Source organism: Luteipulveratus flavus (genome assembly GCF_029439465.1).
GTDB lineage: Bacteria > Actinomycetota > Actinomycetes > Actinomycetales > Dermatophilaceae > Luteipulveratus > Luteipulveratus flavus.
The window spans coordinates 339,194-450,059 of record NZ_JAROAV010000028.1 but is presented as its reverse complement, the minus strand read 5'-3'; the positions used below and the strand labels follow the sequence as shown (position 1 = coordinate 450,059).

Genomic DNA, 110,866 nt, shown 5'->3' with positions numbered 1-110,866 from the left:
TGGTTGAGGTGACCAACCCGGTAGGGATCGCGGCCTTCGCCGATCGGGAGGGTGCGGAGCGCGAGCTGCGTGCGCGCGCCGCCGATGGCCGGCCGTACGTCGTGGGGTCCTTCCCGCTGGGATGGCGTCGAGCGGGCTGGCCCTTCGACGCCGACCGATAGGAAACCGCAGAGGCACCGGTCGCGGTGCGACCGGTGCCTCTCGCGTCTCCAGCTGCTCGCATGCCCGGGCGAGGTCGGGTCAGGCGGGCTGGTCTCGCGCCGCCACGCCGTCCAGGCGCAGCGTGTCGCTCTCGTCGCGGTGGGTGCCGCTGCTGCCGACGTGCTTGTCACTGATCGTGGCGCCGTTCTTGAGGACGTGGAAGAACGCCATCGCATGGCCCCGGCCGATGTCGTAGTCGCCCTTCAACCACGCCACCACCTCGCCGGCCTTGCTCTCGGAGGTCAACCCGCGCGCGTGCGCCTCGTCCAGCAGTGCCTGCGGCGTCTTGCCGGACTTGCGCTCGACCGCGTCGATGTACGCCTGGAAGCTCATGTGATGCCTATCCCTGGTTCGGTGCTGTTGAATGAAAGGCTAGAGACCGCAGCAGGATTCGGCTTCTCCGATTCTGCTCCGCCCGGCGGGACGACGGTGGGTCCGGCAGCGTGGTCTGTCACCGGGCCGGCAGGTGAGCGGGAGCGTGAGCGACGGCAAGGAGCGCTGTGCCTCGTGACGAGACCGCAGTTACTACCCGGTACGAATGCTGCGCAAACCCGCGCCGCCCGGCGGCCCCACCCGTGACGCACGTCACACATCAGCCTTCTCCCAGCCTGGCCCCGCGGCGTCGCCGAGCCGGCCGGCGAGGGCCGCGCGGCCCGGCATTCCGGTGCGGGGGCCGCGAGGTGGCCTACGCCGCGGAAGGTCGCTCCCTGAACACCCGCTGAGCAGGGACAACGCGTGTCGTCGGCGTGTCGCCGCCCTTGACCTGACGAAAAATTGACCTGGGTTTGACCCTCGATTTTCGTCCCACCTAGCGTGACGGCGCGGCTTGGCTCCGGGCGTCCCGACGTGACGTCCCGTGAAAGTCAGTCCAGGGGAGGCGCAGCACGACGAATGCCAACCGAGAGGTCTCGATGAACTCCTCAGCACAGGTGCTGACCGCAGTCGTGGGCGGATACGCCCTCGGTCGCACACGCAAGGCACGACTCGCTCTCACGCTGGCCGGCGCTCTTGCCGGCAAGCGGATGAACTCCACGAACGGCCTGCGGGCGGTTCTGGACCAGTCGCCCGAGGTGGCCCGGCTCACCGAGCGCCTCCGGGGCGAGCTCACCGAGGCCCTGAAGGCCGCCGCGGTGAACGCGGCGACCCACCGGCTCGACACCCTCGCCTCCGGCATCCAGGCCGGAGCGGACGACGCCGACGACGTCGTGGTCGGGGAGACCGCGGACGACGCCGAGACGGCTCCCGAGGACTCCGACGAGGCCCCCGACGAGGCGGACGAGGACGCGTCGAACGACGACTCCGACGCCCCGACGGCTGAGGCCGACGACGCGGAGGAGGACGCCCCGCGTACCAAGCAGCGGTCGACCAGCCGGCGCTCCACCGCCAGGTCCGGCGAGAAGTCCGCAGACCGGCCACCGGCGAAGAAGGCTTCCGGTAACCGCCGTACCCAGCCGGCCAAGAAGGCGCCGTCGCGCAGCTCCGCGGCGGCCACGAAGACGACCAGCGGGTCCGGCCGTAGCCGCCGGTCCGCAGGAGGGGGTGGTGCGTGATGACGAGCACCCCGACGAAGAACAAGAACACCGAGGCCACCGACCGGCTGAAGGCCAGCGCCGGCGGAGTCGTGACCGCGCTCGCCGAGCGCGCCGCGTCCGCCGCTGAGTCGCACGTCACCGGTCTCACCGACCGCCTGACCGACGTCACGGACGGTACGAAGAGCGGCGCGCTGAAGGGCTCCGCCAAGGCGGCGGTCAAGGGTGAGTCTCCCGTGAAGGGCGCCCTCAAGGGTGGCCTGAGCAACCTGAAGGACAAGGCCGCCGAAGCCCTCGGAGGCAAGGGCGGCAAGAGCAGCGGCAGCAAGAAGCTGAAGCTGACCAACATCATCGAGGAGACCGACGTGGGCGTCCCCGTCCGCGTCGCCTACAACCAGTGGACGGAGTTCCGCGACTTCCCGACCTTCATGAAGAAGGTGGAGGCGGTCGATCAGGAGTCCGACGAGAAGCTGTCCATGAAGGCGCAGGTCTTCTGGTCGCACCGCCGCTGGGACGCCACGATCCTGGAGCAGGTGCCCGACGAGCGCATCGTCTGGCGGTCCAAGGGCGAGAAGGGCTACGTCGACGGCGCGGTGACGTTCCACCCGCTCGGTGACCGGCTGACCCGGATCCTGGTCGTGCTCGAGTACCACCCGCAGGGCTTCTTCGAGCACACCGGCAACATCTGGCGGGCGGTGGGACGGCGAGCACGGTTGGAGATCAAGCACTTCCGGCGTCACGTCATGACCACCACCATCCTCAACCCCGACGAGGTCGAGGGCTGGCGCGGCGAGATCCGCGACGGCGAGGTCGTCCGAACCCACGAGGAGGCGCTCGAGGACGAGCGTCGCGCAGAGGAGCGCGACGCCGAGGACTCCGCGGACGGGCAGGACGAGCAGGACGAGCAGGGCCACGACGACTACGACGAGGCCGACGACGCGTACGAGGAGTCCGACGACGCGTACGACGACGGCGAGGCGCCCGAGGAGTACGAGGACGACGCCGACGAGGAGTCGGACGGTGACGAGGCCGAGTACGAGGAGTACGAGGACGAGGACGCCGAGTACGAGGACGACGCCGCCGACGAGGACGCGGAGTACGAGGACGAGGACGACGAGCAGGAGGCGAGGCGCGCATGAGCGTTGCGACCATGAACCGACCGTCGGGTGGCCAGCTGGACCGGCCGTCCGGGAGCAGCCTCGCGGATGTCGTGGAGATCATCCTGGACAAGGGCATCGTCATCGATGCATACGTCCGGGTGTCGCTCGTCGGCATCGAGCTGCTGACCATCGACGCGCGCATCGTGATCGCGAGCGTCGACACCTACCTGCGCTTCGCCGAGGCGACCAACCGGCTCGACCTGTACGAGCACGGCGGCAAGGACCTGCCCGAGCTGTTCGACTCGCTCGGTGAGAAGGGCGCCAGCGGTAAGACCAAGGGCATGATCGAGGGCGCCAAGGAAGCGCTCACCGGTGACTCCGGTGACGACCGCGAGCGCCGACCGCGACAGACCCGGTCGAGCAGCAAAACGCGTACGCGAACCCGAGGTGACTCATGACGGCCACTGCACCCACCCGTACCCGCGAGCTGTGCGTCTACGGCGTTGTACGGAGCGACGCCAATCCTGATGACTACCAGGGCATCTCGGGCATCAGCGGCGAGCCGCTGGAGCTCGTGGCCGTGGACGAGATCGCCGCTCTCGTCGAACCCGTCGAGGACCCGGCCACGCTCGGGACCCGGGACGGCCTGATGGCCTACCGACGGGTCCTGGACGAGGCGGCCCGGCACGGCGAGGTCCTGCCGTTCCGCGTCGGGTCCGTCGTCCCGGGCGACGACGATCTGGTCGCGCTCCTGAGCGACGACCACGACGTGTACGCCGACCGGCTGGACGAGATCGCCGGTCAGGTCCAGCTCCTCCTGCGCGGCAGCTACCGGCCGGAGGTGGCGCTCGGCGGGATCGTCGCGCGCAACCCGGAGATCCGTGAGCTGCGCGAGCTGACCCGCGAGGCGCCGGAGGAGGCCTTCCGGACCGAGCGCATCCGCCTGGGCGAGCTCGTGTCCCGGGCGCTCGACGAGGAGCGGGCCGTGGACCGCGACCGTGTGGTCGAGGCCCTGACGCCGTACGCGACGGAGTCGGTCCTGCGCCCGGAGATCGGGCTGCACGGCCTGGTCAACGTCGCCCTGCTCGTCGATCGCGACCAGGTGGAGCAGCTGGAGAGGGCGGCCGAGGACCTGGCCGCCGAGCTGCAGGACCGCGCCGAGCTCCAGCTCGTCGGACCGATGGCGGCGTACGACTTCGCCGCGACCGCCTGAGGCGTGCTGACGACGATCCTGACCCTGCCGCTGATGCCCGTACGCGGGGCGGTGTGGGTCGCGGACCAGGTGCGTCAGGAGGCAGAGCGTCAGATGACCGATCCGCGGCGCGTGGTCGAGCAGCTCGAGGCTGTCGACCACGCGCGGGAGGACGGTCGGCTGAGCGAGGCCGAGGCAGCCGAGCTGGAGAACGAGCTGCTGCAACGACTGCGTGGTGGCCCCGGCTACCCGTGATCCACTGGAGGACTGAACGACATGAACAACACCGATCAGGCCTCGAAGAGTCGGTCCCGACGGGCGCCGGCGCGGACCGTGAAGTCCACGTCGGCGCCCGCCCGGGCCACCACCACCTCGGCAACGCACACGCGGACGCCGGCCTCGCCCCCGCGGGTGGCGCCGGCGCCCGCCGCGCCCGCCCCTGGGGGTGGCAACAACCTCGCCGACATCCTGGAACGAGTGCTCGACAAGGGCATCGTCATCGCGGGTGACGTCCGCATCAACCTGCTGGACATCGAGCTGCTGACGATCAAGATCCGGCTGGTCGTCGCCTCCGTCGAGCGCGCCGAGGAGATGGGCCTCGACTGGTGGCGCTCGGACCCGATGTTCAGCTCCCGTACGCGCGAGCTGACCGACGAGAACGCCCGGCTGCGCGAGCGCATCGAACGACTGGAGGCCCGTGACCATGACTGATCTCGGCATCTACCTGTACGCCGTCGGACGCGACCTGGACGACACCGACCTACCGCCCGGCGTCGAGGGGCAGCAGCCCCGGATCGCGCGGGCGGACGGGCTGGACGTGGTCGTCAGCGACGTGCCGATGGCCGACTTCGACGAGGCGGGCCTGCGCTCCCACCTGGAGGACCTGTCCTGGCTCGAGCGGGTCGCCCGTGCGCACAACGGCGTGCTGGAGACGCTGTCGGAGCGAGCGACCGTCGTCCCGGCCGGGCTGGCCACCGTGTTCCACGACGAGTCCGGCCTGCGCGACCGGATCGACGACTGGCGCGAGCAGACCGAGGAGACGCTCCTGCTGCTCGATGGCCGCGTCGAGCTGGGGGTCAAGGTCTACCGGCAGGACCAGGGGTCGTCGGAGCAGCCGGAACCTACGGAGACCGGATCGAGCCCCGCAGGCTCCGGTGCTGCCTACCTGCGTCGGCGCAGGGACGAGCGGGAACGCCGTACCGCCCTGGTCGACGACGAGCGGCAGCTGGTGGAAGGGCTGCGAAACCTGTTGTGCGACAGCGCGGTTCGCGAACGTACCCACGACCTGCAGGATCCCCGACTGACCGGTCGGCCCGAGCAGATGCTCCTCAACGCCTCCTACCTCGTGCCGAACGAGGCGCAGCGGGAGCTCGAGGACCGGAGCGCGGAGTACGCCGCTGCCCACCCCGGCCTGCTCGTCGAGGTGACCGGGCCGTGGGCGCCGTACTCCTTCGCGGCGCTGGGGTCGCCGGAATGAAAGCCGGCGGCCCGACGCACGGGAGCACTGTCACCACCGGAGGGGCGCACGGCACGACCGGGCTGGCGGATCTGCTGGACCGGTTGATCGGCACGGGTGTGGTCCTGCACGGCGATCTCGTCATCTCGTTGGCCGAGGTCGACCTGGTCGAGGTGCGCCTGCGCGCGCTGCTGCGCTCGGTCGCCGCCGAGATGGAGGCACCGTGACCGTGGAGGAGCCGCGCCGCCCGCGCCGGTACGAGCTGGCCGAGGACGGCGTCGAGCGCGACCTGATGAAGCTGGTGCTCACTGTCGTCGAGCTGCTCCGCCAGCTGATGGAGCGCCAGGCCCTGCGCCGCTTCGACGAGGGCGACCTGACCGAGAGGCAGGAGGAGTCGCTCGGCGTCGGTCTCATGCGCCTGGAGCAGGCGATGACGCGGCTGCGCGAGGAGTTCGGCCTCACGCCCCAGGACCTGGAGCTCGACCTGGGGCCGCTCAACGGCATCCTCGAACCGGGGTTCTGAACACGCCCGCGTCCGCCTCATCGACGCGGCGGTGCTCTCAGGGCCGGGCGGCGGTGTGCGCGGCGGCGTACTGCTCGTCGGTGACCGCTTCGAGCCACGTGGTCGCCTCGGCGTCGCCGGCCGCGTCGAGGATCGCGTAGTGGCACATCAGGTGGTCCTCGGTGCCACCGTGGAAGTGCTCCTCGCCGGCCGGCGTCCAGACGCTCTCACCCGCGCGCAGCACGACGGTGCGGCCGTCTCGGGTGCCGACCAAGCCGATGCCGTCGGTGCAGACGAGCAGCTGCCCGTTGGCGTGGGAGTGCCAGTGGGTGCGGGCACCCGGGGTGAACCGGACGTGCGCGCAGACCAGCTGCGAGGTGTCGTCCCCGCTGAAGATCGGATCCATCCACACGTCACCGGTGAAGTTCTCCGCCGGCGTCTTCACGGTCGGGCTGCTGGGGTTCTTCTGCATGTCGGTCTCCTTCGTGGGCCGGCTCAGGCGGGGTCGAGACGCAAGGTGGTGGCTCGCGCGTCGGGGTCGGTGATGCGAGCCACCGGGCCCGACCACTGCCCGTACTTCGCGCGGTACGCGGCGTCGATCGCGTCGTCGAGGTCGCCGGCGTCGCCGGCGTGGTCGCCGGCCTCGACGAAGACGATGTCCCGGCGCAGGCCACCCGCGGTCAGGTGACCTCGGTGCGCGGTCTGCACGCCGCGGTACCAGGCCGCGCTAACGCCGTTCACCGACCGCACATACACCGCGTCGCCGTGCCGGACGATCCAGACGATGCGGTCGGAGCGCAGGCTGCCGTCGCGCCGCCTCGTGGCGACCTCGACCTCGTCGACCCGGTCGATCGTCGCGAGCTCCTCGGCGGTCCAGCTCGTCGGCGCGCTCACGGCTTCACCAGCACCTTCAGCGCGGAGCGGTTCTTCATCGCCTCGTACCCGCCCGGCACGCCGTCGAGGTCGACGGTGTCTGTGAAGACGCGTCCCGGCTGCAGCGAGCCGTCGAGCACGTCCGGCATCAGCTCCTCGATGTACGCGCGGGCCGGCGCGACACCGCCGGTCAGGGTGACGTTGCGCAGGAACGTGCCGAAGTCCGCCGGCACGGTGGGGTACTGGGGTGCCCCGACGCGGGAGATGGTCCCGCCGTCCCGGACGACGCCGTACGCCGTCTCGATGGCCGGCTCGAGCCCGACGCACTCCAGCACGGTGCGGGTGCCGTGCCCACCGGTGAGCTCGCGCACCTTCGCGACGCCCTCCTCACCGCGCTCGGCGACGACGTCGGTCGCCCCGAAGTCGCGGCCGAGGTCGGTGCGGTCGGTGTGGCGGCCCATCAGGATGATGCGCTCGGCACCGAGCCGCTTAGCCGCGAGAACGGCGAGAAGGCCGACGGCGCCGTCCCCGATGACGGTGACATCGGTGCCGGCGCGGACGCCGGCGGTGACCGCGCAGTGGTGGCCCGTCGAGAACACGTCCGACAACGTCAGCAAGGACGGCAGCAGAGCTGAGTCCTCCTCCACCGGCAGCCTGACCAGGGTGCCGGACGCCTGCGGCACGCGGACGGCCTCGCCCTGCCCGCCGTCGACGTCGGTGCTGCCCCAGCCGCCGCCGTGCAGGCACGAGGTCTGCAGGCCCTCCCGGCAGAACTCGCAGGTGTTGTCGCTCCAGACGAAGGGTGCGACGACCAGGTCGCCCTTCTTCGGGCCGGTCACGTCCGGCCCGGTCTCCTCGACGACGCCGAGGAACTCGTGCCCGATCCGGGAACCTTTCTCGCTGGGTTCCTTGCTGCCGTACGGCCACAGGTCGGACCCGCAGATGCAGGACTGGACGACGCGCACGATCGCGTCGGTGGGCTCCAGGAGCTTGGGGTCGGGGACGTCCTCGACACGGACGTCGCCGGCACCGTAGATCAGGACTGCTCGCATGGTGATCTCCTCCATAGGTCTCGCAGCCGGTGCGTACCAACGTCTACCCACCCTGACACGCGTTGCGACGACGGCAGACATGCTGGACTCATGGATGACGCGTACCTGACCGCACGCCCGGCCGGCGTCGACGACCACGTCCTGCGGCTGGGACTCGACGCCGTCCGACGCGTCCAGGTGGAGCCAGGGCCGGCCGGCGTGCCGTTGCTGCCGGGGGCGGTGGCGCTGGCGCTGTACGACAACCGCGTGGTCGCGCGGGAGGCATCCGGCTGGGCGCTCGCGTACGCCGACCGTGACGGGACGCCGCTGGCCGCCGAGCAGCGTGTCCCCATGACACCGGAGACGGTCTTCGACATCGCCTCGATCACCAAGGTCTTCACTGCGCTGGTCCTCGCCCAGCTCGTCGAGGAGGGCGCCGTCGAGCTCGACCGCCCGGTCGTGTCGTACCTGCCCGAGTTCGTCGACAAGGACGCCGTCACGGTCGAGCAGCTCGCGCTGCACACCAGCGGCCTGCCGTGGTGGCTGCCGCTGTGGCGGGACTGGCCCGACCGCAACGCCCGGCTCGCCGCGGTGCTGCGCTGCCCGCTGGAGGCGCCCGCCGGCACCCGCTACACCTACAGCGACCTGAACCTGATCACCGTGCAGCTGCTGCTCGAGCACGTCACCGGGCAGACGTTGGATCTCCTGGTGCAGCAACGGATCACCGGCCCGCTCGGCATGTGCCGTACGACGTTCGGACGCGCCGACGCCACCCGGTGCGCCGCGACCGAGGACGAGTACGACGCCGGCCGCGGCATGGTCAGGGGAGAGGTGCACGACGAGAACGCGTGGTCGCTCGGCGGCGTCAGCGGGCACGCCGGCCTGTTCTCCACGGCCGACGACCTCGCGCGGCTCGCCCAGTGCCTCATCGACGACGGCCGGTACGACGGTGGCCGGCTGCTCGGCGAGTGCGGCCTCTCCCTCGCGACCACCGACCGGCGCGGGGTGCCGGGTGAGGGTCGCAGCCTCGTGCTGGACATCGACCGGCCGGCCTGGATGGGTGCGTTGAGCGGGCCCCGCACGGTCGGGCACACGGGCTTCACCGGCACCTCGCTGGCGGTCGACCTCGACCGCGGTGCCGCCGCGATCCTGCTGACCAACCGCGTCCATCCCAGCCGGGAGCGCGGCTCGATCCACCCGGTACGAGCGGCCTGGGCGACCGCCGTCGCTGACGCCATCGGCGGGTAGCCGACCGGACGGGTCAGGCGCGCGGGTCGACCAGCAGCAGCTCGGTGTTGCGGTCGGTCGCCGTGCCCTCGGCCGCCAGGCTCGCGTGGATGTCGTTGAACGACAGCTCCCGGTACAGCGAGGCCAGCGACGCCTGCGTCCCCGAGTCGTACGACGCCTGGTACGGCGCGGCTGACTCGATCAGCGTCGTGAACAGCGACAGCGTGCCGTCCCGGTTGTCGCAGACGTCGACGATCCGCGCCTGCTGCGGGAAGTCGATGTGCGAGGCGGTGTTGATCTCCCAGAACGCCCGGCGCGGGTCGGCGTGCCCCTGCGGGGTGATCGCGTTGACGTGGGTGTGCCCGTTGACCCAGGCGAGCACGTTCGGGAAGTCGTGCAGCATCCGCAGCAGCTCGAACCCGGCGTGCCGGATCTCGGGCTTTGCCGGGTCCAGCAGGAGGTTGCTCATCGAGCCCGAGGTGTGGTGGCTGAACAGCACGAAGTACTCGTCCTGGACGGCGTGGGTGTGCCGGAACCCCCAGTCCCAGTAGGTGCTCGACCCGGCCTGCAGCCGGCGCTTGAGCCAGCGCCACTGCTCGTCGCCGATCGAGCCCTCGGTGAAGCCCGCGCGGTTCGTGGAGTCCATGGCGATGCCGGTGACGCCAGGTGCGATCGGGAACGCGTAGTAGCCGCGCCCGGTGGCGGCCGCCTCCTCGTCGAAGCCGTGCCCGAACGGGCCAGGCCCGGTGTAGGCGGCGCGGCGGTGGCGCTCGATGAACTCGACGGGGGAGAACGGCCGGCGGCGCGCGTCAGGCGTGACCTTCCAGCCGGACGTCATCGTGCCGTTCGTGCCGAGGATCGCTGTGCTCTGCCGGCGTACGGCGTCCTGCAGGGCGGCGTTGCTCCCCGCGTCGGCGAACCCGGTGAACTTGAAGCTTCCGGTGTAGACCGCGTCGAGGCCGAGGAAGTTCGACGGGAGGGTGCCCTCGATCGAGTCGTCGTGGTTGCCGAACACGGAGTACCACGGAGTCGTGAGACCGGCACTGGTGTGGGGCGCCGTCGTACGGCCGAAAAAGCCTGGCAGTGTGGGGAATCCGGCCTTCTTGTACCGGTCCTGGACGGTCAGCTCGGGGTTGTAGTAGCTCGCGTCGCCGCCGGACTGCACCCCCTCCCAGTGGCTCGGGTCGCCGGTGGTGGCGGTGACCGACCCGCCGCTCAGCAGCGTGAGGAACCAGTCGAGCTCGACGTCCTCGTGGTTGTCGGTGTTGTCGCCGGTGGAGACCACGCAGTCGAACGGCCGGCCGCTGAAGGGTCCGCGAGCGACGTCGTTGACACGCTTCACCAGCTGCGCCGCGCCGTGCGTGCCGAGGGCCTCCTGCGGGCGGAAGGCCGACCCGGTGATGTCGTGCAGGAACTCGAAGCGCATCGGTGACTGCGCGTCCAGCACGTGCACGTCGGTGAGCTGGACGATCGACGCGAGCGCGGTACGCCGGTCGTCGCGGTCGGCCTTGCCGGCGGCCAGGTCGGTCCGGACAGCGAGCGGGTAGCCGGGGCCGGCGGTCAGCCGGCGGTACCCGGAGCCGCCCATCGGCGTGGCGGCCTGCTCCAGGGACGTGCCGCTGATGCTCACCGCGCGCTGGGCGCCGAGGCGCAGGGCGCGGTCGAGGGCGTGAGCGGACGTGCCCCGTCCACAGCTGAGGGCGGCGGCTCCGAGGCCTCCGGCTCCGGCGAGCAGGAACGAGCGACGGCTGATCGACGGCACGGCGGACCCCCGGGATCGTGGTGGCGGACGTCGTCCAGCGTGCCGTGCCCCGGTGGCCGGCGGGTGACATGCGAGCGACCGAGTTCCGAAGACTCGCCCACTGAGCCGGACGAGCCGACCACCTCGCCGGACGAGCCGACCATTCCGCCGGTTGAGCCGGACGAGCCGACCATTCCGCCGGTTGAGCCGGACGAGCCGCTAGGCGAGTCCGTGTCGAAACCAGGCGACCGCGGACGCTGAGTCTCCCCGCGTGTCACGGGGTTTCGACTCGGCCCTCCGCTAGCGCTCCGGGCCGGCTCAACCGGCGTAGGAGGCGGCTCAACCGGCGTGGCGGCACGGACTCTCAGGCGGCGGTACGGATGCGGTCGAGGACGGTGGTGGCGACGTCGTCGGCGTTCAGCTCAGGGAGCCAGTGGCCGGCGTCCAGCTCGACGAACCGGTAGTCCGCCTCGACGTACTCCTGCGTGAGCTCGGCCGCCTCCCGGCCGAGGGCGAAGTCGCGCCGCCCCCAGATGTAGGTGGTCGGCACGGTGATCCCGTGTCGCGGAGCAGCCGGCTCGCCGCCGGACCTCCCGGACCGCAGCGATCGGGTGAGCGCACCGACCTGGGCGCCGGCCATCGCGCGGTACCAGTTCAACGGGCCGGTCAGCGACTCCGGCGTGCTGAACCGCGCGACGTAGCGCTCGATGTCGGCCTCGGGCAGCCCCGCGTACGTCCGCCGCAGCGTCCTGGGGATGGCGCGCTCGGGGACGTACGGCAGCTGGAAGAACGCCATGTACCAGCTCTTCTTGGCCTGAGTGAACGTCCGGAACGCGCGCACGAGCGCCTCCGGGTGCGGCGTGGAGAGGACGGTGACGGTGCGGACGCGGTCGGCGGCGTGCTCGGCCAGCGCCCACGCGACCGCGCCGCCCCAGTCGTGGCCGACCACGTGGAACGTCTGCGCTCCCGCCGCGTCGGCCGCCGCCAGCGCGTCGCGCACCAGGTGCTTCATCCCGTACGCCGACCGTCCGCCCGGGGTCGCGCCGGGGGAGTAGCCGCGCTGGTCGAAGGCGATGGTGCGTAGGCCGGCGTCGTTCAGCCGCGCCGCGACACGGTCGTACGCGTGCCGGTCCTGCGGGAACCCGTGCAGCAGGAGCACGACGTCGCCGTCGCGCGGGCCGGAGTCGGTGGCGTCAAAGGTCAGGCCGTCGTGCGTGAAGGTGTCCACCCACTCCACGGTAGGGGCCGTTCGCGATGTGGTCGCCCGCGTCCACGAACTCGATGTTGCATCTAAGATAGATACAACATGTCGACCTCCACAGCAGCGCCCGCGTCCGAACGGGTCTACGAGCACGTCAAGCACGCCATCCTGCGCGGCGACCGCGCCGGCGGCACCTTCTTCACCGAGGGTCAGGTCGGCGACGAGGTGGGCGTGAGCCGTACGCCGGTGCGCGAGGCGCTGCTCCGGCTCGAGACGGAGGGCCTTGTCGCGCTCTACCCGAAGAAGGGGGCCCTGGTCGTCCCGGTCACTCCCCGCGAGGCGCACGAGGTGCTGGAGGCCCGGCTGGTCATCGAGGAGTGGGCGGCCGGCCGTGCATGGGCTGAGCGCGCCGACCTCGTCGTCGACCTGCGCGGTCACCTCGCCACGATGGTCGACGCCAAGGCCGCCGACGACGTCGCCGGCTTCAGCGAGGCCGACCGAGCGTTCCACGAGGCGATCGTCGCGGCCGCCGGAAACAGCGTGATGGCCCGGCAGTACCGCATGCTGCGGGACCGGCAGATGTGCATTCTCGCCGACGGCATCCGGGCCAGCGCGTCGCGGATGACGCACGCCGTCACCGCCCACCGGACCCTGATCCGGCTGCTGACGGAGGGCACCCGTGCCGAGTTCGTCCGCGAGTCCCGGGCGCACGTCCAGGACGCGATGGACCGCCTGGGGGTGGCCCGATGACCGATGCCACGCTGCGGCATCCGCTCGGCGGCGCCCGGGCCTGGGCGGTCTGGACGAGCGCGGTGCTCGTCTACCTGCTCGCCGTCTTCCACCGCACCTCGCTCGGCGTCGCCGGCCTGATCGCTGCCGACCGCTTCCACATCTCCTCCGCCCAGCTGGCGACGTTCGCGATGGTCCAGCTGGCGGTCTACGCCGCGATGCAGATCCCCGTCGGTGCCCTGCTGGACCGCTTCGGCTCGAAGGTGCTGCTGGTCGCCGGGGTCGTCACCATGTCCGCCGCGCAGCTGGCGTTCGCCTTCGTCGACTCCTACGCCGCCGGCATCGTCGCGCGCGTCTTCGTCGGCATGGGTGACGCCATGGTCTTCGTGTCCGTGCTGCGTCTGGTGGCCCTGTGGTTCCCGCCTGCCCGGACGCCGATGGTCACGCAGGTGACCGGATTCGCCGGCCAGCTCGGCGCGCTCGCCGCCGCCGGCCCGCTGGCCGCGGCCCTGGACGGCCTCGGCTGGACGCGGTCGTTCCTGCTCGCGGCCGCGATCGGTGTCGTGCTCGGCGTCGTCCTCCTCCTGGTCGTGCAGGACAGCCCGTACGCCGACCCGGACCGGACGGACATCAAGCTGCGGGCGGTCGGGCGCGCGCTCCGGCTGGCCTGGCGGCAGCCGGGCACTCGTCTGGGCCTGTGGTGCCACTTCACGTCGCAGTTCAGCGCGAACGTGTTCGCGATCATGTGGGGCTTCCCGTTCCTGACCGCGGGCGAGGGCCTGTCCACCGGCGAGGCGAGCCGGCTGCTCGCGCTGATGGTCGTGACCACCGTGCTCAGCAGCCCGCTGTTCGGGGTGTTCGTGAGCCGGTACCCGTACTCGCGCTCGACCCTCATCCTCGGCGTGGTCGCCACCATCATGACCGTCTGGACCGTCGTGCTGCTGTGGCCCGGGCGCGCTCCGATGTGGCTGCTCGTGGTCCTGGTGGTCGCGACGGCCATCGGTGGTCCGGGCTCGATGATCGGGTTCGACCTGGCGCGCACGTTCAACCCGCCCACCCGCATCGGCAGTGCGACGGGCATCGTCAACGTCGGCGGGTTCGTCGCGGCCCTCGGGACCGTCGTCCTGATCGGCGTCGTGCTCGACCGTGTCTCACCGGGCGGGCCGTCGACGTACACCGTCGACTCGTTCCGCTGGGCGATGGCCGTGCAGTACCTGGTCTGGTTCACCGGCGTCGCGATGATCGTCCGCTACCGACGCCGCACCCGCCGGCACATCCACGCCGACGAGACCGGCGCGTACGAGCACCTGATCCCCGAGCGCCTGCGCGCCGCTGCGTGAGCGGGCGCCCGCTGGTCGAGCCGGCGGAGCGCAGCGGAGCCGAGTCGAAACCCTGTGAGCCGCAGGAAGACCCGGCGGTCGCGTGGCCTAGACGGACGGCTCCAGTCGGCGTAGCGCGACCGCCTGCGACACACCGAAGCCGGCGACGTCGACGGCCGCGGCGATCAGGGCCACGACCAGCAGGACCCCTCCGATGGCGACCGAGACACCACACAGCGCAAGCACGGCCGCACCGTTCGCGAGCATGACGACTCTCAGCGCACCGCGAAGGTGGTGACGACGCCGCAGCCACCAGACGGCGACTCCCCAGATCGCGACCAGAGCACCGACCCCGACGATGAGCGCGACGGGCAGCCGTGCCCAGCCGGCGATGAGCGGTGCCGCTGCCCCGAGCATGATCCCGACCACGACGCAGTAGGCAGCGTCCAAGCCGAGGCTGAGCCTTCCGAGCCGAGTGCCTGTCATGGTGAGGATGCTAGCGACGACCGCGCTCGACGCCGCTCTTCCTAGCGGCGAGCGCCGGCGGCGGCCCGGAGCCGGTGCTGCGTGCGCCGGCCTCGGGCGACGACCACGGACACCAGCCGGAGGGCGGCCGACGGGAACGTGTCGCCCAGGCGCGCCTGGGCACCCCGCCAGCGCGGGATGGTCGTCACCGGCCGCGGCCGGTCGAGCACCGACGCGACCACGGCCGTCACGTCCTCGGGGCGCAGCAACTTGCCCGAGAACGACAGCGCCGAGGCCGGGTCGTCCAGCTTGTCGTGCAGCATCGGCGTCCAGATGCCGTCCGGGCAGACGCAGGAGAGGTCGATGTTCGTGATCCCGGCCAGTCGCAGATCCGACAGCGTGCTGAGGCTGAACCCGATCGCGGCGTGCTTGGACGCGGCGTACACCGCCTCGCCGGGGACGGCACTCAGCCCGGCGAGCGACACGATGTTGACGATGTGGCCGCCGTGCTCGCGCATCGCCTCGATCGCCGCGACGGTGCCGTTGATCGTGCCGATCGCGTTGACCTCCAGCATCAGGCCGCGGGTGTCGGCGTCCTGCTCCCAGGCCGGGCCGGTGATGAGCACACCGGCGTTGTTGACCCACAGGTCGAGTCGCCCGGCGCGGGCGATGATCTCCTCCCGTGCCGCCGTGACCGCTTCGGGGTCGCGGACGTCCAGCGTGTACGCATGGGCCTGCTCACCGAGCTCGGCGGCGGCGGCTTCGGCAGCGGTCCGGTTCAGGTCGGTCACGAGCACGGTGTACCCGCGGTCGACGAGCAACCGAGCGATGAGCCGCCCGAGACCGCGCCCCGCGCCCGTGACGACGGCACCTCCGCGCGTGGACGTCACTGGGCCGATCCCTGGCGCAGGCCGGACTCGATGCGCCCGTACTCGATGCCGCCGTGCCAGTACGTCGGTACCACCGGCCAGAAGCGCTTCCAGGGCGCCAGCTCGGTGGAGGGCAGGATCTGCAACCACTGCGGGTCGCTCCTGCACGGGTCGGCCATGATCTTCTCCTTGATCATGGAGTCGTACTGGTCCAGGGAGTCCTCGAGCGTGTTCGCGTTCGGGCAGATCTCCCGACCGTAGGTCTCGGCGTACCGCCGTACGCCCGGGATCCTGGAGAGCTCGGGCTGCCAGTTGTCCAGCGAGATGCCGTTCTCGGAGGACACCCACACCCCGTCCGGGGTGTTGATGACCAGCGAGTGGTTGCCGTCGGTGTGGCCGGGCGTCCACAGCAGGCTCAGGCCGGGGCCGAGCTCGATGTCGGCGTCGAAGGTCGCGAACCGGTTCATGTCGACACCGTCGAGACCGTCCTCGACGTACCACGCCCACTGCATGGGATGAGGCGACTGGAGCGTCGCGAGCTCACGCTCGTGGACCAGCATCCTGGCCTCGCCGAACAGCGGCGCGCGTGGGGCGGTCTCACCCTCGATGACACGGCTCGAACCCAGGATCATCCGGGGGTCCTGCACGTGCAAGTGGTCGAAGGTGCAGAAGTCGATGTCCTGCGGCGTCAGCCCGACGAGCGCGAGTACGTCCTCCGGCTCATGGATGTACTTCAGGACGACGCTCTCGACCCGACGACCCAGCCCGAACGGGACCTTGTCGGTCAGCCTCTGCAGGCTGGCGTAGAACGGCGCCTCGGCCGAACCGGCGGGCACCGTCGGCTCGAAGACGAGCGTCCGCGGCCGGCCGTCCCAGTCGTCGTACTGCACCACGATCATCCGGTTGATCATCGATATGAGCGGCAGGTGGGGTACCTGCACCGCCCCGTTGAACGCGTACAGCACCGGGTAGGGCGCGGCCGCGATGTCGACCGAGCGGACCGCGCGGACCTGACCCTGGGAAACGAACCGGGTCTTGTACGCGACCGCCGCCTCGCGGACCGCCTGTAGCCGCTCACCACGCGGCCACACGTCATGGACGCCCTCGAACTCGGGAATCGTCCGCGCTCCGATGCCGGTCAGCACTCGTTCTTCCGTCCACTCCATCACCATGCCCGCAGCATGCATCGATCCCGGCGGCACTACTTGATCCAGGACGACTATCTGCCGCCGGCTCCCTCGCGGACCCGCAGAGCGCGTGGACTTGCGTCGAACCACCGGCGTACGGCGTGGGTCAGCGCAGCCTGCTCGCTGAACCCGACTCGCTCGGCCACCTGGGAGAACGGCACAGCGGTGCTGGTGACGTAGTGCCACGAGGCCTCCCGCCGGACGTCGTCCACGATCTTCTCGAAGCCGGTGCCCTCCGCCGCCAGGCGGCGTTGCAGGGTCCGCGGGTGCATCCCCATCAGGTGAGCCGTCTGCGTCAGTGACAGGCCGGAGATGCCCAGACGTTGCGCCACTGCGCGCCGGACGGCGACCGATACCGTCGTTGCCGGTTCCTGGTAGTGGCGCGTGAGGTGGTCCAGCGCCAGGCGGCGGATCGTCTCGTCGGCGGTGGTGAAGCTCTCGTCGAGCATGCGCTGATCGACCCGCAGCGCCGCGAGACTCGCACCGAACCGTACGGCGTCCACACCGAAGAACTCGGTGTAGCGCCGCACGGGAGACAGAGGCTGGTGCGGAAGCTCCACCGAGTGCAGGCCGGTGAACGGACCCTGCAGGTGCAGGAGGCTGATCGCCACCCGGTAGAACAGGCCGACGCCCAGCTCCATGGCCTGCGGGGAGTAGGACGACTCGCTCAGGTCCTTGCGGTAGGTCAGAGCGACCACCCCGCGCCGACCCCGCGGGTCGGGCATCACGCCGATGTGCAGCGCCGGGCTGTGCACGAACATGAACCGCGACACGCACTGCAGCGCCTCGGTCACGGTCGGCGAGGCGGCGATCGCCAGCGCGAGCGGACCGAGTATCGAAAGATCCTGGGACTCGGCCAGCTGCAGGCCGAGATCAGGACAGCCCAGCTCAGCAGCCGCCGCGTCCAGCATGAGGTCGTGCTCGGTGATGGGCACCAGGCCGTCGTCACTGTCCAGCACGTCCGCCGAGATGCGGTAGCGGCTCAGGAACACCTCGGGCTCGCCGCCCAGCCGGCGAACCAGTCCCTGAAAGCCGCGCAGACTCGCGGCGCGAATCGTCGCAACCACGCCCGGCATCGTAAGCCGGACCGCATCACGACGGAGGCGTACGACAACCGTGACGGTCGTCGTACGCCTCTGCTCGGGTGTGGTGCGGATCAGGCCTCGGGCTTGGCGGCCTGGCTGTCCTCGCTCGAACGGTCGATCGAGCGCTCGGTGTCGTGCGAGTCGTGGGCCGGCATCGCCCAGCGGGCGGTGGTGACGCCCTGGTCCTTGGCGCGCTTCAGGGCGTCCTCGACGACCTTCACGGCCTCGTCGGCGCCGACCCAGTGCGAGCCCTCCTCGACGGACTTGCCCGGCTCCAGCGCCTTGTAGGTCTCGAAGAAGTGCTGGGTCTCCTTGAGGGTGAACTCGCTGACGTCCTTGGTGTCCTGGACGCCGTCCTTGCGCGGGTCGCCCGCGGGCACGCACAGGATCTTGTCGTCGCCGCCGGCCTCGTCGACCATCTTGAAGACACCGACCGCGCGGGCGCGCACGATGCAGCCGGGGAAGGTCGGCTCGTCCAGCAGCACCAGCGCGTCCAGCGGGTCGCCGTCCTCGCCGAGGGTGTCCTCGATGTAGCCGTAGTCGGCGGGGTAGCTCATCGCCGTGAACAGCAGACGGTCCAGCCGGATGCGACCCGTCTCGTGGTCGATCTCGTACTTGTTGCGCGTTCCGCGCGGGATCTCGATGGTGACGTCGAACTCCATGGGCCCTGGCCATTCCTCGTGTGTGTCGGCGGTGGCGGACCGGCGAACGTCCACCAGGTCCGCGGGTTAGTGTCTCCCACCGACGGCGCGAACGGGCACAAGGGGGCGACATGCGGACTGCGGGCAGGGTGGCCGCCGCGGGTACGGCGGTCGTCGTCCTCCTCGGCGGGTACGCCGCCCTGGACGTCTACGACAAGGTCCCGGGCGTCCTGACGACGACCGATGCGCAGCGTGATCCGGTACCCGTCCCCGGTCATACGGCACCGCCGCCGGCCGCCTCTGCCGCGCCGCCCGTCGTGCCGAAGGTGGAGGCCGTCGCCCAGGCGGCCGACGCGCCCGTCCCCGCCCCGGCGAAGGTCAGCGCCCTCGTCAGCCCACTGCTGAAGAGCCGGTACCTCGGCCCGACCACCGCCCTCACCATCCGCGACGGGCGGACCGGCCAGCACCTGATGGACGTCGACGCGGACGGCGCGCACACGCCGGCGTCGATCACCAAGATGCTGTCGGCGTACGCCATCGCCCGGACGCTCGACCTCGGCGCCACCCTCGACACGACGGTCGTCGAGAGCAGCGGCGGCTCCGTCGTGCTCGTCGCCGGCGGCGACACCGTGCTCAACCCGGGTTCCGGCGACCCGAACGCGGTCACCGGTCGGGCCGGGCTGGACGACCTCGCCGCCCAGGTCGCGAAGCAGCTCAAGGCACAGGGCCGCACGTCGACCACCGTCGGCTACGACGTCTCGTACGCGCCCGGTCCCTTGCAGGCCGCGCACTGGGCGCAGGGCAACGTCGACTCCGGGTACACCGCGCGTATCGCGATGCTCGGCCTGTCCACCCAGCGCGCTCACCCGGGCACGCCCCCGCCGAAGGACCCGGCCCGGAGCACCGCCCAGGCGTTCGTGAAAGCCCTTGCCGGGCAAGGGATCTCGGCGACACTCGGCGGTACGACGACTGCCGCCGAAGGGGCGGCCCGGCTCGGTGTCGTCCATTCCGCGCCGATCGTCGACGTCCTCGGCGTCGCCCTGCAGGACAGCGACAACGCGATGGTCGAGTCGCTCGCCCGGCAGGCCGCCGCGAAGGCCGGCCGGCCCGGCGACACCGCCTCGGTCGTCGCCTGGATCACCGACACGCTCAAGCGCGACGGCATCGACCTGCGCGGCGTACGCCTCGCCGACGCGAGCGGACTCGGTGACGGGACGACCATCCCGGCGCGGGTGCTCGGCGACCTGATCGTGCGAGCCACCTCCGGCAAGAGTCCCCGGTTCGAGCAGGTTGTGTCGCGGTTGCCGGTCGCGGGCCTGAACGGCACCGTGCACGACCGGTTCGGCGTCCCGGACGCGCGCGCGGGCGTCGGGGTCGTCCGGGCCAAGACGGGCAGCCTGCCCTCGGTCACCAGCCTGACCGGCACCGTGCTGGACAAGGACGGGCGGCTGCTGGCGTTCACCCTGATCAACAACGGCAAGCAGCCGCGCGGCCCGCTGGACGCGCGGGCGCAGCTGGACCGGGTGGTCGCCGCGCTCGCCGGCTGCGGCTGCCGCTGACCCGCGCGCCCTCCCACAAACCCCCCGGCAAAAGCTGGAGGTGGGCACAGCCATGCGTGTGCGCCTGGTCAACTTCTGCCGGTGACCGGCAAAAGCTGGTGATGGGCACAGCCATGCGTGTGCGCCTGGTCAACTTCTGCCGGGGTGTCGGGGGGCGGATGTGAGGATGGGGCCATGAGCGGGGACCCGCAGTACATCGACTGGCAGCTGGCGCGGCGTACGGGCCATCGGATCGTGCGCGACGGCCCGACCGTGACCGAGGGCGAGGCCCACGCCGCGGTCGAGGACCTGCGGGGCGCGGCAGCACGCGCGCACCAGCCGGTCGCCGACACGGCCAGGCTGCACGCGCCGGACGGGACGAGCCCGGTCCACGTCGTCGACCGCAAGCGATGGATCGACACCAACATCGGGTCCATGTCCGCCCTGCTCGACCCCGTGATCGGCGAGCTCGTGGCCAAGCGCCCCGCCGGCCCGGCCGCCCGCAAGGTCGGAGCGACCATCACCGGTACCGAGACGGGCGCGGTGATGGGGTACGTCGCCAGCCGGGTCCTCGGCCAGTACGACCTCGCGCCGGGGGGTACGCCGAGCCTGCTCCTGGTCGCCCCGAACATCGTCCACGTCGAGCGCGAGCTCCAGGTCGACAGCCGCGACTTCCGGCTCTGGGTCTGCCTGCACGAGGAGACCCACCGGGTGCAGTTCACCGCGGTGCCCTGGCTGCGGCAGCACATGATCGACCGCGCCCGCCACCTGATGGTGGACCTCGTCCCCGACCCGGAGCAGCTGCAGCAACGGCTGCAGAACATCCTCGGCCGGCTGCCCGAGCTGCTCCGCGAGGGCGGCCAGGGCGTCTCGGACCTGCTGGCCACTCCCGAGCAGCGCGCCGAGATGGCCGGCATCACCGCCGTCATGTCGCTGCTGGAGGGGCACGCGGACGTGGTGATGGACGACGTGGGCCCGCGGATCGTCCCGTCGGTCGAGGAGATCCGCACCAAGTTCGACGCGCGTCGACGGGGCGCGGGCGGGGTCGACCGCCTGCTGCGCCGGCTGCTCGGGCTCGAGGCCAAGATGCGCCAGTACCGCGACGGCGCGGTGTTCGTCCGCGCGGTCGTCGACAAGGTCGGCGTCGACGGCTTCAACGCCGTCTGGACCTCCCCGGAGACGCTGCCGCTGCCGACCGAGATCGAGCAGCCGTCCGCCTGGGTCGAGCGGGTGCACGGCTGATGCCCGGGCCGCCTCCCGCCGTCGCGGTCACCCGGCTGGCCGTACGCCGGGCGCTCGCCACCCGCCGTACGGCCGACGGTCGCCGCCCGCTCCTGCTCGCCGCCGTCAGCGGGGGAGCGGACTCCCTCGCGCTCGCGGCGGCGATGGCCTTCGAGGGGCCGCGGGCGTCGTACGAGGTGGGCGCCGTCGTCGTCGACCACGGACTGCAGCCGGAGTCGGACCGGGCGGCGCGCCGAGCCGCTCAGCAGTGCCGCGAGCTGGGCCTGGCTCCGGTCGAGGTCGTCCGGATCGACGTGCCGACCGGCACCGGCGAGGGCCCGGAGGCCCAGGCGCGCTCCGCCCGGTACGAGGCGCTCGAGGCGGCGCGCGTCCGCAACGGTGCCACGTCGGTCGTGCTCGCCCACACCCGCGACGACCAGGCCGAGCAGGTGCTCCTCGGGCTCGTGCGCGGGTCGGGGACCCGCTCGCTGTCCGGCATGCCGAGGCGTACGGCGACGCTGCTGCGCCCGTTCCTCGACGTGACCGCCGCGGAGACCCGGCAGGCGTGCCTGGACCAGGGGCTGCAGGTGTGGGACGACCCGCACAACGCCGACGAGCGGTACCTGCGCGTCCGCGTCCGCAGGGTGCTGGACGAGGTGGAGGCCCGGATCGGCCCGGGGGTCCGCGCCGGCCTGGCCCGCTCGTCCGACCTGCTCCGGGCGGACGGTGAGGCCCTGGACGACCTGGCCGCCACCGCGTACGCCGCCCTCGCCGCCCACACTCCGGCCGCCGGCCCCGGCTCGGCCTCCGCGGATCGAACTGCGTCTGGTGTTCCTGACGCAGTTCGAACTGCGTCAGGAACACCGATCGCAGTTGAACCAGCGGAAGCCGGAGCGGACGTGCTCGTGGACGCCCGCGGGCTCGACACCGACGCACTGGCCGACCTGCCCACCGGCGTACGGACCCGGGTGATCCGCCTGCACCTGCTGGCGGCAGGGGCCGACCCGGCGGCGCTGTCCTCGGCGCAGATCGGCTGGGTCGACGACCTGGTCATGCGGTGGAAGGGCCAGAAGGCCGTGGACGTGCCCGGCGGGCTGCGGGCCGAGCGCGTCGACGGCCGGATCGTCGTCCGTCCGGCTAGTCCGGTTCAATAGACGCGGCAGCCCCCACCGACGAAGGAGCCGCGACCGTGGACGCCACCCACATGGGCAAGGACCTGGAGAAGGTGCTCTACACCGAGGAGCAGATCCAGGACCGTCTCGCCGAGCTCGGGCAGGACATCTGGCGAGACTACGAGGGCAAGGACCTTCTCCTGGTCGGCGTCCTGAAGGGCGCCGTCCTGGTGATGGCCGACCTGATGCGCACCCTGCCGGGCAGTGCGCCGATGGACTGGATGGCGGTGTCGTCGTACGGCTCCGGCACCAAGTCCTCCGGTGTCGTCCGGATCCTGAAGGACCTCGACACCGACATCACCGACAAGCACGTGCTGATCGTCGAGGACATCATCGACTCCGGCCTGACGCTGTCGTGGATCCGCGCCAACCTGGAGTCGCGTTCGCCCGCGTCGGTCGAGATCTGCACGCTGCTGCGCAAGCCCGACGCGGCCAAGGTGCACATCGACTGCAAGTACGTCGGGTTCGACATCCCGAACGAGTTCGTCGTCGGGTACGGCCTGGACTTCGCCGAGCAGTACCGCAACCTGCGCGACGTCGGCACTCTCGCCCCGCACGTCTACAGCTGAGGAGTGCCAGGACGCAGCGATGCGGTGCGGGGTTGCTGAGACTTGGTCCGATCTGCGGTCTTACGCATTCGGTCCGAGTCCCGTAGAACGCGGGACCCGTGTTCGCTCATCCTTCTCGTGACGGGCCGTTCGGCCCGATGACTCGCACCTCGGGTGCCAGCACGAATGGGGGATCACATGTCCGCACGACCCGCTCGACGACTGACCGCTCTCGCTCTCGCGGGCGTCACGCTCGCCGGCGCCGGAGCCGCTCTCACCGCCGGCTCCGCCTCGGCCGTCACGCTCCCGGCGCCGGGATCGACCGCCCTGGGCTGGTCGGCCGCGATCCGGCACGCCTCCGGCCTGCACGACGGCCGCGGCACACTGGTCCTCGTCCCGCCGAGCGGCGGCATCGTGACGATCGGCTCGGTGTCGGACGACGCGTGGCTGGCCGACGTGAGCCCCGACGGCCGCAAGGTCATCACGGCCCGTATCCAGGCAGGCGAGGGTCTGCGGGCCACGGTGTGGGACACCGCGACCAAGAAGGCGACCTACTTCCGGGTCGCCGGTCAGACCCCGGGCAACGTCGACCTCGCCTTCGGCGGTGACGGCATCCTGCTGCACCCGCGCGGCTACAACGTCCAGTCCCGCCGCATCGACGGCTCGTTCGTCCGGTCCTGGGCCTCGTACGGCGAGGACACGACTCCCTCCCCCAACGGCGCGCTGGTCTACCAGGCGAACGACACGCGGATCTACGAGCGCAACGCCAAGACCGGCGTGGTCAGCCGGTCCTGGGCGGTCCCGGCCGCGTACCGCGGCGCCGAGCGCTTCTGCAAGGTGGGACAGCAGTGGGACGCGGCCTCGGTCTCGGTCGACTGCAACGGCGGCGGACTGGGCATGGACCAGACGTTCCGGCTCGTGACGGCGACGGGGGCGATGACGGCGATGAGCCCGCAGAACAGCGCCCACGCGTCCCCGACGTCGCCGAAGCGGGTCGCGGAGGTCGGCAGCAACTGCAACGCGGTCGGCTACGTCGACCAGACCGGCTACCACTCGCTGCCCGGCATGCAGTCCGAGGACGCCGACTCCAGCACGAGCCTGTCCGGCGCCTTCTCCTCCAGCGCGTACTTCGCGAGCTCCTCCTGCTTCACCGACACCGCCAACCGGTGGTGGCTGGGTAAGTACGACCTCACGACCAACCGGGTCACCCGCCTGGCCGGGTCCGGTACGACTTCGGGCGGCATGATCGCCCAGGCGCAGACGATCGACGGTCACCACTGAGCAGGCGCCGAGCCTCGGGACCCGACTACCCCCGGGTTCCGAGGCTCGTGCGTCCACCGGCCGCAGGCGCCGCCTTCACGAACGCACCGGGTACAGCGCCGGCACTGAGACTCACCACGGCTCCGGGTCCACCGCGGACCCGGGGCCGCGGCGCGCTCCCGGAACACTGGCGCCGTACGACACGTTGTCCACCGAGGATCGGCAACATCCCGCGTCGGCGGGGGGCCGGTACGCCGTGTAACGTCGGAAAAGTCTGTTGCCGACGGCCGCTGTGCTCCACAAGGGGTGCGACGGCCGTCGTGGCCTACTGAGCAGGAGGATCGGGGCGCGCCCCGTCACGTACATGAACCTCAAGCGTCTCGCCCGTACCCCGGGGTTGTGGATCGTCCTCATCGTGGCGATCGCCTTCCTCTGGTTCACCCTGGGCAACACCGGCGGCTTCCAGCGCGTCGACACCTCTCAGGCCCTGACCCTGATCCAGCAGGACAAGGTCGACTCCGCGAAGGTCACGCCCGACCGCATCGACCTGACGCTGAAGGAGAAGCAGGACGTCGGCGACGTCAAGGACACCAAGCGGGTCCAGTCGTACTACGTCCCAGCGCGCGGTGACCAGATCGTCGACGCCCTCAGCGCCCACCAGCCGGCCAAGGGCTACACCGACGACCCGGAGAAGCAGAACGTCTTCGTCAGCATGCTGCTCACGCTGCTGCCGCTGCTGCTGATCCTGGGTCTGTTCTGGTTCTTCATGAGCCAGATGCAGGGCGGCGGCTCGCGGGTGATGCAGTTCGGCAAGTCCAAGGCCAAGCTCGCCAGCAAGGACATGCCGAAGGTCACCTTCGCCGACGTCGCCGGCGCGGACGAGGCGGTCGAGGAGCTGCACGAGATCAAGGAGTTCCTCGCCGAGCCCCGCAAGTTCCTGGACGTGGGCGCCAAGATCCCCAAGGGCGTGCTGCTGTACGGCCCGCCCGGTACGGGTAAGACGCTGCTCGCGCGAGCGGTCGCCGGTGAGGCCGGCGTGCCCTTCTACACGATCTCCGGCTCCGACTTCGTCGAGATGTTCGTCGGTGTCGGTGCCTCCCGAGTACGCGACCTGTTCGAGCAGGCGAAGGCGAACGCGCCCGCCATCATCTTCGTGGACGAGATCGACGCGGTCGGTCGCCACCGTGGTGCCGGCCTCGGCGGTGGCCACGACGAGCGCGAGCAGACGCTGAACCAGCTGCTCGTGGAGATGGACGGCTTCGACGTCAAGACCAACGTCATCCTGATCGCGGCCACCAACCGCCCGGACATCCTGGACCCGGCGCTGCTGCGTCCGGGCCGGTTCGACCGGCAGATCGCCGTCGAGGCGCCCGACATGGTCGGCCGCCACCACATCCTGCAGGTGCACTCCAAGGGCAAGCCGATGGCCCAGGACGTCGACCTGCTCACCGTCGCGCGGCGTACGCCGGGCTTCTCCGGCGCCGACCTGGCGAACGTGCTGAACGAGGCGGCGCTGCTGACCGCCCGCTCGAACGCCCGGATCATCGACAACCGGGCGCTGGACGAGGCGATCGACCGCGTGATGGCCGGTCCGCAGAAGCGCACCCGGGTGATGAGCGCGAAGGAGCGCAAGATCACCGCGTACCACGAGGGCGGTCACGCCCTGGTCGCGGCGGCGCTCAACTACACCGACCCGGTCTCCAAGATCACGATCCTGCCGCGCGGACGCGCCCTCGGTTACACGATGGTGCTGCCGGTGGACGACAAGTACTCCACGACGCGCAACGAGCTGCTCGACCAGCTGGCGTACGCGCTCGGCGGGCGCGTGGCGGAGGAGGTCGTGTTCCACGACCCGAGCACCGGTGCGTCCAACGACATCGAGAAGGCCACCGGTCTGGCCCGCAAGATGGTCACGCAGTTCGGCATGAGCGAGCGCATCGGCGCCATCAAGCTCGGCACCGCCAACTCCGAGGTCTTCCTCGGCCGCGACATGGGCCACGAGCGTGACTACTCCGAGGACCTCGCCGGCGTGGTCGACGAGGAGGTCCGTCGGCTGATCGAGGCCGCGCACGACGAGGCGTGGCACGCGCTGAACGACAACCGGGACGTCCTGGACCACCTGGTCCTGGAGCTCCTGGAGCACGAGACCCTCAACCACGACGCGCTGGCCGAGGTGTTCGCGAACGTCCGCAAGCGCCCGGACCGCCCGGTCTGGCTGTCCAGCGACATGCGGACGGTGAGCGACCGTGGGCCGGTGCTGACCCCGGCCGAGCGTGAGGCCCTGGCTCGTGGCGAGTCGCTGCCGGAGGACAAGCAGCACGTCGAGGAGCACCCGCCGGAGGCGGTCGTCGAGGTTCCCGAGGGCGGCTATGTCGACCCGTCCGACGGTTGATCTCGACCGCGCCGCCGCGGCGGTGCGCGAGCTGCTGATCGCCCTCGGCGAGGACCCCGACCGTGAGGGTCTGCTGGACACCCCGCAGCGGGTGGCGCGGGCGTACGCCGAGCAGTTCGCCGGCATGCACCAGGACCCGGAGAAGGTGCTCGCCCGCACCTTCGACGTCAGCCACGACGAGCTGATCATGATCCGCGACATCGAGGTGTACTCCACCTGCGAGCACCACCTGGTGCCCTTCCACGGGGTGGCGCACGTCGCGTACATCCCCAGCCGCAGCGGCCGGGTGACCGGGTTGTCCAAGCTGGCTCGGCTGGTCGACGTGTTCGCCAAGCGTCCGCAGGTGCAGGAGCGGCTCACCACCCAGATCGCGGACGCGATGACCGAGCACCTGGACGCCCAGGGCGTGCTGGTGGTGCTGGAGTGCGAGCACCTGTGCATGTCGATGCGCGGGGTGCGCAAGCCCGGTGCTCGCACGATCACCTCCGCCGTGCGCGGCCAGCTGCGCAACCCGGCGACGCGCGCGGAGGCCATGAGCCTCGTCACGGGTCGCTAGACCGTGTCCGCCGCGACCGCGCTGCCGCAGCGCCCGTCCGACCGACCGCTGGTGATGGCGGTCGTCAACGTCACGCCCGACTCCTTCTCCGACGGTGGCCGCTGGTTCGACACCGACGCGGCGGTCGCGCACGGCGAGGCTCTGCTGGCGCAGGGCGCGGACATCCTGGACGTCGGCGGTGAGTCGACCCGCCCGGGCGCCGGGCGCCCGGACGAGGACGAGGAGCGCCGCCGGATCCTGCCGGTCGTGACCGCGCTGACCAACGCCGGCGCCTGTGTCAGCGTCGACACGATGCGAGCGAGCGTGGCCGAGGCGGCCGTCGGCGCGGGCGCCGCCATCGTCAACGACGTGAGCGGTGGTCTGGCCGACCCGGCGATGGCCGGCGTGGTCGCGGGCCTGGACGTCCCGTACGTCGTGATGCACTGGCGCGGTCACAGCCGGGACATGCAGTCCCGTGCGGTGTACGACGACGTGGTCGCCGATGTCAGCCGCGAGCTGGGCGAACGGGTGGACGCGCTGGTGAGCGTCGGGGTACGCCGTGAGCAGCTCGTCCTCGACCCCGGGTTCGGGTTCGCCAAGACCGCCGCTCAGAACTGGACGATGCTGGCGCGGATCGGTGAGTTCGAGCGGCTGGGCCTGCCCGTCCTGGTCGGTACGTCGCGCAAGTCGTTCCTGTCCCGGCTCGCGGACCCCGAGGGTGAGCCGTCACCGCCGGACCAGCGCGACCACGCCACGGCCGCGACGAGCCTGCTGCTCGCCCGGGCCGACGTGTGGGGCGTACGCGTGCACGACGTCCCGAGCACCATGGCCGCCCTGCAGGTGAACGCTCGCGTCGAGGCGGCTCGATGAGCGATCGCATCGCGCTGCGGGGCATCGCGGTGACCGCCTGCCACGGCGTCCTGGACTCCGAGAAGGTCGAGCCGCAGCCGTTCCGTGCCGACATCGTCCTGGAGACCGACCTGCGCCCGGCCGGGGAGAGCGACGAGCTCGCCCGCACGATCAGCTACGCCGAGATCGCCCAGGAGGCCGAGCGGGTGCTCACCGGCCCCACCGTCGACCTCATCGAGACCCTGGCCGAGCGGATCGCCGCGATCGCGCTGGCCCGGCCCACGGTCGAGGCGGTCGAGGTGACGATCCACAAGCCGCAGGCGCCTGCGGGCGTGACCTTCCGCGACCCCGTGCTGGACGGCCCGTCGGTCACCGTGCGGCGCGAGCAGGACCGCCCGGTCGTCATCGCGCTGGGCGCCAACCTCGGCCGCGACGTCGCCGGCACGATCGACGCCGCTGTCGCGGCCCTGCGCGACACGGACGGCCTGACCATGGTCGGGGTGTCCGGCCGGTTCGTGACCGAGCCGGTCGGTGGCCCCGAGGGTCAGCCCGAGTACGTCAACGCGGTCGCGGTCGCCCGCACCCGCCTCGCGCCGCACACGCTGCTGCGCCGGCTCCACCAGATCGAGTCGTGGTACGGCCGGACCCGCGAGATCCGTTGGGGTCCAAGGACATTGGACCTCGACCTGATCCAGGTGGGCGACCCGCGCGACGACTCCGACATCACCAGCGACACCGAGGAGCTGACCTTGCCGCACCCGCGCGCCCACGAGCGTGGATTCGTGCTGCTGCCGTGGCTCGACGTCGATCCCGCAGCGGTGCTGCGCGTCGGTGACGGGGTGCGCGACGTTCAGGAGCTCGCGCGCGATGTCGGTGACGCCGGCGTGCGCCCCGAGCGCGGGACGACGAGCGGCCCGGCGTCGTGAACCACGACGGGCTGACCTGGAAGCACGCGACCACCGCGGCCGCGGTCGTGCTCGTCCCTGCGTACGCCGGGCTGCGGCTCTGGAGCGAGAGCGGTCACACCCCGCCGCGCAACTCCTGGTTCGCCGTGGCGATCATCCTGCTGATGGCCAGCGCGATCCTGGCCGCCGCCCGTGAGATCCGCCGGTACGTCAAGGGCGACTCGAAGTTCGTCCTCACCCCGCAGCGCGCGCGCCGTACGGTCGTCGGCTCGCAGGCCACGATCATCGGTGGCGGGGCGGCCGCCGGGTGGTACCTCGCGCAGGCGTTCGTGCACCTGCCGAACGCCGACGTCGACTCGGTGCGGTCGGCGCTGGTGCTGGCCGCGGTGCTGTTCGTCGCGAGCGCCGGTCTCGCCGTGGCCGGGCTGGTGGCCCAGTCGTGGTGCAAGAACCCGCCGGAGGACGAGGACTCCGAGCGCGATCCCCGGGGGCCGGCCGCGGCCTGACCCGGCGCGCTCAGGCCGGTGTCGCCCAGACCACCCAGTTTCCGGTGCGGTGGCCGCCGCGGACCGGGGTGCTGAGGTCGCAGGTGATGAGCCGGAGGGACGGTCCGGAGGTCTTGCCCCAGATCGAGCCGTCGTACTGCGCGGCGCGCTTGTCCTCTCCGGCCGACCGGGTGACCCGGAAGGCCACCTCCTGACCGCTGGAGTAGCGGATGAGGACGCGGTCGCCGGCCCGTGCGTCCGGCAGGTTGTAGAAGGTGTCCGGCCGCCCGGCGTCGGTGATGTGCCCGACGAGGACGGATGTGCCGGGATGGCCGGGACGGACGTAGCCGGCCTGGGCGTACCACCCGGCCTGCCCACCCGCGGGATTGAGCTCGCCGCGGGCGTTGAGGTAGACGGGGCCGATCGCGTGCCGCAGCAGGGTACGGCCGGAGGAGGAGAGCACCCGGACCTCGGTCGGGCGCCCGCTGGGCGTCGTACGGAGCGGGTCGATGCGGCGACCCTCGCCGGCGGCTCCCGGCTGTCCTGCTGTGGCGGCGCCGGACCCGCCGGTGCCGCCTGCCGAACCCGAGGTCGAACCCGCGCCGCCGGACGTGGAGCCGGATGCCGACGTGGAGCCGGACGACGTGGAGCCGGACGACGTGGCGCCACCGACCGGCGCGGAGCCGGTCGAGGCCGGGCTCGGGGTCGGCGCGGTGGACGTCGGGTTCTGAGCCGGGCTCGACGAACCCGGCGAGGGCGAGCTCGACGTGCCAACGGAGCTGGACGAGGTCGGCGCCTGGCTCGGCAGGCTGCTGCGGGACTCGGCGGACCGACCGCAGCCGGCCAGGCACGCGGCGACGGCCAGCGCGGCGCCGACGGTCGCGAGCGAACGCTGGGGTGCCATGGGACGTCCTTCCGCGGGGGTGAGGGTCGGACGCGTGAGGGTGGGACCGGCGCTTCGGCGGTCCCACCCTCACGCGATCTTCCGTCGAAATTAGCCCTTCGTCCGGCGACGGGCCAGGGCGCCGGCGCCGATCACGCCGCCGAGCGTCGCCAGGCCGGCGAGCGCGACGGTGGTGTTCGACGAGCCCTCGTCACCGACGAGGTCGGTCTGCACGGGCGGGCCGCTCACGGTGCTGCTGCCGGTGCCGGTGCCGGTGTCGGTACCCGTGGCGGTGCCGGTGTCCGTACCCGTTGCCGTACCCGTGCCGGTGTCCGTCGGCTCGCTCGTGGTGGAGCTGCTGGACGTGCTCGAGCTGGACGAGGACGACGAGCTGGAGCTGGACGAGCTGGTCGGCGCGGAGCCGACCTGGACGGTGCCCAGCGTGGTGTCCTGGCCAGCCGCGAGCGTGCAGACCACGTTGGCGACGAAGCCGCTGTCGGTCGTCAGGGCGGCGGTGAAGTCGCCGACCTTGGCGGTGATCGTGCCCGGCGTGGTCGCGGCCGTCTCGGCGACGCCGCTGCCGGCCGGCTTGGTGACGATGACGCCGGTGGCCGGGACGGTGACCTTCGGGACCGTGAGGTTCGCGGTCCGGCTGCCCGGGTTGGCGACGGCGCCGCTGACGGTGTAGGTCGCGGCGCTCGTGCCCTCGATGGTCTTCACGTTCAGGGACCGCAGCTGGTCCGCGGCGTCGGTGCCGGTGGTGACGGTGGCACTCACCGAGGGCGCGGCGAGGCTGGCGCCCGGGTCGACCTGGGTCGGCAGGTCGGCGCTCACGACGACCTTCCAGGGCTGCTGCCAGCTGATGCCGAGCGAGGGGATGCCGCAGGAGTAGTTGAGAGTGCCGGTCGAGGCCGCGCTGGCCGGACCGGAGGAGAGGCCGACCAGGCCGATGGCGAGCGCGCCTCCCACGGCTGCGGCCGCTCCCGTGCGGCGGACGGAACGAGCAGAGCTGAGCTTCATGGTGCTCCTTGCGTGCGCGAAGGCAGACCCCCGTGTCTACCTACTGTTGAGTAAGTAAGCCCAAGGTATGTCCGTGTGACCCACGTCGCAACACCTTCGCCGGAACGTCCCGTCGGGCGGATCGGCGACGGCTACTTGTCGATGTCGCCCACGACGAAGAACATCGAGCCCAGGATCGCGACCATGTCCGCCAGGAGGGTCCCCTCCAGCAGCTCGCCCAGCACCGCGACGTTGTTGAACGACGCGGACCGCAGCTTCAGCCGCCACGGGGTCTTCTCGCCGCGGGACACCAGGTAGTAGCCGTTCATCCCCAGAGGGTTCTCGGTGGCGACGTAGTCCGCGCCCTCGGGCACCTTGAGGACCTTGGGCAGCTTGACGTTCACCGGACCGCGCTCGAGCGAGCCGAGCCGCTGGACGCAGTACTCCGCGATGTCCAGGCTGACGTGCACCTGCTCCAGCAGCACCTCCAGCCGGGCCTGGCAGTCGCCGCCCGTGCGGGTGACGACCCGCCCGGGCCCGTCGGCGCCGAACACCTCGTCGTACGCGAGGTAGGGCTGGTCGCGCCGCAGGTCGATGTCGAGGCCGCTCGCGCGGGCGATCGGGCCGGAGACGCCGTACGACGTCACGACACCGACGTCGAGGACGCCGACACCGCGGGTACGGGCGTGCAGGATCTCGTTGCCGACGATCAGGCTCTCCAGGTCGGGCAGCCGCCGGCGGACCTGCGCAATGGTCGCCTCCACCCGGCCGAGCCAGCCCGAGGGGAGGTCGTCGCGCAGGCCGCCGACCCGGTTGAACATGTAGTGCATGCGGCCACCGGAGATCTCCTCCATCACGGCCTGGAGGTCCTCGCGCTCGCGGAACGCGTAGAAGATCGGCGTGATGGCCCCGAGCTCCAGCGGGTAGGACCCGAGGAACATCAGGTGGTTGAGCACCCGGTTCAGCTCGGCCATCAGGGTGCGGGTCCAGGTCGCCCGCTCGGGGACGTCCATGCCGAGCATCCGCTCGACCGCGAGCACGAGGCCGATCTCGTTGCTGAACGCCGACAGCCAGTCGTGCCGGTTCGCCAGCACCAGGATCTGGCGGTAGTCGCGGACCTCGAACAGCTTCTCCGCGCCCCGGTGCATGTAGCCGACGATCGGCTCGGCCTTGAGGACCCGCTCGCCGTCGAGGGTGATGCGCAGCCGTAGGACGCCGTGCGTGGCGGGGTGCTGCGGGCCGATGTTGAGCACCATGTCGGCCGTGGCGAGGCCGCCCGCGCCGACGCCGACGGTGAGCTCACGGGGCGCCTGGGTCATGCCGGCCAGTCTGCCAGGCCGCCTCCCCGCCGTCCGGGCACACCTGCATGCGCCCCCACCTGCCTGCCGACTGCGCGTGTCGTGTCGGCGTTCACGGCGGAACGCCACATGACACGCGCACTCGGCCATCATGAAGCCGGCAGTGGACGGCGAGGGCGCACCGGCTGGGTCAGCCGTCCAGCGGCTCGTCCTCCTCGGCGGAGGCGGCGCGCACGAGGAGCACGCCGACCACGATGAGCGCCCCGCCGGCCAGCTGGACCGGCAGTGGCAGCTCGCCGAGGAACCACCAGGCGAACAGCACAGCGAAGATCACCTCGGACAGGGCCACGAACGAGGCGAGCCGTGACCCGAGCATCCGCGCCGACACCACCCCCGTGACGTACGCGAACGCCGCCGCGAGCACCGCGATGCCGAGCAGGGGGACCAGGAAGCTCACCCGATGCCCGGCGAACGGCACCGGATCGGTCGAGGCGCGCATCGGCAGCAGCCCGAGCGCGCCGACGGCGACGAGCGGCAGGACGCCGGCCGCCATCCCGGCACCGGCCAGGGCCAGCGGGCTGAGACCCTCCTCGTGGCTGCGGGAGGCGACCACGAAGTAGGCGGCGGAGCAGAACGCGGCGGCGAGCCCGAACGCCACGCCCACGAGGTCCAGGCGGACATCACCGAGCACGTTGAGCACGAGGGCCAGGCCGGCCAGGGCGGCCAGGCTGCCGGCGACGGTCAGCCGGCTCGGTCGACGCCTCGTGGTCAGCCAGGCGTACCCGACGAGCAGCACCGGCGAGAGGTACTCCAGCAGGAGGGCCACCCCGACCGACAGGTGCTCGACGGCGACGAAGTAGAACAGCTGGCACCCGGCGACGCCGGTCATGCCGTAGAGCAGGATCGTGCCGAGGTTGCGGCGCAGCAGGTGCCACCGGCCGCGCAGCTCCAGCACGGTCGGGATCGCGAGCACGAGCGCCGCGATGCCGATGCGAGCGGTGACGGCGGCGGCCGGGCTCCACCCACCCTGGAACAGCGCCTTGCCGAACGGGCCCGACGTCCCGAACGCAGCAGCCGAGACGAGCGCGAGCACGTACGCGGTCCGCGGGGGCGTGCTTCGCCGCGTGACGGGGACCTGGTCACCCGCCATGACGGGCTGGACGTCGGTCACGCGGCACCACCTTCGGACGGGTAAGGAGCCAATCAGGCTTATGCTGGTGACGGTACGAGCCGGGCCGGTCAGGAGTCAAGATGTTGTTCACCCATGACGCCGAGGTGGCGCTCGCCAGCGCCGCCGCCCTGGTCAACACGCAGGCGAACGGCCCTCGCAGCGTCGAGGAGCTGCCCGACGTGGCTGCGCTGGATGCGTTCGTCGAGTCGTGGGGGTGGACCGGCGAGCGACGCCACGACGACCTGGAGCTGGCGCAGGTCCGCGCCCTGCGCCCCCGGCTGCGCGAGGTCTGGTCCAGCGACGTGGACGGCGTCGTGCGCATCGTCAACGACCTGCTCGCGCGGGCGCAGGCCCTGCCCCAGCTGGTCAGGCACGACGGCTGGGACTACCACCTGCACGCGACGACACCGCAGGCCCCACTGGCCACGCGGATGGCGGTGGAGGCGGCGATGGCGCTGGTCGACGTCGTCCGCGCCGGCGAGCTGAGCCGCCTGCGGGTGTGTGCTGCGGACGACTGCGAGGACCTTCTCGTCGACCTGTCCAAGAACCGCTCGCGCCGGTACTGCGACGCCGGGTGCGGGAACCGCGTGAACGTCGCGGCCTACCGCGCCCGCCAGGCCGCCGCGGACTGAGCGCTGCGCGCGCCCGTCGCCGTCTCCTTCAGTACGGTTGGCGCCGTGACGAACCACGGGGGGCAGCAGCGGCGGTCGGGCCGAGGTGTCGGGCTCGGTGTCGCCGGCGCGGCCGTGCTGGTCGCTGTCGGCGTCCTGGCCTGGCTCCTCCTGCGCGGCGAGACGAACGGCGGCTCGGGCCTCGCGGTGCTGGGCTCCCCGTCCGCGCGAGGTGCCACGGCCTCGTCGGGCCCTCCCACGCCGACCCCGGCCGCCGCCCCGAGCGTCCCGGCCGGCCGCTGGCAGACCGTGCGCGCCCCGGACGAGAGCTATCTGGTTCCTGCGCCGAGGGACGGCTGGACGATGGGCACTCCCGGTGACTCGGTGGGGTACGCCGACGCCCAGGGCAGGCCGCTGGCCAGCGCGAACAGCCCGTCCTACTTCCAGGCGGCGTTCTGCCCGCGGGGCTCGTCACCGGGCCGGGCCTGGGTGGGCGTGGTTCCCACGCCTGCGGGCGTGGGCGAGCCCTCTCGGGCGGTGGCGAAGGTCTGGGCGAGCGCGGTGTCCCTGCGGGCCGACGGGCGCCAGCACTCGCCGACCTCGCCCGTCAGCAGCACGACCGGGACGGTCGACGACCCGGGGGCGACCGCGGTGACCTCGACCTCGGTGGTGACCCTGGACGAGCCCGACCCGACCGGGTGTCTCCCGCCGCGCGTCGAAGTGACCGCTCGGACGGTCAGCAACGAGGGTCTGTCGGCGACCGTCGTCCTGGTACGCGACCTGGACGTCCCCGGGCAGCTGACGGACGACATCAAGGACCGAATCCTGCGCTCGGTGCGTCCCACCCGAGTGACCGGACCATGAACGAGACCGACAGGCGGAGGCAGGCAGTATGAGCGACCACACCCACGGTGACGGTCCACAGCAGGACCCGCGCGGCCAGGGGCAGCGGCCCGGCCCGGACGACGCACAGCACCGGCAGCAGCCCGGCGGCGAGTACCCCGGCTCCGGGGGCGCGCAGCCGTACGGCGGTCGTGCTGGCGGCGACGCGTTCGGCGAGTCGTGGCGCGAGCAGGAGTTCGGTCACGGCCAGCAGCGGTACTACGGCGACCTCGGTCGCGGGCCCCAGCAGGCGAACGACGCCGGGCAGGGCTACGGCGGTCCGCAGGGGTACGAGCGCCCCCAGAGCACGCCCGTCGAGCACGGCTCACCGCAGTCGGGGCCGATCGGTCCACTCCGGCACGGCTCCTCCGGACGGCGTACGGCACTCCTCGCGGCAGCGGCGGTCGCCGCGGTCGCCGTCCTCGGTGGCGGCGGGTACGCGATCTACCGCGGCACCCAGTCGGACACCACCGCCACGAACCCGGCGGCGCCCACGCAGCCGACCGCCGTCACGACCACCCAGCCCTCGTCGACGAGTGGCTCGTCGCAGGCGCCGTCCTCGGGCAGCAGCCCCGGCCCGATCGCGGGCCGCGGTCTGTCTCCTACCGTTCCCGGGTGGCAGGTGGTCCAGGGGCAGGACAAGGACCACGGCGGGCTGTACGACGTCCCCCCGGCGGGCAGCTTCCAGGGCCCGGGCGTCGGCAAGTCCACGTCGCACCCGGTGTGGAGCCTCAGCTCGCCGACGGACACCGTCTACCGCGGGTTCGGTGACGACATCAAGGGCGGCGACGCGCTGGTCATCGGCCGCCAGCCCGCGTCGTACCGCGAGGGTTTCTGCGCCGGCGACGACAGCCAGGACCGGGCGTTCCTGGTGTGGTCGACCTCCGGTGACCGTGACCCGGCCGAGGTCGGTCCCGACACCGCCGACCGCTGGGCCAAGGTCATGTCGACGAAGAAGGACAAGACCTCGCACGAGTCGTACGCCGCGCCGGCCACCAAGCAGGTCATGGTGAACGGCGGCAAGACACCGGCCGTGCAGTCGAGGACGACGATCCCCAACACCGAGCAGGACCCCACGAAGTGCACGGCGCCGAAGGTCGAGCTGGTCGTCACCTCGTTCGCGGCCAAGAACGGCACCGCGACGATCGTCGCCGTCCGTGACCTCGGCGTCCCGGACGCGCTGGACGACGCGACGCTGAACAAGATCATCAGCTCGGCGCGGGTCGCGCCGTAGTTCATCGAGGGGGATCAGCAGGGTGAGCGACGAACGACCGCAGGGGCACCGGCTGCCGCGGCGCCCGGAGCCTCCGTCCGGGCCCGGCAACCCGCAGACGTCGGGCCAGCGGTTCGGCAGCACCTTCGGTGAGTCATGGCGCGAGCACGAGTTCGCCCACGGGCAGCAGCAGTACTACGGCGATCTGGTGCGTCCGGAGGCGCCCGCCTCACCGGCTCCTGCGAAGACCTCAGAACCGGCAGGGAGCGGACGCGGGCGGCGTACGGCACTCCTGGTGGCCGGCGTGCTCGTGGGCGTGGCGGTTCTGGGCGGTGGCGGGTACGCGCTGTACCGGAGCACTCAGGGCACCGACCGCGCCACCGGTGACGTGACGCCGTCCCCGACCGCGTCCACGGCACCGACGCCGACCGCCGGTGCGCCGTCGGCGAGCGGGCCGGGCCTCGGCGTCCAGCCGCTCGTGCCGGGCTGGCAGGTCGACCTGGACACCGACGATGCAGGCAACAAAGCGGCGTTCGACGTGCCGCCGCGCGGCCGGATGGCCGCGGCCGGGGTCGGCGCGACGACGGACCCGGTCTGGGACGTCTCGACGAGCTCCCAGGAGTACGCCGGGTACTTCTACGCCAAGGCGAAGACGCCGGGTGGGCTGCTGCCGAAGGCGATCATCAACGGGCACCGGCCGGCCGGCTACCGCACCGGTTTCTGCGCTGCCACCAAGAATCAGAACCTCGCCTCGGTGGTGTTCCAGACCTCGGGGGACCGGGACCCGGCGGACATCGCACCGGACCTGGCCGGACGGTGGTCCAGAGCCGCGGCCCTGAAGTCCGACGACCGGACGTACGAGTCGTCCTCGTCGGTGACCTCGCAGCAGGTCGCGGTGAACGGTGGACGGACGCTCGCCGTGCGGTCCCGCGCCACCGTCACCCACTCAGAGCGGCGGTCGGGCCGTTGCTTCGCACCAGTCACTGAGGTGGTCGTCACCTCCTTCACCACGGGCAACGGCACCGCGTCCGTCGTCCTGACCCGCGACCTCGGTGTCCCGAACGCCCTGGACGACACGACGACCCAGCGGATCCTCGACAGCGTGCGGCCCGTCCCGTGACGTCCGGCGCCGGTCACGACGTGCTCGTCGACGGCTGACGCCGTACGCCGATCTCGCGTACGAACCACCAGAAGTCGCCCAGGCCCTGCGCGGCTGTCGCGCTGAGCCCGGCGCTGCGCTCGGCCAGCGCGGCGAGGTACCGCCCGGGGTCCGTACGGGACATCTCGTGCTGCGCCGGGCGTGCCACCACGCCGAGCTCGGTGAGGAGCGCCCGCTGGCGGGTCCGCCAGCTGGTGTCGAGTGAGTCGACGGCCACGTGGGCGGTGATGTCGCACGAGCCGTCCGGGACCGGCTGGACCTGGGCGCCCTCGCGGTAGCCGGTGAGGGTGCCGAAGGCCGGGCGGTCCGTGCGCTCGTGGCCGTAGTCGACGCCGACGACCACCCCCTGCCGGACCCGTGCGCACAGGTCGGCCCACGCGCGGTCCCGCGTCGCGCCGACCTCGACCCGGTCGCCCGGCTCGCCCGCCGGCCAGAACCGCTGGCACCACTGCAGATCCGCCTCGCCCAGTGGAGCACCGAGGTGCTCCTGACCGGTCTCCGTGACGTGGACGACCCGCAGCGAGCCGTCCTCGTCGACCTCACCGACCGTGAGGGGTACGACGTCCAGCCACTCGTGCGCGAGGACCAGGACGCCGTCGAGCGCGCCCAGGTCGTCCGGCAGCGCCGCGCCACCGGGGGACGTGGACCACGCAACGGCGCCCGGCAGACCCGGTGGGCGGCGTACGACGTCGATGCCGTGCAGGCTCAGGGCCGGGTCGACCTCGTGCAGGGTCGCGAGCAGCTCACCGCGTCCGGCGCCGATCTCGACGATGCTCGAGAGGGCGTACTGCCGGCAGAGCGTGGCGACCGCTCGGGCGAGGATGCGTCCGACCCCGGGCAGACCCTGCGCCGAGGTCGCGAAGTGCGCCGCCGGGCCGGCGGGCTGACGGTAGAACCCGTCCGGCCCGTACAGGGCCTCCTGCCACGCCACGTCCCACGATCGTTCCGACATGGCGTCCACCCTGCTGCACGAGCTGTCGGGTCGATCATCGGGGACCACCTCCGCGGGCCGCAGGCCACGACTCGCGGGTCGACCTGTCATCACGGGGACCGAGGTGCGCGGAACGGGCCGACGATCGTTAGCGTGACGCGGGTGAGTGAGCTGGAGGATCTCGGACGCCCGTCGCTGCGGGTCGGCGTCATCGGCTGCGGGCGCGTCGGCGCGACCATCGGGGCGGCCTTGCGCGCCGCCGGCCACCAGGTCGTGGCCGTCTCCGGGGTCAGCGAGGCGTCCCGTGAACGCGCGGCGACCATGCTGCCCGGCGTGCCCGTCGTGGACGTCCCGGACGTCGTACGCCTCGCCGAGCTCGTGCTCGTCACCGTCCCCGACGACGAGATCGCCTCGGTCGTCGGCGGGCTCGCGGCGCTCGGCGCCTGGGACGACCCTCGCGTCGCCGTCCATCTCGCCGGCGCCCTCGGGCTCGAGCCGTTGCAGCCCGTCGTCGAGCGCGGCGGCATCGCGCTCGCTGTTCACCCGGCGATGACGTTCAGCGGCACCCCGAAGGACCTCGAACGGATCGCCGGCTGCCTGTTCGCCGTCACCGCCACCTCGGACGCGCGCGTCCTCGGGGAGGCACTCGTCATCGACATGGGCGGCGAGCCGGTCCAGGTGGCCGAGGAGGACCGCGTCCGCTACCACGCCGCGCTCGCCCACAGCTCCAACCACCTGGTGACGCTGGTGGGCCAGTCGATGCAGGTGCTGCGCGAGTGCGGGTTCGAGGACCCCGCGCGAGTGCTGCGACTGCTGACCGAGGCCTCGCTGGACAACGCCCTGGAGCGAGGTGACCGGGCGCTGACCGGTCCGGTTGCTCGCGGCGACGCGCACACCCTCGCGGCGCACCTGTCCGCCTTGGAGGGGGAGAGCGCCGACGTACGAGAGGCGTACCGAGCCATGGCCAGAGCGACCGCGGAGCGGACGATCGCGCGACGGGCGCTGCCGCCGGAGCGGGTGGCGCCGTTGCTGCGAGCCCTCGAGGACGACTGAGCCCGAGCTCGTACTGGCCAGAAACCGTCATGTCGCATTTCGGCTAGTAACGCCACTGGAGGTGCGTCATAGTCGTGGGCATGTACACCGACACGGAGGCCTGTGTACGCGCGGTCAGCTCCCGGGACGCACGCTTCGACGGCTGGTTCTACACCGCCGTACGAACGACCGGCATCTACTGCCGGCCGAGCTGCCCGGCCACGACGCCGAAGCCGCGCAACATGACGTTCTACCCGAGCGCAGCGGCGGCGCAGGCGGGCGGTTTCCGAGCGTGCAAGCGCTGCCGGCCCGACACCAGTCCGGGTTCACCGGAATGGAACTCGCGCGCCGACCTGGTCGCGCGCGCCATGCGGCTGATCGCCGACGGGGTGATCGACCGGGAGGGCGTCGCCGGACTCGCGCGCCGTCTCGGGTACAGCGTGCGGCAGATCGAGCGGCAGGTCCGGTCCGAGCTCGGCGCCGGGCCGCTGTCCCTCGCCCGTGCCCAGCGCGCACAGACCGCCCGCGTGCTCGTCGAGACGTCCGACCTGCCGATGGCCGACATCGCGTTCGCCGCCGGTTTCGGCAGCATCCGGGCCTTCAACGGCACGGTGCGCGAGGTGTTCGCGGCGACCCCGCGCGAGATGCGCTCGCGCGCCTCGGCCCCCGAGCGGGGGGAACGCGCGGAGGCGTCCACGGGCACGTGGCACCAGATGCGGCTACGGCTCCCCTTCCGTCGCCCGCTGCTGCCGGACAACCTCTTCGGCCACCTCGCCGCCACGGCGGTGCCGGGGGTGGAGGAATGGCGCGACGGGGCGTACCGCCGCACCATGCTCCTGCCGCACGGACCGGCGGTCGTCGCGCTGCGTCCCGAGCCGGACCACGTTGCCGCACAGATGTGGCTGTCCGACCTGCGTGACCTGCCCGTCGCGACCAGCCGGTGCCGCTGGATGCTCGACCTGGACGCCGACCCGGTCGCGATCGACGCCGCGCTGGCCGCCGACCGCCGCCTCGCGCGGCTGGTACGGGCCGCGCCCGGACGTCGGGTGCCCCGCAGCGCGGACGCCGACGAGATGGCCGTACGGATCGTGCTCGGCCAGCAGATCTCGACCAAGGCCGCCCGGACCCACGCCGGCCGGCTCGTCAAGCGGTACGGGCAGCGCCTCCCCGAACCGGTCGGCGGGCTCACCCACCTGTTCCCGACCGCGGCGCGGCTGCGCAGGACCTCGGCCGAGCACCTGGCGATGCCCGCGAGCCGGCACCGGACGGTGGTCGGTCTGGCCACGGCGCTCGCCGAGGGGCAGATCGACCTCACGCCCGGTGCCGACTGGGCCTCGACCCGGGCCGACCTGATCGCCCTTCCCGGAATCGGTCCGTGGTCGGTGGAGTCGATCGCGATGCGGGCCCTGGGCGACCCGGACGCCTTTCCCACCAGCGACCTCGGGATACGGGCCGGTGCGGCACGGATCGGCATTCCCGACCATCTCGCCACCATTCAGAGCGAGTCCGCCCGGTGGCGGCCGTGGCGGGCTTATGCCGCTCAGCACCTCTGGGCCACCACCGATCACGAGATCAATCGCCTCCCGAAGGAGCAGTGAATTCGATGAGCACCCGACACCAGGTGATGCGAAATACGCCGATCGGACCGCTGACGCTCGTCCTCGACGCCGATCGGCTGGCCGCGGTGTACATGACCGATCACCGGCACGCGCCGGCGCTCACCACGTTCGGGCCACCGGTGATCGGCGACCCACTGGGCGACCTCGTCGAAGGGCAGCTGACCGAATACTTCGCCGGCGCGCGATCGGAATTCGATCTACCCCTCGCATCCCGCGGCACGGATTTCCAGCGGCGGGCGTGGAACGCATTGCTCGATATTCCGTACGGTGAGACGACGACGTACGGTGCGCTCGCGCGGTGTATCGGATCACCGAGCAGCGCCCGGGCCGTCGGCCTGGCGAACGGTCGCAACCCGATCTCGGTGATCGTCCCGTGCCACCGCGTGGTCGGCGCCGGCGGGGACCTGACCGGCTACGGCGGCGGACTGCCGCGCAAGAGAGCGCTGCTGGAGCTGGAGGGCCGCCACCTCGCGGCAGCCGCGCGGGGGAGCGCGGCGGACCTTCGGGCGGCGCAGGTATCCTGACGTCGGACATCCGAGTCACCCGAGGTGCGAAGTGAACGATCTCTGGCCGTACATCGCGGCCCTGCTGCCCACCCTCGGCCTTCTGTATCTCTTCTACCTCGTGATGAAGCACATCATGGAAGGCGACCGCCGCGAGCGAATTGCTCACGCGCAGTGGGAAGCGCAGCAGGATTCACTGCGAAAAGCGCACCCGGATCGCACGTCCGAATAGAAATTATTCGCTATTCGCCCTAATCTGATCGGGAACCGTCCCCCCATCAGGAGATCACACCCCATGGCTCAGAAGATTCAGGTCCTCCTCGTCGACGATCTCGACGGCGGCGAAGCATCGGAAACCGTCACTTTCGGCCTGGACGGCGTGAGCTACGAGATCGATCTCTCCAACGCCAACGCCGCGCGACTGCGTGACGAGATGGCGAGCTGGATCGGTCACGCACGCCGTACGGGCGGTCGTCGCGCCAGCGGCTCCCGTTCCTCCTCCTCCACTTCTTCCTCGTCCTCGCGCGGCGACCTCAACAAGGTTCGCGAGTGGGGCCGCGCCAACGGCTACACGGTGAGCGACCGTGGCCGTGTCTCCAAGGAGCTGCAGGAGGCCTACGACAAGGCCCAGGGCTGAGCGCCCGGACCGCCGGCGACGGCCCGGTTCGCCGGGCCTGCACGAGAGCCAGCCGCACCAGCGGCTGGCTCTCGGTCGTCCCCACCGCCCGTCCGCTCGACCTGGCCTGCGCGGACGCGCTCCGCGCGCAGCGGTCCGGCGGCGACCCGACGGCGACCTGGCGTGCGGCGTGCGCTGCGGATCTGAGCCGGCAGTACGGCGCCGCGCCCGCTCCGGCCGTACCCGCGACGTTCGTCCTGCAGTGGTATCTCGGGGCGCTCGCGACCGGCATCGCGCACCTCGTGGTGGCCTCGCCGTACGCCCTCGACCTCGCGCCTGAGCGGCTGTCCGTCGGGTTCAGCGGTCCGGGCGGGTTCGCCGACCGGCTCGGGGTCGGCCCCGGACCGGTCGAGTGGCGGCCCCGGCTGTCCGAGCGTCGCGGGCTCGCCGAGCGGGCGTACCGGACGCACGCGCAGGAGTTCGCGAGGACGTACGAGCCGGGCGTGAAGATGAGCTCGGCGCACCGCGCCGGCTCGGTCGAGGACGCGTGGCAGGCGGCGTGGGCGGGTGCGAGCCGCGCGGTCCTGGGGTGGGCATCACCGGACCGCTGGCGTGACTCGTGCTGCTTCATCTACGCGCTCCCCGGCGCCCACGAGTGCGCCCGCTGCCCCCGGCTCAGGTGAGCTGGTGGGCGAACAGGTCGCCGTGCTCGGCCACCCGGTCCAGCACCTCGTCCATGTCCAGCTGCCGCAACGCGTCCCGCTCCTGCGCGCCCTCCTCCACCTCGTCCCAGGTGCGGGGTGCGGCGACGGTCGGGCGGTCCCGGCCCCGCAGCGAGTACGGGGCGATCGTCGTCTTCGCGGCGACGTTCTGGGACCAGTCGAGCAGCACCTTGCCCGGGCGCAGCGACTTGGTCATCTTCCACACCACGTCGCCGGGCATCTGCTTGGTCAGCTCCTGGGCGATGCCCTTGGTCCACTCGCGCACGTCGTCCGAGGACCGCGACCCGTCGAGCGCGGAGTACAGCTGCATCCCCTTGCTGCCCGACGTGACCGGGACCGACGAGTACCCCTCGTCCGCAAGGCGATCCCGCACGAGCAGGGCGACCTTGGCGCACTCGTGCAGTCCGGCCGGCGACCCCGGATCGAGGTCGATGACGAGGCGGTCGGGGTTCACCGGCTTGCCGTCGGACGACACCCGCCACTGGGGGACGTGCAGCTCGATCGAGTTGAGGTTGACCAGATAGGTGAGGGCGCCGAGGTCGTCCACCATCGGGTAGGTCACGGAGTCACCACCGCCGCGTGAGCCGTACCCCTGGATGGTGACCCGCTCCAGCCACGACGGGGCGCCGGAGGGCAGGTTCTTCTCGAAGAAGGACATGTCGTTGACCCCGTGCGGCCAGCGGATCCGGGTCAGCGGCCGTTCCTCGATCACCGGCAGCAGTACGGCCGCGACGTGGGCGTAGTAGTTGAGCACCTCGCCCTTGGTCGTCTCGGTGGCGGGGAAGAGCACCTTGTCCAGGCTCGACAGCCTCAGCCGCCGCCCGCCGACCTGCACGGTGATCTGCTCCTTGTCAGGCATGTCCCGCCTCGTCCTCGGTGTCGGTGCGCAGCAGCTCCTCGACCGTCAGGTCGTGGCGGACGCCGCGCCAGCTGGGCTGCCGGAGCCGGCCGGTGTCGGCGTGGCCGTGGTGCTCGATGTCGACCACCAGCGTCGGTCGTACCCAGGTCGCGCCGAGGCGGTCCTCCCGGGGCAGCTCGTCGACGAACGGGTCGCCCTCGTCGGGCAGCCCTCGCAGGACCGGCAGCAGCGCGGCGCCCGCTCGGCCGGCGAGCCCGCTGCCGATCCGCCCGCGGAAGAGCAGGCCGGCCGGCGTCGCCGTACCGATGAGCAGTGCCCCCAGCCGGTCGCGGCTGCCCGTCTCGTGCCGCCAGCCGCCGACGACGTACGAGCCGGTGCGGCGGTGCACGATCTTGCGCCAGTCCTCCGAGCGGCGCCCGGGGACGTACGGCGAGGTCCACCGCTTGGAGACGACCCCCTCGATGCCCTGCTCGGTGGTGGCGGCGAGCAGGGTCTCTCCGTCCTCGAACACCGGCGGCACCTGCACCCACGCGCTCCCGAGCCCGGCGCCCTCGAGCAGTCGCCGTCGCTCGCGCAGCGGCCGGGACAGGACGGGCGTGTCGAGGACCCGCAGCACGTCGAAGGCCATCAGCGTGATCGGCGCCGAGGCGGCCAGCTGGTCGGCCACCCGCGCATTCGTGACGTTGAACCGCTCGGCCAGGGCCTTGAACGACGGCTTGCCCTCGCGCATCACCACCAGCTCGCCGTCCAGCAGCAGGTCGTCGTACGCCGTCAGCCCGGCCGCCTCGCGGGTGAGCTCGGGAAAGGCGATGGTGACGTCGCGCTCGGTGCGAGAGCTCACGCGTACCGCTCCGCCGTGGGCGTCCACGAGCACGCGCATCCCGTCCCACTTCACCTCGTGGCACCACCCGTCGCCGGGAGGAACCCGGTTCGACGGGGTGGCGAGCATGGGGCGCATGGGGTCATCCTTGGGGGCATGCGGGCGATCTGGAAAGGCGCTGTGTCGTTCGGGCTGGTCAACGTGCCCGTCCGGCTGTACTCCGCCACCGAGAACCACGACGTGCAGTTCCGCCAGGTGCACCGCGAGGACGGCGGCCGGATCAAGTACAAACGGGTCTGCAGCATCGACGGCGAGGAGGTCGCGTACGACGACATCGCCAAGGGGTTCGAGACCGACGACGGCGAGATGGTCGTGCTCACCGACGACGACCTGTCCGACCTGCCGATCAGCACCAGCCGGGAGATCGCGGTCGACAAGTTCGTGCCGTCGGACCAGATCGACCCTCTCTACTACGACAAGTGCTACTACCTGGAGCCAGAGAAGGCGGCCGTCAAGCCGTACGTCCTGCTGCGTGAGGCGCTGGAGCAGACCGACCGCGTCGCCCTGGTGACGGTCTCGATCCGGACCCGGATGACGGTCGCGGTGCTGCGCGTCCGGGACGACGTCATCAGCATGCAGACTCTGCTGTGGCCGGACGAGGTGCGCGCGGCCGACTTCGGCGTCCTGAACGACGCGTCCGACGAGGTCAAGCCCGCCGAGCAGGCGATGGCGCAGATGCTGGTCGAGTCGCTGACCGGCGACTACGAGCCGGATGAGTACGAGGACGACTACGAGCAGGCGGTCCGCGCGCTGGTCAAGGCCAAGCTCGAGGGTGGCGAGGTCAAGGCGCCGGCCCCCGAGGCCGACACCGGCGGGGAGGTCGTCGACCTGCTCGCCGCGCTGCAGCAGAGCGTCAACCGGGCCAAGTCCTCGCGCGGTGAGGCGAGTGACGCACGGCGCACGTCCGCGGAGAAGTCCACGAAGAAGGCGCCCGCCAAGAAGGCCGCGGCGAAGAAGGCGACCGCCAAGAAGGCGCCGGCCAAGAAGACCGCCGCCAAGAAGACCACGGCCAAGAAGGCTCCTGCCAAGAAGAAGGCCAGCTAGGCGCCGGAGGCCGGCCGCAGCAGCCCGAGCGCGAGCAGCTCGCGCGCGACCTCGCCCGGGGAGGGCACGGGTCGTCCGGCGGCCAACCACAGCCGAGCGGCCGGACCCGTCAGGCGGTAGGGGTTCGCACCGACCAGGACGACCACGTCGCCGGCCGACTCCACCGCGTCGGTGTAGTCCGCCCGCTGCACGGTCGGCGGGACGGGGCCGGTGAACGGTCGCGGCGGCGCGTAGGGGTATCCCGGACGTGGCGTGGTCGGCGGGTGGGCGACGACGGAGGGGGGCGTCGCGCGGACCTCGCCCAGCACATCGGAGAGCAGGTCGGCGGCATCGGCGACCTCGCGGTAGCGCAGCCGACGGATGCCGCCGGTGCGCTCGATCAGCGCCGCGAGCCGCGACAGCGGACGGTCGATCTCGGGAAGCGCGGACGTCTGCGGCACGAGGGCGAGCAGCCCGTCGAGGACGTGGGCGGCCTCGAGCGCCGGTGGTTCGTCGCGCTCGGGGTCCCGGGCCAGCAGCATCACGGCCGCCGCTGTGGGTCGCGCGGGCGCCGGCAGCAGGCCCAGCTCGTCGGGGCCGTGCTGCGACTTGTCGTACGGGTCGTCGCCCCGCCGCACCACGGACAACGGCTTGGGGAAGGGCAGCGCGGTCAGGTCGTCGTCGAGCGCCACGGTCTCGTCCGTGACGTAGCCCAGGCGACGGCCCAGCACCGCGGCGGCGGTCGTCTTGCCTCCGCCGGACTCCGCGACCAGGATCAGCATCCGCCCGGTCACCGGGTCGGCCACGCCCGCCGCGTGCAATAGCAGCCGCCGTCCGCGCTGCGCATCGATGGCGGCTCGGGTCACCCGGGTGGTGACGCGGTACTCCGTCTCGTCGGCGGACTCCTCGGTGGTCAGCGCCCCGGTGAGGTCGACGACCAGGTCGGGGGCGGCCGACGCCGGGCCGGTCAGGCAGCGCGACCACTGCTGCCGCAGCCGCCGTACGGTGGTCGGCTCGGCGAGCACGTCCACCACGGCTTCCAGCGTCTCGATGCGGACGACCTCGTTCACGCGATCAACCTACTGAGGCTCTCCGCAGCGCGACCGCTCGGTCGTCGACCGCGCGGCCCTGCGCGCGGTGGGTCATACCGAGTGGACCTGCGCGCCGTGGGTCACACCGGGGCGGGCGGTCACCTGGTCGTGGGTGGTCACACGTCGTGTGGTGAACGACGCCACGGACTGGTGGCGCGGCGGTCTCGGGCCAGCCGCAGCGCGTGCTCCACCTGGTCGAGGAACCTCTCGGGTTCGAGCCGGAGGCCGAGCAGCGGGATCCGGAGCACGACCGTCCCGTCGGCCGCGATCGCGTTCTGCCGGAGCGCGTCCTCCACCGGTCGCAGCCCGTGGAAGTGATGGCCCCCGTCGATCTCCACCGCTACTCCCAGGTCGGTCCACTCCACGTCCAGGTACGCCCGGCCCGTGGCGAGCCGTCGCACCACCTGGCGACTCGGCTCGGGCAGGCCGCGCGAGCGACACATCCTCGCGAAGTCCAGCTCTCCGAGCGCCTGGGCGCCGTCGCTGACGTCGCGGATGACGCGGTCGATCAGGGCCTGCCTCGGTGACCGGCCGACGGTCTGCCAGAAGTCCTGCAACCGGTCCATTCGTACGAGGCGCTGCTGAGCACACATCGCCAGGAGGAGGGCCGCCTGTTGGTCCGACGTGGCCCACTGCGCCGCCCGGACGGCTGCGACTTCCGGAGATGTCCGAGGGACGCCGGCGGCAGCGGTGGCGCCCACCGATCGGAGAGTGTGCGCCACGACGCCCGCCGTACGCCGCGGGCGCCGCCCGCCGCGAACCGACACATGGACCACCGTGCTGTCGAAGCCCAGCATCCCCGACGCCTGCAGCGCGCTGACGCCGTCGAGCACCGCCCCGCAGCCCGTCTCCCACAGGGCCGTCCACCACACTGCGCGCGGGGTCGGCTTGCCGGGCGAGATGACGACGGTCTCGACACCGTGAGGCCGCCACCGACCGGCCTCGACCTCGCACCGGATGTCGTGACGGGTCAGCCCCACCTGACGCAACAGCGCTCGCGACGCGACACCGTCGTACTCCGCAGCAAGCGGCGCCGCGCGTCGGTGTCTGGCGTCGCGGCGACCTCGGCCGCGGCCGGTCAGCGGCGCGACCTCGTGGTGGGTCAGCGGAGGAACGCTCATGGGGTCGACCGTGCCCGCGCTCGTCGACCAGCGGGACGGCCACGTCGCCCGCGGTGGACGGCCGATACCCGGACGCGGGGGCTGTGGACGACGAGCCACCCGCGCGGTGGGTCGCACCGCGTGGGGGTGTGCGCGGTGGGTCACACCGGGAGCACGTCCACGCGCGGTGTCCGTACCGTGATTCCGCCATGGGCGAACGCAGGCGGCGGAACACCGACGCTGATGGCGGCGTTGACCGCGTCAAGAACTAACGGACCAGGGGAAATGCCGGGGCGCTCAGGCTCCGCAGATATCGTGGACACGACCCCGGTACGCGAGGAGATGACATGTTCGAACGGTTCACCGACCGCGCCCGGCGAGTGGTGGTGCTCGCCCAGGAAGAGGCGCGCATGCTCAACCACAACTACATCGGCACCGAGCACATCCTGCTGGGCCTGATCCATGAGGGCGAAGGCGTTGCTGCGAAGGCTCTGGAGAGCCTCGGCATCTCGCTGGAGTCCGTCCGCGAGCAGGTGCAGGAGATCATCGGCCAGGGTCAGCAGACCCAGTCCGGCCACATCCCGTTCACGCCGCGCGCCAAGAAGGTGCTGGAGCTGTCCCTGCGGGAGGGGCTGCAGCTCGGCCACAGCTACATCGGCACCGAGCACATCCTGCTGGGCCTGATCCGCGAGGGCGAGGGCGTCGCCGCCCAGGTCCTCGTCAAGCTCGGCGCGGACCTCTCCAGCGTCCGCCAGCAGGTCATCCAGCTGCTGTCCGGCTACCAGGGCAAGGAGCCCGCGGGTGCCGGCGTCGGCGGGCAGACCGGCCAGGAGGGCACCCCGGCGGGTTCGCTGGTGCTCGACCAGTTCGGTCGCAACCTGACCCAGGCGGCCCGCGAGGGCAAGCTGGACCCCGTCATCATGCGCGAGAAGGAGATCGAGCGCGTGATGCAGGTCCTGTCCCGCCGGACCAAGAACAACCCGGTGCTCATCGGTGAGCCCGGCGTCGGCAAGACCGCCGTCGTCGAGGGCCTCGCCGCCGACATCGTCCGGGGCGACGTGCCCGAGACGCTGAAGGACAAGCAGCTGTACACGCTCGACCTGGGTTCCCTGGTCGCCGGCAGCCGCTACCGCGGTGACTTCGAGGAGCGCCTGAAGAAGGTCCTCAAGGAGATCCGTACCCGCGGCGACATCATCCTGTTCATCGACGAGATCCACACCCTCGTCGGTGCGGGTGCCGCCGAGGGCGCGATCGACGCGGCCTCCATCCTCAAGCCCATGCTGGCCCGGGGTGAGTTGCAGACGATCGGCGCGACGACGCTGGACGAGTACCGCAAGCACATCGAGAAGGACGCCGCGCTGGAGCGCCGCTTCCAGCCCATCCAGGTGGCCGAGCCGACGATCAGCCACGCGATCGAGATCCTCAAGGGTCTGCGTGACCGGTACGAGGCGCACCACCGCGTCACGATCACCGACGCCGCCCTGGTGGGTGCGGTCAACATGGCCGACCGCTACATCAACGACCGGCACCTGCCGGACAAGGCGATCGACCTGATCGACGAGGCAGGCGCGCGACTGCGCATCCGCCGGATGACCGCACCGCCGGACCTGCGCGAGTACGACGACAAGATCGCGGCCGTCCGCCGCGAGAAGGAGTCGGCGATCGACGGGCAGGACTTCGAGAAGGCTGCGTCCCTGCGCGACGACGAGAAGAAGCTCATCGACGCCAAGGCCCGCCGTGAGGGCGAGTGGAAGGCCGGCGACATCGACGTCGTCGCCGAGGTCGACGAGGAGCTCATCGCCGAGGTCCTGGCGGCGAGCACCGGCATCCCGGTGTTCAAGCTGACCGAGGAGGAGTCCTCGCGGCTGCTGCGCATGGAGGACGAGCTGCACAAGCGCATCGTCGGCAACGACGACGCGATCAAGGCGCTCTCCCAGGCCATCCGCCGTACCCGTGCCGGCCTGAAGGACCCGCGCCGTCCCGGTGGCTCGTTCATCTTCGCCGGTCCGACCGGTGTCGGTAAGACCGAGCTGGCCAAGGCGCTCGCGGAGTTCCTGTTCGGGGACGAGGACAGCCTCATCACCCTGGACATGTCGGAGTTCTCCGAGAAGCACACCGTCTCGCGGCTGTTCGGCTCGCCTCCCGGCTACGTCGGGTACGAGGAGGGCGGCCAGCTGACCGAGAAGGTGCGGCGCAAGCCGTTCTCGGTGGTGCTGTTCGACGAGGTCGAGAAGGCCCACGCGGACATCTTCAACTCGCTGCTGCAGATCCTGGAGGACGGTCGCCTGACCGACTCCCAGGGCCGGGTGGTCGACTTCAAGAACACCGTGATCATCATGACGACGAACCTCGGTACGAGGGACATCGCCAAGGGCGTCTCGCTCGGCTTCTCCTCGGGCAATCAGGCCGGCACCGACTACGACAAGATGAAGGCCAAGGTCCAGGACGAGCTCAAGCAGCACTTCCGGCCCGAGTTCCTCAACCGCGTGGACGACACCATCGTCTTCCCGCAGCTGAGCCAGGACGAGATCGTCCAGATCGTCGACATGATGATCGGCCGCCTGGACGAGCGCCTGAAGGACAAGGACATGGCGATCGAGCTGACCCAGCCGGCCAAGGAGCTGCTGGCGAAGCGCGGTTACGACCCGGCCCTGGGCGCCCGTCCGCTGCGTCGCACCATCCAGCGCGACATCGAGGACGTGCTGTCCGAGAAGATCCTGTACGGCGAGCTGGCGGCCGGCGAGATCGTGCTGATCGACGTGCGGGGCGAGGGCAAGGCGGCGGAGTTCACCTTCGAGGGGACGCCGCGGGCCAAGGCCCCGGACTCCATCCCGGTCGCGACCGCGGGCACGACGGGTGGTTCGACCGCCGCGCCGAGCGACAGCGACGCGAGCTAGTCAGCAGGACGACGACGGGCCGGGTGCGACATGCACCCGGCCCGTTGCCGTACCCAGGACCTACGGTGGGCTCCATGTCTGCTCGCCGCCGCGCCCCCGGTCGTCCGACGTCCGCTCGAGCGATCTCCGTGCTGACCGCAGCCGTGCTCGTCGCCGGTCCGCTGGCTGCCTGCTCCGGTTCCGACTCCGGTGGCGAGGCAGCAGGGACCGGCAGCGCGAACCCGTCCACGACGGCCGACGACACCTCCGCCACGAGCTCGAGCCCCAGTCCGGGCTCGAGCTCGAGCGCGAGCCCGTCGGCGTCGGCCCCGGGGCCCGCACTGCCGGTCGGCGACGGCACGCTGACGCCGCAGGTGCTGCAGCGACTGGGCAAGAGCTCCTACTCCGACGCCGAGATGGCGACGGCGGCCAAGGGCACCTGGAAGGGCACCCAGGTCGGCGCGCTGTCCCAGGGCGAGGACGTCAGCCTGCTCGTCAAGCAGGGCAGCACCTGGAAGGTCGTCGGCGGCTGGTGGCCCTCCAAGGGCGCGCCGGGCCCGTACCTCGGGGGCAAGCGGTTCGTGCTTGCGCTCGGCTCGGACGCGCGACCGGGGCAGGACGTCCAGCGCAGCCGGGCCGACACCATCCAGGTCATCGGGCTCGACGGCCATGGCGGCGGCGGGATCCTCGGGATGCCGCGCGACTCCTACGTGCCGTTGCCAGGTGGCAGCCGCGGCAAGATCAACGGCGCGATGTCGGCGGCCGGGCCGCAGGGGATGACCAGCACCGTGGCCCGCACGACCGGTCTGCCGCTGCAGGGGTACCTGCTGACGAGCATGACGGGGCTGACCGCCGCGGTGAACGCCATCGGCGGCGTACCCGTGACGTTGAAGCGACAGGTCAAGGACGTGCCGGCCGGCAGCCACAACCTCAACGGTCTGCAGGCCCTGCACCTGGCCCGCGAGCGCAAGTCGCTGCCCGGTGGTGACTTCGACCGCTCGGCGAACCAGGGGCTGCTGCTGATGAGCGGCTTCCTGAAGGTGCGAAGCGAGGGGGTGCGCACGCTGCCGAGGATCATGACGGCCATCGACAAGCACGTCACCACCGACCTGAGCCCGACCCAGGTGCTCACCTTCCTCGCGAGCGCCTACCAGCTCAACCCGTCTCGGATCGGTCGTACGGTCGCCCACGACGGCGCGACGACGATCGGCGGGGCGTCCGTGGTGCAGGTCGGCCCGAGGGCGCGGGCCGAGTTCGCGCGGTTCCGCGACGGCAACCTGTGATGGTCGAGCCGGTGGGCGCTGCCGCCCTGGCCGTCAGGCGCGCCCGTGCCGCCGACGTGCGGGGGATCCGCGACCTCGTCGGCCCGTACGTCGACCGGCGAGCCATCGTCCCGAAACCCGCGGTCGCCTACTACGAGTCGCTGCAGGAGTTCCGGCTGGTCGAGATCGACGGGCGGCTGGCGGGCTGCGGTGCCCTGCACGTGATGTGGGAGGACGTCGCCGAGGTCCGCACCCTCGCTGTCGCCGACTGGGCCACGGGCCGCGGGGTCGGCGGGACGATGCTCGCGGCGCTGCTGGAGGAGGCCCGCGAGATCGGGGTACGCCGGGTGTTCTGCCTGACCTTCGAGGTCGGCTTCTTCGGCCGGTTCGGCTTCCACGAGATCCAGGGCCAGGCGGTCGACCCGCAGGTCTACGCCGAGCTGCTGCAGTCGTACGACGAAGGTGTCGCCGAGTTCCTCGACCTGGACCGGGTCAAGCCCAACACCCTGGGCAACACCCGCATGCTCCTCGAGCTCTGACCCCACCCCCTCCGGCAAAAATTGGCGCGGGTCACAGGTATGCGTGTGCGGTCGGCCAGCTTTTGCCGGGAGGGGGCGGCTAGCTAGCGGGAGGCGGCGTAGACGCGGCGGACGACGTCCTCGATGTCGGGCTCCTCGATCGACAGGTCCAGCACCTCCGCCTGCTCCGACACCGCGCCGAGGACGCGGGCCGCCGTCGTGCGCTCGGCGTCGAAGGCCAGCCGTTGTCGCAGCCCGCGGCTCTCGCTGCCCAGGTGCGCGGTGTCGGGGATGCCGAGCAGGTCCGGCGTCTGCTCCGCCAGGTCGACCACGAGCACCCGCTGGGCGCCGACCGTCCGCGACAGCCCGTCGAGCGTCCCGTCGTACGCCAGATGCCCGTGGTCGACGACCAGCACCCGGTCGCACAGCCGCTCGATGTCGCCCATGTCGTGGGTGGTGAGCAGCAGGGTCGTCCCGTGCGTCTGCCGCTCCTGCACCAGGAACTCGCGCAGCCGCTGCTTGCTCAGCACGTCCAGCCCGATGGTCGGCTCGTCCAGGATCACCAGCCGCGGTGAGTGCAGCAGCGCTGCCGCCACCTCGGCCCGCATCCGCTGCCCGAGCGACAGCTGCCGTACGGGCGTGCCGAGGTACTCGCTCATCTCCAGGCGGTCGACGAGCTCGTCCGTCCGGGCGCGCTCGTCCGCGGACGACAGCGCGTGGATGGAGGCGAGGATCGTGAACGACTCGCGGACCGGCAGGTCCCACCACAGCTGCGACCGCTGCCCGAACACCACGCCGACCTCGCGGGCGAGCCGGCGCCGGTCCTGCACCGGCCGCAGGTCGCAGGTCCGGACCTCGCCGGACGTCGGCACCAGGATGCCGGTGAGCATCTTGATGGTGGTGGACTTCCCGGCGCCGTTCGCGCCGATGTAGCCGACGGCCGCGCCCGCGTCCACGCTGAACGACATCTCGTCGACCGCGCGGATCCGCTTGCGCCGCAACCCGTCCCGGACATGGAAGTCTCGGGTCAGCTCGCGGGTCTCGATGATCGGGCTCATCCGCCGCCTCCTTGGTAGTGCCGTACGCCGATCCGCCAGAAGAGCATCGCCATCGCCCACGCCCACACCGCTGCGAGCGGCGTGCACCAGGCGAGCCACGCGGGCAACCACTCGGGGCCCGGCAGCCCGAGGATCTCCAGCGTCGGCAGGTAGCCGGTGAACGCCATCGGGAAGAAGAAGCCGAAGACGACCTTGAGCGGACGGTTCCACACCGCGGCCGGCTGCGTGGCGGCGTACCGGCCGCCGTACACGAACGCGTTGGTCATCTCGGCGCCGTTGATCAGGAAGAACTGCGCGCCGGCCGCCCAGACGAACATGGCCGAGAAGATCGCGAATCCGCTGACCAGGGACACCACCAGCAGCAGCACGGTCGAGGCCGACCAGGCGATGTCGTTGACCGCGAGGCCCGCGACCACGCACACCACGCCGACCAGGACGCGGGCGAGCCGGCGCAGGCTGATGTCGCTGGTGATCAGCTGCAGGAGCAGCGGTTGCGGGCGCAGGTAGAACACGTCCAGCTTCCCCGCGCGGATGTAGGTCGGCAGGTTGTCGCAGTGCCCGAAGGCCAGGTCCGCCAGCGAGAACGCCACGTCGGCGAGGCCGAACACCAGCAGGATCTGGGCGAAGGTGAACCCACCGAGAGAGTGCACGTTGTGGAACAGCACCCACACCTCGGCGAGCTCCACCAGCCCGACCATGAACGAGCTGATCAGGTCGATCCGGAAGTTGGCGCGGTACGACCGCTGCGACCGGATGCGTGAGGCGAGGACCGCCCGGTACGGCGCGAGATCAGCCACCCTGCACCTCCAGCTTGTGACGGCCGGCCCGGGTGAGCAGGTGGCCGGCGAGACCGAGCGCCGCGAGCCAGCCGAGCTGGGCGGCGGTCAGGCCGAGCGCGGCGGCGCCGGTGACGCGTCCGGACAGGATGTCGATCGGGTACATCATCATCGAGGGGAACGGTGTGGCCTGCGCGAGGACCAGCAGCCAGCCGGGGAACAGCGCGATCGGGACGAACAGTCCGGCGAGGAAGCCCGAGACCACCATGTAGAGGATCTGCAGCCCGCGCGTCTCGACCATCCAGAAGCCGGCGGTCGCCACCAGGTAGACCACCGCGGCGCCGATGGTGATCCCGATCAGCAGGCTCACCGCCCCGAGCAGGTACGGCCCCGGGCTGGTGGGCATCGTCATGCCGACCACCAGCCCGCCGATGAGCACCGACGGGATGCCGCGCGGCACCAGGGACCACAGCGACCGGCCGACCTCCTGCACGATGCTCGCGGCCTGCACGTCCAGCGGCCGCAGGAAGTCCACGGCGACGCTCCCGTCCTTGATGCGCTCGGCGAAGTCGCTGCGACCGTGCAGGTTCACCGATCCGAGCAGCCCCTGCGACAGCCAGATGTACGCGCTCATCGCGCCGAGGTCGTACCCGTTCAGGTCACCGCCGGCGGCGCGCACCGTCGCGAACAGGACCGCGACCTTGAGGAAGCCGAAGGTGGCGTTGGCGACGAGCCCACCGAGCGCGGCGAGCCGGTAGGTGGACTGCTCCCGGATCCCCGCACGCAGCAGGCGCCAGTAGGGAAGGAGGCTCGCACGCACAAACGCGAGAACTTACCGACGACGAGGTGGCCCCGCAACCGGGAGACGCGAGCGCCGTACGGGCCACTGTCCGCCGAGTGCGCGTGTCCTGCTGGTTCTGCGCGCTCAGAGGCGCAGGACACGCGCACTCGGCGGGAGAAGGCGGGGTGGGACGGCGGGCCTAGGGTGGCGGTATGAGTGACGCGTCGCAGCAGCCGCAGGTCGTCATCGTCATGGGTGTCTCGGGCTCGGGCAAGACCACGGTCGCCAAGGGCATCGCCGAGCGGATGGGGTGGACCTTCGCCGAGGGCGACGACTTCCACCCGAAGTCCAACGTCGAGAAGATGAAGCGCGGCGAGCCACTCACGGACGAGGACCGCTGGCCGTGGTTGGGCGCGGTCGGTGCCTGGATCGACGAGCAGGAGGGGTCCGGCGAGAGCGCGGTCGTCACCTGCTCCGCGCTCAAGCGCGCCTACCGAGACCTGCTGCGCGAGGGCCGGCCGCGGCTGCGGTTCTGCCACGTCGACGTCGATCGCGAGGTGCTCGAGACGCGGCTGAAGGAGCGCAAGGGCCACTACATGCCGGCTTCCCTCCTGGCGAGCCAGCTCGCCGACCTGGAGCCGCTGCAGCCGGACGAGCCCGGCGTCGTGGTCCACGCCGAGGGGGATCCGCAGGAGGTCCTGGAGGACACGCTGGTCGCGCTCGGCCTGGAACCCGAGCCCGAGGGGGGCCTGCGCGGGTACGTCGAGCCGCCGACCGGGCAGTCCCGGGCTACCGGGTCATCCTCCCGGTAGCCGGTACGTCCCGTCCGCGAGCGGCTCGACCAGACCGTCGCTCACCAGCCCGTCCAGGCAGCGCTCCCGCTGGATCTCCTGGTCCCACACCTGCTCCAGCCGCGCCGCCGGTACGGGTGTGTCGCTCTCGCGCAGCACCTGCAGCAGCCGGCCGCGGACCTGACGGTCGGTGCCCGCCCACGCCTGGCCGCGCCGGGGCGGACCGTCGTACGCGGGTCGACCCGCGGCCACCCACGCACAGGTGGTGAGTACAGGGCAGTCGTCGCAGCGCGGACCACGGGCGGTGCAGACGAGTGCGCCCAGCTCCATGACGGCGACGTTCCAGACGCGCGCGACGTCGGGGTCCTCGGGCAGCAGCTCGGCGGCGAGGTCGCTCTCGGCGCGGGTCAGGGCGGGCGCCGCGTGCTCGACACCGCTGACCGCGCGGGCGTGGACCCGGCGCACGTTGGTGTCGACCACCGCAACCCGGTCGCCGAACGCGAACGCCGCGACCGCAGCGGCCGTGTAGACGCCCACGCCCGGAAGTGCTTGTAGGTCAACGACACTCGCGGGTACGTCCCCACCGTGCCGCTCGGCCATCGCGGTCGCGGCGGCGTGCAGCCGCAGCGCCCGCCGCGGGTAGCCGAGCCGACCCCACGCGCGTACGGCCTCGCCGGAGGGCTCGGCGGCGAGGGCGGCCGGCGTCGGCCAGCGGTGCATCCACTCCTGCCAGACGGGGAGGACGCGCACCACCGGCGTCTGCTGGAGCATGACCTCGGAGACGAACACGCCCCACGGCGAGCACTCCGGACGTCGCCAGGGCAGGTCGCGCTGCGCCTCGGCGTACCAGTCGAGGACGGCGCGGTGCAGTGGGAGGGGGCTCAGACGTACCGCTCGAGGATGCTGGACTCCGCCAGTCGCGACAGGCCTTCGCGGACGGCCCGCGCGCGGCTCTCGCCGACGCCGTCGACGGCGGTGAGGTCGTCGAAGTTGGCGGCCAGGAGCTTCTGCAGGGTGCCGAAGTGGTCGACCAGCCGGTCGACGATCGCGCCCGGCAGCCGCGGGACCTTCGACAGCAGCCGGTACCCGTGCGGGCTGACCGAGGAGTCCAGCGCCTCGCCCATCACCGGGAAGCCCATCGCCCGCGCACCGGCGGTCGGGTCCAGCAGGTCGGTCGATGAGAGGGTGGAGAGGCGGGACATCGCCTCCTGTACCGACAGCTGCTCGCGGGTGCTCTCGATGTAGTCGCGGATCACCAGCTCACGGTCGTTGCCGAGGCCGCCGACGAGCTCCTCCAGCTGCAGCGACATCAGCCGGCCGTCGGTGCCGAGCTCGACGACGTACTGGTCGATCTCCGCGCTGATCCGCCGCACCATCTCCAGCCGCTGCAGGACGTTGGCGACGTCGCGGACGGTGACGAGGTCCTCGATCTCCAGCGCCGAGAGCGTGCCGGTGACCTCGTCGAGCCGGGCCTTGTAGCGCTCCAGCGTCTGCAGCGCCTGGGCCGAACGGGACAGGATCGCGTTGGAGCCCTCGAGCACGTGCCGGATGCCACCGACGTACAGGGCCACGATCTGCATGGACTGGCTCACCGACACCACGGGGAAACCGGTCTGCTTGGCGACCCGCTCCGCCGTCCGGTGCCGGGTGCCGGACTCGCGCGTCTCGATGCTGGGGTCGGGCACCAGCTGGGTGGCGGCCCGCATGATCCGCGTCATGTCGCGGTCCAGGACGATCGCGCCGTCCATCTTGGCGAGCTCGCGCAGCCGGGTCGCGGAGAACTCGATGTCGATCGGGAAACCGCCGGTGCTGATCTCCTCCACGACCTTGTCGTGCCCGAGGACGATGAGCGCACCCGTACGGCCGCGCAGGATCCGCTCGAGGGCGTCACGCAGCTCGGTGCCTGGTGCCACGGCGGCGAGCGTCTCGCTCAGCAGCCGCTCGTCGGATCGGTCCACGTGCGGGAGTCTAACCGTGCCGACGGCGCACCGGTCGGGGCCGCCGGTACCGCGTACGCAGGGGGTCCGGATGTGTCAGTCTCGTACATCGGGTCCGAGTCCACCCGCACGGGAGGACGCACGACACCAGCCGGTGCCGCGCACGGGACCCACCGATCCACCACGTGGGAGATGCAGTGACCCAGTACGACGTAGAGCAGCCGACCCCAGCCGCCGACCAGACCGATGAGACCCCGCTCGCAGCGGGTGCCGACGACCTCAGCGTCGTGCGGCACGAGGAGCGGCTCGACGTGAGCAAGGAGCGCCGCGCCGCCGGCAAGGTGCGGATCGGCAAGAGGACGGTCACCGAGACGGTGCAGGTGCCGGTCCAGGTGCGTCGCGAGGTGCTGGTGTACGAGGAGCTGCCGGTCGAGGGCGGCGACACCCTCCCGTCGCAGGACGGCGAGGCCACGGCCGCTCACCAGGACGGGACGTCGGCGGTGCCCCACCCCGCCGACGGCACCGACCACGGCGCGGTCGACGGTCTGCCGTCCGCCCCGACCGAGGTCGTCCTGCACGAGGAGCGCCCGGTCGTCAGCCTGGAGACCGTCCCGGTCGAGCGGGTGCGCCTGGTGCCGAGCACGACGGATGCCGAGCACACCGTGACCCAGCCCGTGCGACGCGAGGAGGTCGAGCTCGTCCGCACCGACGACGAACCGACCGCGTCCTGACGCCGTCGACCGACTCCCGCAGGAGCCGGCCCGGACGGACGAGAGCCCGGCACCACACGGTGCCGGGCTCTCGTGACGTACAGGGGGAGATCAGCCGGTGACCTTCGACAGGGTCGGGTCGTTGGCGTACGCCTCCTTGGCGTTCTGCTTGGTGACGATCTGCGGCGGCAGCAGGTACGCCGGGACGACCTTGACGCCGTTGTTGTAGCTCTTGGTGTCGTTCGTCTCGGGCTTCTTGCCCGCCTGCAGGTCGCCGACCATCTTGACGGCCTGCTTCACGAGGTTGCGGGTGTCCTTGTTGATGGTCGAGTACTGCACGCCGGCCATGATCGACTTCACCGACTCGACCTCGGAGTCCTGGCCGGTGACGACCGGGTTCGGCTTGCCGGCCGACTTGGTCGAGGTCAGGATCGCGCGGGCGAGGGTGTCGTTCGGGGACAGCACGCCGTCGAGGGTCTTGCTGCCGCCGTAGCTGCCGGTCAGCAGCGTGTCCATGCGCTTCTGGGCGTTCTCCGGCTTCCAGCCCTGCGTGACCGCCTGGTTGAACGACTTCTGGCCGGAGACGACCTTGAGGGTGCCGTCGTCGATCTTCGGCTTGAGCACGCTCATCGCGCCGTCGAAGAACACCTTGGCGTTGGCGTCGTCCGGCGAGCCGGCGAACAGCTCGATGTTGTACGGGCCGTTCGGCTTCTTGGCCTTCATGCCGTCCAGCAGCGCCTGGCCCTGGAGCACGCCCACCTTGAAGTTGTCGTACGCCACGTAGTAGTCGACGTTCGGCGAGTTCAGCAGCAGCCGGTCGTACGCGATGACGACGGCACCGGCGTCGTGCGCCTGCTTGATCTGGGTGGTGAGCTGGGAACCGTCGATGGCGCCCACGACGATGACCTTCGCGCCGTTGGTGACCATCGCGCTGATCTGGTTCTGCTGCTCGGTCACACCACCGTTGGCGAACTGCACCTGCGGCTTGTAACCGGCCTTGCCGAGGTCGGTCTTGAACAGGTTCTCGGCGAGGACCCAGTTCTCACTGGTCTTCTGCGGCAGGGACACGCCGATGACCGAGCTCTTGGAGAAGCCGCCGGCGCCGCCCGAGCCGGACGAGCCGCTACCCGACGAGGAGTCGTCGCGGCCGCCACAGGCGGACAGGGCCAGGGCGACGACGGCCGCGCCGGCGGCCATCGTCCGGAGGTGGTGATTCGTGCGCATGCGGTGTTCCTTTACGGGTTGTAGCCGGCCGGTTGGCTAGCCGTTGGAGGTGGCGGTGCTGGGCTCCCGGGAGGAACCCCTGTTGATCAGGGCGCCGATGATCGAGAACCGACCCTGCTTCTTGTTCCACACATCGAGGGCGACGGCTGCGAGCAGCACCAGACCCTTGGTCATGTACGTGGCATCGGCGCCGATGCCCTTCAGCTGCAGGCCGCTGTTAAGGACGGCCATGACCAGACCGCCGACCATGCTGCCGGCGACGGTGCCCACACCGCCGCTGACGGCGGCCCCGCCGATGAAGACCGCGGCGATGGCGTCCAGCTCCCAGTTGGTGCCGTCGAACGGGCCCGACGCGGTCGAACGACCGATGAACATGATCGCCGCGACGGCCGCGAGCAGGCTCATGTTCATGATGACCAGGAAGTTGATCTTGCGGCTCTTCACACCCGACAGCTCCGCCGCCTGGCGGTTGCCGCCGACCGCGTACACGTGCCGGCCGAGCACGGTGCGGGAGGTGATGAAGCCGTACACCAGCACCAGGACGACCAGGATCAGCCCGGGGATCGGGAAGGAGGTGCCCTCACGGCCGGTGGCGAACATGTAGGTGATGTAGAGGATGACCGCGCACAGCGCGACCATCTTGACGACGGTGACCCACAGCGGGTCGACCTCGGACTCCATCCGGACGGCGGTCCGGCGCGAGCGCCACAGGCCGAGGACGACGGCGGCACAGGCGAGCAGGCCGAGCAGCACGGTCAGGTTGTTGTAGCCGGTGTCGGGGCCGACCTCGGGGAGGTACCCGCCGCCGATCGTCTGCAGCTCCTCCGGCACCGGGATGCTGTTGGAGTTGCCGACGAACTGGTTGGCGCCGCGGAAGATGAGCATGCCGGCCAGGGTCACGATGAATGCCGGGATGCCGACGTAGGCGACCCAGAAGCCCTGCCACATGCCGACCAGCAGTCCGACGGCGAGACCGAGCAGGATGCCTGCCCACCACGGGATCCCGCCGTTGGTGATCGACTTGGCGACGACGATGCCGACGAACGCCGCGACGGATCCGACCGACAGGTCGATGTGGCCGGCGATGATGACCATCACCATGCCGATGGCCAGCACGAGGATGTAGCTGTTGCCGTTCAGCAGGTTCATCATGTTGTCCGACGTCAGCATCGTGCCGCCGGTCCACCACTGGAAGAAGAGCACGATGACGACGAGCGCGCCCAGCATGCCGAACTGGCGGACGTTGTCGCCGAACAGCTGGTGGAAGAGCGAGCCGCCCCGGGTCTCGGGTTCGGGCAACGGGTCGGTCGGCGCAGGTGCGGTGTCGACGGTGGTGGCCATGAGGGTTTCCGTTCCTTCGTCTTCTCGGCCGGTCAGGCGGGAGTGGAGCCGGCGCGCTGGGTCGCCGGAGCTGTGGTCATCAGGCGGATGAGGCGCTCCTGATCGGCCTCCTCGCGGGTGAGCTCACCGGTGACACGGCCCTCGAAGATCGTGTAGATCCGGTCGGAGAGGCCGAGCAGCTCGGGCAGCTCGGAGGAGATCACGATGACGCCCTTGCCCTGGTCGGCCAGCGCCTGGATGATCCCGTAGATCTCGTACTTCGCACCGACGTCGATCCCTCGGGTGGGCTCGTCGAGGATCAGCAGGTCGGGGTCGGTGAACATCCACTTGGACAGCACGACCTTCTGCTGGTTGCCGCCGGACAGCTTGGCGACGCCCTCGTCCACCGACGGCGCCTTCGTCCGCAGCAGGCGGCGGTAGCGCTCGGCGACCGAGTGCTCCTCGCGGCGGTCGACGACGGTGCGGTTGGCGATCTTCTTCAGCCCCGCCGCGACCGTGGTCGCCTTGATGTCGTCGAGCAGGTTGAGCCCGAGGCTCTTGCGGTCCTCGGTGAGGTACCCCAGACCGGCGTCGATCGCCTGAGACACGTTGTGCAGGCGGATCTCCTTGCCGTCCTTGATGATGCGGCCGGAGACGTACGTGCCGTACGAGCGCCCGAAGACCGACCGGGCGAGCTCGGTCCGGCCCGCGCCCATCAGGCCGGCGAACCCGACGATCTCGCCCCGCCGGACCGAGAAGCTCTCGCTCTTGCACACCAGCCGCTCGGCGATCTGAGGGTGACGGACCGTCCAGTCCTGGACCTCGAAGAAGACCTCGCCGATGTTCGGGGTGTGGTCGGGGAACCGGGACTCCAGCGTCCGGCCGACCATGCCCTTGATGATGCGGTCCTCGTCGACGCCGCCGGCGCCGACGTCGAGGGTCTCGATGGTGTGGCCGTCGCGCAGGATCGTGATGGAGTCGGCGATGGACTCGATCTCGTTGAGCTTGTGGCTGATGAGGATCGAGGTGATGCCCTTGGCCCGCAGATCGGCGATCAGTCCGAGCAGGTGCTCGGAGTCGGACTCGTTCAGAGCGGCGGTCGGCTCGTCCAGGATCAGCAGCTGCACGTCCTTGCTGAGGGCCTTGGCGATCTCCACGAGCTGCTGCTTGCCGACGCCGATGTTCTTGATCGCGGTGTCGGGGTCCTCGCGCAGACCGACCCGCAGCAGCAGCTCCTTGGCCTGGGCCTTCGCGCGCCGCCAGTCGATCGCCCCGCGGCGAGTCGGCTCGTTGCCGAGGAAGATGTTCTCGGTGATCGACAGCTCGGGGATGAGCGCGAGCTCCTGGTGGATGATCACGATCCCCTCTGCCTCGGACTCGCGGATGTTCTTGAAGGCCGCCGGCTGTCCGCGGTAGACGATGTCGCCGTCGTACGTGCCGTGCGGGTAGACGCCCGAGAGCACCTTCATCAGGGTCGACTTGCCGGCGCCGTTCTCACCGCAGATGGCGTGGATCTCGCCCTCGCGCACGTCGAGGTTGACGTTGTCGAGCGCGCGGACGCCCGGGAAGCGCTTGGTGATCGCGTGCATCCGCAGGAGGTACGCCGCATCGTCCTTCGACGTCGCGCCCGGCTGCTGCATGTGAAGTCCTTCGGTGGGGAGTCGTGAGCCGCCCTCGGGGGATTCGGCGGCGGTGGTCGCAGGGATGGTTGTGCGATGGATCACGGTTGGCGAGCAGTAAACCCTTCAACCTGTTTGCCGTCAAGCAATGAACGCAACGCGGGGCTGAGGCCCGCGTGCCGTAGCACCAGGGACGCGGCACCGAGGGCCTCGGCGCGGTCCCCGAGCGAGGACATGACGATCTGCGTGGTCTCGCCGACGACGGGTACGGCGTGCCGGACCAGGCCGCGCCGGATCGGCTCCAGCAGGGCGTCGCCGAGCGCGGAGAGCGGACCGCCCACGACGATCACCTGCGGGTTGACGAAGTTGGCCAGGCTCGCCATCACCCGGCCCAGGACGAAGCCCGCGTCGTCGAGCACGCGCAGCGTGGCGGAGTCACCGGCGAGGCCGCGCCGGACGATGTCGGCCGTGCTCACTGCGCCGCTCGTGCTCGGCGCGAGCGACTCCAGCATCGTGGAGGTGGACGCCAGCGTCTCCAGGCAGCCGCGGTTGCCGCAGCGGCAGAACGGCCCCTGCGGGTCGACCGTGGTGTGCCCGATCTCCCCGGCGGTGCCGAGCGCGCCGTAGTGCAGCCGACCGCCGATGACCAGGCCCGCGCCGATGCCCGTACCGACCTTGACGAAGATGAGCTCGGTCGCGTCCTGCCTCTCGCCCCAGGCGATCTCGGCCATGGCGCCGAGGTTCGCGTCGTTGTCGACGAGCACCTCCAGACCCAGCAGCTCACCGAACGCCTCGGGGATGCTGGTGCCGATCCAGGCCGGCAGGATGGCGCCGTCCAGCACCGTGCCCGACCGGCGCTCGATGGGACCGGGGAGCCCGACGCCGGCTCCGATCACGGCGCCGCGGTCGATGCCGGCCCGGTTGACGAGGTCCCCCAGCAGGGCTGCCGCCGCCTCCATGCCCTCGTCGGCGCTGTGCCCGAGGGGCAGCGCGTGCGCCTCCTCGGCGATGACCTCGTAACCCATGCTCGCGAGCACGACCCGGACGTGGCGACGGCCGATGTCGATGCCAGCGGCCACGGCGCGCGACCCGTGCAGCCGGACCGAGAGGGCGCGCCGGCCCGAGCTCGTGGTCGGCTCGGTGATCGCCAGCCCGTCGCGGGTGAGCGTCTTGACGATGTTGGAGATCGTCGCGTTGCTCAGCCCGGTGGTGCGCGCGAGCTCCGCCTGCGTCGCCGGGCCGCCGGCCAGCAGCGCATGCACGACGGACTGGCGGTTGCGCTGCCGCAGGGCCGACTGCGAGCCGGGCGAGTGGGGGGAGGTCACGGCGTGAGCCTGCCGCGTCGACCTCTTGACGTCAAGAAGTGAACGCAAGGACGGTCATGGGCTCCCGCAGATCAGACGGAGTGCAGCCCGGACGGGACGGCCGGCGGCGCGCTCGCCCCACGCGTCGCGGCGGCGTCCCGCGCACTGGGGTGGACGGCTGCCACCGCGGCGGCGAGGTCACTGACCTCCAGCACCTGCATGGACGGCGGCGCCGGCTTGTCGGCCAGCGAGCCGCGCGGGACGATCGCCCGGGTGAAGCCGATGCGGGCCGCCTCGGCGAGCCGGCGCTCGACACCGGTGACCGCGCGTACCTCGCCCGCGAGCCCGACCTCGCCGACCGCGATGGTGCGGGCGGGCAGCGGCTGCTCGATCGCCGAGCTGACCAGGGCCAGCGCGACGGACAGGTCGGCCGCCGGCTCCGCGAGGCGGGCACCGCCGACCGTCGAGACGTAGCAGTCGGACTGGCGCACGGGCACGCCGACGCGGCGGTCGAGAACGGCCAGGATCATGGCGGTCCGGGAGCTGTCGACGCCGCTCACCGTCCGGCGCGGCGAGCCGCCGGGGGAGGGAGCCAGCAGGGCCTGTACCTCGGTGACCAGCGGCCGGCGGCCCTCCAGGGTGACGGTCACGCAGGTACCCGGCACCGGCTCGTCACGGCGGCTGAGGAACAGCCCGCTCGGGTCGGGCAGGCCGACGATGCCGACGTCGGACAGGTCGAAGCAGCCGACCTCGTCGGTGGGACCGAACCGGTTCTTCACCGCGCGCACGAGCCGCAGCCGGGAGTGCCGCTCGCCCTCGAACTGGACGACGACGTCGACGAGGTGCTCCAGCACGCGCGGCCCGGCGATGGAGCCGTCCTTGGTGACGTGGCCGACCAGCAGCACCGCGATGCCGCGGGCCTTGGCGTGCTGGATGATCGCCGCCGCGACCTCGCGGACCTGGGCGACGTTGCCGGCGGCGCCCTCGATCGCGGCGGAGGCGATGGTCTGCACCGAGTCGACCACGACGAGCTCCGGCTCGACCTGGTCGATCTGGGCCAGCACCGTGGCCAGGTCGGTCTCGCTGGCGAGGAACAGCGAGGGCGCGAGCGCCTCGATCCGCTCGGCCCGCAGCCGGACCTGGGCGGCGGACTCCTCGCCACTGACGTACAGCACCTGGCGCGCCTCCTGCGCGGCGCGGGCGGCGACGTCGAGCAGCAGGGTCGACTTGCCGATGCCGGGCTCGCCGGCCACCAGCACCACCGCGCCGGGGACGAGGCCACCGCCGAGCACCCGGTCGAACTCGCTGACGCCGGTCGAGCGGGCCGCGGCGCGGGTGGCGTCGACCTGACCGATCGGGACGGCGGGGCGCTCGACCACCGTGGCCGGCGCCGTACGGACGGGGGTGGTACCGGCTTCGGCGATGGTGCCCCAGGCCTGGCACTCACCGCACCGGCCCACCCACTTGACGGTCGACCACCCGCACTCGGAGCAACGGAACGTCGAACGGGTGCGCGCGGTCTTGGAGGCCATGCGCAGACCGTAGGGGCTGACGCCGACACCGCTCGCCCACGGCGCGGACGGCAGGGGAGGATGCGGGTATGCGTACAGAGCTCGACGTGGCCGACCTGGACCCCGACGTGACGTACCGCCTGCTCACGGCGAGCGTCGTCCCGCGTCCGATCGCCTGGGTCTCCACGCGGTCCGGGACCGGCGTCGACAACCTGGCCCCCCACTCCTTCTTCACGATCTCGTGCGTGCGGCCGCCGATCGTGCAGTTCACCTCGGTCGGGCGCAAGGACTCCCTCGCGAACGTCGAGGAGACCGGCGAGTTCGTCGTCTGCCTGGCGCCGGAGTCGCTGACGCGGTTGATCAACGAGTCGGCCACCGACTTCCCGCGCGAGGAGAGTGAGTTCGACGCGGTCGGGATCGACCGGGAGCCGTCGCTGACCGTGGCCCCGAGCCGCGTGGCGGACTCACCCGTGGCGCTGGAGTGCGTGCTGGAGCGGACGATCGAGCTGGGCGACTCCACGGTCGTGATGGGGCGGGTGCAGCACATCGCCATCGACCCGTCCGTCGTGGACGACTCCGACGGGCTGCCGCACCCGCGGATCGACCTGATGCGCCCGATGTCCCGCCTCGGTCGCGACGAGTGGGGCAGCCTCGGTGACGTGCGTGACATACCGCGCGAGCCCTACGAGAACCGGTTGCGTCGCCAGGCGCAGCAGGCGCAGTAGCCGATGTCGTGGACCGAGGTCGCCGGGTTCGTCTCCGGCGCGGTGTGCGTGTGGCTCGTCGTGCGCCGCAACATCTGGAACTTCCCCGTCGGCATCGCCAACAACGTCCTGTTCGTCGTCCTCTTCGTGGGCGCCGGGCTGTACGGCGACGCGGCGTTGCAGGTCGTCTACCTCCTGCTGGGTGCGCTGGGCTGGTACTGGTGGCTGCGTGGTGGCCCGCGGCACGAGCCGCTCGCCGTCCGCCCGACGCCGGCCTGGGGATGGCCGGCGGCGGTGGCGCTGACGGCGGCGGGCACCGCGGTCATCTGGATCCTGCTGACCCGGCACACCGACTCCGACGTCGCGATCTGGGACGCGCTCACGACGTCGCTGAGCCTGGTCGCCCAGCTGATGCTCAACCGCAAGTGGGTCGGCAGCTGGGTGCTGTGGATCGTCGCGGACCTGATCTACGTCCCGCTGTACCTGCACAAGGACCTGGCCCTGACCGCGGTGCTGTACCTGGGCTTCCTCGGGCTGGCGACGCTCGGGCTGGTGCAGTGGCGCCGGGTGGCTGCCGACGCGACGAGCCCGCACGAGCCGGTACCCGTCGGAGCGCAGGCATGAGCGCCCCTGCGTTCGGGCACGGGCTCGTCCTCGGCAAGTTGTACCCACTGCACGCCGGCCACCAGGCCCTGATCCGCCAGGCGACGGCGGTGTGCGAGCGGGTCACCGTCCAGGTGCACGCCTCGCAGGTCGAGTCGATCCCGCTGGAGGAGCGGATGGCCTGGGTCCGGGCCGAGCACCCGACCGTCCGCGTGGTGGGGGCCTACGACGAGGGCGAGGTCGACTTCGACTCGGCCGCCGCCTGGGACCAGCACATGACGGTCATCGAGGCGCTGCTGGACGCCCCGGTCGACGCCGTCCTCACCAGCGACGCGTACGGCGCCGAGCTGGCCCGTCGGCTCGATGCGCAGTGGATGCAGTGCGACCCGGGGAGGGTGGCTACGCCGGTGTCGGGTACCGCGGTCCGGGCCGACGTCGCCGGCCACTGGTGGGCGCTCTCCGCCCCGGTGCGCGCGTCGTTCGCCCGTCGCGTCGTGGTCGTCGGCGCGGAGTCCACCGGGACCACCACCCTCTCCCGCGCCCTCGCGGAGCACTACGGCACGACGTGGGTGCCGGAGTTCGGTCGGGAGTGGACCCTGCTGCGCGCCGGCGGGCCCGAAGCGCCCTGGCACACGGGCGAGTTCGACCTCGTCGCGCGCGAGCAGTCCGCGCAGGAGGACCGAGCCGCAGCGACCGCGCCGCGGCCGCTGATCGTCTGCGACACCGACGCGCTCGCGACGACGCTGTGGCACGAGCGCTACGTCGGGTCGCGCTCGGCGAGCGTGGAGGCGTACGCCGCCGGTCGCCGTACCCCCGACCTGTACCTGCTCACCGGTGACGAGATCCCGTTCGTCCAGGACGGGATGCGCGATGGTGAGCACGTACGCGGCTGGATGCAGGAGCGGTTCCGCGAGGTCCTGGCCGCACAGGCGGTGCCGTGGCAGGAGGTACGCGGGTCGCACGCCGAGCGGATGGGCGCCGCCGTGGCCGCGGTCGACGCGCTGGTCGCCGCGGGCTGGTCGCTGAAGGACCCGCTGGGATGAGCGGTGGCAGAATCCCCGGGATGCGACAGGAGCAGGACGAGCTGGGTCACGTCTCCAACGCCCCGACGCGCCCGGGACCGGGTGCGACCGCCGGCGTCGCGCTCGACCTGACCGATCTCTACGGGTCCACCGCGGGTACGGCCGAGCAGGGGCCGCCGCTGGACGAGAAGCTGCGCCAGGCGTACTTCTGGATCACCAACCACGCCATCATCAGCCCGCACTACGACGTGGAGTTCGAGGACGGTCCGAGCCGGCGGTTCCGGTTCGGCGACGCGCGGGCCGAGCTGGTCCTGCCGAGCGGCCAGTCCTACTCCAGCTACGTGCTCATGCCGCTGCTGACGTTCATGGTGCGCGGGCGCTGCCTCATGGTGGGCGGGCCGGGGCGCGGCAAGACGGCCAGCGCCCTGCTGATGGGCGTGCTCGCCGGCTACACCCCGCGGGAGATGCGCCGCGCCATGCAGCACGGTCACCCGCAGCTGACGGTCAGCGACATGTTCGGGACGCCGCTGCCGCGCGACCTCGTCGAGGCCGACCGGCTGGCCGACGTCGACGTCGCCTGGCGCGGCTGGCTCGGCATGCGCGTCAAGATCGTCGACGAGTACAACCGCATCCCGACCCGTACGCAGTCCGCGCTGCTGACCGTGCTGGCCGACGGGTACGTCGAGAGCTTCGACCAGGTCTACGAGACAGGGCGCAGCGCCTGGTACCTCACCGCGAACGACGACGCGGGCGGTGGCACGTACCAGGTCATCGACGCGCTGCGCGACCGCATCGACGTGGTCGTCCCGGCGCTGCCGTTCAACAACCGGTTCCTGTCGGCGCTGGTGTCGCGGGCCGAGCGGGGGTTGCGGCCGGAGGAGGCCGTGCCGGAGTCCATCGTCTTCACCGAGCGCGAGCACGACCGTCTGCACCGCGCCGTCCTCGACGTACCGATCCCGCGACCGGTGCTGCGTCGGCTGGAGTTCTTCGCCGGCCAGCTGGAGTTCCTCGAGCGCGGCGGGCGGCAGTTCGAGTACCGCACCAAGGACACGGCACGACTCGCGGGCGTCGACCCGCACCTGGTGCAGCAGACCGACTCCGGCCGCGACGCGCTGATCGACGTCGGTACCCAGACCACCGCCGGCCTGTCCGTGCGGTCGCTGCAGTCGCTCATCGCGTACAGCAAGGCGATGGCCTACTTCCGCGGCGACGCCGAGGTCGGCCTGGACCACCTGCGCGCGGTGCTGCCGTACGTGCTGCTCCAGAAGCTGCCGATGGACCCCGACTCGCCGGTCTTCGACCAGCAGCGGGCCGAGGAGCTGCGGCTGGACCGCGTCTCCTGGCTGCGCACGATGTTCGACACGACGTGCCGGCAGTACGACGCGGCCGGGCTCGACCACGACGACCCGGTCGGCCACGAGCTCGCGCAGTTCGACCGTGGTCTGGACGGGACGCCGGAGCACGAGGTCCGCAGCCGCCTGCACCGGATCGAGGACCTCCTGGAGCAGATGTCGGCGCAGCGCAAGCTGTACGGCCACCTGTACGACGACGCGCTCGCGCTGAAGTACCTGCACCAGCGCTACACCAACTACCTGGCGTGGCTGCGGTGGTCGGGCTGAGCCCGGCGGACGGCGACGACCCGGCACCGCTCTGGGCAGCTGCGCTGCGCCGGGACGCCGCTCGGATCGAGTCCCTGCTGGCGGCACCTCGGGCCGACGGCGCCGACGACCCGAGCCTCGTCGAGGCGCTCCGGTCGGTCGGACCGGCGTTCGACGCCTGCGTGGCGCGCCACCGGCTCGACGCCGACCGTTGGGCTCCCGCGCTCGCCGTGCACGTCGCTCGGCTGGTCGCCGCCCGTCGGTTCGCGCCGTCGTCGGTACGCCGGTGGGCGCTCACGGGGATCTGGCCGTCGCTCGGCGGCGACCTCAGCGCCACCACCCCCCAGCTGCTGACCGACCTGACCACGGCGGCCGCACACCTGGACGCGGTCGGCGACGTCCCGGCGTGGGCGCGCCGGATGGCGGCGGCGACGGGTGCCTGGCCGGGTGAGGTGTCCGACGAGGACCTCCGCCGGCTCGGGGTCGTGGCCGCGTGGCGCGCGGGTCACGTCCGGCTGCGGGGCACCGCGATGCGGATCTCCGGCGGCCTCCCGGAGCCGGTGCTCGACGCGGCGCTCGGTGTGTCGGATGCGCGGGAAGCGTTGCAGCGCAACAAGGTTCGCCCTCTGTGGTGGCCGGACGGCGACGGCTGGCCGCGGCGGGTCGGCGGGTTCCGGGGCTTCGGCGGCCCGTGGCGTACGCCGCCCGTCGTGCTCGACGGCGATGGCGCGGAGTGGCAGGTCCGCACGCGCGAGGGGGACTGGACGGTCGTCGCGGATGCCTTCGGCGCGGCGGTCGTCCCGCGTGGTGAGTCGCCGGCCGCCGGGCGGCCTGCTGCCGCTGAGCGCGGAGCGGCGGGCGTGACCGGGGTCGTCCGGGCCGGGGGAGCGGTGCTGACCAGCCTCGCCTCGTCCTACCAGCTGGTGCTGCACCCCGAGGAGGTCGCCTCGTGACCGACCCACTCGACGAGCGCTGGGCAGCGGCCTGGCCCGAGGCGTTGAGCTGCTGGGGGCAGGCGCTGCGGTTGTCCGAGCCGCTGCTGCTCACCGACGAGGCCACGCAGCCGGTCGACGCGCTCGCGTGGTTCTCCCTGGACGACGTCCGCGCCACGATCGACCTGCGGCGCGTCGTCGCGCTCGGCATCCAGGACGACCCGCTGCCCGTCCTGGCGCACGAGATCGGTCACCACGTCCTCGCGCCGGCCGACCTGACCGGTCTGGCCCGCACGGTCCAGCGGTGCCGGCTCGGACTCGTCGATCGCGACGGCCGCGCCGCCGAGATGGCCAACCTGTGGACCGACCTGCTCATCAACGACCGGCTGACCCGCCAGTGCGGGCTGGACATGACCGGGCCGTACCGCGCCGCCGCGGCCGGTGCCTCCGTGCCGTACTTCACCGTCTACCTGCGTACCTGCGAGGTGCTCTGGCAGCTGCCCCGCCGCACGCTCACCTCCGGCCCGGTGTCGGCGCAGCAGGACACCGACGCGGCGTTGCTGGCCAGGCATGCCCGTGTCTTCGCGCGCGAGTTCGTCGAGGGCGCAGGCGGATTCGCGGCCCTGATGCGACGGTGGATGCCCGAGGACGACGCCGGCGTCGACGTGTGCCGGGTGCACGTCGACGGTGACGAGGCGCCGGAGCTGGACGACGGCGACCTGGCCGGCGGCGTCCCGCTGCATCCCGCGCTCGACCCGCGCGTCAACCCCGAAGCCGGCCGCGCCGAGGGGTCCGGCGGTGGCGGTGGCTCCGCCGGTGGGGACGACGACGGTTCGCAGGAGGCCGCTCCCTCGGCGGGCGACGACTCGGACCAGCGGGCCAGGACCGGGCGCGGGTCGGGCGGTCAGTCGTTCGGTCCCTCCGATCTCGCGGTCCTCTACGGCGCCATGGACCTGCGACGGGACGCGGCCCTCGACTGGTACGTGCGTCGCGCGTCTCGGCACCTCGTCCCCTTCCCGCGGCAGGCGCGACCCCCGGCGGCAGAGCCGGAGTGGCAGGGCATGCAGACGTGGGACCTCGGCGACGACCCCGCGGACATCGACTGGGCCGCGACGATGCTGCGGTCCACGACCGTCGTGCCCGGAGTGACGACGCAGCGTCGGGTCGTCGAGCGCGCGAGTGGACCGGAGCGCGAGCGACGCCCGGTCGACCTCGACCTGTACGTCGACTCCTCCGGCTCGATGCCGGACCCGCGCCGCAGCGTCTCGCCGGCCGTCCTCGGTGGAGCGGTGCTCGTCCTGTCGGCGCTGCGCGTCGGTGCCCGGGTCCGCGTCACGAGCTGGGCCGGCCCGGAGCAGATCTCCTCCACGGGCGACTTCGTGCGCGACCGTACGGCCGCGGTCCTCGCGCTGCTGACCTACCACGGAGGCGGGACGTCCTTCCCGCTGGCGCAGCTGGCGCACGCGCACCGCAGCCGCGGTCGGAGCCCGCAGACGCGGGAGCAGACGTGCCACATCGCGGTCATCTCCGACGACGGCGTCCGGTCGATGTTCGGCCAGGGTCAGCCGAGGGAGCTCGCCGGGGCCGCGCACGAGGCGCTGGCGGCGGCGGGCGGTGGCGGGACGCTGGTGCTCGACGTCCCGGAGTCCGTCGTGGACGACACCCGCGAGCTCGCCGGTGACTACGAGGTGGTGCGCCTGCCGCCGGACGACCTGGTGGCCTTCGCCCGGGTGATGGCACGACGTAGCTGGGGAGGTGCCGCCGCATGAGTGACCCACTGACCGATCCGCTCGACCACTCGGTCGAGGGGCCCGACCTGCAGGCGATGATCGGGCGCCTGCTGGCGATCCCGCCGGACTTCCTGGCCGGCGACGTCGAGGCGGGTCCGCTGGTCAACGACGCGGTCCGGCTGGCCGGAGTGCGGCCGGCCGGTGACGAGGCCGTCCGCGCCCGCGGGCTCGGCGAGCTCGCGCTGCCCGAGCGGCTCGCACTCCAGGTCGGCGCGTGGATGGTGGCGGGCCCACCGCTCGCGCCGCTGCTGCGGACGGCGCCGGGCGAGGGCCGTTCGTACGACGGCGAGTCCGTCGCGAGTGCCCTGCTCTCCTTCGCCGGGCTGGCCGACGCCGTACCGGTGGCGCGCTGGACGGGTGAGGACCCGGAGCGGCACGAGGAGGTCGTCCGAGCGTTGTGCCGGGTGCTCGGGCTGCGCCCGCGCGGTGAGACCCACGGCGTCGCCGAGGACCGATGGGTCGCGGTGGGCAGTGCCGCCCGCCGAGCCGCGCTGCGGGCCGCCGCGGAGGAGCAGCGCAAGGCCGAGGAGCTGGCTCGTCGGCTGGCCGAGAAGAGGGCGCAGGAAGCCGCTGCGCAGTACACCCATGTCTGAGCGTCGGACGCCCGACGTCCTGCCCGGGTACGAACCTCTCGGGGCGGCCGTCCGGACCGACGACGAGCGCTGGCCGACCGCGTCCCCGGACGGGCGTCGCCGGTTGGACGGGTTGCGCTGCCACCCGAGCGCGCCCGTCTGGACGCACGAGTGCGGCGATCTGCTGACCCCCGAGGACCACGCGGCGCTGGACGCCTGGACCGACGGGCTGGCGACCGATCCGCCGGCCGGCGACGACGGGCCACCGCCGGCCGTGCTCGAGCGCCTGGACCGGCTGCTCGCCGTCGTGCCGTTCTACCGGCGCCTCGGCGTCGACCGGTGGGAGCAGCTGCCGACGATCAGCCGCGCCGACCTGGCCCGGGCCGTCGCCGACTTCGTCCCCGTGGACGCCGACCTGTCACGGGTCGTGCAGGGGACCAGCTCGGGCAGCACCGGTTCGGCGCTGGTGATCCCGTGGCACCCGCTCGACATCGCCAGGGACCTGCCACTGCTCGAGCACCTGCTGTCACGGTGCGGGATCACCTGGCCGCGGGATCCGTCGCGCCTGGGTCTGCTCAACGTCGTCCACCAGGAGCAGGCGTTCACGTACGCCTCGACCATGACGTGGCGGGACGAGCAGCTGATGAGCCGGGTGAACCTGCACCCGAGCGCCTGGACCGACCTCGACCACCGGGCGGCGTTCCTGTCGGAGGTGAACCCGCAGGTGGTGTCCGGCTCGGCGCTCACCCTCATGGACTACGTCGACCTGGGCCTGCCGGTCACACCACTGGCCTTCGTCTCCGGTGCCGTCGACCTCAGCCCGGCCGCGCGGTCGTACGTCGAGTCCCGAAGTGGCACAACGGTTCTCGACCTCTACGGCCTGCGGGAGACCGGTCCGGTGGCGGCAGCGTACGGCTCGCGCGAGGGGCACCACCTCCTTCCCCGCACCATCCACGTCGAGGTGGTCGACGACGCGGGACGCTCTCTCGCGGACGGGTCGGCCGGCGAGATCGTGGTGACGAGCCTGGAGAACCCGTACCTCCCGCTCCTGCGCTACCGCACGGGTGATCGGGGCGCGCTGACCGGGGCGGGCCGGGACCGCCGGATCGTCGGGTTGGAGGGCCGGGCCGCCGTCCGGTTCGTCACCGGGGACGGCCGTACGGTGCAGTCGGTCGAGCTGACCCAGCGGCTGCAGCAGCACGGGGTACGCGCGTGGGCGGTGCGCCAGCGTGCGGACGGCTCGGTGCTCGCGCGCTGCCTCGGCGGCAACCACCCGGCGCTGCGCGAGGCGTTCGACCGGCTCCTGCAGCAGCCGGTCGAGGTCGAGCCGGTGAGTGGGCCGGTCGCGCTGGGCCCGGGCAAACCACGCCGGTTCGCCAGCGAGCTGGGTCAGTAACGGCGCCAGCGGACGGCGACCGCGTAGTCGACCTCCAGGCCATCGTGCTCGGCCAGGATCCGGTCGGACTGCTCGGGCTTGAACTCGATCCGGACGACGCGTTCGAGGTCGGCCCGTGACTCGAACGACCAGCGCATCATGACCGGCACCGTCGTGAACCCGTTCCTGTCCCAGAACCGTTGCACCGCAAAGGCATCCACGTCCGGCCAGGCGTCGCGGAACCAGCGTCCGAACGTCGACCGCGTCGCGTCGTTGTCGATCAGGAACGCCACGCCGCCGGGAGCCATGACCCGCTCGAGCTCGCGCAGGCCGGGCTCGCAGCCGGGGCCGAAGAAGTACGCCCACCGGTTGTGCACGACGTCGATCGAGTGGTCCTCGACCGGGAGCCCCTGGGCCAGACCGTGGCGTACCTCGGCGTGGTCCAGACCCGAGATCCGTTCAGTGGCAACCTCGTACAGCGGCAGATGTGGCTCCACGCCGATCACGTACGTGGCGGTCGAGGCGAGGTACGGCAGGTGGAACCCGGTGCCGCACCCGATGTCGAGCACCCGCGTGCCGCGCCAGTCCCGGACCGCGCGCATCGCCGCCCAGATCGCCCCGTCGGGGTCGACGGCGAGGTTCTCGATCTCGTACGCGTCCGGGTCACCCCAGATGTTCGGTGACGGGATCGCCTGGTGCTGCTCGGGGCTCATCGATGGTCCTGCGCCGCCAGCGTCGCCGGGTGCACCAGCAGGGGCAGCAGCGCGCGACCGCCGGGACCCTTGTGTGCGGTCCGGACCAGCGCCAGGTGCGCCTCGCAGTGGGTGACCAGGACCTCGTACCCCTCGTCGCCCATCAGGTGCCTCAGCTCGCCCGCGTTGGAGAGGTAGACCGGGTCGGCGCCGACGTGGGCCTCGGGGTTCCCGGAGCAGTACCAGTCGAGGTCGTGCCCGCCCGGCCCCCAGCCGCGCCGGTCGTACTCGGCGATGGAGATCTCCAGGTAGGACGTGTCGTCCGGCAGCTCGACCGTCCGGTACGTACGCCGGATCGGCAGCTGCCAGCACACGTCGGGCTTCATGGTGTGCGGCTCGGCACCGACGGCGAGTGCGTGCTGGTGCAGCGCGCACCCGGACCCGGCCGGGAAGCCGGGCCGGTTGTGGAAGATGCACGCGCCGTCGACCACGCGCGTCTTGGTCTCGCCGTCCTCCTTCTCCCGCCAGCCCGCCTTGGAGTGGCCCTCGTCGTAGTACTGCCACTCGTCCGGCCCGAGCTCGGCGACGACCTTCTTGACGTTCTTGATGTCGTCCTTGTCGGAGAAATGCGCGCCGAGGGTGCAGCAGCCGGTGTCGGGCGCGTCGGCGTAGATGCCGGGGCAGCCGTTGCCGAAGATGCAGGTCCAGGACGACGTCAGCCAGGTCAGGTCGCAGCGGAACCGCTCCTGCGCGTCGGCCGGGTTGTCGAACTCCACCCAGGTGCGGGGGGTCTCCAGGGGTGTCTCGGGCACGTGTCGACTCTAGGCGGCCCGGCCCCGCGCCGACCGACGCACGTGCGGCCGAGCCCCGACGCGCTCACGCCGCCGTCGTCCCGGCGTGGGCCGACTGCGGGCTGACGTGGACGACGGCGCTGGTCAGCCGTGCAGGGCGTGACCGATCCATCGCAGCCGGACCTGGCCTCCCACACGCGTTGTGCAGGGTGTCGCCCAGCAAGGTGCTCGCGGCATTTCCTGCGGTCGGGCCGGAGGCGGGAGCGACGTCCCCTAGGGTGCGGGTTGGGGACGGCGGACGGGTGTGAGTCCGTCGACGCGCGCTGCTCACATTCAGCCGGGGGGCACCGGCGAGTGTTCACCGTGGCCTCCGTGCCACGGCGAGGAGCAGGAGAACGAAGCAGCATGCAGACCCCCTCACGAAGTGCCGGCGACGCCGGCCGTCCGCCGTTCCACGAGGCCCTGCGGGCCGCCATCGCCGATCGCGGCCTGGCGCTGAGCCGGGTGCGGGACCACCTCGCCACGCGGGGCCAGCACGTGGGTGTGAGCACCCTGTCGTACTGGCAGAACGGCGAGCGTCAGCCGACGACCCGCTCGTTGCCCGTCGTCCAGGCGCTGGAGCAGGTCCTGGCTCTGCCGCCGGCCACCCTCACCGACCTGGTGACCGAGGAGGCCTCGCGCGAGGCCCGTCGCAGCCGGCTGGCCGGTCTCAGCGACCTCGGCAACACCATCGACGGGTTGATCGCGCAGATGGGCAGTCCGTCGGTGGGCCAGAGCGCCTGCCTGAGCGTGACCGAGGGCATCGCCATCGGCCGGGAGCGGTCGATCGAGACCAAGCACGTGCATCAGGTGATCCGCGCGGTGGAGGACGTCGACCAGGCGGTCGTGACGTATCAGGGTGAGCCGGGCTGCGACGTCGACCAGATCTCGTTCTTCGCCATCAGCGGCTGCCGCGTCGGCCGGCTCGGGCGTCACGCCGGGACGGGCATCGTCGTCGCCGAGCTGTGGTTCGACCGGCTGGTCCGCCGGCAGGAGACCCACGTCTTCCAGTACGTCATCAAGGACGACAACCGCATCACGAGCTACGAGCAGTACCGGATGCACCTCTACCCCAGCGGCATCCACGTGGTCGAGCTGCAGTTCCACCCCGACGCGGTGCCGGTACGGGTGGAGGAGTTCCGCCGTCGGCGGCTGGAGGACCCCGACACCCGGCAGCACCCGGTGCCGATCTACCACGGCGGCCGGGCCCACCTGGTGACCGAGCCCACGACCCCCTGCGTCAGCGGCTTGCGCTGGGAGTACGACTGATCCGACCGCCGGCCCGGCCACGGGACGGTTCCAGGCTGCATACTTCCGCCCATGATCCGTCCCTCGCGCGGCCGCGCTCTCGGCACCGCGCTCGCGACCGCACTGCTGTGCACGTCCTGCTCCGGAGTGATCGCGCCGTCGCGGCCCGCGCTGAGCCACCGCCCCGTCCCCTCGGCGACGTCGAGCGCCGACGTCGGCGGCGCCCCAGCCGTCCCCGGCGCCGATGTCACCTCGAGCGGCACCGCCGACAGGCCCCGACTGCCCGTGACGGCGAAGCGGTCCGCAGTGGGACAACCGGTGGCCCTGTCCACCCAGCCGGACGTAAGACGCGCGATCGCCAGGTCCGGACTGACCGCGATGCTCGACCGACCGGGTCTGCGCGTCGTGCGTGCCGGCCAGGTCGCCGTGGTGGGCCGCCAGCCGACCGGCCGGTTGCGCCGGATCGCGCAGGCCGCCGCCGCGGGGACGGCGTGGGACGTCCGGCTCACCGGCCGCCCGGTCCCGCCGGGAGTCGTCATCCCCGTCCTGTGCCCGGACACCCAGGACCAGTACGCCGACCTCGCCGGCCCCGGGATGGACCAGAGCGACGGGTTCTCCCCGGGCAACGCGCCGCTGGTCGTCCTGCGGCCGGACGTCGTCGACGAGGCGCTCGAGGACGACTTCCCGCCCGACCTCCTGGTCACCCACGAGATCTTCCACGCGCTCACCATCGTCGGGGCGTCCGAGACGATGCCGACCTGGCTGATGGAGGGCGTGGCCGAGTACGCCGGCCGCGGGATCGTCGGCTCGGACGGGGTCTGGGCGGACATCTCCGACGTCACCGAGCTGCCCACGGGCTCGGACTTCGACTCCGAGGACATGCAGGACCGGGCGAGGGCGTACGAGGCGTCCTACTCCTTCGTCCGCTACCTGGTGCGGCGCGCCGGCGAGCCGAGGCTGATGGCGTTCTACGACGTGGCGCGGCGGGACACCGCCGAGCGGCTGACGCCGACCCAGCTGCTGCTGAAGCACTACGGCTTCGACGAGACCACCCTCGTCCGGGACTGGACCACCGCGCGCTCCCTGGAGGTCGTCCCGGACCTGTGACGCCGCGCACCGGACGCCGACCCGACGGACGGGCGTGGCGTCGGTAGCCTGGCGGCATGCGACTCGGGGTCATCGACGTGGGCTCGAACACGGTCCACCTGCTCGTCGTCGACGCTCATCGCGGCGCGCAGCCACTGCCTGCCTACTCCCACAAGATCGAGCTGCGGCTTTCGGAGCACACCACCGACGACGGCAGCATCGCCGAGGGCGGCGTCAAGCGGCTGTCCACCTTCGTCGGCGAGTGCCTGACCGTCGCCGAGGACCAGGGCATCGAGGACCTCCTGGCCTTCGCCACGAGCGCGATCCGCGAGGCGCCCAACGGTGACGAGGTCCTGCAACAGGTCCGCGAGGAGACCGGCGCCGACCTGCAGGTGCTGTCCGGGGCCGACGAGGCCCGGCTGACGTTCCTGGCCGTACGCCGGTGGTTCGGCTGGTCCAGCGGCCGGCTGCTGTGCCTCGACGTCGGCGGCGGGTCGCTGGAGATCGCCGCCGGGCTGGACGAGGAGCCGGACGCCGCCCTGAGCCTGCCGCTCGGCGCGGGACGCCTGACCCGCGAGCTGCCCGGTGACCCCCCGGACCTCGACGACGTCCGGGCGCTGCGCAAGCGCGTCCGCTCCGACATCGGCCGGGTGGTCCGCGACGTCACCCGCCTGGGCGCCGCCGACCGCGTCGTCGGCACCAGCAAGACGGTCCGCTCGCTCGCGCGCATCACCGGCGCCGCCCCGAGCGAGGAGGGCCCGTACGTCGCGCGCTCGCTGCAGCGGTCCGAGCTCACCGACCTCATCCCGCGGCTGGCGCAGATGCGTTCCAGCAAGCGCGCCGACCTGCCCGGGGTGTCGATCGGGCGGGCGCCCCAGCTGCTCGCGGGCGCGCTGGTCATCGAGGGCGCGATGGACCTGCTGGGCGCCGAGCGGCTGGACGTCTGTCCATGGGCCCTGCGCGAGGGTGTGATCCTGCGCCGGCTCGACTGGCTGGGTCAGGACTCGTGACGGCTCATGTCCCGCAGGCCCGCGTGGGGCTGTCGACCGCCTCGGTCTACCCCGGTGGGGTGACCTCGGCCTTCGACATCGCGGCCCGCCTCGGGTACGACGCCGTCGAGGTGATGGTCTGGACGGAGACGATCAGCCAGGAGGCAGGTGCGCTGCGCCGGGTGGCCGACCACTACGGCCTGCCGATCTGCTCCATCCACGCGCCGACCCTGCTGCTCACCCAGCGCGTGTGGGGCACGGACCCGTGGATGAAGGTCGACCGCTCGGTCGAGCTGGCCGAGGAGGTCGGAGCCGACACCGTCGTGCTGCACCCGCCGTTCCGGTGGCAGCGGGACTACGCCGCGGAGTTCGTCGATGGTGTCCGCGAGCGCGAGGGCCGTACGCACGTACGGCTGGCCGTCGAGAACATGTTCCCCTGGCGCGCCCGAGCCCGGGAGATGCAGGCGTACCTGCCGCACTGGGACCCCACGCAGGCCGACTACCGCAACGTCACCCTCGACCTGTCCCACACGGCGACGGCCGGCTCGGACGCCCTCGCGATGGCCGGGGCGCTGGGGGACCGGCTCGCGCACGTGCACCTGGCCGACGGCCTGGGCTCGTACAAGGACGAGCACCTGGTGCCCGGCCGCGGCGCCCAGCCCTGCGCCGAGCTGCTGGAAACCCTTGCGGGACAAGACTTCTCGGGCGACATCGTCGTGGAGGTCGGGACCCGTCGGCTGGACGAGGAGCAGCGGGAGCTGGACCTGATGGAGGCGCTGGCCTTCGCGCGCCTGCACTTCGCGACGGCCGGCCCGCCGGCGGCGGAGTAGCCCCCCGTGTCGGCGCGCGGCGAGCTGGCAGACCTCCCAGCGCTTAGCAGAGCATCGTCGCATTCGTGACGAACCTGACCGACTCTTTGCGCGTTCCTGGTTGAACGCTGTCCTGGCGTGGCCTTCCCTCGAAGGAGGGCACCGGACCGCGTGCGCAGCTGCTGTCCCTGCCGACGAGCACGGCGGCAAGGAGCACGCGCATGGCGCAGATCGTCCGATCGTCCCCCGTCCGCCGCACGGTGAGCGTGATCGTCCCGCTGCTGATGGTCCTGACCACGGCGGCCTGGGGGCTGTCGGCACCGGCGTCGGCCGAGATGCCGGCGCAGGCCGTCGGCCGGGCCGTGGCCTCGGGTCCGCTACCGACGAGCCTGGGGCTGGACGAGTCCGGACGGACGCTGCCCGACACCGCGTACGCGATCCCGACCGGGGCGACGTACCTGTCGACCACCGGCAACGACGCGGCCTCGGGACGGACGCCGGCGACCGCGGTCCGCACCCTGAACCGGGCGATCGACGTGACCCCCGCCGGCGGGACGGTGGTCGTCCGCGGCGGGGAGTACCGCGACTGGTACCACTCGGGAAGCGCGCCGAAGGTGGTGCCCAAGCCGGTGCACATCCAGGCGTACCCGCACGAGAGGCCCTGGTTCACCGGGGCCGACCTGCGCCCGAGGAACCTGTGGAGCAAGATCGGCGAACGGCTGTGGGCGACCCCGTGGGTGACGCCGTGGCTGTGCAGCGGGCAGTACTACTGGCGGTGGCTCTACGACCAGGGTCCGAACGGCCCGTGCGCCCACCAGGACAACACGAACAACCCCTCCAACGTCATGGCGGTCGACCCGCAGATGGCCTTCGTCGACGGTGCCGCCCTTCGGCAGGTCCCGGCGTCGCGACCGCAGCGCGCGCTCGCGGCGGGGACGTTCGCGTACGACCGGTCCGCCGGCCTGCTGTACGTCGCCGCCGACCCCGCCGTGCACCGGCTGGAGCTGAGCGTGCGGCCGACCGCCCTGGTGCTGGGGGGCGGTGGCTCGAGCAGCCTCAAGGGCGTGGGCTTCCGCCGCTACGCCAGCAACCAGTACGAGAACCTCACCTCAGCGGCGGTCTACATCGGCGGATCGATCTCCTCGGTGGAGCGCGCGGTGTTCGCCGAGAACGCGGCCGGCGGGCTGACGTACTCGAACCCGAAGAAGGGCTCGGCGATCACGGGCTCGGTGCTCGCGAACAACGGGTTCACCGCACTTCAGGCGAACGGCACGTCCCGCTCGAACATCGACAACGACTTCCGGGTCGTGGGCAACGTGTTCAACCACAACAACGCCGAGGGCTTCGGCGAGCGGTGCACCTCCTCGTGCGCGCAGGCCGCGGTCAAGCTGGCCCACATGCAGGGAGCGACGATCAGTCGCAACATCGTGAAGAACACGGTCGGACCGCGGGGCGCGCGCGAGGGGTACGGCAACGGGCTCTGGTGCGACGGGCTGTGTCGCCGCACGAGCTACACGTACAACCTGGTCACCGGCAACCCGGGCGTCGGGATCTTCCACGAGGTCTCGGACAGCGGGATCATCGCCGGCAACGTGATCACGAGCAGCCAGAACGGCATCGGGGTCGCCTCCGCCAGCACCAAGGTCTACAACAACACGCTGGTCGGCAACGTCCAGGGCATGAAGATCTACGACGACCCCCGGTCCTCGAGCACCGACAGCGGCGTCGGCCCCGACACCACCCGCGTCGCCGTCGCCGACAACCTGATCGTCGGCAACGGCCTGTCCTTCGGGATCGAGGACCACGCCATCGGGATCCGGCCCGGGACGGACGTCAAGGAGTACTTCTCCGCTATGTCGGACAACTCCTGCCACCAGCGCAACGGCACCGCGCCGAAGTTCGCGTTCGTCCAGTCCCCGGACCGCGCCGGCCGCTACTACGGATCCCTGGCCGCGTTCCAGACCGACTGGGGACTCGGCGCGCGGAGCCACTGGATCAGCGGCTCCGCCGACCCCTTCTTCGTGAACGAGGCGGCCGGTGACTACCGGGTGCGGACGGGCAGCGTCGCGAAGGGGAGCGCGACGCCCCTGCCCGCGGACGTGGCCGCCGCCCTCGGTGTGCCGGCGGCCGGTCCGCGCGACCGGGGTGCGCTCAGCCCGCCCTAGCCGTCAGCTCGGGCGTGCCGACGGCGCGTGCGGGTCGCGGCCGATGAACGCGAGCAGCCGGGTCTGCGGGTCGGCGTCGTCGGGGACGGGCACGCGCGGGCCGTACTGGCCGCTGGAGCGCAGCACCTCGTCGTACGCCTGCATCCCGTCGTACATCTCCTGGCACTTGGCCGCGTCGAGCGTCTCGTCCTGACCGGTCGCGCGGGCGAGGTCCCAGGTGTGCATGAAGACGTCGGAGGTGTAGAACTGGTCGATCGCGCGGTCCAGCGGCAGCTCGCCGATGTGCTCGTTGCGCAGCGTCCTGCCCGCCGTGGCCGGGTCGTCCAGGACGGCCTGGACGCCGTCGGTGAGGTTCTGCCAGGCGCCCACCGGGTCGTCGTCGACGGACGGTCCGGCCGGCAGCTCGACGCCGGAGCCACCGCGCAGGAACGGCGGGAACCACTCCACCAGGTGCCGGACGACGTCGCGCGCGACCCAGCCCTCGGGCGGGGCCGGGGCGTCCCAGTCCTGGGTGCCCCGGACCCGCTCGGTGAAGGCGGCGGCGACCCGGCGGTGCTCGTCGGCGGGTCCGCTCATCGGACGCCCCCGGAGGCGAGCAGCTCGTCGAGCTTCTCGTAGCCCTCCTGGATGCCGACCTCCATGCCGCTGGCCATCATCCCGGCCTGCGCCTCCATCGAGTCCACGACCGAGACCGCGACGATGCGGCACCGCCTGCCGTCGTCGAGCGGCTCGAACGTCATCGTCTCCAGCGCCACGGCACCGGGTAGCTCCTCGAACCCGAAGGTCTGCACCAGGCGCTCGCCCGGCACGGCCTCGTGGAAGGAGCCGAAGAAGTGGGCGACGGCCTCGCCGTCCCGCTGCGCGTCGTACCGGTAGCTGCCGCCCGTACGGCACTCCCAGGTGTGGATCTGCATGTCGATGGATCGGGGGCCCATCCACTGCTTCACCAGCTCGGGCTCGGCCCAGGCGCGGTAGACCTTCTCCGGCGGTGCGTCGAACTCGCGGGTGATGGTGATCGTCGGTACGTCGGGGTCGGCCACGATCTGGGCCTCCCGCTTGGTCGGTGCGTTGCTCATGATGCTGCTCCTCGCTTCCGGTCGTCCTGTGTCGGCGGGCGTACCGCCCCGTCGTCGTCCATGCGCCCCAGCAGGTCGTCGAGGCGGCTGAACCGCTCCTCGGCCTCCTTCTGGTAGCGCTCGATCCACTTCGTCATGAGGTCGAACACCTCCGCCTCCAGGTGGCAGGGCCGGCGCTGCGCGTCTCGCGTACGGCTGACGAGACCGGCGGACTCCAGCACCTTCAGGTGCTTGGAGACAGCCTGGACGGAGACGTCGTACGGCTCCGCGATCTCGCCGACGGTGGCGTCGCGCACGGCCAGCCGAGCGACGATGTCGCGCCGGGTCGGGTCGGCCAGGGCCGCGAAGACCCGGGACAGCTGGTCCTCCACCTCGATCCCTCCTCAACTCGTTGGTTGAATAACCTGACCGTACGACCGCGCCCGAGACGTTGTCAACCGATCGGTTGAGATCCGGGAGTGTCCGTACCGACTCGCGTGCGCCGGATCGGTTCAGCCGACCTCTGACGCCTGCTCAGCGCGCCGGTCGGCTGGGCGCCAGCGCATCGGCCGCGACCGTGATGGCGATCGTCCCGACAGAGGCGACGGCCACGTACGCCATGTCGTCCGTGACGAAGGCCGCGGCCGCGCCGATGACGAGGACAGCGCCCGCGGCGAGGCTGAACGGGAGCCGGCTCCTCGCGGGCCCGGGCGGGCTGGTCCGAGGCACGAGGTTGCGTCGACCCCCGGGCACGAGGCGGTTAGTGATCGACGTGCCGAGCAGGAAAGGAAGGACGGCGATGACCCAGTACGTGTCTGCCCAGATGAGGGCGAAGGTCGCGAGCACGCACAGCACACCGATTCCGGCCCGGGTCCTCGGGTCGAGGCCGTACACCCGCGCGATCACTGACACGGACCGAACAGTACTGCCGACGTCGATCTCGCGTTCAGGGCGAGCGATGAGGCGCGCGCCGCACGTCGGTTCGGCCACCGACTCGTGCGGCCGGCTGCGAGACTCTCCGCCATGTCGATCGAGGGCGTCTGGCCGGCGGCGGGTCTGCGGATCGCGGCCGGGGATCTGGAGCTGCGGTGGATCACCGACGAGCTGCTGGTCCGGCTTGCCGAGCTGGCCGGTCGCGGCGTGCACACGCCCGAGACGATGCCGTTCACCGTTCCGTGGACCCGGGGGACGCCGCAGCAGGTGGCGCGCACGCTGATCGCCTACCAGTGGGGTGCCCGTTCGCAGTTCGACGCGCGGAGCATGCGGCTCGAGCTCGCCGTCGTGCGTCGCGGCGAGCCGGTGGGCGTGCAAGCCGCCTGGGGTGACGGCTGGGCTGTCCTCCGCGAGGCGGAGACCGGATCGTGGCTGGGCCGAGCGCACCAGGGACAAGGCATCGGAACGCGGATGCGGGTCCTGATGCTCTGGCTGCTGTTCGAGGGGCTGGGCGCTGCGCACGTCGTGTCGACCGCGTTCGCCGACAACGTCTCGTCCAACGCCACGTCACGCCGCGTCGGTTACGAACCCGATGGCCGGTCGCGGGTCGACCGGGACGGACAGGCGGCGACCCGCCATCGGCACCGCATGTCCGTCGAGCGTTGGGAGGCCGTACGCGCGCAGAACGCCGAGCTGCTCGGCGGCCCGGTCGTCATGACGGGTGTCGAGCGAGCACGCGACCAGCTGAAGCAGGTGAGAGGGTGAGCCGGCTCGGGCGGGCTCAGCGCATGGCATCGCGGCAGGACTGATACTGCTCATCACCGTTCTCGCGGCGGTCCAGGTGAATGCTTCGGCGCAGGCGCGACCCGCATCTGAGACCGTCCGCATCGGCACGAGCAGCCGACCACTAGGTTGCCGTGGGTGACCGGACACTTCGACGACTACGAACCGCGCCCAGCGACGTACGACGAGATGTTCGACGGCGCCGACGTGCGACAGAGCTACGCCACCGTGCGCGAGCAGGTGGACCGGCTCTCGCCCGAGGAGCTGCGAGCCAGGTCCGAGTACCTCTCCAGCAGCTACCTCGACCAGGGCGTGACGTTCGACATCGGCGGCGAGGAACGACCCTTCCCCCTCGACATCGTCCCGCGGCTGATCGACTCCCAGTCCTGGCAGCGCGTGGAAGTCGGTGTGGCGCAACGGGTTCGGGCCCTCGAGGCCTTTCTCGCCGACATCTACGGCGAGGGTCAGGTCTTCCGCGACGGTGTCATCCCGCGCCGCGTGGTCACCAGCTCGCCCCACTTCCTGCGCCCGGCGATGGGAATCCGACCGCCGAGCGGTGTCCGTGTCCACGTCGCGGGGATCGATCTCGTCCGTGACGAGCAGGGCGAGTTCCGGGTGCTGGAGGACAACGTCCGCATCCCCAGCGGTGTCTCGTACGTCATGACCAACCGGCGCGCGCTGTCGGCCGCGCTGCCCGAGGTGTTCACCCACCACCGCATCCGGCCGGTCGCGCACTACCCGAACCGGCTGCTGGCCGCACTGCGCGCCTGCGCTCCGACAGGTGTCGCCGACCCGACCGTCGTCGTCCTCACTCCGGGCGTCTACAACCCGGCGTACTTCGAGCACGCGCTGCTGGCCAGGCTGATGGGCGTCCGGCTCGTCGAGGGCGGCGACCTGGTCGCTCAGGCCGGCCACGTCTACGTCCGGACGACGCACGGGCTGCATCCCGTCCACGTCATCTACCGGCGGGTGGACGACGACTTCCTCGACCCCGTCCACTTCCGCCGCGACTCGGTCCTCGGCGTCCCGGGGCTCCTGAACGCCGCGCGCGTCGGCAACGTGGCCATCGCCAACGCGGTCGGCAACGGCGTGGCCGACGACAAGCTCGTCTACACCTACGTGCCCGACCTCATCCGCTACTACCTCGGCCAGGAGCCGGTGCTGCGCAACATCGACACCTGGCGGATGGAGGACCCGGGCCACCGTGAGGAGGTGCTCGACCGCCTCGACGAGCTGGTCCTGAAGCCGGTCGACGGCGCGGGCGGCAAGGGCATCGTCATCGGGCCGCGCGCGACGAGCGCACAGATCGAGACCTTGCGCGGACGGCTGCTCGCCGACCCGCGCGGCTGGATCGCCCAGCCGGTGGTCCAGCTGTCCACCGTGCCGACCCTGATCAACGGGCGGATGGCAGCACGCCATGTGGACCTGCGACCGTTCGCGGTGCACGACGGCGACAAGGTCTCGGTGCTGCCGGGCGGCCTGACCCGCGTGGCGCTGCCCGAGGGCGAGCTCATCGTCAACTCCAGCCAGGGTGGCGGTTCCAAGGACACCTGGGTGCTGGCCGCCGATCACGTCCTGCCGGACCTCGAGCCCGAACCCGCACGGGAGGGCCCGCTCCACCCGGCCAGCAAGCCGGTCGCGGAGCCGGCACCGAGCCCGGCGGACTCGCAGGGCCAGACCCAGTCGCAGTCGCAGTCGCAGGGCCAGACCCAGTTCCAGTCGCAGACCGGAGGTGCTCGCTGATGCTCAGCCGAATCGCCGAGGCCCTCTTCTGGATCGGCCGCTACATCGAGCGCGCGGAGTGCACCTCGCGCATCCTCGACGCCCACCTGCAGGTGCTCACCGAGGACCCCACGATCGACCGTGAGGCCACCTGTCGCGCGCTGCTGGCCGCCATGGGCGTGAGCCACGACGGCACGTACGACCAGGCCGCGGTGCTGCGGCTGCTGTTCCACGACCGGTCCTCGTCCGCGTCGGTCGTCTCGGCGATCGACTCCGCCCGCGAGAGCGCGCGCCGCTCCCGTGAGGTCGTCTCCACCGAGATGTGGGAGGCGATCAACACCACGTACAACCAGACGACGTCGGGTCAGCTGTCCCGGATGCGACCGGCCGACGCCTTCCGCCTGATCCGGGAGCGGGCCAGCATGATCGCCGCGCTCGCCGACGGCACGCTCAGCCACGACACCGGCTGGCAGTTCCTCGTCCTCGGACGGTCCATCGAGCGCGTCGACATGACCGCGCGACTGCTGCTGTCGACGGCGAACGGCGCGGGTGGCGCGTCCAGCTGGCAGACGACCCTGCGGGCCTGCGGCGCGCACCACGCGTTCACCCGGACCTACCGCGCGATCGAGTCACCGCGCGCGGCGGCGGAGTTCCTGCTGCTGGACCGGCTGTTCCCGCGGTCGGTCGTGTTCGGGCTGACCCAGGCGGCGGCATGCCTGGAGGTGCTGGACCCGCGGCAGCGGCGGCTCGGGTTCGGCGGTGACGCGGCCCGCATCGTCGGCCAGGCGCGTGCGTCGCTGGACGTCCGCTCGCTCAACGACCTCCTCTCGGACCTGCCGGGGGAGATGGAACGACTGCAACGGGTGTGCGTCGAGGCGACCGACGCCGTGACGCACCGGTACTTCGAGGGCGCGGTGGCGCCGGAGTGGTTGGGAGGCACCCAATGACGATGACCCTGCGTCTGCACCACCAGACGGGCTACACCTACAAGGGCGGCGCGACCGCGTCGTACAACGAGGCGAGGATGCAGCCGCAGAGCAACCTCGACCAGACCGTGCTGCACACCAAGGTCGATGTCAGCCCGAACCCGTGGGCGATGTCGTGGACCGACTACTGGGGCACGCTCGTCACCTCGTTCGAGGTCCACGAGCGCCACCCCGAGCTGCTGGTGGACGCCACGAGCACCGTCACGGTGGACCGCCGCCCCGCCGAGACCAGCCACCTGAGCTGGGAGGAGATGGTGGCGCCCGAGGTCACCGACGCCTGGCTGGAGGTACTGGGTGTCACCCCGCGCGTCTCGACCGGCCCGGAGCTGTCCCAGGAGCTGGCTGCCATGCGCGAGTCCGCAGCAGCACCAGCCGATTTCGTCGATGCTGTCGTCGAGCTCCTGCGCTCGCGCGTGGAGTACGTCCGAGGCCGCACGACCGCGCACGCCCGGGCGGCCGACGCCTGGGCGGCGGGGTCCGGCGGCTGCCAGGACCTCGCCCACCTGACGATCGGGGCGCTGCGCTCGTACGGCATCCCGGCGCGCTACGTGTCCGGCTACATGTTCCCCGACCCCGAGCCGGAGATCGGACGGCCGTACGCCGGCGACTCCCACGCCTGGATCCAGTGGTGGGACGGCGCGTGGGTGCCGGTCGACCCGGCCCACGGCGTACCGCCGGACGACCACTACGTCGATGTCGGTGTCGGTCGGGACCACAAGGACGTCGTCCCGCTGTCCGGGATCTTCACCGGCTCGCCGGGATCGACCATGTTCACCCGGGTCGAGATGACCCGCCTCGCCTGACGGGCGACCATCCGCCGAGAGGCCCATCGACCGCTGAGAGGCCCACCGTTCCGGGAAGAAACGGTGGGCCTCCGAGCGCGACGTGGGCCTGTCGGCGAGAGCCGGCCTAGCCCTTGGAGACGGTGGTCCGCGCGACGAGGATGTCGTGACCGGAGGCGACCTTCTTGCGCACGATGTTCAGGGTCCCGCTGTTCTGCAGCGGGGTGCGGTTGCGCGAGAAGAACAGGTAGTCGATCTTGCCGCGGGTCTTGCTCGTGGAGCGGCCCGCCTGCGCGGTGGTCTTCCCGTCGAGCTGATCGCTCTCGGTGAACGCCCCGTGGGCGCCCGGACCGTAGGCGTACATCGAGTCCATCTCGCCCATCATCGGCTTGGAGTTGAAGTCACCGCCGACGACGACCGAGTGGCCCTTCTTGCGCCACTTCGCCGTGATGTCGGCGACCTGCCGGGTCTGGATGGCGCGGACCGGCTTCTGCGGGTTCTCGAACGCGACGAGATGCGTCGAGCAGACGTGCTTGACCGGCTTGGAGCCGAAGGAGACGCACACCAGGGCAGGCGTGCGGGGCGGCACCCACTTGCCCTTCTCGTTCGTGAAGCCGCCGTCGGGCTCGAGGTCGAAGGCCTGGCGGCGTCCGTCCTTCCCGCCCGTCCAGATGGCGACGGCGAGGACGTCCGAACCCTTCGCACACGGCGCCGTCGTCTGGTCGGGGGCGATCGGCTTGGTCGCGCGGGTGGCGATCGTCCAGCTCGGGTGCGCCTGGCGCAGGGCGGGTACCCAGTCCTCGCAGATCTCCTGCAGCGTGATCGCGTCGGCGTGGGCGTCGGTGGCCTTGCGGATCGCGCGGTTCATCGAGTCGCGGTGCTTGTCGGTGTTGTGCTGGACGACGGTGATCTGGCGGGCACCCGCGGGCGCGGCGTCCGCGGCGCCGGCGACGAGCGGTACGGCGGCCGCGCTGACGGCGCCGGTGGCGACCACTGCGGCGATCAGTCGAGCTCTCATCGTGTTCCTCCCCTGGTTGGTCGGCCCGGCGGTCCCGGGTCCGGGGAGGAGACGGGACCCGGCTGGAGGCGGTTCCGACGGGTCCGGCGCCGTCGCGACCTGCCCGGCCGGTCGCGGCACCGCTCCGGTGACGGGTGCCACATCGGCGGCGGTTAGCCTGTGGCCGACTCACTGCAGCGGCGCGGTCAGCACCGTCGTCGCCTGCCACGCTCGTGCGAAGGAGCCCCGATGTTCGATCCGAGTGCCGCGCTGCGCCAAGGACTTCTCGGCCTGAGCCGCAGCGGCCGGGTGCGAGGCGTGATCGAGAAGGCTCCGGTGAGCCGCGACGTCGTACGGCGGTTCGTCGCCGGCGAGACCACGGCGGACGCCGTCCGCGCCTCGACCCAGCTGTGCGACTCCGGTCGCCTGGTCACGATCGACTTCCTCGGCGAGGACACCCTCGATCTCGAGCAGGCCCGCGCGACCACGGACGCCTACCTGCAGCTGCTCGGTGCCCTCACGCTCGAGGGCCTCGCGACCGGCGGCCGCGCCGAGGTGAGCGTCAAGCTGAGCGCCATCGGCCAGGCGCTCCCCGGCGACGGCGAGAAGATCGCGCTGGAGCACGCCCGCGAGATCTGCCAGGCGGCCCGCAACGCCGGCACCACGGTCACGCTCGACATGGAGGACCACACCACCACCGACTCCACGCTCTCGGTGCTGCACGACCTGCGCCAGGACTTCCCGTGGGTCGGGGCGGTCCTGCAGGCGTACCTGCGACGCACCGAGGCCGACTGCCGCGACCTCGCGACCGAGGGCAGCCGGGTGCGGCTGTGCAAGGGCGCGTACAAGGAGCCGGAGTCGGTCGCGTTCCAGGACGCGCTGGAGGTGTCCTCGTCCTACGTGCGCTGCGCGAAGGTCCTGCTGGAGGGTGAGGGCTACCCGATGCTGGCGACGCACGACCCGCAGCTGATCGACATCGCCGCGGCGCTCGCGGCCAAGGAGCTGCGTGAGGCCTCCACCTACGAGTTCCAGATGCTCTACGGCATCCGCCCGAACGAGCAGCAGCGGCTCGCCGCGGACGGCCACCGGATGCGCGTCTACGTGCCGTACGGCGACGAGTGGTACGGCTACCTCATGCGCCGGATGGCCGAGCGTCCGGCCAACACGATGTTCTTCCTGAGAGCCGTCGCGACGAAGGGATGACCCATGGCTGAGACCGCAGAGCGCTCGCACGAGGTGCCGATCGGCAAGGTCGCCGTCATCGGCGCGGGCGTGATGGGCGAGACGTTGGTGTCGGGCCTGCTGCGTGCGGGCCGGCAGGCCGGCGACCTCCTCGTCAGCGATCGCAGCCCGGAGCGGCTGGCCGTCATCAAGGAGCGGTACGGCGTCGGCGTCGCCTCGGCCGCGGACGCCGCCGCCGGCGTCGACACCGTGGTCCTCGCGGTCAAGCCGCAGGACATGAGCAAGGTCCTCGACACGATCCGCGACCACCTCGCACCCGGCACCCTGGTCGTCTCGATCGCCGCGGGCATCACGACGGCCTTCCTGGAGGGCCGTCTGCCGGAGGGCACGCCGGTCGCCCGCGTCATGCCGAACACCCCGGCGCTGGTCGACGAGGGCATGGCGGCCGTCAGCCCGGGGGCGCACTGCGACGCCCACCACCTGTGGGTCGCCCAGGACCTCATGCGCTCCTGCGGCAAGGTGCTGTCGATCCCCGAGGAGCACCAGGACGCGGTCACCGCGATCAGCGGCAGCGGTCCGGCGTACATCTTCTACGTCGTCGAGGCGATGATCGAGGCCGGCGTGCTGCTCGGCCTGCCGCGCGGGACCTCGACCGAGCTGGTCGTGCAGACGCTCTACGGCGCGGCGACCATGCTCAAGGAGACGGGTGAGCACCCGACGGTGCTGCGCGAGCGCGTCTCGAGCCCGGGCGGTACGACCATGTCGGCGCTGCGCGAGCTCGACGACAACAAGGTGCGGGCTGCCTTCCTCACCGCGATGGAGGCCGCCGCACGACGCTCGGCCGAGCTGGCGTCCGGCGCGGGCTGAGCAGGCTCGGCGGCGGGACCTGCCCGACCCGTGGGATCGGCCGAGGAAGTCCCGAGGCTGGCGGCCGGACGCGGTCGGCCGCGTGCGAGAGTGATCCCATGACAGCGATCACGGTGCGTGCCCTCGGGGATGGGGACTGGCAGGTATACCGCGACATCCGGCTCGAGGCGCTGAAGGAGTCCCCGGACGCCTTCGCGGCCTCGGCCGATCAGGAGCAGGGCTTCGACGAGGACCTCTGGCGCAAGCGGGTCACCCGCTCGCGACGTCTCGTGGCCGAGCAGGACGGTGCTCCCGTCGGTGTCGTCTCGGTCGGCTCGGTCGACGAGCAGGAGAGGGTCGTCCAGCTGTTCGGGCTGTGGGTCAGTCCGCAGCTGCGCGGGCAGGGCGTCGCCTGGAAGCTGGTCGAGGCCGGCGTCGAGAACGCCCGCCAGGACGAGCAGAAGTACGTCCTGTACTGGGTGGGCACCGACAACGGCCGGGCGGTCGCGTTCGCGAGCAGCTTCGGTTTCCGCCCGACCGACTCGCGCCGCCCGATGCGCGAGCAGGACGCCTCCGACGACGAGGACGACGACAACCTCGAGATGGCCATGGTCTTCCCCCTGGGCAGCGACCCGGGGGCCGTCCCCAGCTCGGTGCTGTCCTGACCGGGACCGCCTCCGGACCGGTCCGGACGCGGGTCGCCTGGGACCCGCGTCTGACGGGGTACGACTTCGGGCGCGAGCACCCGATGAACCCGTTGCGGCTGGACCTCACGGCACGCCTGGCGAAGGAGCTCGGCGTGCTGGACGCCCCCGGCGTGCAGGTCGTCGCGCCGACGCTGCCGCCCGAGGGCGACGCGTTCCTGGAGACGGTCCACGGCCGTGACTACGTCGACGCGGTACGCCGCGCCTCGGCCGACCCGGCGGCGGCCGACGCCGCGTACGGACTCGGGACCGACGACGACCCCGCCTTCCGCGGGATGCACGACGCGTCCGCGCTCATCGCCGCCGGCACCGTCGAGGTGTGCCGGGCGGTCTGGGAGGGCGAGGCCGACCACGGCGTGAACTTCGCGGGCGGCCTGCACCACGCGATGCCCGGCTCCGCGTCCGGCTTCTGCATCTACAACGACGCGGCGCTGGGCATCCAGTGGTTGCTCGACCACGGCGCCGAGCGCGTCGCGTACGTCGACACCGACGTCCACCACGGCGACGGCGTGGAGCGGGTCTTCTACGACGATCCTCGGGTACTCACGATCTCGCTGCACGAGAGCGGGCGGGTGCTCTTTCCCGGCACCGGGTTCCCGGGGGACTGCGGCGGTGGCGACGCTCGCGGGTACGCCGCCAACGTCGCCCTGCCGCCCGGCACCGGCGACGTGGGCTGGCTGCGGGCGCTGCACGCGGTCGTGCCCGGGCTCGTCCGGGCGTTCCGACCGCAGGTCCTGGTCACCCAGCAGGGTTGCGACGCGCACTACTCCGACCCGCTCGCGCACCTGGCAGTCTCTGTGGACGCGCTGCGCACCGCGTACGCGCTGGTGCACCGCCTCGCCCACGAGGTCGCCGACGGTCGCTGGGTGGCGCTCGGCGGCGGCGGGTACGAGGTCATCGACGTCGTCCCCCGTGCCTGGACCCACCTGATCGCCGAGGCGGCGCACCGGCCGATCGACCTCGCCACCCCGGTTCCGGCCGCTTGGCGGGACCACGTCACCCGGCTGCTCGGACGTCCCGGGCCGCCGCGGATGGGCGACGGCGTCGCCGAGGACGGAGTCGTCTGGTTCCGTTCCTGGGAGACGGGTTTCGACCCCGACAGCCGGGTCGACCAGGCGGTCATGGCGACCCGTGAGGCGGTCTTCCCGGCCCACGGGCTCGACATCTGGCTGGACTGAACGGACCCGATCCGATTCGCCGCTGCACGGCGTGTCGACTGGACGAGCCGCCGGCCAGGCCTTTCCTACCGGAACGATCCGCTCTATCGTGCATTACCTCAGGTGTGCACACGTCCCGGTCATCCCGCGGGTCCCACGTGTCACGCCGCACCGCGCATCAGCTCACCGGAGAGGTCGGGGCAACCCATGGCAGACGAGCGTCGGACCGGTGAGGTGCAGTTCATGACGGTGGCCGAGGTCGCGGCGCTGATGCGCGTCTCGAAGATGACGGTGTACCGCCTCGTCCACCACGGCGACCTGCCCGCGGTGCGGGTCGGACGATCCTTCCGGGTGCCCGAGAAGGCGGTCCACGACTACCTGGAGACCTCCTACATCGAGACGGCCTGAGGTGCCGCCGCGCTGCTCGGTTTGGGTGCCGCCGGTGCCGGACGGTAGTCTTGGCGAGATTGGCTGTGCGTGCCTGGCGCGACGCCATCGCACGTAAGGACCACTCAATCGAGCATCGAAGGACGTTGACGCATGGGTTCCGTCATCAAGAAGCGTCGCAAGCGCATGGCCAAGAAGAAGCACCGCAAGCTGCTGCGCAAGACGCGTCACCAGCGTCGTAACAAGAAGTGACGCGCCGCGGGCCGGCCGATCCGAGCCGCCCCGCGTCACGGAAGGCCCCTGGCGTGCCGTACGAACGGCCCGGGGGCCTTCGTCGTCCCCGGACACCGTGGCGCACCTCACCGCGGGTCCTCTGTTCCGGTCGTGGACGAACCGCAGACAGGTCGCGCGATCCGCATAGGATCGGTCGCGCGGACGAGCGACACGGAAGGTGTGAGCAGTGGCGAGAGTTGTCCTGGTGACCGGTGTCTCCCGACTCGTCGGCGGCCGGACGGCGCGCGACCTCAGCCTCAGCGGCGCGGTCGACCGGGTCATCGCCGTCGACGCCGTGCCGCCCAGCCACTCGCTGGGGCAGGCGCAGTTCGTGCGGGCGGACATCCGCAACCCGATCATCGGCAAGATCATCCGGCAGGAGCAGGTCGACACCGTCGTCCACCTGGGCGTGATCACCACGCCCCGGCAGGCCGGCGGGCGCACGTCCCAGAAGGAGATCAACGTCATCGGGACGATGCAGCTGCTCGCCGCCTGCCAGAAGGCGGACACGCTGCAGCGGCTGGTCGTGAAGTCCTCCAGCTCGGTGTACGGCTCCTCGCCCCGCGACCCGGCGATGTTCACCGAGGACATGCCGGCCCGCAAGGCCCCGACCGTCGGGTTCGCCAAGGACTCCGTCGAGGTCGAGACGTACGTGCGTGGCTTCGCCCGGCGCCGGCCCGACGTCGCGGTCACCATGCTGCGGATGGCGAACGTCGTCGGCCGCGGCCTGCGGACCCCGCTGACCGACTACTTCAGCATGCGCGTGGTCCCGGTCCCGTTCGGCTACGACGGCCGCGTCCAGGTGCTGCACCTGGACGATGCGGTGCGGGCTTGCGTCAGCGGCGCGACGAGCGAGGCCAGCGGCATCGTCAACATCGCCGGCGGTGGTTTCGTGACGGTCAAGCAGGCCGCATGCCTGCTGCGCCGGCCGATCGTCCACGTGCTGCCCTACACCGCGAGCCTGGTGGCGTTCGTGAGCGCCCAGGGACGGATCGGGACGTTCGACGCCGACCAGATGAGCTGGCTGTGCTACGGACGTGGCATGGACACCACCCGCATGCGGGAGCTGCTCGGGTTCGAGCCGGCCTTCACCACGCGTGAGGCGATCCTGGACGTCTTCGCCGACCCGCACCGCACGCCGCAGCACCCACCCCGCGCCACGGTGGCGGGTCCGATCGGAGGGGGAGCATGACACCCAGGGACGGTGACCAGCGCAGCGGCAAGGGCGACGCGGCCTCGAAGCCGGCGCGCCCGGCCGAGATCGCCGCAGCGGCCAAGGCTCGTAAACGCCCGCCTCGCAAGGACATCCGGTCCAAGGCGGCGGACCGGTCGGAGCATCCTGTCTACACCGGCCGCACGCCACCGAGCGAGGACCGGCCGTTGCACGTCGTTCCCGACATCGCCGACACGGCGCTCGCGGACGGCGCGTTGCCCCAGCAGTCGTCGGCCGCCGCGGCGGTTGCGGGCGTCCCGGTCCCCGGCCTCGAGCGGACGGTCGCGATGCTGGTCGGCGCGCTGCGCAGTGCCGGCGCGGCCGCCGGCCTGGAGGGAGACGACCTCGAGCGGCGGGTCGCGCAGACCCTCGGCTTCCTGCGCCGTCGCATCACCGGCGAGTACGACATCGACGAGTTCGGCTTCGACCCCGACTTCACCGAGGAGGTCTGGCTGCCGCTGCTGCGTCCGCTCTACCAGCGGTGGTTCCGCGTCGAGGTCCGCGGCATCGAGAACGTCCCGGCGGACGGGTCCGCCCTGGTCGTGGCCAACCACTCGGGCACGGTGCCGATCGACGGGCTGATGCTGCAGGTGGCGCTGCACGACCAGCACCCGGCGCACCGGCACGTCCGGATGCTCGGGGCCGACCTGGTCTTCCAGTCGCCGGTCGTCGGCGAGCTGGCCCGCCGGGCGGGGACGACGCTGGCGGCCAACCCCGACGCCGAGCGGCTGCTGTCCAACGGTCACCTCGCCGCGGTGTTCCCCGAGGGGTTCAAGGGCGTGGGCAAGCCGTTCAGCGACCGCTACCGGCTGCAGCGGTTCGGCCGGGGCGGGTTCGTCTCGGCGGCGCTGCGGACCGGTGCGCCAATCGTCCCGTGCTCGATCGTCGGGGCGGAGGAGATCTACCCGATGCTCGGCAACCTCAAGAGCCTCGCCCGGGTCCTGGGGTTCCCCTACTTCCCGGTCACGGCGACCTTCCCGTGGCTGGGGCCGCTCGGCATGGTCCCGCTGCCGTCGAAGTGGATCATCGAGTTCGGCGCTCCCATCGACACCGCGACCTTCGGACCGGAGGCGGCCGAGGACCCGATGCTCGTCTTCGACCTCACCGACCAGGTGCGCGAGACCATCCAGCAGACGCTGTACACCTTGCTGCTGCAGCGCCGCTCGGTGTTCTTCTGAGGTCGCCCGTGGGACTCCTGCGCCGCGACCGCTCGCACACGGTGACGCTGATCGGCAAGCCCGGCTGTCACCTGTGCGACGACGCCCGCCAGGTCGTCTCCCGGGTCTGCGACGAGCTCGGCGTCCCGTGGTCGGAGCGCTCGATCCTGGACGACGAGACTCTGCGGGAGCGGTACGCCGAGCAGATCCCGGTCACGCTGGTCGACGACCGCCAGCACGACTACTTCACCGTGGACGAGCAGCGGCTGCGGCGTGCCCTGCGCTGACGCCGCCGCCGACGGCGGCCTATTCCGGACGGACGGCGCTACCACATCGCTCCACTAGCACGTCGAGCGGTCTTGCGCGACTTTGTGCCTGCCTTCACAAGCGCCTAGGCTGAGGGGGTCCCTGAAGGTGAGGCGGCCACGTTTGGTATAGGCCGCCCGCAAGAGAGGAGCGAAGGCGCTCGTGACCGACGCCCCAGCCGCACGCCGGGGGATTCCCGGCGCGACCGTCGCGCGGCTGCCGGTGTACCTGCGCGCCCTCGCCGGCCTGGCCGCCACCGGAGTCGACACCGTCTCCTCCGAGGAGCTGGCCGAGGCCGCCGGCGTCCGCTCCGCCAAGCTCCGCAAGGACCTCTCCTACCTGGGCTCGTACGGCGTCCGTGGGGTCGGGTACGACGTCGTCCGGCTGCGCGAAGAGATCGCCCGCGAGCTGGGCCTGCAGTACGACTGGTCCGTCGCCATCATCGGCATGGGCAACCTCGGCCACGCGCTGGCCGCGTACTCCGGGTTCGCGACCCGCGGCTTCCGCGTCACCTGGCTGGTCGACGAGGACCCGAACCTGGTCGGCAGCCGGATCGCGGGCCTCACCGTCATCGACATGGACGCACTGGCCACCCAGCCTCCGGCGGGTCTGATCGGCGTCATCGCCACGCCCCCGACAGCCGCGCAGTCCGTCGCCGACCGGCTGGTCGAGATGGGTGTGCACTCCATCCTCAACTTCGCCCCGTGCGTGCTCGCCGTCCCCGACGGCGTCGAGGTCCGCAAGGTCGACCTCGCCACGGAGCTGCAGATCCTGGCGTTCCACGAGCAGCACGCCCGCGCCGAGCTCGGCCCCCTGGCCGACCTCGCCGCGGTGGAGGTCGCCGACGCTCGGCAGGAGGCGACGTCGTGAGCATCATCGTCATCGGGCTGTCCCACAAGACGGCGTCCATCGACACCCTGGAGCAGGCGGCCCTCGACGCCCCTGCCCGGGAGACCCTGCTCACCCGCCTCGACGCGGGCGAGCACGTCGGTGAGGCGCTGCTGCTGGACACCTGCAACCGCATCGAGGTGTACGCCGACGCGTACACCTTCCACGGTGCCGTCACCGAGATCGGCGAGGGCCTCGCCGAGGCCACCGGTCTCCCGCTCCGCGAGCTGCGCGAGAATTTGTACGTCCACTACGAGGACCGCGCGGTGGCGCACCTGTTCCAGGTGTCGGCCGGGCTGGACTCCATGGCGGTGGGCGAGAGTCAGATCCTCGGCCAGCTGCGCGAGTCGCTGCGGACCGGCCGGGAGAGCGGCCGCGTCGGGTCGGTCCTGGACGGCCTGGCCCAGCAGGCGCTGCGGGTCGGCAAGCGCGCCCACGCCGAGACCGACATCGACACCGTCAGCCGCTCCCTCGTCGAGCGGGGCGTGCAGCAGGCGGAGGCGCACGTCGGCCCGCTCGCCGCGCAGCGCGTCCTCGTGGTCGGTGCCGGCGCGATGAGCAGCCTCGCCGCGCACACCGTCGCGCGGACCGGCGTGGCCGGGCTCACCGTCATCAACCGCACCTTCGACTCGGCCCGGCGGCTGGCGGACGCCACCGGCGCGAACCCGCTGCCGTGGGACGCCCTGCCGGCCGCCCTCGCCGCCCATGACCTGGTCATCTCCTGCACGGGCTCGGTCGGCCACGTCATCGAGGAGTCGCACCTCCCCGCGGTCCAGCACCGGCAGGCGTTCGTGGACCTCGCGCTGCCGCGCGACGTTGCGCCCGAGGTCGGCGAACGTCCCGAGGTGCAGGTCTTCTCGCTCGCGCACCTGGGCGCCGGCGTCGAGGGATCGGCGGCCGACCAGGTCCGCGCGGTCCGCGACCTGGTCACCGGCGAGGTCGCCGACTACCTGGTGGCTCGCCGGGCGGCATCGGTCGCCCCGACCGTCGCGCTGCTGCGCTCGCGCGCCGCCGACGTCGTCGCCGCCGAGCTGGGCCGGCTCCAGCAGCGGCTGCCGGGTCTGTCCGACGCGGAGCAGGCACAGGTCCAGCTGACCGTGCACCGCGTCGTCGAGAAGCTCCTGCACACCCCGACCGTCCGGGTGAAGCAGCTGGCCGGTGAGGGCCACGACTACACCGCCGCGCTGCGCGAGCTGTTCGACCTCGACGCGCGCCAGACGGCCACCGTGAGCACCCCGCCGCGACCGGAGGGCCTGGAATGACCGCCACCCTGCCTACGACGCTGCGCCTCGGCACCCGCCGCAGCGAGCTCGCGACGACCCAGTCGACCTGGGTCGCCGAGCGGCTCCGGGCGCTCGGGCACCAGGTCGAGCTCGTCGAGATCGTCACCGAGGGCGATGTGAACCGCGCGCCCCTGGCGTCCATGGGCGGTACAGGCGTGTTCGCCGCGGCCATCCGGCAGGCCCTGCTGGCCGACGAGGTCGACGTCGCGGTGCACTCCCTCAAGGACCTGCCGGTCGCTCCCGAGCCCGGCCTGCGCATCGCGGCCATCCCGGTCCGGGAGGACCCCCGTGACGTGCTCGTGGCCCGCGACGACCTGACGCTGGGAGAGATCCCGGCCGGCGGCGTCGTCGGCACCGGCTCGCCGCGGCGCGCCGCGCAGATCGAGGCCCTCGGCCTCGGCGTGCAGGTTCGCGCGATCCGCGGCAACGTCGGCACGCGCATCGGCCTGGTCACCTCGGGGGAGTGCGACGCCGTCGTGCTGGCCCGGGCGGGCCTGGCTCGCCTCGGCCGCCTCGACGAGGCGACCGAGGTCATCGAGCCGGTGCAGATGCTGCCGGCGCCGGGTCAGGGTGCCCTCGCCGTCGAGTGTCGTGAGAGCGACACCGCCCTGATCGAGGCCCTGCAGGCCCTCGACGACGCCGACACCCGAGCGGCCGTGACCGCCGAACGCGCTCTGCTGCAGGCCCTCGAGGCCGGCTGCTCCGCCCCGGTCGGTGCGCTCGCCGAGATCGCCGAGGACGACGACGGCTCGCTCGTCATCTCGTTGCGCGGCTTCGTCGGCACCACCGACGGCAGCCTGGAGCTGCGGCGCTCGCACGTCGGCCCGTACGACCGGCCTGAGGCGGTCGGTCGCGAGCTGGCCCGCGTGATGCTGCAGGACGGCGCCGCCGACGCGATCCGAAAACCCGACGGTCCCCGCACCGCAGCCCCGCAACTCCGCACAGAGACACCCATCGCCACGGAGCGTGAGAAGTGAGCACCACCATCAAGTCCGCCGCCAAGTCCAAGGCTCCGGCGCGCGTCGCCTTCGTCGGCGCGGGCCCGGGCGACCCCGGCCTGCTGACCGTGCGCGCCGTCGACCTGCTGCGTACCGCCGATGTGGTCGTCATCGACCAGATCGCGCGTGAGGAGTTCGTCGCCGGGCTGGTGCGCGAGGACGTCGAGGTCGTCGACGCCGGGCACGGCGAGACCGGCCAGGCCATGACCACCGCGTCGCGCGCCAAGCTGGTGGTGCGCACCGCCAAGGCCGCCGGCAGCAGCGACGGGGACCGCCTCGTCGTGCGCCTGATGGACGGCGACCCGGCGACGTTCAACGGCCTCGCCGAGGAGGCGATGGCGTGCCACAAGGCGGGTATCGCCTTCGAGTTCGTCCCCGGCGTGAGCGCCGTCGGTGCGGTCCCGGCGTACGCCGGTGTGCCGCTGACGACGTCCTCGTCGCGGTCGGTGCACGTGATCCCGGCCCGCGAGACGAAGGTCGACTGGAGCCGGTCGGTGGACCCCGAGACGACCGTCGTCGTGCTGGGCGCCCCCGAGACCCTGGCGCCGGCGCTGGCGAAGCTGCTGGACGCCGGGCGCGACCCGCAGACGCCCGTGGCGCTGACCGCCCAGGGCACCACCATCCAGCAGTCCACCCGGACCACGACGCTCGGCGAGGTCGTCGACGTCCTCGGCCGCGGCACGGTGCCGTTCCCGACGCTGGCCGTCGTGGGTGCGCCCGTCGCGCTGCGCGAGCAGCTGTCCTGGTGGGAGACCAAGCCGCTGTACGGCTGGAACATCCTGGTGCCGCGCACTAAGGACCAGGCGGGTTCGATGACCCAGCGCCTGGGCACCTACGGCGCGTCCAGCGATGTCGTCCCGACCATCAGCGTCGAGCCCCCGCGTACGCCCCAGCAGATGGAGCGGGCGATCAAGGGCCTGGTCACCGGCCGCTACGAGTGGATCGGGTTCACCTCGGCCAACGCTGTGCGCGCGGTACGCGAGAAGTTCGTCGAGTACGGCCTGGACGTGCGTGCTTTCGCCGGGCTGAAGATCGCCGCGGTCGGCGGCGTCACCGCCGACGCGCTGCGCGAGTGGGGTCTGGAGCCCGACCTCGTGCCGAGCGGTGAGCAGTCGGCCCACGGCCTGCTGGAGGACTGGCCGGACTTCGACGAGCTGGTCGACCCGATCAACCGGGTGTTCCTGCCGCGGGCGGACATCGCGACCGACACCCTCGTCGCCGGCCTGCAGGAGATGGGCTGGGAGGTCGACGACGTGACCGCGTACCGCACGGTCCGCGCCGCGCCGCCGGCACCAGAGATCCGGGAGGCGATCAAGAGCGGCCGGTTCGACGCGGTGTGCTTCACCTCCTCCTCGACGGTGCGCAACCTGGTCGGCATCGCGGGCAAGCCGCACGCCTCGACCGTCGTCGCGTGCATCGGCCCGGCGACGGCCAAGACCGCCGAGGAGCACGGCCTGCGCGTCGACGTCCTCGCGAGTGAGGCGTCCGCGGACGCGCTGGTCGACGCCCTCGCCGACTTCGGACGCGGGCTCGCGCTCGCGGCGGCCGAGGCCGGTGAGCCGCTGCGTCGCCCGAGCGAGAAGAAGAAGTCGACCACCCGACGGAAGGTCAAGGCATGACCGACGAGCGTCGCTCGTCCCGCCGCCGCAGCGCCGCTCCGGAGCTGTCCCTGCCGCTGCGCCCGCGTCGGCTGCGCCGTACGGCCGCGGTTCGCCGCCTCGTCGGCGAGACCCGGCTGCACCCGGCCGAGCTCGTCCTGCCGATGTTCGTCCGGGAGGGCATCGCGGAGCCGGTCGCCGTCGAGGCGATGCCGGGTGTCGTGCAGCACACGCTGGACACCCTCGAGGTCGCGGCCAAGGAGGCCGTCGAGGCCGGCGTGGGCGGCATCATGCTGTACGGCGTCCCGGTCGAGAAGGACGAGACCGGTTCGGGCGCGACCGACCCCGACGGCATCCTCAACGTCGCGCTGCGCCGGCTGCGGGACGCGCTGGGTGACGAGACGGTCCTGATGGCCGACCTGTGCCTGGACGAGTTCACCTCGCACGGTCACTGCGGCGTCCTGGCCGAGGACGGCAGCGTCGACAACGACGCGACCCTGCGGCGGTACGCCGAGATGGCGGTCGTGCAGGCCGAGTCCGGGGCTCACGTGGTCGGGCTCTCGGGGATGATGGACGGCCAGGTCGCGGTCTGCCGCGAGGCCCTGGACGCCGCCGGTCACACCGACACGGTGATCCTCGCGTACGCCGCGAAGTACGCCTCCGCGCTGTACGGACCCTTCCGTGAGGCGGTCGCCTCCAGCCTGCAGGGTGACCGGGCGACCTACCAGCAGGACCCCGCGAACGCCGTCGAGGCGCTGCGCGAGGTCCGGCTGGACCTCGCCGAGGGCGCCGACATCGTGATGGTCAAGCCCGCGCTGGCGTACCTGGACGTGCTGAGCGCGGTCGCGGCCGAGTCGGACGTCCCCGTCGCCGCGTACCAGGTGTCCGGCGAGATGGCGATGGTCGAGGCGGCGGCCGCGAACGGCTGGATCGACCGGGACCGGATGATCCACGAGTCGCTCGTGTCGATCCGGCGGGCCGGCGCGCAGATCATCCTCACCTACTGGGCCACCGAGGTCGCTCGCTCACTGCGCGGCTGACCACCACGGACGGGCGCGGGGTGAGTCACCACGCGATTACCGATACCGTGGGAGGAGGACCAGACCGGTCCGCCCGTGATCGAGGAGTGAGATGCCGAGCCCGAGTGTGGGTCGACAGCGTGTGACCGGTCGAGCGGTGCGTTGCGCGCTGGCGACCGGTGCAGTGCTGAGCCTGCTTCCGACTGCGGGTGCGGCCATCGCCTCCCCGACGCCCTCGCCCGAGGTGCTTTCACCGCCCCGCGTGGTGACGCAGGCCATGCCGGTCTCGCGCACCCAGGCCGTGGTCACGGTCGACACCCCGGACGTGGACCGGCTGGGCGCCCGCGACGTCCTGGTGACCGGACCCGACGGATCGCTCCTCGGCGTGGGCACGCTCACCGCGGGCGGCAAGGCGGTCGTCCCCGTCACGGTGAAGCCGTCCAGCACGATGCGGGTCAACGTCACCATCCCGGGCGCGGACATCTCGCGGTCGGTGGTCACATCGACGAGCCCATCCTCCCTCGACACCTCGCTGTGGCGCGTGGTCAACAAGGTCACCCCGATCGGCACGTACGCGCCCCGGACGCTGCGGACCAGCGCCGGTGTGCAGGTCGACGTGCGGGCGGCGGCGCCGATGGCGCGGCTGATCGCGGACGCCGGGCGCGCCGGGGTGCGGATCTACGCCTCGAACGGTTACCGGGCCTACGGCTGGCAGCAGGGCCTGTACGGCTCGTACGTGCGACGGGACGGCGCGCTCGCAGCGGACACCTACTCCGCGCGACCCGGGTACAGCGAGCACCAGACCGGCCTGGCCTTCGACGCCAAGAACCGTGACGAGCGCTGCTCGCTCGAGCCGTGCTTCGGCGCGACGCCCGGCGGTCGGTGGCTGGCCGAGCACGCCGCGGCGTACGGCTTCGTGGTGCGTTACACCGCCCAGAACTCCGTCATCACCGGCTACTCGCCCGAGCCGTGGCACCTGCGGTACGTCGGCCCGTGGCTGACCGCGTACCTGAAGGAGTCCGGCGAGCAGTCGCTCGAGGTCGCGCTCGGCATGCCGGCAGCGCCGGACTACATCGGTCCGAACACCTTCCCCGGCGCCGAGTAACCCCTCGAGCAGGGCAGCGCCCGGCCCAGCGCACGAGAAAGGGGCGGTACGTCGATCGACGTACCGCCCCTTGACTCTGCTCGGGAGGTCGGGTCAGGCGCTCTTGACGAACTCGACGTCGAGCTCGATCTTGATCTTGTCGCTGACGACCGCGCCGCCACCCTCGGTGGTGGCGTTGAACTGGACGCCGAAGTCCTTACGGTTGATCTGCGTGGTGGCCTCGAAGCCCGCACGGGTGCCCATGTTCGGGTCGTTGACGGTGCCGCCGTACTCCACGTCGAAGGTGACCGGCTGGGTGATACCGCGCAGGGTCAGCTCGCCCTCGACGGTGTCCGCAGTGATCTTGGTGGAGCGGAAGGTCATCGTCGGGTGGTTGGCGACGTCGAAGAAGTCGTTGGTGCGCAGGTGGCCGTCACGCTGCTCGTTGCGCGTGTCGATGGACTCCATCTGGACGGTCGCGGTGACCGAGGTGCTCTCGAGGTCCTCGCCGACGACGGCGGTGCCCTCGAACTCGTTGAACTTGCCTCGCACCTTGGACACCATCAGGTGCCGGGCGGTGAAGCCGAGGGTGGTGTGGGCCGGGTCGATGGTCCAGGTGCCGGGGGTGAGGTCGGGGTGCAGCGTGGTCATGGTTGCTCCTTCTCGGTGCTGAGTCGGTGGGCTCATCGTAGCGAACATCTAATTGAAAATTCAACTGTGTGCGCCTATTCCGTCTGGCTATGATCAACCGTGATGAGTACGACGCCGGAGCCTGAGTGGCTCACCGACGATGAGCAGCGGGCCTGGCGCGCCTACCTTCGCGCGACCCGGCAGCTGGAGGTCGCCCTCGACCGCGACCTGCAGGCCCACGGCCTGTCGCTGGCGGAGTACGAGATCATCTCGATGGTGTCCGAGGCGCCCGGACGTCGGTTGCGGATGAGCTACCTCGCCGACATGGTCGTGCAGTCCCGCAGCCGGATGACGCACACGGCCAAGCGGCTCGAGGCACGCGGGTGGGTGGAGCGCCGGCCGGTCCTGGACGACCGCCGCGGCGTCGAGCTGGTCCTCACCGACGAGGGCTGGGCGGCGCTGGACAAGGCCAGCCGCGTCCACGTCGAGGGAGTCCGGGAGCACCTGGTCTCCGTGCTGTCGCCGGAGGAGTTCCTGGCCCTCGGGTCGGCCCTGGCGCGGGTGAGCGCCGGTCTGACCGGGCAGCCCGGGATCCCCGTCAGCTCGCTGTGACGCACCCGGGGCGCGCGACCGCAACCCGGACTTGCGACAATGGAGGACATGGCGTCCTCGTCCACTACATCTCGTAGTACTTCTGCTTCGACCGCGCGTTCGGCAGCGCTGATGGAGCATGCTCGCACCGTCACCCCCGGCGGGGTCAACAGCCCGGTCCGCGCGTTCCGCGCCGTCGGCGGCACGCCACGGTTCATCGCCTCCGCGCAGGGGCCCTGGCTCACCGACGTCGACGGCAACCGGTACGTCGACCTGATCTGCTCGTGGGGCCCGATGATCCTCGGGCACCGGCACCCGGACGTGCTCGCAGCGGTGGGCGCCGCGGCGGAGCGCGGGTTCTCCTTCGGCACGCCCAGCGAGAACGAGGTGGCGCTCGCGACCGAGATCGTCGGGCGCGTCGAGCCGCTGGAGCAGGTCCGCCTGGTCAGCTCGGGCACGGAAGCGACCATGAGCGCCCTCCGGCTGGCGCGAGGTGCGACCGGGCGGTCCAAGGTCGTGAAGTTCGCCGGCTGCTACCACGGACACGTCGACGCACTCCTCGCCAGCGCGGGCAGCGGCCTCGCGACGTTCGCGCTACCGGGCTCGGCCGGCGTCCCGGCCTCCAGCGCGGGGGAGACGATCGTCCTGCCGTACAACGACGTCGCGGCCCTCGAGGCGGCCTTCGCCGAGCACGGCGAGGAGATCGCCTGCCTCATCACCGAGGCGTCGCCCGGCAACATGGGCGTCGTACCCCCGGCGCCGGGCTTCACGCAGGCGCTGCGCCGCATCACCCGCGAGCACGGCGCCCTGCTGATCAGCGACGAGGTCATGACCGGCTTCCGCTGCTCGGCCTCCGGCTGGTACGGCGTGGAGGGTCCGTACGACGAGGGCGCTCCCGACCTGTTCACCTTCGGCAAGGTGATGGGTGGCGGCTTCCCCGCGGCGGCCTTCGGCGGCCGCGCCGAGCTGATGGGCCTGCTCTCGCCGGACGGGCCGGTCTACCAGGCCGGCACCCTGTCCGGGAATCCCGTCGCCACCGCCGCCGGCCTCGCGACGCTGCGCGGCTGCACGCCGCAGGTGTACGACCACCTGGACCGCGTCGCGCACACCATCGCCGACGCGGCGCACGACGCGCTGTCGGCCGCCGGTGTGCCGCACACCGTGCAGTGGGCCGGCTCGATGTTCAGCGTGTTCTTCCGGGAGGGTGAGGTCCGCGCGTACGACGACGCGAAGGACCAGGACACCGAGGCGTTCAGCCGCTTCTTCCAGGCGATGCTCGACCAGGGCGTCCATCTGCCGCCGAGCGCGTTCGAGGCGTGGTTCGTCAGCGCGTCGCACGACGACGAGGCCGTCGAGGCGGTACTCGCTGCCCTGCCGATCGCTGCCAGGGCGGCCTCAGGTTCGGGTGGGACGATCTGATGATGCCCGACTCCGCGCCCTCCACCGAGCGCACGGTGGTCCACCTCGTTCGTCACGGCGAGGTCGACAACCCCACCAAGGTCCTGTACGGCCGGCTGGCCGACTTCCACCTCTCCGAGCTCGGCCACCGGATGGCCGAGCTCGCCGCCGAGCACCTCGCCGACCGCGACGTCACCCATCTGGTGTCCTCGCCGCTGGAGCGGGCCCAGGAGACGATGCAGCCGCTCGCGGACGCCGTCGGGCTGCCGGTGACCCTGGACGAGCGGGTCATCGAGGCGGGCAACGACTTCGAGGGCCGGACGGTCGGGGCGGACCCCAAGCAGCTGCTGCACCCACGGTTCTGGGTCAAGCTGCGCAACCCGCTGCGGCCGTCCTGGGGCGAGCCGTACGCGCACATCGCGGCCCGGATGAGCGCCGCGATCGACGACGCACGCGACGCCGCCCGCGGGCACGAGGCGGTCATCGTCTCCCACCAGCTCCCGGTCTGGACCACGCGCCGGCACTACGAGGGCAAGCGGCTGTGGCACGACCCGCGCAAGCGCGAGTGCGCCCTCGCCTCGGTGACGTCGCTGACGTTCGTCGGCGACGACGTCGTGTCCCTGTCGTACGCCGAGCCCGCCGCCTCCCTGCTGCCGCAGGCCTCGAAGGTGGCCGGCGCATGAGGGCCGCAGCAGCCGCGCTGGCGGCGGTGGCTCTGGCCGGTGGTCTCGCGGCGTGCAGCGACGACCCGAACTCCATCTCCGCCCAGGCCAAGCAGGGCGACAACAAGGGCTTCGTCGCGGGCGACGGTCAGATCGAGTCGCTCGCGGTCGGACAGCGCAAGAAGCCGGCCCGGCTGGCGGGGAAGACCCTCGACGGCAAGCCCTGGAATCTCGACTCCGCGCGAGGTCAGGTCGTCGTCCTCAACGTCTGGGGGTCTTGGTGCCCGCCGTGCCAGAAGGAGCTCCCGCACCTGCAGGACGCCTGGGCCACGTACCAGAAGGGCGGCAAGCCGGTGCAGTTCGTCGGCCTCCTGCAGCGCGACACGGTCGACTCCGCGAGCGCGACGCTGGCCAAGTTCAAGGTGACCTACCCCTCGCTGCAGGACGACGGCGGCAAGACGCTGCTCGGCCTGCAGGGCCGGGTCGTGACGACCCCGACCACCCTGGTCATCGACAAGCAGGGCCGCATCGCCGCCCGCGTCTCGGGTGAGACGACGGCGACGACCGTCCGCACGCTCGTCGACCAGACGCTGCGCGAGCAGGCCTGAGGCGTATGCACACGGGCGCGGCCGACGTGGTCGCCGGCGGCAGTCTGCCGCTGGCGATCCTGCTGGCGCTCGCCGCCGGCGTGATCTCGTTCGCCTCGCCGTGCGTGCTCCCGCTGGTGCCCGGCTTCCTCGGGTACGTCACCGGCCTCACCGACGAGAAGCGCCGAACCCGGCTGGTGACCGGCGCGCTGCTGTTCGTCCTCGGCTTCTCGGTAGTGTTCGTCAGCCTCGCGTACGCGGCGGGGACGGCGGCGACGTTCCTGCGCGGCAACCACGAGCTGCTGATGCGGGTCGGCGGGGCGATCGTGATCGTGCTGGCCCTGGTCTACCTGGGCTTCGTCGGCCAGCGGGGCATCCCGATCCAGTGGCGTCCGGCCGCCGGACTCGTCGGGGCGCCGCTGCTGGGTGCCGTGTTCGGGCTCGGGATGAGCCCGTGCATCGGCCCGGTCCTCGGCGCGATCGTGTCGCTGTCCGCCTCGATGACCGACGACTCCGGTGACATCCGCCGCGGGGTGCTGCTCGCGGCGTTCTACTCCCTCGGCATGGGCCTGCCGTTCCTGCTCATCGCGGCCGGGTGGTCGCGGGCCGAGAAGGCGTCGCGCTGGCTGCGCGACCACCACCGTCCGATCCAGCTGGTCGGCGGCGTCCTGATGCTGCTGGTCGGCGTGCTCATGGTGGCCGGCGTGTGGGACCACGCGACGGCCTGGCTGCAGACCAACCTCACCGACCAGTTCAAGACGGCACTATGACTCCACCTGATGACCTGACGGCGGCGTACGCCACCACCGACGAGGACCGCACGTCGACCTCGTCGAAGGGCAGCGGCGACGGCCCCACCCTCCCGCGGCTGGGCTTCCTCGGCGGGCTGCGCTGGTTCTGGCGGCAGCTGACGAGCATGCGTACCGCGCTGTTCCTCCTGCTGCTGCTGGCCATCGCCGCGGTGCCGGGCTCGATCTGGCCGCAGCGGGGCATCGACGCCGTCCGCGTCTCGGACTACCTCGCGCAGCACACCACGATCGGCCCGTGGCTGGACCGGTTCGGCTTCTTCGACGTGTACTCCTCGCCGTGGTTCGCCGCGATCTACCTGTTGCTCGTCGTCTCGCTGCTGGGCTGCATCCTGCCGCGGACCAAGCAGCACTGGCAGAACATCCGCTCCCAGCCGCCGAAGGCCCCTCGCCGGCTCGAGCGCCTGCCCGCCCACACGTCCGCGACCGTGGACGCGAGCCACGACGACGTCCTGGCCGCCGCGCGAGAGGTGCTGCGCAGCAAGCGGTTCCGGCTGCGTGTGCAGGACGACGCCGTCTCCGGTGAGGTCGGCGCGCTGCGCGAGACCGGCAACCTGCTCTTCCACGTCTCGCTCGTCGTCGTGATCGTCGCGGTCGCCGCCGGACACGTCCTCGGCTGGCGTGGCGACGTGATCGTCCCCGAGGGCGGCGACTTCGCCAGCACTGTCACGCAGTACGACACCATCGATCCCGGCCCGTGGGTCGACGTCGCCGGCCTCACGCCGTGGAGCCTGCACCTGGACAAGCTGCACGTCTCCTTCGAGGACGGCGTCCCGACCGACAGCCCGCAGTACGGCCAGCCCCGCAGCTTCACCGCCGATGTGACCACGGGCGACGAGGACGGACGCACCGAGCAGCGCAAGATCTCGGTCAACCACCCGATCAACGAGGGCGGCGCCTCGGTCTACCTGCTCGGCAACGGGTACGCCCCTGTCGTCACCGTGCGCGACAAGGCCGGCAAGGTCCTCTACCGCAAGGCGACCCCGTTCCTGCCGCAGGACAACACGTACAAGTCGGTCGGCGCGGTCAAGGTCACCGGCGCGACGCCGCAGCAGCTGGGCTTCGCCGGCTTCTTCGTCCCGAGCCTCGACTTCGACGACCGGATGGGCCCGATCTCCACGTTCCCCGGCCTGCGCAAGCCGGCGCTGGTGCTGACGGCCTTCGAGGGCGACCTCTTCCCGGACGGTCGTCCGCAGTCGGTCTACACGCTGAACACCGCGAAGATGACCCAGCTCAAGGGGGCCAACGGTCAGCCGCTGCGGCTGCTCGTGACGCCCGGACAGACGGTGCAGCTGCCCGGCGGTCAGGGCTCGGTCACCCTGGAGAAGACGATCCCGAGATGGGCGGGCCTGTCGGTGCGCTCCGATCCCGGCAAGATCCCGGCCCTGGTGGGTGCGCTCGCCGGCCTCGCCGGCCTCGTCATGTCGCTCACGCTGCGCCGCCGACGCGTGTTCGTCCGCGTCGCGCCCGCCCCGTCGTCCGACGCCTCGTCGGCTGCGGCCGAGGGCGGCGAGCGACGTACCCTGGTAACGGTCGGAGGACTCGCCAAGGGCGAGGACCCCCGCCTCGGCGCGGCCGTCGAGGAGATCCTCGCGGCCATCTCGACACGGACAGGCAGACCCGCATGATCACTCAGATGCTCGCCCGCGAGACCAGCACCGCGCTGTCGGACGCCTCGACGAACAGCCTCTACGCCTCCGCGGTCGTGCTGACCCTCGCGATGCTGTCGTTCGGGGTCGACCTCGCGCAGTCGCCGGCGCGCGCCGCCCGCGAGTCGGCCCGCCGTACGACGGTGGTCCAGGACTCGGCCGACGGCGCCGGTGACGGCTCGACCGCCGTCCTCACCCGGACCGAGACCGGCGAGCCCGCCGTGCCGGAGAAGCGGCAGTGGGCCGGCATCGGGATGTCGCTGTCCTGGCTGGGCGCCTTCCTGCTCATCGCCTGCGTGGTACTGCGCGGTGCCGCGGTGCACCGCCCGCCGCTGGGCAACATGTACGAGTTCGCCACGGTCGGCGCCGCGTTCACCATCGCCGCGTACCTGCTCTGGAGCCTCAAGCGTGACGTGCGCTGGCTCGGCATCTTCGTGGTCGGCCCGGTGCTGCTGGTGGAGATGCTCGCGGCGATGGTGTTCTACACCGACGCGACCCAGCTGATGCCGTCCCTGAAGAGCTACTGGCTCTCGATCCACGTCACCGTCGCCACCCTGTCGATCGCGCTGTTCACGATCGGGTTCAGCCTGACGCTCCTGCACCTGATCCAGGAGCGGGTGGAGGCCGGGAGCACCGAGCGCTTCGCGTTCATGAAGGCGCTGCCGTCCTCGGAGCGGCTGGAGCGGCTCGGCTACAGCGTCCACATCATCGCCTTCCCGCTGTGGACCTTCACCCTGATCGCCGGCGCCATCTGGGCGCAGGAGGCCTGGGGTCACTACTGGAACTGGGACCCCAAGGAGGTGTGGACGTTCGTCATCTGGGTCGTGTACGCCGCGTACCTGCACGCCCGGGTCACGGCGGGCTGGAACAGCCGGCGCGCGTCGTACATCGCCCTGGCCGGGTTCGCCTGCATCATCGTCAACTACTGCGTGGTCAACGTCTTCTTCGTCGGCCAGCACTCCTACTCAGGACTCTGATACGTGGCTCGTTACACCCTGCTCCGCCTGCTGATCTTCTTCGCGACGCTGATGATCCTGTGGCTCGTCGGGCTGCGGCAGATCCCGCTGCTCGCGGTCTCGGCCATCGTCTCCGCGATCATCTCGCTCGTCGTCCTGCAGGGTGTCCGCGAGCAGTTCGCCAACCAGATCGACGCCAAGGTCAAGCAGCGGCAGGCACGCGCCGAGCAGCACCGCACGGCCGAGGACGACGACGAGTGACCTCGTTCGTTCCGACCGCCTGACCG

At 71.7% G+C, this 110,866-nt stretch carries 117 protein-coding genes (1 of these 117 only partly in view); 79 read left to right on the top strand and 38 right to left on the bottom strand.

Features of this window, described 5'->3' with window-relative positions:
- A protein-coding gene (locus tag P4R38_RS10895; RefSeq protein WP_277192144.1) for a hypothetical protein crosses the window boundary here: on the top strand, window positions 1-161 show its final stretch. The gene continues 247 nt to the left of window position 1, outside the view; only the last 161 of its 408 coding nucleotides appear in the window; the start codon falls outside the window, past its left edge; it ends in the stop codon at window positions 159-161.
- Between the two features lie 79 nt (window positions 162-240).
- On the opposite strand, the gene P4R38_RS10890 is transcribed toward P4R38_RS10895, so the two are convergent.
- Window positions 241-534: a DUF4287 domain-containing protein gene (locus tag P4R38_RS10890; RefSeq protein ID WP_277192143.1), complete on the bottom strand. Its 294-nt coding sequence runs from the start codon at window positions 532-534 to the stop codon at window positions 241-243.
- Window positions 535-1,112: 578 nt separating this feature from the next.
- Here P4R38_RS10890 and P4R38_RS10885 point away from each other — a divergent pair.
- Genes P4R38_RS10885 through P4R38_RS10845 form a run of 9 tightly spaced genes read left to right on the top strand, consistent with a single transcriptional unit; the run spans window position 1,113 to window position 6,001 of the window.
- Complete coding sequence (locus tag P4R38_RS10885; RefSeq protein WP_277192142.1) at window positions 1,113-1,751, top strand: hypothetical protein; 639 nt, start codon at window positions 1,113-1,115, stop codon at window positions 1,749-1,751.
- Window positions 1,751-2,869: an SRPBCC family protein gene (locus P4R38_RS10880; protein WP_277192141.1), complete on the top strand. Its 1,119-nt coding sequence runs from the start codon at window positions 1,751-1,753 to the stop codon at window positions 2,867-2,869. Before P4R38_RS10885 ends, P4R38_RS10880 begins: the two co-directional genes overlap by 1 nt.
- Window positions 2,866-3,288, top strand: a complete 423-nt coding sequence (gene gvpJ, locus P4R38_RS10875; protein ID WP_275239519.1) for a gas vesicle protein GvpJ — start codon at window positions 2,866-2,868, stop codon at window positions 3,286-3,288. The genes P4R38_RS10880 and gvpJ overlap by 4 nt, the downstream gene beginning before the upstream one ends.
- Window positions 3,285-4,043, top strand: coding sequence for a GvpL/GvpF family gas vesicle protein (locus P4R38_RS10870; protein ID WP_277192140.1), 759 nt, complete (start codon window positions 3,285-3,287; stop codon window positions 4,041-4,043). Before gvpJ ends, P4R38_RS10870 begins: the two co-directional genes overlap by 4 nt.
- A 3-nt stretch (window positions 4,044-4,046) precedes the next feature.
- Window positions 4,047-4,277 carry a gas vesicle protein GvpG gene (locus P4R38_RS10865; protein WP_275239517.1) on the top strand — a complete coding sequence of 77 codons (231 nt, stop codon included), beginning with the start codon at window positions 4,047-4,049 and terminating at the stop codon, window positions 4,275-4,277.
- A 21-nt stretch (window positions 4,278-4,298) separates the two neighbouring features.
- Window positions 4,299-4,733, top strand: a complete 435-nt coding sequence (locus tag P4R38_RS20150; protein WP_277192139.1) for a gas vesicle protein — start codon at window positions 4,299-4,301, stop codon at window positions 4,731-4,733.
- The gene (locus P4R38_RS10855) at window positions 4,726-5,499 is read left to right on the top strand and encodes a GvpL/GvpF family gas vesicle protein (protein ID WP_277192283.1); all 774 of its coding nucleotides are present in this window, start codon (window positions 4,726-4,728) and stop codon (window positions 5,497-5,499) included. Before P4R38_RS20150 ends, P4R38_RS10855 begins: the two co-directional genes overlap by 8 nt.
- The gene (locus P4R38_RS10850) at window positions 5,496-5,705 is read left to right on the top strand and encodes a gas vesicle protein (protein ID WP_277192138.1); all 210 of its coding nucleotides are present in this window, start codon (window positions 5,496-5,498) and stop codon (window positions 5,703-5,705) included. The genes P4R38_RS10855 and P4R38_RS10850 overlap by 4 nt, the downstream gene beginning before the upstream one ends.
- Window positions 5,702-6,001: a gas vesicle protein K gene (locus P4R38_RS10845; protein ID WP_275239514.1), complete on the top strand. Its 300-nt coding sequence runs from the start codon at window positions 5,702-5,704 to the stop codon at window positions 5,999-6,001. The genes P4R38_RS10850 and P4R38_RS10845 overlap by 4 nt, the downstream gene beginning before the upstream one ends.
- Before the next feature lie 37 nt (window positions 6,002-6,038).
- On the opposite strand, the gene P4R38_RS10840 is transcribed toward P4R38_RS10845, so the two are convergent.
- Genes P4R38_RS10840 through P4R38_RS10830 form a run of 3 tightly spaced genes read right to left on the bottom strand, consistent with a single transcriptional unit; the run spans window position 6,039 to window position 7,905 of the window.
- Window positions 6,039-6,452 carry a (R)-mandelonitrile lyase gene (locus P4R38_RS10840; protein WP_275239513.1) on the bottom strand — a complete coding sequence of 138 codons (414 nt, stop codon included), beginning with the start codon at window positions 6,450-6,452 and terminating at the stop codon, window positions 6,039-6,041.
- A 23-nt stretch (window positions 6,453-6,475) separates the two neighbouring features.
- Complete coding sequence (locus tag P4R38_RS10835) at window positions 6,476-6,874, bottom strand: DUF2255 family protein (RefSeq protein WP_277192137.1); 399 nt, start codon at window positions 6,872-6,874, stop codon at window positions 6,476-6,478.
- A complete protein-coding gene (locus P4R38_RS10830) occupies window positions 6,871-7,905 on the bottom strand; it encodes a zinc-dependent alcohol dehydrogenase family protein (RefSeq protein ID WP_277192136.1) in 1,035 nt (344 codons plus the stop codon). The genes P4R38_RS10835 and P4R38_RS10830 overlap by 4 nt, the downstream gene beginning before the upstream one ends.
- Window positions 7,906-7,995: 90 nt before the next feature.
- Between P4R38_RS10830 and P4R38_RS10825 the strand changes: the two genes are divergently transcribed.
- The gene (locus P4R38_RS10825; RefSeq protein ID WP_277192135.1) at window positions 7,996-9,132 is read left to right on the top strand and encodes a serine hydrolase domain-containing protein; all 1,137 of its coding nucleotides are present in this window, start codon (window positions 7,996-7,998) and stop codon (window positions 9,130-9,132) included.
- A 13-nt stretch (window positions 9,133-9,145) separates the two neighbouring features.
- Here P4R38_RS10825 and P4R38_RS10820 read toward each other — a convergent pair whose 3' ends face one another.
- Window positions 9,146-10,873, bottom strand: a complete 1,728-nt coding sequence (locus P4R38_RS10820; RefSeq protein WP_277192134.1) for a TIGR03767 family metallophosphoesterase — start codon at window positions 10,871-10,873, stop codon at window positions 9,146-9,148.
- A 343-nt stretch (window positions 10,874-11,216) separates the two neighbouring features.
- Window positions 11,217-12,080 carry an alpha/beta fold hydrolase gene (locus P4R38_RS10815; RefSeq protein WP_277192133.1) on the bottom strand — a complete coding sequence of 288 codons (864 nt, stop codon included), beginning with the start codon at window positions 12,078-12,080 and terminating at the stop codon, window positions 11,217-11,219.
- A gap of 78 nt (window positions 12,081-12,158) precedes the next feature.
- On the opposite strand from P4R38_RS10815, the gene P4R38_RS10810 reads away from it, so the two are divergent.
- Window positions 12,159-12,803 carry a GntR family transcriptional regulator gene (locus tag P4R38_RS10810; protein ID WP_277192132.1) on the top strand — a complete coding sequence of 215 codons (645 nt, stop codon included), beginning with the start codon at window positions 12,159-12,161 and terminating at the stop codon, window positions 12,801-12,803.
- Window positions 12,800-14,122, top strand: coding sequence for an MFS transporter (locus P4R38_RS10805; RefSeq protein WP_277192131.1), 1,323 nt, complete (start codon window positions 12,800-12,802; stop codon window positions 14,120-14,122). Before P4R38_RS10810 ends, P4R38_RS10805 begins: the two co-directional genes overlap by 4 nt.
- 87 nt (window positions 14,123-14,209) lie before the next feature.
- On the opposite strand, the gene P4R38_RS10800 is transcribed toward P4R38_RS10805, so the two are convergent.
- The 5 genes from P4R38_RS10800 to P4R38_RS10780 form a co-directional block, all read right to left on the bottom strand.
- Window positions 14,210-14,587 (bottom strand): hypothetical protein, encoded by a 378-nt coding sequence (locus P4R38_RS10800; protein ID WP_277192130.1) that lies wholly within the window; start codon window positions 14,585-14,587, stop codon window positions 14,210-14,212.
- Between the two features lie 41 nt (window positions 14,588-14,628).
- Entirely contained in the window at window positions 14,629-15,456 is an 828-nt protein-coding gene (locus P4R38_RS10795; RefSeq protein ID WP_277192129.1) for an SDR family oxidoreductase, read from the bottom strand.
- Window positions 15,453-16,607 (bottom strand): MBL fold metallo-hydrolase, encoded by a 1,155-nt coding sequence (locus tag P4R38_RS10790; protein ID WP_277192128.1) that lies wholly within the window; start codon window positions 16,605-16,607, stop codon window positions 15,453-15,455. The genes P4R38_RS10795 and P4R38_RS10790 overlap by 4 nt, the downstream gene beginning before the upstream one ends.
- Window positions 16,608-16,654: 47 nt before the next feature.
- Window positions 16,655-17,689 (bottom strand): AraC family transcriptional regulator, encoded by a 1,035-nt coding sequence (locus P4R38_RS10785; RefSeq protein WP_277192127.1) that lies wholly within the window; start codon window positions 17,687-17,689, stop codon window positions 16,655-16,657.
- An 89-nt stretch (window positions 17,690-17,778) separates the two neighbouring features.
- Complete coding sequence (locus tag P4R38_RS10780) at window positions 17,779-18,369, bottom strand: inorganic diphosphatase (RefSeq protein WP_275239500.1); 591 nt, start codon at window positions 18,367-18,369, stop codon at window positions 17,779-17,781.
- A gap of 110 nt (window positions 18,370-18,479) precedes the next feature.
- Here P4R38_RS10780 and dacB point away from each other — a divergent pair, with 110 nt between their 5' ends.
- From dacB to P4R38_RS10730, 10 genes are all read left to right on the top strand, one after another.
- On the top strand, window positions 18,480-19,907 hold the full coding sequence (dacB, locus tag P4R38_RS10775; protein WP_277192126.1) for a D-alanyl-D-alanine carboxypeptidase/D-alanyl-D-alanine endopeptidase: 1,428 nt from the start codon (window positions 18,480-18,482) through the stop codon (window positions 19,905-19,907).
- A gap of 174 nt (window positions 19,908-20,081) precedes the next feature.
- Window positions 20,082-21,128, top strand: coding sequence for a zinc-dependent metalloprotease (locus P4R38_RS10770; RefSeq protein WP_277192125.1), 1,047 nt, complete (start codon window positions 20,082-20,084; stop codon window positions 21,126-21,128).
- The gene (gene tilS / locus P4R38_RS10765) at window positions 21,128-22,261 is read left to right on the top strand and encodes a tRNA lysidine(34) synthetase TilS (RefSeq protein WP_277192124.1); all 1,134 of its coding nucleotides are present in this window, start codon (window positions 21,128-21,130) and stop codon (window positions 22,259-22,261) included. The genes P4R38_RS10770 and tilS overlap by 1 nt, the downstream gene beginning before the upstream one ends.
- 35 nt (window positions 22,262-22,296) lie before the next feature.
- Window positions 22,297-22,848 (top strand): hypoxanthine phosphoribosyltransferase, encoded by a 552-nt coding sequence (hpt, locus tag P4R38_RS10760; RefSeq protein WP_275237408.1) that lies wholly within the window; start codon window positions 22,297-22,299, stop codon window positions 22,846-22,848.
- Between the two features lie 177 nt (window positions 22,849-23,025).
- Window positions 23,026-24,108 carry a hypothetical protein gene (locus P4R38_RS10755; RefSeq protein WP_277192123.1) on the top strand — a complete coding sequence of 361 codons (1,083 nt, stop codon included), beginning with the start codon at window positions 23,026-23,028 and terminating at the stop codon, window positions 24,106-24,108.
- 343 nt (window positions 24,109-24,451) lie between these two features.
- Window positions 24,452-26,479, top strand: coding sequence for an ATP-dependent zinc metalloprotease FtsH (ftsH, locus tag P4R38_RS10750; RefSeq protein WP_275237423.1), 2,028 nt, complete (start codon window positions 24,452-24,454; stop codon window positions 26,477-26,479).
- Entirely contained in the window at window positions 26,457-27,035 is a 579-nt protein-coding gene (folE, locus tag P4R38_RS10745) for a GTP cyclohydrolase I FolE (protein ID WP_275237424.1), read from the top strand. The genes ftsH and folE overlap by 23 nt, the downstream gene beginning before the upstream one ends.
- Window positions 27,036-27,089: 54 nt before the next feature.
- Window positions 27,090-27,884, top strand: coding sequence for a dihydropteroate synthase (gene folP, locus P4R38_RS10740; protein WP_277192282.1), 795 nt, complete (start codon window positions 27,090-27,092; stop codon window positions 27,882-27,884).
- On the top strand, window positions 27,881-28,789 hold the full coding sequence (gene folK / locus P4R38_RS10735; RefSeq protein WP_277192122.1) for a 2-amino-4-hydroxy-6-hydroxymethyldihydropteridine diphosphokinase: 909 nt from the start codon (window positions 27,881-27,883) through the stop codon (window positions 28,787-28,789). The genes folP and folK overlap by 4 nt, the downstream gene beginning before the upstream one ends.
- Window positions 28,786-29,274, top strand: a complete 489-nt coding sequence (locus P4R38_RS10730; RefSeq protein ID WP_275237426.1) for a DUF3180 domain-containing protein — start codon at window positions 28,786-28,788, stop codon at window positions 29,272-29,274. Before folK ends, P4R38_RS10730 begins: the two co-directional genes overlap by 4 nt.
- Before the next feature lie 10 nt (window positions 29,275-29,284).
- On the opposite strand, the gene P4R38_RS10725 is transcribed toward P4R38_RS10730, so the two are convergent.
- The 4 genes from P4R38_RS10725 to P4R38_RS10710 form a co-directional block, all read right to left on the bottom strand.
- Window positions 29,285-30,157, bottom strand: a complete 873-nt coding sequence (locus tag P4R38_RS10725) for a class F sortase (RefSeq protein WP_277192121.1) — start codon at window positions 30,155-30,157, stop codon at window positions 29,285-29,287.
- Window positions 30,158-30,247: 90 nt separating this feature from the next.
- Window positions 30,248-31,156: a DUF6801 domain-containing protein gene (locus P4R38_RS10720; RefSeq protein ID WP_275237428.1), complete on the bottom strand. Its 909-nt coding sequence runs from the start codon at window positions 31,154-31,156 to the stop codon at window positions 30,248-30,250.
- 131 nt (window positions 31,157-31,287) lie between these two features.
- The gene (locus P4R38_RS10715; RefSeq protein ID WP_275237429.1) at window positions 31,288-32,454 is read right to left on the bottom strand and encodes an NADH-quinone oxidoreductase subunit D; all 1,167 of its coding nucleotides are present in this window, start codon (window positions 32,452-32,454) and stop codon (window positions 31,288-31,290) included.
- Between the two features lie 169 nt (window positions 32,455-32,623).
- Window positions 32,624-33,604, bottom strand: a complete 981-nt coding sequence (locus P4R38_RS10710; RefSeq protein WP_277192120.1) for an EamA family transporter — start codon at window positions 33,602-33,604, stop codon at window positions 32,624-32,626.
- Window positions 33,605-33,684: 80 nt separating this feature from the next.
- On the opposite strand from P4R38_RS10710, the gene P4R38_RS10705 reads away from it, so the two are divergent.
- Genes P4R38_RS10705 through P4R38_RS10690 form a run of 4 tightly spaced genes read left to right on the top strand, consistent with a single transcriptional unit; the run spans window position 33,685 to window position 37,430 of the window.
- The gene (locus tag P4R38_RS10705; protein ID WP_275237431.1) at window positions 33,685-34,236 is read left to right on the top strand and encodes a CGNR zinc finger domain-containing protein; all 552 of its coding nucleotides are present in this window, start codon (window positions 33,685-33,687) and stop codon (window positions 34,234-34,236) included.
- A 45-nt stretch (window positions 34,237-34,281) separates the two neighbouring features.
- The gene (locus P4R38_RS10700) at window positions 34,282-35,079 is read left to right on the top strand and encodes a hypothetical protein (RefSeq protein ID WP_277192119.1); all 798 of its coding nucleotides are present in this window, start codon (window positions 34,282-34,284) and stop codon (window positions 35,077-35,079) included.
- Window positions 35,080-35,107: 28 nt separating this feature from the next.
- Window positions 35,108-36,331, top strand: coding sequence for a hypothetical protein (locus P4R38_RS10695; RefSeq protein ID WP_277192118.1), 1,224 nt, complete (start codon window positions 35,108-35,110; stop codon window positions 36,329-36,331).
- 22 nt (window positions 36,332-36,353) lie between these two features.
- A complete protein-coding gene (locus tag P4R38_RS10690) occupies window positions 36,354-37,430 on the top strand; it encodes a hypothetical protein (RefSeq protein WP_277192117.1) in 1,077 nt (358 codons plus the stop codon).
- A 13-nt stretch (window positions 37,431-37,443) separates the two neighbouring features.
- On the opposite strand, the gene P4R38_RS10685 is transcribed toward P4R38_RS10690, so the two are convergent.
- Entirely contained in the window at window positions 37,444-38,421 is a 978-nt protein-coding gene (locus P4R38_RS10685) for an SAM-dependent methyltransferase (protein WP_277192116.1), read from the bottom strand.
- Between the two features lie 141 nt (window positions 38,422-38,562).
- On the opposite strand from P4R38_RS10685, the gene P4R38_RS10680 reads away from it, so the two are divergent.
- The 6 genes from P4R38_RS10680 (at window position 38,563) to P4R38_RS10655 (ending at window position 42,853) form a co-directional block, all read left to right on the top strand.
- Window positions 38,563-39,453: a Rossmann-like and DUF2520 domain-containing protein gene (locus P4R38_RS10680; RefSeq protein ID WP_346770752.1), complete on the top strand. Its 891-nt coding sequence runs from the start codon at window positions 38,563-38,565 to the stop codon at window positions 39,451-39,453.
- Between the two features lie 80 nt (window positions 39,454-39,533).
- Window positions 39,534-41,030 carry an AlkA N-terminal domain-containing protein gene (locus P4R38_RS10675; protein WP_277192115.1) on the top strand — a complete coding sequence of 499 codons (1,497 nt, stop codon included), beginning with the start codon at window positions 39,534-39,536 and terminating at the stop codon, window positions 41,028-41,030.
- A 5-nt stretch (window positions 41,031-41,035) separates the two neighbouring features.
- Window positions 41,036-41,575, top strand: a complete 540-nt coding sequence (locus tag P4R38_RS10670) for a methylated-DNA--[protein]-cysteine S-methyltransferase (protein WP_277192114.1) — start codon at window positions 41,036-41,038, stop codon at window positions 41,573-41,575.
- A 31-nt stretch (window positions 41,576-41,606) separates the two neighbouring features.
- Window positions 41,607-41,786: a hypothetical protein gene (locus P4R38_RS10665; protein ID WP_275237438.1), complete on the top strand. Its 180-nt coding sequence runs from the start codon at window positions 41,607-41,609 to the stop codon at window positions 41,784-41,786.
- A gap of 63 nt (window positions 41,787-41,849) precedes the next feature.
- Complete coding sequence (locus P4R38_RS10660) at window positions 41,850-42,191, top strand: histone-like nucleoid-structuring protein Lsr2 (RefSeq protein WP_275237439.1); 342 nt, start codon at window positions 41,850-41,852, stop codon at window positions 42,189-42,191.
- A gap of 281 nt (window positions 42,192-42,472) precedes the next feature.
- The gene (locus tag P4R38_RS10655; RefSeq protein WP_277192113.1) at window positions 42,473-42,853 is read left to right on the top strand and encodes a (2Fe-2S)-binding protein; all 381 of its coding nucleotides are present in this window, start codon (window positions 42,473-42,475) and stop codon (window positions 42,851-42,853) included.
- On the opposite strand, the gene ligD is transcribed toward P4R38_RS10655, so the two are convergent.
- Together ligD and P4R38_RS10645 are read right to left on the bottom strand one after the other, a co-directional pair.
- Complete coding sequence (gene ligD, locus P4R38_RS10650) at window positions 42,846-43,751, bottom strand: non-homologous end-joining DNA ligase (RefSeq protein ID WP_277192112.1); 906 nt, start codon at window positions 43,749-43,751, stop codon at window positions 42,846-42,848. The genes P4R38_RS10655 and ligD overlap by 8 nt on opposite strands.
- Complete coding sequence (locus P4R38_RS10645; RefSeq protein WP_277192111.1) at window positions 43,744-44,709, bottom strand: ATP-dependent DNA ligase; 966 nt, start codon at window positions 44,707-44,709, stop codon at window positions 43,744-43,746. The genes ligD and P4R38_RS10645 overlap by 8 nt, the downstream gene beginning before the upstream one ends.
- An 18-nt stretch (window positions 44,710-44,727) precedes the next feature.
- On the opposite strand from P4R38_RS10645, the gene ku reads away from it, so the two are divergent.
- Window positions 44,728-45,675, top strand: a complete 948-nt coding sequence (gene ku / locus P4R38_RS10640; protein ID WP_277192110.1) for a non-homologous end joining protein Ku — start codon at window positions 44,728-44,730, stop codon at window positions 45,673-45,675.
- Here ku and P4R38_RS10635 read toward each other — a convergent pair.
- Together P4R38_RS10635 and P4R38_RS10630 are read right to left on the bottom strand one after the other, a co-directional pair.
- On the bottom strand, window positions 45,672-46,724 hold the full coding sequence (locus P4R38_RS10635; protein ID WP_277192109.1) for a hypothetical protein: 1,053 nt from the start codon (window positions 46,722-46,724) through the stop codon (window positions 45,672-45,674). The genes ku and P4R38_RS10635 overlap by 4 nt on opposite strands.
- A 137-nt stretch (window positions 46,725-46,861) precedes the next feature.
- A complete protein-coding gene (locus P4R38_RS10630) occupies window positions 46,862-47,866 on the bottom strand; it encodes a hypothetical protein (protein WP_277192108.1) in 1,005 nt (334 codons plus the stop codon).
- Window positions 47,867-48,192: 326 nt separating this feature from the next.
- Between P4R38_RS10630 and P4R38_RS10625 the strand changes: the two genes are divergently transcribed.
- The 3 genes from P4R38_RS10625 to P4R38_RS10615 all read left to right on the top strand — a co-directional run bounded on the left by P4R38_RS10625 (window position 48,193) and on the right by P4R38_RS10615 (window position 52,522).
- The gene (locus P4R38_RS10625; protein WP_275237446.1) at window positions 48,193-50,742 is read left to right on the top strand and encodes an ATP-dependent Clp protease ATP-binding subunit; all 2,550 of its coding nucleotides are present in this window, start codon (window positions 48,193-48,195) and stop codon (window positions 50,740-50,742) included.
- 74 nt (window positions 50,743-50,816) lie between these two features.
- Window positions 50,817-52,004: an LCP family protein gene (locus P4R38_RS10620; protein WP_277192107.1), complete on the top strand. Its 1,188-nt coding sequence runs from the start codon at window positions 50,817-50,819 to the stop codon at window positions 52,002-52,004.
- A complete protein-coding gene (locus tag P4R38_RS10615; protein ID WP_409201254.1) occupies window positions 52,004-52,522 on the top strand; it encodes an amino-acid N-acetyltransferase in 519 nt (172 codons plus the stop codon). Before P4R38_RS10620 ends, P4R38_RS10615 begins: the two co-directional genes overlap by 1 nt.
- Window positions 52,523-52,605: 83 nt before the next feature.
- Here P4R38_RS10615 and P4R38_RS10610 read toward each other — a convergent pair whose 3' ends face one another.
- Genes P4R38_RS10610 through P4R38_RS10600 form a run of 3 tightly spaced genes read right to left on the bottom strand, consistent with a single transcriptional unit; the run spans window position 52,606 to window position 55,155 of the window.
- A complete protein-coding gene (locus tag P4R38_RS10610) occupies window positions 52,606-53,559 on the bottom strand; it encodes an ABC transporter ATP-binding protein (RefSeq protein ID WP_277192105.1) in 954 nt (317 codons plus the stop codon).
- Window positions 53,556-54,356: an ABC transporter permease gene (locus tag P4R38_RS10605; RefSeq protein ID WP_277192104.1), complete on the bottom strand. Its 801-nt coding sequence runs from the start codon at window positions 54,354-54,356 to the stop codon at window positions 53,556-53,558. Before P4R38_RS10605 ends, P4R38_RS10610 begins: the two co-directional genes overlap by 4 nt.
- Entirely contained in the window at window positions 54,349-55,155 is an 807-nt protein-coding gene (locus P4R38_RS10600; RefSeq protein ID WP_275237451.1) for an ABC transporter permease, read from the bottom strand. Before P4R38_RS10600 ends, P4R38_RS10605 begins: the two co-directional genes overlap by 8 nt.
- A 173-nt stretch (window positions 55,156-55,328) precedes the next feature.
- Between P4R38_RS10600 and P4R38_RS10595 the strand changes: the two genes are divergently transcribed.
- Complete coding sequence (locus P4R38_RS10595) at window positions 55,329-55,928, top strand: gluconokinase (RefSeq protein ID WP_275237452.1); 600 nt, start codon at window positions 55,329-55,331, stop codon at window positions 55,926-55,928.
- On the opposite strand, the gene P4R38_RS10590 is transcribed toward P4R38_RS10595, so the two are convergent.
- Together P4R38_RS10590 and disA are read right to left on the bottom strand one after the other, a co-directional pair.
- Complete coding sequence (locus P4R38_RS10590; protein ID WP_346770751.1) at window positions 55,914-56,696, bottom strand: HhH-GPD family protein; 783 nt, start codon at window positions 56,694-56,696, stop codon at window positions 55,914-55,916. The genes P4R38_RS10595 and P4R38_RS10590 overlap by 15 nt on opposite strands.
- 92 nt (window positions 56,697-56,788) lie before the next feature.
- Window positions 56,789-57,865, bottom strand: a complete 1,077-nt coding sequence (gene disA, locus P4R38_RS10585) for a DNA integrity scanning diadenylate cyclase DisA (RefSeq protein ID WP_275237453.1) — start codon at window positions 57,863-57,865, stop codon at window positions 56,789-56,791.
- Between the two features lie 176 nt (window positions 57,866-58,041).
- Here disA and P4R38_RS10580 point away from each other — a divergent pair, with 176 nt between their 5' ends.
- The gene (locus P4R38_RS10580; protein ID WP_277192103.1) at window positions 58,042-58,575 is read left to right on the top strand and encodes a YsnF/AvaK domain-containing protein; all 534 of its coding nucleotides are present in this window, start codon (window positions 58,042-58,044) and stop codon (window positions 58,573-58,575) included.
- A 90-nt stretch (window positions 58,576-58,665) separates the two neighbouring features.
- On the opposite strand, the gene P4R38_RS10575 is transcribed toward P4R38_RS10580, so the two are convergent.
- The 5 genes from P4R38_RS10575 to radA form a co-directional block, all read right to left on the bottom strand.
- Entirely contained in the window at window positions 58,666-59,778 is a 1,113-nt protein-coding gene (locus P4R38_RS10575; protein ID WP_275237455.1) for a substrate-binding domain-containing protein, read from the bottom strand.
- A 36-nt stretch (window positions 59,779-59,814) separates the two neighbouring features.
- A complete protein-coding gene (gene mmsB, locus P4R38_RS10570; protein ID WP_277192102.1) occupies window positions 59,815-61,119 on the bottom strand; it encodes a multiple monosaccharide ABC transporter permease in 1,305 nt (434 codons plus the stop codon).
- A gap of 32 nt (window positions 61,120-61,151) precedes the next feature.
- Complete coding sequence (gene mmsA / locus P4R38_RS10565; RefSeq protein WP_277192101.1) at window positions 61,152-62,738, bottom strand: multiple monosaccharide ABC transporter ATP-binding protein; 1,587 nt, start codon at window positions 62,736-62,738, stop codon at window positions 61,152-61,154.
- An 80-nt stretch (window positions 62,739-62,818) separates the two neighbouring features.
- Window positions 62,819-64,042: an ROK family transcriptional regulator gene (locus P4R38_RS10560; protein WP_277192100.1), complete on the bottom strand. Its 1,224-nt coding sequence runs from the start codon at window positions 64,040-64,042 to the stop codon at window positions 62,819-62,821.
- A 71-nt stretch (window positions 64,043-64,113) separates the two neighbouring features.
- Window positions 64,114-65,553 (bottom strand): DNA repair protein RadA, encoded by a 1,440-nt coding sequence (radA, locus tag P4R38_RS10555; protein WP_277192099.1) that lies wholly within the window; start codon window positions 65,551-65,553, stop codon window positions 64,114-64,116.
- Window positions 65,554-65,621: 68 nt separating this feature from the next.
- Between radA and P4R38_RS10550 the strand changes: the two genes are divergently transcribed.
- From P4R38_RS10550 to P4R38_RS10515, 8 genes are read left to right on the top strand one after another with little or no spacing between them, the layout of a single operon-like run.
- Window positions 65,622-66,257, top strand: coding sequence for a flavin reductase family protein (locus P4R38_RS10550; protein WP_275237460.1), 636 nt, complete (start codon window positions 65,622-65,624; stop codon window positions 66,255-66,257).
- Between the two features lie 3 nt (window positions 66,258-66,260).
- A complete protein-coding gene (gene pnuC, locus P4R38_RS10545) occupies window positions 66,261-66,860 on the top strand; it encodes a nicotinamide riboside transporter PnuC (RefSeq protein WP_275237461.1) in 600 nt (199 codons plus the stop codon).
- Window positions 66,857-67,882 (top strand): AAA family ATPase, encoded by a 1,026-nt coding sequence (locus tag P4R38_RS10540; RefSeq protein ID WP_277192098.1) that lies wholly within the window; start codon window positions 66,857-66,859, stop codon window positions 67,880-67,882. Before pnuC ends, P4R38_RS10540 begins: the two co-directional genes overlap by 4 nt.
- Window positions 67,883-67,902: 20 nt before the next feature.
- Window positions 67,903-69,480, top strand: coding sequence for a MoxR family ATPase (locus tag P4R38_RS10535; RefSeq protein WP_277192097.1), 1,578 nt, complete (start codon window positions 67,903-67,905; stop codon window positions 69,478-69,480).
- On the top strand, window positions 69,459-70,412 hold the full coding sequence (locus P4R38_RS10530) for a hypothetical protein (RefSeq protein ID WP_275237464.1): 954 nt from the start codon (window positions 69,459-69,461) through the stop codon (window positions 70,410-70,412). Before P4R38_RS10535 ends, P4R38_RS10530 begins: the two co-directional genes overlap by 22 nt.
- Window positions 70,409-72,160, top strand: coding sequence for a hypothetical protein (locus P4R38_RS10525; RefSeq protein WP_277192096.1), 1,752 nt, complete (start codon window positions 70,409-70,411; stop codon window positions 72,158-72,160). Before P4R38_RS10530 ends, P4R38_RS10525 begins: the two co-directional genes overlap by 4 nt.
- Entirely contained in the window at window positions 72,157-72,774 is a 618-nt protein-coding gene (locus tag P4R38_RS10520; protein WP_277192095.1) for a hypothetical protein, read from the top strand. Before P4R38_RS10525 ends, P4R38_RS10520 begins: the two co-directional genes overlap by 4 nt.
- Entirely contained in the window at window positions 72,767-74,149 is a 1,383-nt protein-coding gene (locus tag P4R38_RS10515) for a phenylacetate--CoA ligase family protein (protein ID WP_277192094.1), read from the top strand. Before P4R38_RS10520 ends, P4R38_RS10515 begins: the two co-directional genes overlap by 8 nt.
- Here P4R38_RS10515 and P4R38_RS10510 read toward each other — a convergent pair.
- Window positions 74,143-74,841 (bottom strand): class I SAM-dependent methyltransferase, encoded by a 699-nt coding sequence (locus tag P4R38_RS10510; RefSeq protein ID WP_277192093.1) that lies wholly within the window; start codon window positions 74,839-74,841, stop codon window positions 74,143-74,145. The two genes, P4R38_RS10515 and P4R38_RS10510, sit on opposite strands and share 7 nt — an antisense overlap.
- Window positions 74,838-75,632, bottom strand: a complete 795-nt coding sequence (locus P4R38_RS10505) for a hypothetical protein (protein ID WP_277192092.1) — start codon at window positions 75,630-75,632, stop codon at window positions 74,838-74,840. Before P4R38_RS10505 ends, P4R38_RS10510 begins: the two co-directional genes overlap by 4 nt.
- Before the next feature lie 384 nt (window positions 75,633-76,016).
- Between P4R38_RS10505 and P4R38_RS10500 the strand changes: the two genes are divergently transcribed.
- The 5 genes from P4R38_RS10500 to P4R38_RS10480 all read left to right on the top strand — a co-directional run bounded on the left by P4R38_RS10500 (window position 76,017) and on the right by P4R38_RS10480 (window position 81,947).
- Window positions 76,017-76,919, top strand: coding sequence for a hypothetical protein (locus P4R38_RS10500; protein ID WP_277192091.1), 903 nt, complete (start codon window positions 76,017-76,019; stop codon window positions 76,917-76,919).
- A gap of 51 nt (window positions 76,920-76,970) precedes the next feature.
- Window positions 76,971-78,005, top strand: a complete 1,035-nt coding sequence (locus P4R38_RS10495) for a gluzincin family metallopeptidase (protein WP_277192090.1) — start codon at window positions 76,971-76,973, stop codon at window positions 78,003-78,005.
- Window positions 78,006-78,061: 56 nt separating this feature from the next.
- Entirely contained in the window at window positions 78,062-78,994 is a 933-nt protein-coding gene (locus P4R38_RS10490; protein ID WP_275237472.1) for a Ppx/GppA phosphatase family protein, read from the top strand.
- Window positions 78,991-79,803, top strand: coding sequence for a sugar phosphate isomerase/epimerase family protein (locus P4R38_RS10485; protein ID WP_277192089.1), 813 nt, complete (start codon window positions 78,991-78,993; stop codon window positions 79,801-79,803). Before P4R38_RS10490 ends, P4R38_RS10485 begins: the two co-directional genes overlap by 4 nt.
- 200 nt (window positions 79,804-80,003) lie before the next feature.
- Entirely contained in the window at window positions 80,004-81,947 is a 1,944-nt protein-coding gene (locus P4R38_RS10480) for a right-handed parallel beta-helix repeat-containing protein (RefSeq protein ID WP_277192088.1), read from the top strand.
- Between the two features lie 3 nt (window positions 81,948-81,950).
- Here the strand turns inward: P4R38_RS10480 and P4R38_RS10475 are convergent, their stop codons facing one another.
- From P4R38_RS10475 to P4R38_RS10460, 4 genes are all read right to left on the bottom strand, one after another.
- Entirely contained in the window at window positions 81,951-82,523 is a 573-nt protein-coding gene (locus tag P4R38_RS10475; protein WP_277192087.1) for a TIGR03086 family metal-binding protein, read from the bottom strand.
- Window positions 82,520-83,023, bottom strand: coding sequence for an SRPBCC family protein (locus P4R38_RS10470; RefSeq protein ID WP_277192086.1), 504 nt, complete (start codon window positions 83,021-83,023; stop codon window positions 82,520-82,522). Before P4R38_RS10470 ends, P4R38_RS10475 begins: the two co-directional genes overlap by 4 nt.
- Window positions 83,020-83,394, bottom strand: coding sequence for an ArsR/SmtB family transcription factor (locus tag P4R38_RS10465; protein WP_277192085.1), 375 nt, complete (start codon window positions 83,392-83,394; stop codon window positions 83,020-83,022). Before P4R38_RS10465 ends, P4R38_RS10470 begins: the two co-directional genes overlap by 4 nt.
- A 142-nt stretch (window positions 83,395-83,536) precedes the next feature.
- The gene (locus P4R38_RS10460; RefSeq protein ID WP_277192084.1) at window positions 83,537-83,914 is read right to left on the bottom strand and encodes a hypothetical protein; all 378 of its coding nucleotides are present in this window, start codon (window positions 83,912-83,914) and stop codon (window positions 83,537-83,539) included.
- Between the two features lie 111 nt (window positions 83,915-84,025).
- Between P4R38_RS10460 and P4R38_RS10455 the strand changes: the two genes are divergently transcribed.
- From P4R38_RS10455 to P4R38_RS10440, 4 genes are all read left to right on the top strand, one after another.
- On the top strand, window positions 84,026-84,700 hold the full coding sequence (locus tag P4R38_RS10455) for a GNAT family N-acetyltransferase (RefSeq protein ID WP_277192083.1): 675 nt from the start codon (window positions 84,026-84,028) through the stop codon (window positions 84,698-84,700).
- A 207-nt stretch (window positions 84,701-84,907) separates the two neighbouring features.
- Window positions 84,908-86,461 (top strand): circularly permuted type 2 ATP-grasp protein, encoded by a 1,554-nt coding sequence (locus P4R38_RS10450; RefSeq protein ID WP_409201255.1) that lies wholly within the window; start codon window positions 84,908-84,910, stop codon window positions 86,459-86,461.
- Window positions 86,461-87,387: an alpha-E domain-containing protein gene (locus P4R38_RS10445; RefSeq protein ID WP_277192081.1), complete on the top strand. Its 927-nt coding sequence runs from the start codon at window positions 86,461-86,463 to the stop codon at window positions 87,385-87,387. Before P4R38_RS10450 ends, P4R38_RS10445 begins: the two co-directional genes overlap by 1 nt.
- A gap of 2 nt (window positions 87,388-87,389) precedes the next feature.
- On the top strand, window positions 87,390-88,229 hold the full coding sequence (locus tag P4R38_RS10440) for a transglutaminase family protein (RefSeq protein WP_277192080.1): 840 nt from the start codon (window positions 87,390-87,392) through the stop codon (window positions 88,227-88,229).
- A 106-nt stretch (window positions 88,230-88,335) separates the two neighbouring features.
- Here the strand turns inward: P4R38_RS10440 and P4R38_RS10435 are convergent, their stop codons facing one another.
- A complete protein-coding gene (locus P4R38_RS10435) occupies window positions 88,336-89,226 on the bottom strand; it encodes an endonuclease/exonuclease/phosphatase family protein (protein WP_277192079.1) in 891 nt (296 codons plus the stop codon).
- Between the two features lie 228 nt (window positions 89,227-89,454).
- Here P4R38_RS10435 and P4R38_RS10430 point away from each other — a divergent pair, with 228 nt between their 5' ends.
- From P4R38_RS10430 to P4R38_RS10360, 15 genes are all read left to right on the top strand, one after another.
- Entirely contained in the window at window positions 89,455-90,408 is a 954-nt protein-coding gene (locus P4R38_RS10430) for a proline dehydrogenase family protein (protein ID WP_277192078.1), read from the top strand.
- 3 nt (window positions 90,409-90,411) lie between these two features.
- Window positions 90,412-91,254, top strand: a complete 843-nt coding sequence (proC, locus tag P4R38_RS10425) for a pyrroline-5-carboxylate reductase (protein WP_277192077.1) — start codon at window positions 90,412-90,414, stop codon at window positions 91,252-91,254.
- Window positions 91,255-91,352: 98 nt separating this feature from the next.
- Window positions 91,353-91,898: a GNAT family N-acetyltransferase gene (locus P4R38_RS10420; RefSeq protein WP_275237486.1), complete on the top strand. Its 546-nt coding sequence runs from the start codon at window positions 91,353-91,355 to the stop codon at window positions 91,896-91,898.
- A gap of 83 nt (window positions 91,899-91,981) precedes the next feature.
- Entirely contained in the window at window positions 91,982-93,115 is a 1,134-nt protein-coding gene (locus P4R38_RS10415) for an acetoin utilization protein AcuC (protein ID WP_277192076.1), read from the top strand.
- 186 nt (window positions 93,116-93,301) lie between these two features.
- A complete protein-coding gene (locus tag P4R38_RS10410; protein WP_275237488.1) occupies window positions 93,302-93,502 on the top strand; it encodes a helix-turn-helix domain-containing protein in 201 nt (66 codons plus the stop codon).
- 132 nt (window positions 93,503-93,634) lie between these two features.
- Window positions 93,635-93,733: a 30S ribosomal protein bS22 gene (locus P4R38_RS10405; RefSeq protein WP_003792170.1), complete on the top strand. Its 99-nt coding sequence runs from the start codon at window positions 93,635-93,637 to the stop codon at window positions 93,731-93,733.
- Window positions 93,734-93,941: 208 nt separating this feature from the next.
- Window positions 93,942-94,946, top strand: a complete 1,005-nt coding sequence (locus tag P4R38_RS10400) for an NAD-dependent epimerase/dehydratase family protein (RefSeq protein WP_277192075.1) — start codon at window positions 93,942-93,944, stop codon at window positions 94,944-94,946.
- Complete coding sequence (locus P4R38_RS10395) at window positions 94,943-96,145, top strand: lysophospholipid acyltransferase family protein (RefSeq protein WP_277192074.1); 1,203 nt, start codon at window positions 94,943-94,945, stop codon at window positions 96,143-96,145. Before P4R38_RS10400 ends, P4R38_RS10395 begins: the two co-directional genes overlap by 4 nt.
- An 8-nt stretch (window positions 96,146-96,153) precedes the next feature.
- Window positions 96,154-96,411, top strand: coding sequence for a glutaredoxin family protein (locus tag P4R38_RS10390; protein ID WP_277192073.1), 258 nt, complete (start codon window positions 96,154-96,156; stop codon window positions 96,409-96,411).
- A gap of 181 nt (window positions 96,412-96,592) precedes the next feature.
- Entirely contained in the window at window positions 96,593-97,300 is a 708-nt protein-coding gene (locus P4R38_RS10385) for a redox-sensing transcriptional repressor Rex (protein ID WP_277192072.1), read from the top strand.
- A complete protein-coding gene (locus tag P4R38_RS10380) occupies window positions 97,297-98,580 on the top strand; it encodes a glutamyl-tRNA reductase (protein WP_277192071.1) in 1,284 nt (427 codons plus the stop codon). The genes P4R38_RS10385 and P4R38_RS10380 overlap by 4 nt, the downstream gene beginning before the upstream one ends.
- On the top strand, window positions 98,577-99,578 hold the full coding sequence (gene hemC / locus P4R38_RS10375; RefSeq protein WP_277192070.1) for a hydroxymethylbilane synthase: 1,002 nt from the start codon (window positions 98,577-98,579) through the stop codon (window positions 99,576-99,578). Before P4R38_RS10380 ends, hemC begins: the two co-directional genes overlap by 4 nt.
- Window positions 99,575-101,218 carry a bifunctional uroporphyrinogen-III C-methyltransferase/uroporphyrinogen-III synthase gene (locus tag P4R38_RS10370; protein WP_277192069.1) on the top strand — a complete coding sequence of 548 codons (1,644 nt, stop codon included), beginning with the start codon at window positions 99,575-99,577 and terminating at the stop codon, window positions 101,216-101,218. Before hemC ends, P4R38_RS10370 begins: the two co-directional genes overlap by 4 nt.
- A complete protein-coding gene (gene hemB / locus P4R38_RS10365) occupies window positions 101,215-102,237 on the top strand; it encodes a porphobilinogen synthase (RefSeq protein WP_275237496.1) in 1,023 nt (340 codons plus the stop codon). The genes P4R38_RS10370 and hemB overlap by 4 nt, the downstream gene beginning before the upstream one ends.
- 241 nt (window positions 102,238-102,478) lie before the next feature.
- Window positions 102,479-103,321 carry a M15 family metallopeptidase gene (locus P4R38_RS10360; protein ID WP_275237497.1) on the top strand — a complete coding sequence of 281 codons (843 nt, stop codon included), beginning with the start codon at window positions 102,479-102,481 and terminating at the stop codon, window positions 103,319-103,321.
- A gap of 93 nt (window positions 103,322-103,414) precedes the next feature.
- On the opposite strand, the gene P4R38_RS10355 is transcribed toward P4R38_RS10360, so the two are convergent.
- A complete protein-coding gene (locus P4R38_RS10355) occupies window positions 103,415-103,951 on the bottom strand; it encodes a YceI family protein (RefSeq protein ID WP_275237498.1) in 537 nt (178 codons plus the stop codon).
- 102 nt (window positions 103,952-104,053) lie between these two features.
- Here P4R38_RS10355 and P4R38_RS10350 point away from each other — a divergent pair, with 102 nt between their 5' ends.
- From P4R38_RS10350 to P4R38_RS10315, 8 genes are read left to right on the top strand one after another with little or no spacing between them, the layout of a single operon-like run.
- A complete protein-coding gene (locus P4R38_RS10350) occupies window positions 104,054-104,542 on the top strand; it encodes a MarR family winged helix-turn-helix transcriptional regulator (protein WP_275237499.1) in 489 nt (162 codons plus the stop codon).
- A gap of 48 nt (window positions 104,543-104,590) precedes the next feature.
- A complete protein-coding gene (gene hemL / locus P4R38_RS10345) occupies window positions 104,591-105,940 on the top strand; it encodes a glutamate-1-semialdehyde 2,1-aminomutase (protein WP_277192068.1) in 1,350 nt (449 codons plus the stop codon).
- 2 nt (window positions 105,941-105,942) lie between these two features.
- Window positions 105,943-106,602, top strand: a complete 660-nt coding sequence (locus P4R38_RS10340; RefSeq protein WP_277192067.1) for a histidine phosphatase family protein — start codon at window positions 105,943-105,945, stop codon at window positions 106,600-106,602.
- A complete protein-coding gene (locus P4R38_RS10335) occupies window positions 106,599-107,189 on the top strand; it encodes a TlpA family protein disulfide reductase (protein ID WP_275237502.1) in 591 nt (196 codons plus the stop codon). The genes P4R38_RS10340 and P4R38_RS10335 overlap by 4 nt, the downstream gene beginning before the upstream one ends.
- 5 nt (window positions 107,190-107,194) lie before the next feature.
- Window positions 107,195-107,938: a cytochrome c biogenesis CcdA family protein gene (locus tag P4R38_RS10330; protein WP_275237503.1), complete on the top strand. Its 744-nt coding sequence runs from the start codon at window positions 107,195-107,197 to the stop codon at window positions 107,936-107,938.
- A complete protein-coding gene (resB, locus tag P4R38_RS10325) occupies window positions 107,935-109,602 on the top strand; it encodes a cytochrome c biogenesis protein ResB (RefSeq protein ID WP_277192066.1) in 1,668 nt (555 codons plus the stop codon). The genes P4R38_RS10330 and resB overlap by 4 nt, the downstream gene beginning before the upstream one ends.
- Window positions 109,599-110,600, top strand: a complete 1,002-nt coding sequence (gene ccsB, locus P4R38_RS10320) for a c-type cytochrome biogenesis protein CcsB (protein WP_275237505.1) — start codon at window positions 109,599-109,601, stop codon at window positions 110,598-110,600. The genes resB and ccsB overlap by 4 nt, the downstream gene beginning before the upstream one ends.
- 3 nt (window positions 110,601-110,603) lie before the next feature.
- Window positions 110,604-110,840: a DUF4229 domain-containing protein gene (locus P4R38_RS10315; protein ID WP_275237506.1), complete on the top strand. Its 237-nt coding sequence runs from the start codon at window positions 110,604-110,606 to the stop codon at window positions 110,838-110,840.
- Window positions 110,841-110,866 lie beyond the last annotated feature (26 nt).

Excerpts from the sequence above, each read along its gene's own strand:
- P4R38_RS10890 (WP_277192143.1), bottom strand. The coding sequence starts at position 534 with ATGAGCTTCCAGGCGTACATCGACGCGGTCGAGCGCAAGTCCGGCAAG.
- P4R38_RS10885 (WP_277192142.1), top strand. The coding sequence starts at position 1,113 with ATGAACTCCTCAGCACAGGTGCTGACCGCAGTCGTGGGCGGATACGCC.
- P4R38_RS10880 (WP_277192141.1), top strand. The coding sequence starts at position 1,751 with ATGACGAGCACCCCGACGAAGAACAAGAACACCGAGGCCACCGACCGG.
- gvpJ (WP_275239519.1), top strand. The coding sequence starts at position 2,866 with ATGAGCGTTGCGACCATGAACCGACCGTCGGGTGGCCAGCTGGACCGG.
- P4R38_RS10870 (WP_277192140.1), top strand. The coding sequence starts at position 3,285 with ATGACGGCCACTGCACCCACCCGTACCCGCGAGCTGTGCGTCTACGGC.
- P4R38_RS20150 (WP_277192139.1), top strand. The coding sequence starts at position 4,299 with ATGAACAACACCGATCAGGCCTCGAAGAGTCGGTCCCGACGGGCGCCG.
- P4R38_RS10855 (WP_277192283.1), top strand. The coding sequence starts at position 4,726 with ATGACTGATCTCGGCATCTACCTGTACGCCGTCGGACGCGACCTGGAC.
- P4R38_RS10850 (WP_277192138.1), top strand. The coding sequence starts at position 5,496 with ATGAAAGCCGGCGGCCCGACGCACGGGAGCACTGTCACCACCGGAGGG.
- P4R38_RS10840 (WP_275239513.1), bottom strand. The coding sequence starts at position 6,452 with ATGCAGAAGAACCCCAGCAGCCCGACCGTGAAGACGCCGGCGGAGAAC.
- P4R38_RS10830 (WP_277192136.1), bottom strand. The coding sequence starts at position 7,905 with ATGCGAGCAGTCCTGATCTACGGTGCCGGCGACGTCCGTGTCGAGGAC.
- P4R38_RS10825 (WP_277192135.1), top strand. The coding sequence starts at position 7,996 with ATGGATGACGCGTACCTGACCGCACGCCCGGCCGGCGTCGACGACCAC.
- P4R38_RS10810 (WP_277192132.1), top strand. The coding sequence starts at position 12,159 with ATGTCGACCTCCACAGCAGCGCCCGCGTCCGAACGGGTCTACGAGCAC.
- P4R38_RS10805 (WP_277192131.1), top strand. The coding sequence starts at position 12,800 with ATGACCGATGCCACGCTGCGGCATCCGCTCGGCGGCGCCCGGGCCTGG.
- P4R38_RS10800 (WP_277192130.1), bottom strand. The coding sequence starts at position 14,587 with ATGACAGGCACTCGGCTCGGAAGGCTCAGCCTCGGCTTGGACGCTGCC.
- P4R38_RS10790 (WP_277192128.1), bottom strand. The coding sequence starts at position 16,607 with ATGGTGATGGAGTGGACGGAAGAACGAGTGCTGACCGGCATCGGAGCG.
- P4R38_RS10780 (WP_275239500.1), bottom strand. The coding sequence starts at position 18,369 with ATGGAGTTCGACGTCACCATCGAGATCCCGCGCGGAACGCGCAACAAG.
- dacB (WP_277192126.1), top strand. The coding sequence starts at position 18,480 with ATGCGGACTGCGGGCAGGGTGGCCGCCGCGGGTACGGCGGTCGTCGTC.
- P4R38_RS10770 (WP_277192125.1), top strand. The coding sequence starts at position 20,082 with ATGAGCGGGGACCCGCAGTACATCGACTGGCAGCTGGCGCGGCGTACG.
- tilS (WP_277192124.1), top strand. The coding sequence starts at position 21,128 with ATGCCCGGGCCGCCTCCCGCCGTCGCGGTCACCCGGCTGGCCGTACGC.
- P4R38_RS10755 (WP_277192123.1), top strand. The coding sequence starts at position 23,026 with ATGTCCGCACGACCCGCTCGACGACTGACCGCTCTCGCTCTCGCGGGC.
- ftsH (WP_275237423.1), top strand. The coding sequence starts at position 24,452 with ATGAACCTCAAGCGTCTCGCCCGTACCCCGGGGTTGTGGATCGTCCTC.
- folE (WP_275237424.1), top strand. The coding sequence starts at position 26,457 with ATGTCGACCCGTCCGACGGTTGATCTCGACCGCGCCGCCGCGGCGGTG.
- folP (WP_277192282.1), top strand. The coding sequence starts at position 27,090 with ATGGCGGTCGTCAACGTCACGCCCGACTCCTTCTCCGACGGTGGCCGC.
- folK (WP_277192122.1), top strand. The coding sequence starts at position 27,881 with ATGAGCGATCGCATCGCGCTGCGGGGCATCGCGGTGACCGCCTGCCAC.
- P4R38_RS10725 (WP_277192121.1), bottom strand. The coding sequence starts at position 30,157 with ATGGCACCCCAGCGTTCGCTCGCGACCGTCGGCGCCGCGCTGGCCGTC.
- P4R38_RS10720 (WP_275237428.1), bottom strand. The coding sequence starts at position 31,156 with ATGAAGCTCAGCTCTGCTCGTTCCGTCCGCCGCACGGGAGCGGCCGCA.
- P4R38_RS10715 (WP_275237429.1), bottom strand. The coding sequence starts at position 32,454 with ATGACCCAGGCGCCCCGTGAGCTCACCGTCGGCGTCGGCGCGGGCGGC.
- P4R38_RS10705 (WP_275237431.1), top strand. The coding sequence starts at position 33,685 with ATGTTGTTCACCCATGACGCCGAGGTGGCGCTCGCCAGCGCCGCCGCC.
- P4R38_RS10695 (WP_277192118.1), top strand. The coding sequence starts at position 35,108 with ATGAGCGACCACACCCACGGTGACGGTCCACAGCAGGACCCGCGCGGC.
- P4R38_RS10685 (WP_277192116.1), bottom strand. The coding sequence starts at position 38,421 with ATGTCGGAACGATCGTGGGACGTGGCGTGGCAGGAGGCCCTGTACGGG.
- P4R38_RS10675 (WP_277192115.1), top strand. The coding sequence starts at position 39,534 with ATGTACACCGACACGGAGGCCTGTGTACGCGCGGTCAGCTCCCGGGAC.
- P4R38_RS10670 (WP_277192114.1), top strand. The coding sequence starts at position 41,036 with ATGAGCACCCGACACCAGGTGATGCGAAATACGCCGATCGGACCGCTG.
- P4R38_RS10660 (WP_275237439.1), top strand. The coding sequence starts at position 41,850 with ATGGCTCAGAAGATTCAGGTCCTCCTCGTCGACGATCTCGACGGCGGC.
- ligD (WP_277192112.1), bottom strand. The coding sequence starts at position 43,751 with ATGCCTGACAAGGAGCAGATCACCGTGCAGGTCGGCGGGCGGCGGCTG.
- P4R38_RS10645 (WP_277192111.1), bottom strand. The coding sequence starts at position 44,709 with ATGCGCCCCATGCTCGCCACCCCGTCGAACCGGGTTCCTCCCGGCGAC.
- ku (WP_277192110.1), top strand. The coding sequence starts at position 44,728 with ATGCGGGCGATCTGGAAAGGCGCTGTGTCGTTCGGGCTGGTCAACGTG.
- P4R38_RS10630 (WP_277192108.1), bottom strand. The coding sequence starts at position 47,866 with ATGAGCGTTCCTCCGCTGACCCACCACGAGGTCGCGCCGCTGACCGGC.
- P4R38_RS10625 (WP_275237446.1), top strand. The coding sequence starts at position 48,193 with ATGTTCGAACGGTTCACCGACCGCGCCCGGCGAGTGGTGGTGCTCGCC.
- P4R38_RS10620 (WP_277192107.1), top strand. The coding sequence starts at position 50,817 with ATGTCTGCTCGCCGCCGCGCCCCCGGTCGTCCGACGTCCGCTCGAGCG.
- P4R38_RS10615 (WP_409201254.1), top strand. The coding sequence starts at position 52,004 with ATGGTCGAGCCGGTGGGCGCTGCCGCCCTGGCCGTCAGGCGCGCCCGT.
- P4R38_RS10610 (WP_277192105.1), bottom strand. The coding sequence starts at position 53,559 with ATGAGCCCGATCATCGAGACCCGCGAGCTGACCCGAGACTTCCATGTC.
- P4R38_RS10595 (WP_275237452.1), top strand. The coding sequence starts at position 55,329 with ATGAGTGACGCGTCGCAGCAGCCGCAGGTCGTCATCGTCATGGGTGTC.
- P4R38_RS10575 (WP_275237455.1), bottom strand. The coding sequence starts at position 59,778 with ATGCGCACGAATCACCACCTCCGGACGATGGCCGCCGGCGCGGCCGTC.
- mmsB (WP_277192102.1), bottom strand. The coding sequence starts at position 61,119 with ATGGCCACCACCGTCGACACCGCACCTGCGCCGACCGACCCGTTGCCC.
- mmsA (WP_277192101.1), bottom strand. The coding sequence starts at position 62,738 with ATGCAGCAGCCGGGCGCGACGTCGAAGGACGATGCGGCGTACCTCCTG.
- radA (WP_277192099.1), bottom strand. The coding sequence starts at position 65,553 with ATGGCCTCCAAGACCGCGCGCACCCGTTCGACGTTCCGTTGCTCCGAG.
- P4R38_RS10550 (WP_275237460.1), top strand. The coding sequence starts at position 65,622 with ATGCGTACAGAGCTCGACGTGGCCGACCTGGACCCCGACGTGACGTAC.
- pnuC (WP_275237461.1), top strand. The coding sequence starts at position 66,261 with ATGTCGTGGACCGAGGTCGCCGGGTTCGTCTCCGGCGCGGTGTGCGTG.
- P4R38_RS10540 (WP_277192098.1), top strand. The coding sequence starts at position 66,857 with ATGAGCGCCCCTGCGTTCGGGCACGGGCTCGTCCTCGGCAAGTTGTAC.
- P4R38_RS10535 (WP_277192097.1), top strand. The coding sequence starts at position 67,903 with ATGCGACAGGAGCAGGACGAGCTGGGTCACGTCTCCAACGCCCCGACG.
- P4R38_RS10520 (WP_277192095.1), top strand. The coding sequence starts at position 72,157 with ATGAGTGACCCACTGACCGATCCGCTCGACCACTCGGTCGAGGGGCCC.
- P4R38_RS10515 (WP_277192094.1), top strand. The coding sequence starts at position 72,767 with ATGTCTGAGCGTCGGACGCCCGACGTCCTGCCCGGGTACGAACCTCTC.
- P4R38_RS10510 (WP_277192093.1), bottom strand. The coding sequence starts at position 74,841 with ATGAGCCCCGAGCAGCACCAGGCGATCCCGTCACCGAACATCTGGGGT.
- P4R38_RS10500 (WP_277192091.1), top strand. The coding sequence starts at position 76,017 with ATGCAGACCCCCTCACGAAGTGCCGGCGACGCCGGCCGTCCGCCGTTC.
- P4R38_RS10495 (WP_277192090.1), top strand. The coding sequence starts at position 76,971 with ATGATCCGTCCCTCGCGCGGCCGCGCTCTCGGCACCGCGCTCGCGACC.
- P4R38_RS10490 (WP_275237472.1), top strand. The coding sequence starts at position 78,062 with ATGCGACTCGGGGTCATCGACGTGGGCTCGAACACGGTCCACCTGCTC.
- P4R38_RS10480 (WP_277192088.1), top strand. The coding sequence starts at position 80,004 with ATGGCGCAGATCGTCCGATCGTCCCCCGTCCGCCGCACGGTGAGCGTG.
- P4R38_RS10475 (WP_277192087.1), bottom strand. The coding sequence starts at position 82,523 with ATGAGCGGACCCGCCGACGAGCACCGCCGGGTCGCCGCCGCCTTCACC.
- P4R38_RS10470 (WP_277192086.1), bottom strand. The coding sequence starts at position 83,023 with ATGAGCAACGCACCGACCAAGCGGGAGGCCCAGATCGTGGCCGACCCC.
- P4R38_RS10455 (WP_277192083.1), top strand. The coding sequence starts at position 84,026 with ATGTCGATCGAGGGCGTCTGGCCGGCGGCGGGTCTGCGGATCGCGGCC.
- P4R38_RS10450 (WP_409201255.1), top strand. The coding sequence starts at position 84,908 with ATGTTCGACGGCGCCGACGTGCGACAGAGCTACGCCACCGTGCGCGAG.
- P4R38_RS10445 (WP_277192081.1), top strand. The coding sequence starts at position 86,461 with ATGCTCAGCCGAATCGCCGAGGCCCTCTTCTGGATCGGCCGCTACATC.
- P4R38_RS10440 (WP_277192080.1), top strand. The coding sequence starts at position 87,390 with ATGACCCTGCGTCTGCACCACCAGACGGGCTACACCTACAAGGGCGGC.
- P4R38_RS10435 (WP_277192079.1), bottom strand. The coding sequence starts at position 89,226 with ATGAGAGCTCGACTGATCGCCGCAGTGGTCGCCACCGGCGCCGTCAGC.
- P4R38_RS10430 (WP_277192078.1), top strand. The coding sequence starts at position 89,455 with ATGTTCGATCCGAGTGCCGCGCTGCGCCAAGGACTTCTCGGCCTGAGC.
- proC (WP_277192077.1), top strand. The coding sequence starts at position 90,412 with ATGGCTGAGACCGCAGAGCGCTCGCACGAGGTGCCGATCGGCAAGGTC.
- P4R38_RS10420 (WP_275237486.1), top strand. The coding sequence starts at position 91,353 with ATGACAGCGATCACGGTGCGTGCCCTCGGGGATGGGGACTGGCAGGTA.
- P4R38_RS10415 (WP_277192076.1), top strand. The coding sequence starts at position 91,982 with ATGAACCCGTTGCGGCTGGACCTCACGGCACGCCTGGCGAAGGAGCTC.
- P4R38_RS10410 (WP_275237488.1), top strand. The coding sequence starts at position 93,302 with ATGGCAGACGAGCGTCGGACCGGTGAGGTGCAGTTCATGACGGTGGCC.
- P4R38_RS10405 (WP_003792170.1), top strand. The coding sequence starts at position 93,635 with ATGGGTTCCGTCATCAAGAAGCGTCGCAAGCGCATGGCCAAGAAGAAG.
- P4R38_RS10395 (WP_277192074.1), top strand. The coding sequence starts at position 94,943 with ATGACACCCAGGGACGGTGACCAGCGCAGCGGCAAGGGCGACGCGGCC.
- hemC (WP_277192070.1), top strand. The coding sequence starts at position 98,577 with ATGACCGCCACCCTGCCTACGACGCTGCGCCTCGGCACCCGCCGCAGC.
- hemB (WP_275237496.1), top strand. The coding sequence starts at position 101,215 with ATGACCGACGAGCGTCGCTCGTCCCGCCGCCGCAGCGCCGCTCCGGAG.
- P4R38_RS10355 (WP_275237498.1), bottom strand. The coding sequence starts at position 103,951 with ATGACCACGCTGCACCCCGACCTCACCCCCGGCACCTGGACCATCGAC.
- P4R38_RS10350 (WP_275237499.1), top strand. The coding sequence starts at position 104,054 with ATGAGTACGACGCCGGAGCCTGAGTGGCTCACCGACGATGAGCAGCGG.
- hemL (WP_277192068.1), top strand. The coding sequence starts at position 104,591 with ATGGCGTCCTCGTCCACTACATCTCGTAGTACTTCTGCTTCGACCGCG.
- P4R38_RS10340 (WP_277192067.1), top strand. The coding sequence starts at position 105,943 with ATGCCCGACTCCGCGCCCTCCACCGAGCGCACGGTGGTCCACCTCGTT.
- P4R38_RS10335 (WP_275237502.1), top strand. The coding sequence starts at position 106,599 with ATGAGGGCCGCAGCAGCCGCGCTGGCGGCGGTGGCTCTGGCCGGTGGT.
- P4R38_RS10330 (WP_275237503.1), top strand. The coding sequence starts at position 107,195 with ATGCACACGGGCGCGGCCGACGTGGTCGCCGGCGGCAGTCTGCCGCTG.
- resB (WP_277192066.1), top strand. The coding sequence starts at position 107,935 with ATGACTCCACCTGATGACCTGACGGCGGCGTACGCCACCACCGACGAG.
- ccsB (WP_275237505.1), top strand. The coding sequence starts at position 109,599 with ATGATCACTCAGATGCTCGCCCGCGAGACCAGCACCGCGCTGTCGGAC.